Origin of the sequence: Pseudomonas sp. C32 (assembly GCF_030417915.1) — a bacterium.
Lineage (GTDB): Bacteria > Pseudomonadota > Gammaproteobacteria > Pseudomonadales > Pseudomonadaceae > Aquipseudomonas.
The window spans coordinates 56,129-167,500 of record NZ_JAUHUK010000005.1; the positions used below are offsets into that span (position 1 = coordinate 56,129).

Sequence of the window (111,372 nt, forward strand, 5' to 3'; positions counted from 1 at the left end):
TTGGAATTGGCGATCTCGTGCAGTTTCTGGCGTCCGCGATAACCGGGGAAGTCCAGCAGGTCGACCTGATTGACGATGTCATCAACCGGCGCTTCGATCAGGGGGAAGGTCATTTCGGCGGTCAGTGCCGCCAGTTGCGCGACCGCAATTGCCTGACTGTTTTGCAGGCGATCGCCAACCAGCGGTCGAACATCGATCGGCAAGTCCTGCGGGCTGCCGAAGCGTTCGAGGATGTCGACGTTCATGATGCTGTCGCGCTGGCTGTAGGTGTCGTTTTCGAAACTCACCAAGGCCTTCAACGGTGCGAACACGGTCTCGGGCAGACCCAGCTTGTGCAGCGCGCCGGCCAATTGCTGGTACACGCGCGTCAACTCGCTTTGCTCGCCCCAGAGAATCGAAAACAGCTCGGCCCGTTCCTGGAAATTCAGGCGTGGCGCCAGTTGCAACGCTTTGGGCCAGTACAGGTGCTCAAGCTTCTTCACCGAGTTGCGGAAATTGTCACGCAGGTAATCCCACAGCGACACCAGATCGTCGGCATTGACCCCCGTTTGCAGCGGGCCGGTTTCGCGGCCCTCGAACGGTTTGAGCGCGCGCTGGATGCGTTCTTCGTCGATCTCGTAGGAAATCCGTTCAAGGTCGAAATCCTTGAACCAGGCGTTGGCGAGAATCTTTGCCAGCTCGATTTCCTTGAACAGCGTGAGTTCTACCGGGAAGTCCTTGTCCTGGCTTTCCGTCGCCCGACGGCTGAAGCGCGTTACCAGGCCGGTGGCTTCCTTGCCACCACCCACCGGGTTGATGTGCTTGATGAAGTCCAGGCGATGGTCGCCGAACTCGGTCTCCAGCTTGCCGTTCTGACCGGCGGCGAGGGCCGAAATCAGGTAGGACTTGCCGGCCTGGGACAAACCGAAAAAGCCAATGGTCATCGGCGTACAGGCCACGCGACCGAGGCTTTGGGCCAGGTTGCGGGCGCGGTGCAGGCGGATGTTCAGGTTGTCGGCTTCGCTGTCCAGGCGCGGCGCATTGCCGCGCGTCTGGCCTATCCAGTCCAGCGCCTGACCGGCGCCTTCATAAACAGCGGCCCAACTGGCAGAGAGCTGAGTTTGATCGGGGGTCAGGTCATTCATTTGCGTTTCACACTTCCACTGTCGAGCCAGTACTTGGTCTCGCTCAGGCCGGCGTCGAGCATGGTGTTGAGTTCCAGTTCGAGGTCGCTGCGCGGGTTGAAGTTGACGTTGTTGCTGTTGGATTCGATGTCGCGGACCGAGAGGCGGTCGCTGACCAGATCCTGTTTGCGTGTGTATTTGTCTGCTGGTTTGACCTCAAACCGCACCTTGAGCAGCGGGGCGCTGCCGTTTTCACCGATTGCGCGGGAAAACTTCTCCCGACCCGCCTTGGTGAACCGCAAGGTGTACAGCGGCGAGGCGGCCCAACGGTCGGTGGCCAACTGGCGGAAACCGAGGCGCAGGTCACCGCGCATTTCCAACTGTGGTGTGTCGGCGCCGTCGCCCGTGCCGATTTCCGGCAGCTTGATTTTGTAGTCCTCGGACTGGATGTCGCGGTACAGCACGTCGGCATCCTTGATCACGTTGTTCAGGTCGATGACGCCGATGTGCTTGACCGTCGAATACGGCTTGAGCGCCGACGCACGGAAGTAGAAGTTCGGCACGCTGTGGTTGGCGCACAACAGGCAGAGCATGGCGCCGACCGAGGCGGTGCTTTTCGGGTCGTCGATCCGGCCGTTTTTGTGAAACGGATACCAGCCGCCGGTACGGTAGTTTTGCAGCGCCAGAATGCGCCCCGGCGGCAGCGGCAACACCTTGCGAATGAACGCCTGGATGCCGGGCAGGCGCGAAGGGCGGCCTGTCAGCAGCAAGACATCACACGGGTAATGCGCAACCACTTCACACAGCGCACCAAGGATCTTGGTGATGTTGATCTGGTCATTGAGGAACGCGGCGTGGAGCTTTTGCAGGTCGAAGCTGATCGGCGCGGCATACAGGTCGAAACCACTCTGACCGCCGACATCGCGACGCACGGCGGCATTGACGTAGTCGAGCACGGTCTGGCTGATTGCGTTGTCACCGAGCAGCTGGCGGTAGCTTTGCGGGGTGACTGCTTGCGGGACCTGCGGATCGTAATGCTCGTACGCCTTGAGCAGCGCCAGGCCCAGCGGGGCGAACACCTGGAGGTTCAATTGCTGACGCAGGATCATGTCCTGGGCGCTGACCGATTCATCGCCACACAGCCGTGACATCAGCGAATCCGCAGCTTTCACGCCAGCGTTCTGCAAGGCTTTTTCGAAACTCGGCAGGACGAAGTCCTGAATCACGTCCAGCAGGATGTCGTCACCGGCCACTTTGAAACCATCGCGAAAACGCTGTTCGGGCACGATGTGCACGTTGCTGCCGCTGCCGGTATTACCCGCGCGGTCGAGGCGATAGTCGGTGATCACCAGGTCGGTGGTGCCACCGCCGATGTCGATGGTCGCGAGGGTGATGCGTTGGCGGTCGGCCTTGTCCGGCCGGGCGATGGTGTCGAAAAACTCTTCCGGATGACCGGCGAAGTTCTCGTTGACCTCGGTGTACAGGTACACCAACTGGCCGCAGGACGCTTCGTCCCATTCCACGCGGATACTCGGGATCGGCGTGCGTGGGCTGACGGCCTGATCCTGATGTGGATCTTCCTCGCCGGCATGCCAGCCGAGGCTTTTCCACACCAGGCCGATGGCTTGCAGCATGCGTTCGTTGAGGATGCTGCGCTCGGCCTGCGGCATGCCCGGCGGTACGGTCAGCGTGATGCTGTTGAGTTGGCGCGGCACGCGGGTGTGACCCTGGCGCGAACGCTGGGCCGGGCTGTTGATTTGCGACAGCGCCTGGGCCAGCACTTCGGCGAGCATGAAGGTCATTAGCGAGCTGCGTGAATAACGCGGCATGAACACCGGCAGACGATCGTCTTCTTCGAGGCTGTATAGCGCCTCGCCGGTTTCGTTGATCAGGTGCGAGAACGGCGTGGCGGTGGCGTACGGCTCGTTGTCGGTCTTTATGTACGAGCAGTTGAAACGCCAGCCGTGGCCATAGGCGTTTTCGTCCCACAGATAGCGTTTCGGGCTGGACAGGCCGGTGGAGCCTTCGGTGCCGCGACGACGACTGGCCAGACGACTGGCCTCATTGCCGACGCGGGCAATCGTCGCCCATTGGAACGCATCGTGACGACCGCTCTTGACCGAGCAGTGGTCCTTGCCGAAGTACGCCTGGGCGAATTCCACGCGGCTTTCGAACGGCAGGTTGTATGTGTGTTCGGGGGTGATCAGGTCACGCAGTTCCAGCACGTAATTCTGCTTCAGGCCGGAGCCGGCCTGACCGTGGTTTTCGATCAGGATGCCGCAGGTGCGCGAGTTGCCGACGTCCAGCACCAGGTCCACTGGAATCGGTTTGACCAGGCCATTGCTGTCGTTGGCGACCACTTTCAGCTCAGGGATTTCAACTTTCGCCCGGGCTTTCGACGGCTGGGCGGATGACGGTTTGCTCAACAGGCTGAGCAAGTTGAGGTAGTGCGCCAGGTGATAGTTGGCACGGATATCGATGTCCAACTCTGCGCGCGAACGGTGGGCATTGCCCTCATTGAACACTTCCAGCAACCACTCGTTGACCCACGGCTGCGCCAGAAACCAGCGGGTTTCGCTAGCCTTGGTCGCCAGTTTGAAAGATACGCCGGAGCTGATGTCTTCTTCGTTTGGCGCCAGATATGCAGTGCCGTCACGCTTGGGCATCACACGGCTGTCGAACGCCATCGTCAGGCGGTGGGTGTTGCCGTCGATGTCGGGAGTTGCCAGTTTCACCAAGCGCATGCGCGACCAGTTGGTAGGGCCTTCGTCGAAGCGATGCGGCGGCATGAAACGGAAAAACGGGGTCGGCAGCCAGATACCGTCGAGCAAATCGAGGCTGCTTTTCATGTCGACGCTGAACGCAGGTTTGGCCTTTTCGACCTTTTCCGGTTCGGGCTCGTAGAAAAAGAAGTCTTTCTCTTCGTTATACGCCAGGCGGCAGATCAGCCCGCTGATCATCGGTGCGAACTCACCCGCCGGTTCCTTGCGGGGATCCAGGCGCAGGGCGAAATCCATGAACTGGATGCCGGTGTCGCTGACCAGCGTGACGGTGTCTTCGAATTGAGTGACTTCAGGCAACATGTCGGGTTATTCCGTTTTTATTCGGCCACTTGCCGCATGGACATGGGGAATTGATCTTTTCCGTAACCGCCGGTGCAGTCCGCGACCGTGGTCGCCCCTGGGCGGCAGTTGACCTTGGGCATGTCGTAAGTGCTGCCATCGCCGCAAACGGCCTGGCCCTGACTGTCGATGGCCAGGCTGCCACCCTTCATAGTAGCGCTCACCGGCCCACTGCATTTCGAGCCGTCGGCCTGGTGTACGGTGACTTGGCCCTTACCGTCCTTGAGCTGGTATTCCAGACGCAGCGGTTTGCCGGTTCGGCGGTCCTGTATCCCGGCGCCTGCGTTGTACTGGCCGTCGAGGAACTTGGCGGCTCCGTCGGCGGCGTCTGGTGGGATGCTCAGGGGAGGGCCGGCTTTTGCGGCGGCGGATTTTTCTGCCTCGGGCGACGTGACATCCGGCGGCGCGGTTTTGTTTTCGGGGGGGGCGGCTTTGTTTTCGGCTGCCGGGTCTTTGGCCGGGTCTTTGGTCAAGTCGGCGGGTGCTGCGCCAGCCTCGTTACCCTCGACGCCCGGCGTTTCCAAGCCCTGTGTTCCGGGCACGACGGTGCCGGTTCCTGTGGTGGAGCCTATAACGGTGCCTGTCACAGGAACGCCATTGAGCGTCGTGACATTGCCGGGCAGTTGCGGCTCTTCCAGTTGTTTTTCCACCGGAACGATGCCCTCAGGCAGCAGGTCCACAGCCACTAATGGAATCGGGACGCAACCGCGCAGGCCGAGCAACAGCCACAAAAGCAGCAGCAGGAGCGGCAGCAGCAACAGCCACCACCACCAGCGCCGCCACCACGGACGGGCAACTACCGGCGCAACAACAGGCGCTTCGACCACGGGTGGCAGCGTGAATGCGGGCGGAACTTGATAGAGGCAGTACAGGGGATCGCTAATGCCGCTACCAGCATGCTCGAACCCCCAAAAGGTCAGCACCGGTTTGCCTTGCACCAGGTAGACAAAGTTTTCGTCAGGGAAATGAATCACTCGCTTGAGTAGCTTGCCAAAGACGGCTTTGTCGCCTTGCTGCTGCTCACCGGAATCAGTGACCAGGAAACGCTGGCTCAATTCCTCGAGTGCAGTCTTGAGGGCTTCAAGTTGGCGTCGGGCAGGGGCGCGCTCTTCCTCGGTCGCGCTGCTCCACGGGATCACATCGCCGTCGAGGGCGCTGTACCAATCGATCTGGTTGCCGAGCTCATCGCTTTGAGGAATGGCCAGATGATCGACCAAATCGGGGTTCTTGCGGCGAATGGCTTCGCGCAATTGCAGGGCTGCCCGGTAGACCGGTTGACCTGTTTCGCCGAGGGCAGTGAATGACCCGCTCTTACCGCTGCGTAATAGTGCCCCGCGCATTCAAACTCCATACGATCCGTTGCGCAAAAATGACAGACAAATGCGTCTGTACTTGCTCCTGCAATTAGCGGGCGACCTTAGTGTCATCATGACATCGCCGTCAATCTGCCGGAGCTTCAACCGTATGAGACTAACGTAAGCGTGCGGAGGTTGCATAAGGTCAATTTTAATTGGCTTGGGAAGGCTCGGGCGTAAGCTTTATTAAACCTGATGAATCGTTTCATTCGTCATGATTGGAGTTCACCGCTCAAGGACGTGGATCCATTTTTCATCGAACTCAACGGACGTGGCGGTCTGGGCTGGAGCGCCGGCATCAGCGGCCACTCGATTGAGTGCCGAAGATTGGGTGAAAGAGCAGATCAGTTGGTGCTCGGCCGATACTGCAGCGCCTCAGCCAGATGATCGCGGGTGATGCCTTCAACTTGCTCCAGGTCCGCCAGGGTCCGTGAGACTTTAAGCAGTCGATGGGCCGCTCGCAGCGACAAGGTCAATCGCTCACATGCCGTTTCCAGCCAGGTTTCGTCGGCTGTGGATAACTTGCAGTGTTCGCGCAGGCCCGGCAGATCAAGGAAAGCGTTCGCGCAGCCCTGGCGTTTTTGTTGTCGCTCTCGGGCGTTGGCAACCAGCACTGCGGCTGTTGCGGTGTCATCACCGGGTTTCAGCGCAGGGTTCAACGCTGTGGCTTCCCGAGCGACGGTCAAGTGCAGGTCGATTCGGTCCAGCAGCGGTCCCGACAGTTTGTTGCGGTAACGCTGGACCATGTCCGGTGTACAACTGCATTTGCCGCTGGGCTCGCCAAGATATCCACAGGGGCACGGGTTCATCGCGGCAACCAATTGGAAACGGGCCGGGAAGCGGACACGATCCTTGGCGCGGGAGATTACGATCTGACCGGACTCAAGCGGCTCCCTTAACACCTCCAACACCTTGCGATCGAATTCGGGAAGTTCGTCGAGAAATAGAACGCCATGATGGGCGAGGGTTATTTCACCGGGTTGCGGTTTCGAGCCGCCGCCGACCAATGCCGGTCCGGAAGCGGAGTGGTGGGGTTGGCGGAATGGTCTTTGCGGCCATTGGCTCAATGGCACGCAACTGGTAACGGATTGAATGGCTGCGACTTCAAGAGCTTCATTTTCGGCCAGCGGTGGAAGCAAACCCGGTAAACGACTCGCCAACAGCGTTTTCCCCGTCCCCGGCGGCCCGCTGAGCAAGAGGTTGTGAGCCCCCGCCGCTGCAATCAGCAAAGCGCGCTTGGCCGAGAGTTGGCCCTGCACTTCATTCAAGTCAGGATAGGGTTTGCTGGCATAGAGCAAGCCGTTGGAGACATAAGGCTCAATCGGTGTATGCCCATTGAAATGCGCAACGGCCTCAAGCAGATGATCCACCGCAATCACTTTCAGTCCCGAGGCCAGGCACGCTTCCTCGGCGTTAGCTCGCGGCACCATCAACCAGCGCCCGGCCTTGCGTGCCGCCAGCGCCGCCGGCAGAACCCCACGAACCGCCCGCACCGCGCCCGAGAGCGCCAACTCCCCAAGGCATTCCACATCATCGAGCGTCAACGTCGGCACCTGCACACTGGCCGAGAGAATCCCCAGGGCAATCGCCAGATCGAACCGTCCGCCATCCTTGGGCAAATCCGCAGGCGCCAGATTCAAGGTGATCCGTCGTGCCGGAAATTGCAGCCCCGAATTGATGATCGCGCTGCGCACCCGGTCTTTGCTTTCCTTCACGGCGGCCTCGGGCAAGCCGACCATGGTCAGCGACGGCAGGCCGTTGGCCAGGTGAACTTCTACGGTGACGGCAGGCGCTTCCACACCCACCTGGGCGCGGCTGTGGACGATGGAGAGGGACATGGTCGTTCCTTGAAATGACGGGAGCCGCTTCCTGCGGTTTTTTCAAGGGTAGTCATAAGTGCCGGTATCAGAGGCTGCAAACCTTCGCAGAATGTTGCTGAACGTCCAGCGCCTGAAAAGCTGCACGTAGTCCATTTCCTAAAGTCTGGAGGAACAAGGGGGGTGAGGTTGTCTTTATGAGCACCCGATATACACTGAAGCTTAATGCATAACGTTAAGCTTTAAATTATGATCGTTAGCTTTAAGTGTTCTGAGACCGAGTACCTGTTTCGCAACGGTAAGACCCGTATGTGGTCAGCCATTCTGAGTGTCGTGGAACGAAAGATGACGATGCTTGATGCCGCTGCGGTGCTGATAGACCTTCGATCCCCGCCGGGCAATCGCTTAGAGACATTGGAGGGAAATCGAAAAGGTCAGCACAGCATCCGCATCAACGCTCAATGGCGAATTTGCTTCATTTGGGGCCCTAACGGACCAGAGAATGTCGAAATCGTCGATTATCACTGAGGTGAGTAATGACTAAGAATGGTATGCGTCCGGTACACCCTGGCGAGATCCTCAAGGAGGAATACCTGGAGCCCCTGAGCCTTACGGCTGCAGCATTGGCCAGAGCGTTGAGCGTTTCGACGCCCACGGTGAACGATATCGTGCTCCAGCGTCGAGGCGTCAGCGCTGATATGGCTCTACGGCTATCTATCTGCCTGGACACGACCCCGGAGTTTTGGCTGAACCTGCAATCGACCTACGATCTGCGTAAAACCGAGATCGAGCGAGGGGCTGCGATCCGGGATCAGGTTGAGCGGCTTCCACACTGCGCCTGATTGTGCCAAAGATTGATTGAACCCCACGTCAGAACTTGGGGTTTTTTGTCTTCAGCGTGCGTGAAAAGATCGCAGCTTTCGGCAGCTCCAGGTGAAGCGCAAGGTCGTTCCGACCTTCAATCGTGAGTAGGCTCGCTCCCACAGGGATCGTAGTGTTATTCGGTTGGTGGAGTGAGCTTCGCTTCAAGCTCGGCCACTTTCGCTTCGAGGCTTTCCAACCGGGCGCGGGTACGCGCCAGCACCACCATCTGACTATCGAACTCTTCCCGGCTCACCAGATCCAGTTTGCTGAAGCCGCTCTGCAGCAACATTTTGAACTGACTTTCGATTTCGGCTTTCGGCAGCGGGGTGTCGCCGCTGAAGAGGCGGGAGGCGGTGCCGGTGAGGGCGTCGAGGAAGTCTTTGGGCGCGAGCATGGGCGATGTCCTGGTAACGATGGCGGGCAGTGTATCACGCAGTGTCTATAGTGAATTTCGTGGGCAGGGGATGCACGCTTTTCGCGCATGGGGACGGACGGTCGCGCACCGTTGTTGTGCGTATCGCGCCGGGTGTTGCGGCGAAGTCGCAGCCATCTGCGGGCAAAGGCTTGAAAACAATCGTTTTTGTGGAGATGGCAAGGTTTCTGCTTAGACGCTAGTGACCCATGCACTGATGCAGTCGCTGTGACGAATGCAGTGCGCCAAGCGAAGCGGGGGGAGTGTTTCGTGAGGGGCGTCGGACGGGCAGGTCAGGGCCGACGATGCGTTACAAAGCCAGGCACTGCGCTTAGACTTGAGACGGGTTTGTTTTCCTGGGGCAAGTCCACCTATTCGGGAGAGAGTTTTCATGAAGCTAGTCACTGCCATCATCAAGCCGTTCAAGTTGGACGACGTGCGCGAGTCGTTGTCCGAGATCGGCGTGCAGGGCATTACCGTTACTGAAGTCAAAGGCTTCGGCCGGCAGAAGGGTCACACCGAGCTGTATCGCGGCGCGGAATACGTGGTCGATTTCCTGCCAAAGGTGAAGATTGATGTCGCCATCGACGACAAGGATCTGGACCGGGTTATCGAGGCGATAACCAAGGCGGCCAACACCGGCAAGATCGGTGACGGCAAGATCTTCGTGGTCAATCTGGAACAGGCGATTCGCATCCGTACCGGCGAAACCGATACCGACGCGATCTAAGCCGCCACAAACCCAACGCCCCAGGAGAAAACAATATGACTCTGCGTAAATTCGCAGGGCTAGGAGCCCTGTTGTCCATCGTCATGCCCAGCCTTGCTTTGGCGGCAGACGAAGTGGCGGCCCCAGTCCTCAACTCCGGCGACACCGCCTGGATGTTGACCTCGACAGCCTTGGTGCTGTTTATGACCATTCCCGGCCTCGCGCTGTTCTACGGCGGCATGGTTCGGTCGAAAAACATTCTTTCCGTGATGATGCAGTGCTTCGCCATTACCGCTCTGATCAGCGTCCTGTGGGTCATTTATGGCTACAGCATCGCGTTCGACACCACCGGTATGGAGCAGGGCGTCGTCAACTTCAACTCGTTCTTCGGCGGCATGGGCAAGGCGTTCCTTGCGGGTGTCACGCCGGCCAGCCTGACCGGTCCGGCAGCGCTGTTCCCTGAAGCCGTGTTCATCACCTTCCAGATGACCTTCGCGATCATCACCCCGGCGCTGATCGTCGGTGCGTTCGCCGAGCGGATGAAGTTCTCCGCGATGCTGATCTTCATGGCCATCTGGTTCACCCTGGTTTATGCACCTATCGCGCACATGGTCTGGGCCGGTAACGGCGGCCTGATGTGGGACTGGGGCGTGCTGGACTTTGCTGGCGGCACCGTGGTGCACATCAACGCCGGTATCGCCGGTCTGGTGGCCTGCCTGGTACTGGGCAAGCGCAAAGGCTTCCCAAGCACCCCGATGGCACCGCACAACCTTGGTTACACCCTGATGGGCGCGGCCATGCTGTGGATCGGCTGGTTCGGCTTCAACGCCGGTTCCGCTGCGGCGGCCAACGGCACCGCTGGCATGGCGATGCTGGTGACACAAATCGCAACCGCCGCCGCTGCGCTGGGCTGGATGCTCGCCGAGTGGCTCACCCACGGTAAACCGAGTGCACTGGGTATCGCTTCGGGTGTGGTTGCCGGTCTGGTCGCCGTTACTCCGGCTGCCGGCACCGTTGGCCCGATGGGTGCGCTGGTGATCGGTCTGGCTGCGGGCGTGGTCTGCTTCTTCTGCGCCACCACCCTGAAACGCAAGCTCGGTTACGACGATTCCCTGGACGCCTTCGGTGTGCACGGTATCGGCGGTATTCTCGGCGCGATCCTGACCGGTGTGTTCGCTGCACCGTCGATGGGTGGCTTCGGCACCGTGACCGACATCGCCGCACAAGTGTGGATTCAGTGCAAAGGCGTAGGCTTCACGGTGATCTACACCGCGATCGCCACCTTCGTCATTCTCAAGGTGCTGGACGCGGTCATGGGCCTGCGCATCACCGAAGAAGAAGAGGCTGTCGGCATCGATCTGGCGCTTCACAACGAGCGCGGCTACAACGTGTAAGCATGCGTACAAAAAATTTGCCCGGCTTGCCGGGCATTTTTTTGTCTGGAATTTGTCGTTGAAGGCTGAGCTGAAAGGTTTTTTCCTACAGGTTTGATGGTGTTTGCGTCGGGTGATTTTGTACGGCCAAAGGCTTACAGGATTGAAGGAATATTAGGGCCTTTGTTTTTTCCCAGAGCGCGCTAGAATGCGCCCCGAACGTGCGGAGAACTGTATGTGGCAACAGACTCTGATTACCCTGCGGGCGAGGCCCCGGGGCTTTCATCTGGTAACGGACGAGTTACTCGCCGGTTTGCCTGAACTCAAGGCATATCGGGTCGGTCTGTTGCACCTGTGGCTACAGCATACCTCGGCCTCGTTGACCATCAACGAGAACGCCGATCCGGCGGTACGTCGCGACTTCGAACGATTTTTCAATCGTCTGATCCCACAAGGAACAGACGGCTATGAGCACAACGACGAAGGCCTGGACGACCTCCCGGCGCACTTCAAAGCCAGCGTGCTTGGTTGTCAGCTGAGTTTGCCGATTTCGGCAGGTCGACTGGCAATAGGGACCTGGCAAGGCGTTTATCTGGGCGAGCACCGCGACCATGGCGGTGCCCGTAAAGTCCTCGCCACCGTTCACGGTGAAGGGGCGTAACCGCTGGTCACCAGCGGCTGTTGATTTTTTTCCGGCAACCTTCGACAGAAGGCAAAGCTGGGCTATAACTAATCTGCTTTTCGCAAGTCATGAGGTAGAACATGAGCGACGATGATCTGGAAAACGACGACCTCGAAGTAGGCGACGAAGACGAGGCCGAAGAAGGCCTGGAAGCAGCGGCGGAAGACGTTGCTGACGACGATGGCGGTGACGACACCCCGGCCCCGGCTGCCAAAGGCAAAGCCAAGGCTGCGGTATCGGTCGATGAACTGCCGAGCGTCGAAGCCAAGAACAAGGAACGCGATGCTCTCGCGCGGGCCATGGAGGAGTTTTTGGCCAAGGGTGGCAAGGTGCAGGAAGTGGAGGCCAATGTGGTCGCCGATCCGCCCAAGAAGCCTGATAACAAGTACGGCAGCCGGCCTATCTGAGCCTGCTTTCTGCTTGCTGAAAAAGCCCGCCGTCGCTGCGGGCTTTTTCGTGCCTGAAACAAAACCCTCAGGCCTGATGCAATTTCTGTAGGAGCCGGCTTGCTGGCGATGGCAACAAGTCAGTCAATATCGATGTTGAATGATAAAGCGCAATCGCCAGCAAGCCGGCTCCTACAGATTCGATGTTGCGCCGGTATTCCACCGCGTTAACAGTGTAGGCAACTCGGTCAAGCTGCGGATTTCTGCGTCTGGTAACCGGTCCGCTTCCCAGACCTTCCCCGCCGGGTTGAACCAGATCGCCCGCAATCCAGCCTGCTGCGCACCGGCAATGTCATCACCGGGGTGATCGCCGATATGCACCGCCGTTTCGGCCGTCGCACCCCCGCGTTGCAAAGCCTCATGGAACAGGCGTGCATCGGGTTTGGCGATGCCGATGTCTTCGGCGCACAGCGCAAACTTGAAGTAATCCGCCAGTCCCAGGCGACGCACATCGGCGTTGCCGTTGGTGACCACGCCGAGGGCGTAATGGTTGGCCAGCGCTTCCAGGGTCGGTTGCACCTCCGGGAAGATGTCCAGTTGATGCCGGGCGTGCAGGAACACTTCGAAACTCTTGTCAGCCAGATCCGACGCTTCGCCATGCTCGTAGCCAGCCTCTTCCAGCGCGTGGAACAGGACCCGACGACGCAACGCACTGATGCGATGCTTGAGGCTCGGTTCGTTAGCCAGCACCCGTTCGCGGATCGACCACAGATGCTCTACCGGCACCGCCCCCAGATTGGGTGCGTGCTCGGTCAGCCATTCACGCAAAACGGCTTCGGCGCTGACGATGACCGGGGCGGTGTCCCACAGGGTGTCGTCGAGGTCGAAGGTGATCAACTGAATGCTCATGAATCGTCGCCCTTAATGCGTTTGGCCCGTGGATGGGCGCTGTCGTAGACCGTGGCCAGATGCTGGAAGTCCAGGTGGGTGTAAATCTGGGTGGTCTTGATGTCCGAGTGGCCGAGCAGTTCCTGTACCGCACGCAGGTCCTGGGAGGACTCCAGCAAATGGCTGGCGAAGGAGTGCCGCAACATGTGCGGGTGCAGGTTTTGCCCCAGTTCGCGTTCACCGGCAGCCTTGACCCGCACCTGAATCGCCCGCGGGCCGAGACGCCGGCCTTGCTGGCTGATAAACACCGCATCGTCCGCCGGATTGGCCATGGCCCGCAGTGGCAGCCACTGCTCCAGCGCCTCGCGAGCCTTTTTGCCAACAGGCAGCAACCGGGTCTTGCTGCCCTTGCCGAGCACCTGGACCATACCGTCAGCCAGATCGAGTTGATCGAGGTTGAGCCCCGTCAGCTCAGACAGGCGCAGGCCCGAGGAGTAGAACAACTCCAGAATCGCCTGATCCCGGCGAGCCAGAAAGTCATCCTCCACACCCCCTTCCAGCAGTTGCAGTGCGCGGTCGGTGTCGAGGGTTTTCGGCAAGCGTCGTTCGCCTTTCGGCGGCGCGAGGCCGTTGGCCGGGTCGTGGTCGCACAGGCCTTCGCGGTTCAGGTAGTGATAGAGCCCGCGAACGGCCGACAGCAAGCGCGCCAGGCTGCGGGACGATTGACCTTGGGCGTGAAGGCGGGCGATCAGGCTGCGCAGGCGCTGGATGTCGAGCGCTGTCCAGCTGTCGATGTTCTGTTTGACGCACCAGCCCAGCACTTTATCGAGGTCGCGGCGGTAGGCCGACAGCGTGTGCGGCGACACCTGCCGCTCACTGCGCAGGTGTTCGCAGTAAGCGTCCAGTTGCCGTTCCATGCTCAGCGTACCGAGCGCAGGGAGCTGTTGACCCGTGGCAGCACGCGGCCCATGACTTCGGCGATGTAACTCAGGAACAAGGTGCCGACCGAGCTTTTGTAGTGCTGCGGGTCACGACTGGCGATGGCCAGGATGCCGTGGATGCCTTGATGGCTGATGGCGACGACGGCGGTGGAACCGATCTGCTTGCGCTGCTCTTCGCCGAACAGGAAGTCCAGTTCATGCTCGCGCAGGCTGCCGCTGACGCTTTTGTCTTCGGTGAGCAAGCCGCCGATGGCCACTTGTGCTTCGGCGTGGGTGGCCCAGCGACCCACCGGCATGGCGTTGTCGCCGAGCAGGATGAGGCTGACAAAGGGCACCTGGAAATCCTGGCGCAGGCTGTCTTCGACGCAAATCACCACGTCTTCCAGGCTGGCAGCATCCATCAACGCGAGGATCAGGCGACGGGTCTTCTCGAACAGGCGGTCGTTGTCGCGGGCCACATCCATCAAGTGCGAAAGGCGATGACGCAGCTCAATGTTGCGGTCGCGCAGAATGGTCATCTGGCGCTCCACCAGCGATATGGTGTCACCGCGCCGATGGGGGATGCGCATCGCCGGAAGCAGTTCTTCGTGCTCGATGAAGAAATCCGGATGAGCCTCGAGGTACGCGGCAACAGCCGCCGCCTCCAGGTTCTCGGACGCTGATTCGTCGGCTTGTTGTGCGGGTGCCTGAGGCTTATCGGTCATGGATTTCGCTCACTCAAAGACGCACTTGTCCTTCATATACGCGGACTGCCGGGCCGGTCATCATCACCGGTTGGCCAGGGCCTGCCCATTCGATGGACAGACGCCCGCCGGGCAGGTCGATCAATAGCGGCGAATCCATCCACCCCTGGCTGATCGCAGCCACTGCAGCGGCGCAGGCACCGGTTCCGCAGGCCTGGGTTTCCCCGGCCCCGCGCTCCCAGACACGCAGCTGCGCACGGTTGCGGTCGATGACCTGGAGAAAACCGACATTGACCCGCGCCGGGAAGCGCGGGTGATGTTCGATTTTCGGCCCCAGTTCATGCACCGGTGCATTGTTGATGTCGCTGACCCGCACCACGGCATGGGGGTTGCCCATGGACACGGCGGCCAGGTCGACCGTTGTGCCGGCGACATCGAGCTGATAGCTCAGGGCCTGCTCCGGTGCCTGGAACGGAATATCCGCCGGTACCAGGCGCGGGGCGCCCATGTTGACGCTGATCTGGCCGTCGTTGCGCACATCCAGTTCGATGACGCCGCTTTTGGTCTCGACGCGGATCTGCCGTTTTGCGGTCAGGCGCTTGTCGAGTACGAAGCGGGCGAAACAACGCGCACCGTTGCCGCATTGCTCCACTTCGGAACCGTCGGAGTTGAAAATCCGATAGCGGAAATCCACGTCCGGATTGCTCGGGGCTTCGACGATCAGCAACTGGTCGAAACCGATGCCGGTGTGCCGATCGCCCCATTGCTTGGCATGCTTGGGCAAAATATGCGCGTGCTGGCTGACCAGGTCGAGGACCATGAAGTCATTGCCCAGGCCGTGCATTTTGGTAAAACGCAGCAGCATGGCTTACTCCGGCAGCAGGCTTTCGCCAGCAAACAACTCGGCTACCGTTTCACGGCGACGCACTTCGATTGCCTGATCACCGTCCACCAACACTTCAGCGGCACGGCCACGGGTGTTGTAGTTGGAACTCATGACAAACCCATAGGCGCCGGCCGAATGCACGGCCAGCAGATCGCCTTCTTCCAGCGCGAGCTGACGGTCCTTGGCCAGGAAGTCGCCGGTCTCGCAGATCGGGCCGACGATGTCGTAGGCGCGGGCAGCGGTGGTGCGCGGGCGCACGGCAGTGACGTCCATCCAGGCTTGATACAGCGCCGGGCGGATCAGGTCGTTCATGGCCGCATCGACGATGGCGAAATCTTTGTGCTCGGTGTGCTTGAGGTACTCGACCTGGGTCAGCAGCACGCCGGCATTGGCGACGATGAAGCGGCCCGGTTCGAACACCAGCGCCAGGTCGCGACCGTCGAGACGCTCGCGCACAGCTTTGATGTAGTCGGCAGCCAGTGGCGGCTCTTCGTCTTTGTAACGCACACCCAGGCCACCACCGAGATCGATGTGGCGCAGATAGATGCCGCAATCGCCGAGGCGGTCGACCAGGCCCAGCAGGCGGTCGAGGGCATCGATGAACGGCGGCAGGGTGGTCAGTTGCGAACCGATGTGGCAATCGACACCGACCACTTCCAGGTTCGGCAATTGCGCAGCACGCACGTACACGTCTTCGGCGTCAGCGATGGCGATGCCGAACTTGTTCTCTTTGAGACCGGTGGAAATGTACGGGTGGGTGCCGGCATCGACGTCCGGGTTCACGCGCAGCGAGATCGGCGCGCGAACGCCCAGTTCGGCGGCAACCACTTGCAGGCGTTCGAGCTCGTCGGTGGATTCGACGTTGAAGCAGTGCACACCGACTTCCAGGGCGCGACGCATGTCGTCACGGGTCTTGCCGACACCGGAGAACACGATCTTGTCGGCGCTGCCGCCAGCGGCCAGTACGCGTTCCAGCTCACCACGGGAGACAATGTCGAAACCGGCGCCCAAACGCGCCAGGACATTCAGTACGCCCAGGTTGGAGTTGGCCTTGACCGCAAAGCACACCAGGTGCGGCATGCCGGCCAGCGCATCGGCGTAAGCCAGGTATTGGGCTTCGATGTGCGCGCGCGAGTAAACGTAGGTCGGTGTACCAAAGCGCTCGGCGATGGCAGACAGGGCAACACCTTCCGCGAACAATTCACCGTCACGGTAGTTAAAAGCGTCCATGATGTTCCCTTATTGGTAGACGTCGTGCTTGTGTGCCTTGGAAGCAGGCTGCTGTTGCGACGATTTGGCCTGCTCGACAGGGTCCATGTTCTCGTCGGGCAGGTACAGCGGGCCTTTTTGACCACAAGCCGACACGAGACAGGCAACCGCGACGAGCGCAGCAAGGGAAGAGATCAGGCGCTTCATGGCGAAATCCTTGAAAATGCATTAATTGCGCCGGAGTATACCGGCCACCCGACAGCTTGCCTATGCAACGGCCCACCCGTCCGGCGGGGCTTGGCTCGATGTTGGTCGGCAGGATGCAATCCCACAGGTCGTTATTCTTTGCAATCGACAAGACTCGCCCGTATCTTGCGGCGCTTGAGCCTGATCAGACAATTTTTGAGGTTGCCGCAATGAGTTTGACTGAAGCCCGTTTCCACGATCTGGTCGATGAAACCCAGGAAAAGCTGGAAGACATCTTTGACGACAGCGACCTGGATGTCGATCTGGAAAGCTCGGCCGGTGTGCTGACCGTCAAGTTCGAAAACGGCAGCCAGTTGATCTTCAGCCGCCAGGAGCCGCTGCGTCAGCTTTGGCTGGCAGCCGTGTCCGGTGGTTTCCACTTCGACTACGACGCAGAAAGCGAGCGCTGGATGTGTGACAAGAGCGAAGAGCAACTGGGCGAAATGCTCGAGCGCATCGTCAAGCAACAGGCTGACGTCGAGCTCGATTTCGAAGGCCTGTGAGATCGTGACCCAGCCAGCACCCGTCCGCCCGCCCAAGCCGCTCTACAGCAATGTCAGCCCGGCGGTCCCGTCGCCGTGCAGCGGTGTGTGTCGGCTGGATGAGCAGAAAGTCTGCCTGGGCTGCTTTCGTCATGTCGAAGACATTCGCGAATGGCGTTCGGCTGATGATGCGCGTCGTCGGGTGATTTGCGCGCAGGCTTCGCAGCGCAAACAGGGCTCCGGGCCATGACTTGTATATTTTTTGAGCTGTGATAGTGTCCGGATACGCCTCAACCCATCGAGGCTCGTGAAAACCCCGCCTTCTTCTGGCGGGGTTTTGCTTTTTTCGTGCAGAAGAAAGGAGTCTGCCCTGATCATGACCGCACCTTCCATCACCCTTACCCGTCTGGACGTACAACGTCTGGAGCGCCTGATCGACAGCCTGGACGACACGCTGCCGGGCGTTATCGCGTTGCAAACCGAACTGGATCGCGCCGATACGGTGGTCGGACACGATGAAGTGCCCGCCGATGTCGTGACCATGAACTCCCGGGTGCATTGCCGTGAAGAAGGCAGCGGCAAGGACTATCACCTGACGCTGGTCTACCCGAAGGATGCCAACGCCGACGAAGGCAAGATATCCATTCTGGCGCCTGTCGGCAGTGCGCTGCTGGGTCTGAAGGTCGGGCAGCACATCGACTGGCCGGCTCCCGGTGGCAAGACCCTGAAGCTGACCTTGCTGGAAGTCGAATCGCAACCGGCCAATGGTGGCGACTTCCCGGAATGACCCCGTCAGACCTGATCGAGCGCCTCGTTCAGTGCGCGCTCCAGGTCGGCTTTGTATCTCAAGTACAAATGAGTGGAACTTTGCGCATCACCGAGCAGGCCTGACAGGTCGAGATCGGTGATGTAGCAGCGGTAGCGTTCGGTTTCCCGGCGCTGCCCGACGATTTCCCGGGCGACCACGCTGAACAGCTGGCCGCCGTGCTCAAGCTCCGAAAACTCCCGTTGATTGCAATACAGCGTGACCTGCACCTGATCGGGTGCGGCTTTGCCGATGATCGCCTGGACATCGTAGAACGGTTTATTGACCGGGGTTTGCGGTGTAGGTCGGGCTTCAATCCGGCGTGCCCGTCCCGGACCCGACGGCAACAGTTGGCAATACAACGTGTCCAGGTTCAGGGGCTGGGTTGTTTCCATTGGCAACGAGGCTTCGCGCCGATACTGGATCGATTGCAGGAAGCGCTGCAGCGGCACCAGCAGGCTTTGTTCGTCGTGCCAGGGCAAACGTTGCTGCCACAGGGCATTGAATTCATCCAGCACGTACACATCGGCCTGATCTTCATTGACCCGGTAGAACACTTGAATGCATTCCGGCTGACCTGTCGGCAGGAACAGCGCGAGGTCGTGGTCTTCCAGCGCATTCGGATCCAGGTGCAGCGGACTGAACCGCTGCCGTTCTTCGCCCAGATACTCGACCAGCGCCGGTAACGTGGCCAAGGCCATGTGCTTCACCTGGCCGGGCACCAGTTCCAGCACGTGGTAATGCTGTTGGACCTGGATCAGGTAACGGTGATTGAGCTGGCTCAGCAGCAGGTTCTGCGCGTTCTCGAGAATTTCTTCCACGCGTTGCGCGATGAATTGCGCGCGGTTGTGGCAGAAGCAACGCACCCGCAGCTTCGGTCGTTGTGATCCTACTGGCAGGTTGTTGAGGTAGTCGCACAGGCAGTCGAGCAGAGCGTGGGGACCGTCGTAGCGGCTGACCAGCACTTCGTTCCAGCTGTTGAGCGTGACCTGATCCAGGGTCAGCACGAGGTTTTCCCTGACACCGGCATAACTCAGGGAGTCGGTGCGTTCGGTGGTCATCAGGATGTTCAGGTCGCGGTGATGCTTGAGCGGATCGATCCCGATGTTGACCAGAATCAGCACTTCGCTTGGCACGCTGGCCCGCAGCAGTGGTTCCTCCGCGACAGTGGCCAGGGGCAGAGCGATGGTCTGCTGGAGGCTGCCGAGCAAGTTGAACAATTCGAACTCGCTCAAGTCGCTGGTGCCAGGGTGCAGAGCCAGGCGGGTGCTGCTGTCGATCACGCCGTTGCGGTGGCACCAGGTCAGCAGCTCCAGCAAATGGCGGCTGCGTTTGATCGGCGCGAAATGCTCCCATTCCAGTGCTGTCAGGCTGCCGTTATACAAACCCCATTGATCTTGCCCCGGCTCTTTTTTGTTCGGCGCGTGCACCAGCGTCAGGGTATCTTCGGCCAGGTCCGGAGCAATGCCGGGGTTGATGATTTCGACTTTGCCGGCCTTGCGCTCGAACGCGGCATACAGGCGTCGACCCAGGATACTGAGATCGCGTTTGTTGATCCGGCTGACCGTTTGTTCGTTGCGGGCGAACTGAGTCAGGAAGCGGTAGCTGTAATTCAGTTCGCTGACCAAGGCCCGCCGCTCAGCGCCGACCTGGCGGACTTTCCACTGGCTGCGACTGTCGAGCAAGGCCAGTTGCCGTTGGTCCCAATGCCATTCACGCGCCAACCGTTCAAGCAACGCGCGTTGCCAGCCCTGGGTTCGACCGCTGGTGCCGGTCAGTTTGCGATTGACCTTCAGATACAGCGCACGGCGCACCAACTCCAATCGTTCGGGTTCATTGCGGGCACTGAGGTATTCCTCGATGCGCCGGTAAACCACGACGTACGGGTCGAGTTCGTCGAGGTCGAGATGGTTGGCGAACACCGCTTGCTTGAAGCGCAGGCTCAGGCAATGAACCCTCGGGTGTTCGCTGGCGTAAACCTCGGTCAGCAACAGCTTGAGTACCGACTTGTAGGGCGATTCGATGCCCTTGAACAGTTGCCAGAGCCCCGCGCCGATAAATTCGCCGGGTGGTATGAACGCCAGATGCCCCAGGTCCAGGGTTTCGTCGGCGCGGATGAAACGTTTGGAAATCAGGGTGTGGGTGTAACGGTCGTAATTCGACTCTTCGTAGACCGGCACCAGCCACCAGATCGGCGTACGCCCGGCCAGCCAGATGGCGGTGCGATAAAACTCGTCCAGCAACAGATAGTGCTGGGTGGTGCCGCAATCTTCCGAACTCAGCTGGGTGTCGCGCTCACCGCGAATGAAGCGCACCGGATCGATCAGGAAGAAGTGCGCCTCGGCGCCCTGACTCGCCGCCCAGGCTTCCAGCAGCTGACATTTTTTGCGCAGCTCCGCGAGTTCGCTCTCATTCAAATCCGATCCGTGGCAGACCCAGACGTCCATGTCGCTCTGATCGGCTTGCGCCAGGGTGCCAAGGCTGCCCATCAGGAACAGGCCATGAATCGGTCGCGGCGGATTACTGCCATGGCGTGGCTTGTAGGAAAACGAGCGGGTCAGGCGCTGGGCTTCGGCCAGGAGATGGGCGTCCGGCTCGAAATTCGACAGCCCGGCCGGTGTGCTGCCCGAAACGTAACCTGGCAATAACGGGTGATTGACGTGGAAAAACAGCGGCAGCAGGGTCAGGACTGCTTGCTGGCGGGTCGACAACCCTTCCATGGCCCGGCCCAGACGGCCTTCGTTGAGTTTCAGAAAGCGTGCGCGCAGCTGGCTCAGAACCTTGCGGTCGATTCCCTCGTCCAGATCGGGGCGGATTTCATGGTTGCGGGTCATGTCAGCTCAAACCGGCTCGCAGGGCGCGGACGTGGGGCTCTTCGGATGAGGGGCAGTTTAGCGCCTAGAGCCGAGGACTTTTAAGCTGATTTTGTTTTTCTGACGTCAGATTTCTATCGGTTGGCGACAAAAAGTCAGGCGAGTGCCCGCGGAAATCCCTGGGACGGGGTTTCCGCGGGCGATGCGGCGGAATTCAGGCAGTTTCTACGGCGTTGAGAATGGTCAGCACGGTTTGCACATTTTGCGCGGCGTCACGACCCAGGCTGGTCAGGTAACCGCCATCAGGCTGGTCGGTCAGTTCTTTTTCAAAAAGGCGTTTGGCGGCGGCAATGTGTTTCGGGGCAGCGGTCTGATGAATTTTCAAACCTTCCTGGGAACTGTCCAGGTTGAAGAGTGCGAGGACTTCCAGTTCGGCAACCAACTCAGGGGTAAGCGACATAAGGACTCCAGACTTTCTTAGGAATTGGACGACAGCGCCCCTAAGGTGAGCCCACTTTCGCGGCATGTCCAGTGCTCGCGACAGGGTTTTTTCGATGGGGGCAGCGTTCCCCGGCGGGAGGCATATCACTGGGGTTGGATCAGTGTAGTCGCGGGCTGACAGGCAGCAGGACGGATTGGCAACAAATTGTGTGGGATAGGCATTTTGTGGCGAGGGAGCTTGCTCCCGCTGGGTCGCGGAGCGGCCCCAAGAGCTTTACGACTGCTTCGCAGCCGAGCGGGAGCAAGCTCCCTCGCCACAGTAATCGCGTCGATGCTTACTTCTTTTCCGGCGGCAATTCTGGCAATGCGCGCAGCGCTGCTTCGTACCATTCGGTATTGAACGCGCGGTCTTCTTCGAGGATCGCGTCGATTTCTACCGCCAGAACGTGAGCCATCAGATTGAGGATTTCTTCGCGCTCGTAACCCACCAGGGTCAACTTGTTGAACGTTGCCTTGGCCGCTGGCGGATTGTCGCTTTCGATCTGGTTTTCGATGGCCTGGATCAGGGTGCTTTCGGCGAACTCTTCTTCGTCGTTGTCGATATCGGTTGGCTCGCTCATGGCAGGCTCCTTGGGGAAAGGCGGCCAGTTTACCCGCATTCAGCCGCGTGATGCTGCTGGCAAGAATCCCCGCAGCGTTCTATAAACAGGCACCGCCCACCCCGCACGGCCTGGAGGCTTTGTGATGATCAAGCTTTATGGATTCTGCGTCAGCAACTACTACAACATGGTCAAACTGGCCCTGCTGGAAAAAGGCCTGCCCTTCGAAGAAGTGCCGTTTTACGCTGGTAACAGCCCTGAAGCGCTGGCCATCAGCCCGCGCGGAAAGGTCCCTGTTTTGCAGGTAGAGCAGGGCTATATCAACGAAACCAGCGTGATGCTCGAATACATCGAGCAAAGCCAGAAAGGCACGCCGCTGCTGCCGAGCGATCCGTTCGAGCGCGCCCAGGTTCTTGCGCTGGCCAAGGAAATCGAACTGTACATCGAGCTGCCTGGCCGGGCCTGCTACCCGGAAGCATTTTTTGGCATGACCGTGCCGGACGCAATCAAGGAAAAAACCAAGGCTGAATTGCAGCTCGGTATGGCGGCATTGGGCAGGCACGGCAAATTCAGCCCCTACGTGGCCGGTGACAGCCTGAGCGTGGCGGATCTGTATTTCCTGTACAGCGTGCCGTTGGCGTGTGGGGTCGCCAAGAAGCTGTTTGACATAGACCTGCTGGCCGACATGCCGGCAGCCAAGGCGTTGCTGGAGCGTCTGGGGCAAAACCCGAACGTGCAGCGAGTGGCGGCGGACAGGGAGGCGGGCATGCCGGCGTTTATGGCGATGATTGCCGCCAAAAAGTAAACGAGCGGTCGGGGCCAGTGGGGGTGTCTGGAGATTTGTAATCTTTTGACCTACATGGCCCGGGCCCTTGCCTGACAGCGAGTTGAGTCAATGTCGTCGTATCAGGCAACAAACGGGCACTTTCGGGATTTCAGGCAGTGTTTACCTTGAGCATCCAACCTGCGAGGTCAAGGAGACCCCGATGCTCAAGCTCTACGGTTTTGCGGCCAGTAACTACTTCAACATGGTCAAGTTGGCGCTGCTTGAAAAAGACGTGCCATTTGAAACCGTCCCCTTCCATGGGTGCCAGAACCCGCAAATTCTCGCCGTCAGCCCGCGAGGAAAAGTGCCGGTCCTGGAAACGGAACAAGGCTTTTTAAGCGAAACCGACGCCATCCTTGATTTCATCGAAGAGACGCAGCCGGGCATTGCGCTGTTGCCCACAGACCCGTTTGCGCGGGCGGGTGTGCGGGCCTTGGCCAAGGAAATCGAGCTGTACATCGAATTACCGGCGCGAGTTTGTTATGTCGAGGTTTTTTTCGGTGGCAGGCCGACACCCCAGGCCTTGAAGGACAAGGCTGAGAGGGACTTGCTCAAGGGATTCGCTGCGCTGAAGCACCGTGCGCAGTTTGCGCCGTATGCCGCGGGGGAGCAGTTCACGTTGGCCGATCTGTATTTTCTTTACAGTGTTGATCTGGCGGTAGACGTTGGAAAGCGCTTGTTCGGTATCGACTATCTGGCTGACATGCCTGGCGCCAGGGCATTGCTGGAGCGCTTCGCAGACAACCCCAGCGTTCAAAAAATCGCGGCCGACAGGCAGGCCGAAGCGCCTGCCTTTCTGGAACGGGTGCGGGCAGTGGGAAACACGAATCGTTGAAGGCCCCGAGCCCGATGGTTATGGCCATCGGGCTCAGGCTTCATCGTCGTCTTAGCGGCTGGCGAGCAGCGCCTGGCCGCGGGCCACGGCGGCCTTTACTTGCGCCGGTGCAGTGCCGCCGATGTGGTCACGGGCGTTGACCGAACCTTCCAGGGTGAGTACGGCGAACACGTCCTGATCGATCTGGTCGCTGAACTTGCGCAGTTCTTCGAGGCTCATTTCTGCCAGGTCCTTGCCGCTGTCCACACCGTACTTCACGGCGTGGCCGACGATTTCGTGGCAATCACGAAACGGCAGGCCGCGACGTACCAGATAGTCAGCCAGGTCGGTGGCGGTGGAGAAACCACGCAGGGCCGCTTCGCGCATCATGGCGTGCTTGGGCTTGATCGCCGGCACCATGTCGGCAAAGGCGCGCAATGAGTCGCGCAGGGTGTCGGCGGCGTCGAACAGCGGCTCCTTGTCTTCCTGGTTGTCCTTGTTGTAAGCCAGAGGCTGGCCTTTCATCAGGGTCAGCAGGCCCATCAGCGCGCCGAACACACGACCGGTCTTGCCACGTACCAGCTCCGGCACGTCCGGGTTTTTCTTTTGCGGCATGATTGAGCTGCCGGTGCAGAAACGGTCTGGCAGATCAATGAACTGGAACTGCGAGCTGGTCCACAGCACCAGCTCTTCGGAGAAGCGCGACAGGTGCATCATCGCAATGCTGGCGGCCGAGCAGAATTCAATGGCGAAGTCGCGATCGGACACGTTATCCAGCGAGTTGCCGCCGACGGCGTCGAAACCCAGCAGTTGCGCGGTGTATTCACGGTCGATCGGGTAGGTGGTGCCGGCCAGTGCAGCGCTGCCCAGTGGCATGCGGTTGGTGCGCTTGCGGCAGTCGACCAGGCGCTCGTAGTCGCGGCTGAGCATCTCGAACCACGCCAGCATGTGGTGGCCGAAGGTCACCGGTTGTGCGGTTTGCAGGTGAGTGAAGCCCGGCATGATGCTGGCGGCTTCGCGCTCGGCTTGCTCGAGCAGGCCTTTTTGCAGGCGGGTGATTTCGCTCAGGATCAGGTCGATTTCGTCACGCAGCCACAGGCGGATATCGGTAGCGACCTGGTCGTTACGGCTACGGCCGGTGTGCAGCTTTTTACCGGTCACGCCGATGCGGTCGGTCAGACGCGCCTCGATGTTCATGTGAACGTCTTCGAGGTCGATGCGCCAGTCGAACTGGCCGGCCTCGATTTCGCCCTGGATGGTGTTCAGGCCATCGATGATGCTGTCGCGCTCGGCATCGGTCAGCACGCCGACCTTGGCCAGCATGGTGGCGTGGGCGATCGAGCCCATGATGTCGTGGCGATACAGGCGCTGGTCGAAAGTGACGGAGGCGGTGAAGCGGGCGACGAAGGCGTCGACGGGTTCACTGAAGCGGCCGCCCCAGGACTGATTGGTCTTGTCAGTGCTCATGAATTCGCTCGTATCGGCTTGAAGTAGGAAGGCGTGGAACGCTGGCGCGGATAATAACAGGGTTGCCAATCCTGTCGCTGACACTGGTCGACACGTTTTTTCCGGGGGCGCGAGCCCAAGCCAGGGTGAGGCCCGGGCAATTTTGCGGGATGATATTTTTCAATTGATCAATATCGCTCCTGCAACCGTCTACAGTTGGACAGTAGGATCAGCGCACTTCTCGGTGCGGAGGCTGACTACTATTAAGACGAAGGGGTGTTCATATTGCGTATCAGCAAACCCTGTGGCGGTGCATCGCCGATGCGAGCCAGGGCCGCCAATTGCCCGGCAGATGAAAATTTAGCTGTCGGACTCGCGGCACTTTTTGACGCTCGGGCTAGTCTTAGCGTGGATCGCGGTGACGGACGTCACTTCACCTGTCTACGCTATCCTTGTGCGAGACTCACGCAGGAATCCAGCGCAATATGAATGTCCTGATCGTTGATGACGAACCCTTGGCCCGCGAGCGCCTGAGCCGAATGGTTGGCGAGCTGGAGGGATACAATGTCCTGGAGCCAAGCGCCACGAATGGCGAAGAGGCGTTGGCACTGATCGACAGCCACAAACCGGATATCGTTTTGCTCGATATCCGCATGCCAGGCCTCGATGGCCTGCAAGTGGCTGCACGACTGTGCGAACGCGAAACCCCGCCCGCCGTGGTGTTTTGCACGGGCCCCGATGAATTTGCCGTGGAAGCCTTACAGGCCAGCGCCGTAGGCTATCTGGTGAAACCTGTGCGAACTGAACAATTGCATGATGCGTTGAAAGGAGCCGAGCGTCCCAATCGCGCCCAGCTCGCGGCCCTGACCCGCCCTGCTGCCGAAAGTGGCAACGGCCCGCGCAGCCATATCAGCGCCAGAACCCGTAAGGGGATCGAACTGATTCCCCTGGATCAGGTGGTGTATTTCATTGCCGATCATAAGTACGTGACCTTGCGTCACGAGACCGGCGAAGTCCTGCTTGATGAACCGCTCAAGGCCCTCGAAGACGAATTCGGCGACCGTTTCGTGCGAATCCATCGCAACGCATTGGTTGCCCGTGAGCGTATCGAACGATTGCAACGCACACCGCTCGGGCATTTTCAGCTGTTCCTCAAAGGCTTGAACGGCGATGCGTTGATCGTCAGCCGACGCCATGTGGCCGGCGTGCGCAAAATGATGCAACAGCTTTAATTCGCTGCCCGCAGGCGAATTGCACACCCGATTGCCGGACATCCGGGGCCAGGGAGGCCGCGCAGTATCTGATACAAGTCAAAGTGGATTGGGCTGAGCTGTTATTATCCGTCATATCTATTCAGTACGGATTGATCCATGTCCTCTCGCGAAATCCGCATCGCCACCCGCAAAAGTGCGCTTGCCCTGTGGCAGGCCGAATACGTCAAAGCCCGTCTCGAAGAAGCCCATCCGGATCTTCTCGTGACCTTGGTGCCCATGGTCAGCCGTGGTGACAAGTTGCTCGACTCGCCGCTGTCGAAAATCGGCGGCAAGGGCCTGTTCGTCAAGGAACTGGAAACCGCGCTGCTGGAAAACGAAGCCGATATCGCCGTGCACTCCATGAAAGACGTGCCGATGGACTTCCCTGAGGGCCTGGGTCTGTTCTGTATCTGCGAGCGTGAAGACCCGCGCGATGCCTTCGTCTCCAATACCTACGCCAGCCTGGATGATTTGCCTCAAGGCAGCATTGTCGGCACGTCGAGCCTGCGCCGTCAGGCCCAGCTGCTGACCCGTCGCTCGGATCTCGAAATCCGCTTCCTGCGTGGCAACGTCAACACCCGCCTGGCCAAGCTCGATGCCGGTGAGTACGACGCCATCATCCTGGCGGCGGCAGGTCTGATTCGCCTGGGCTTCGAAGATCGCATCACCTCGGCCATCAGTGTCGATGACAGCCTGCCGGCTGGCGGCCAAGGTGCGGTGGGCATTGAATGCCGCAGCGCCGACAGCGAAATTCATGCGCTGCTGGCGCCGCTGCATCACCAGGACACCGCCACTCGCGTCACCGCCGAACGCGCCCTCAATAAACACTTGAATGGCGGCTGTCAGGTACCGATTGCCTGCTACGCCGTGCTTGAGGGTGAACAGGTCTGGTTGCGTGGTCTGGTGGGTGATCCGAACGGGGGCAAGCTACTCAGCGCGCAAGCCCGTGCACCGCGTGAAGCTGCCGAAGCATTGGGCGTGCAAGTGGCCGAAGACCTGTTGAGTCAGGGCGCCGGTGACATTCTCAAAGCAGTCTATGGCGAGGCAGGTCACGAGTGACCGGTTGGCGCTTGCTGCTGACGCGTCCTGCCGATGAGTCGGCGGCGCTCGCCGATTTGCTGGCCGCGCAGGGGATTTACAGCAGCAGCCTGCCGCTTTTGGACATCGTGCCATTGGCGGCCACTGGCACAATACTCCAGGCGGTTCAGACGCTGGATCAATACAGCGCGATCATTGTGGTCAGCAAGCCAGCCGCCCGATTCGGTGTCGAATTGTTGAACCTGCATTGGCCTCAGCCTCCGCGCAACAAATGGTTCAGTGTGGGGGCCGCGACGGCGCAGATTCTTCAGGCTCGGGGGCTGGATGTGAGCTTCCCGGCAGAGGGTGATGACAGCGAAGCTTTACTGAAACTTCCTCAGTTGCTCGAGGCCATTGGCGGCCCTGATCCGCGAGTGTTGATAATGCGCGGCGAAGGCGGGCGCGAATTGCTCGCTGAGCGTTTGCGCACGCTTGGTGCTAGTGTCGAGTATCTGGAATTGTACCGCCGCGACCTGCCGCAATACCCGCCGGCAGCACTGCCCGAAAGAATCGAGGCGGAACGCCTGAACGGGCTGGTGGTCAGCAGTGGACAAGGTTTTGAGCACCTGCATCAGTTGGTCGGCGATGCCTGGCCGCAATTGGCGCAGTTGCCGTTGTTTGTACCAAGCCCCAGGGTCGCCGAGCTGGCACGTGCCGCCGGGGCCAAAACAGTTGTGGATTGTCGCGGCGCGAGTGCCGCGGCTTTGCTGACGGCGTTACGGGAGCATCCCGTGCCCGTTTTCTAATGCAAAGGATGGATACGTGAGCGAAACAGCCTTGCCTAAAGATGACGTGCGGCCGGTGCCTGATGCACCGGTTGATGTACCTGGCGATGACATGCCGCCGCCTGCTGCCGTGCAGCGCCGAGGCAACGGGCTGGCAATCGTCGCACTGTTATTGGGGGCCGCCGGTGTCGCGGTCGGTGGCTGGGGTGTCTGGCAGGTGCGCCACCTGCAGGCCAATAATCAGCAGCAGTTGAGTCAGGTGCAGGCATTGAACGATCAGGCGCAAAGCTTGAAACTCAATGAGGAGCGACTGGCTGCGCGTCTGGCGCAATTGCCTTCGGCCGATGAGCTGGAGTCGCGCAGCCGCCTGGTGATTCAACTTCAGGGCGATCAACAGCGCTTGAATCAACGACTGGAAACGGTCCTCGGCGCAAGCCGCAAGGATTGGCGTCTGGCCGAGGCCGAGCACCTGTTGCGTCTGGCCAGCCTGCGACTGTCCGCCTTGCAGGACATCAGCAGTGCGCAGGCGCTGGTGCAGGGGGCGGATGAAATTCTGCGCGAACAGAATGACCCGGGTTCGTTCGCCGCCCGCGAGCAAGTGGCCAAAACCCTGGTGGCCTTGCGCAGCACCGAGCAACCGGATCGCACCGGGCTGTTCCTGCGTCTCGGTGCGCTACGTGATCAGGTCATCAGTCTCACCGAACTGGCTCCCGAATATAAGGACCGCGGCGATTCGTTGCTCGGCCTGACCGCCGATGGCGATGGTGCCAGTCGCTGGTCGCAATGGTGGGATCAGATCTCGCGCTACATCCGCATCGACTTCAATGCCGACAAAAATGTTCGACCGCTGCTGGCCGGGCAGGGCCTGAGTCAGGTTCGTCTGGCCCTGAGCCTGGCCCTGGAGCAGGCGCAGTGGGCCGCGCTCAACGGTCAGGCCGCCGTGTATACCCAGGCGCTGGATGAAGCGCGGGACGTTCTCAAAGGCAACTTCAACCCGGATAACCCGCAAAGCAAAGTCATGCTGGAGCAGGTGACCGAGTTGAGCACGCAGCCGGTCACGGTGATCACGCCTGACCTGACGGGTACGCTGAGTGCGGTTCAAGGGTATCTGGAGCGGCGCAACGTCAATGCCGAGGACTCCATCAAGCCGCTGCCAAAACCTGCCGCGAATGCTGTGCAGGAGGCCACGCCATGAAGCGCCTCTATGTGATCGTGTTCCTCGTGATCGCTGCCGCCGCGGCATTGGGGCTGGCGATTGCCGAGCACTCCGGTTACGTGCTGGTCGCCTACAAGTCTTTCCGATTCGAGTCCAGCCTGTGGGCGACTCTGGCACTGGTGGCGGTGCTGTGGCTGGTGATCTGGGGCATCAAGGCGCTGGTCGAGCTGGTAATGACCTCCAGTGGCGTGGTCAACCCGTGGTCTCGGCGCAACCGCAGCCGTCGGGTGCAGGTCGCAATCGAACACGGCCAGCTGGATCTGGCTGAAGGTCGCTGGGCGAGTGCGCAACGTCATTTGTTCCGGGCTGCTGAGGCCGAGCGCCAGCCGCTGCTTTACTATCTCGGCGCTGCCCGGGCCGCGAACGAGCAAGGGAATTACGAAGAAAGCGACAACCTGTTGGAGCGCGCACTTGAGCGTCAACCCCAGGCCGAGCTGGCCATCGCATTGAATCACGCACAGTTGCAGACCGACCGTGGCGACACTGAAGGCGCCCTGACCACTCTGCAAGCGATGCGCGAACGTCATCCACATAACGCGCAGACCCTGCGTCAGTTGCAGCGCCTGCACCAGCAGCGGGGCGACTGGTCGGCGGTGATCCGTCTGCTGCCGGAGCTACGCAAGGATAAAGTCCTGCCGGCCGCCGAGCTTGCCGAACTGGAACGCCGGGCCTGGGGCGCGAACCTTTCCCTGGCAGCACAGCGGGACGAGGACGGCGCGGTCGGCCAACAGTCACTCGATCGCGCTTGGCAGCAACTGACGTCGGCACAGCGACAAGAGCCGCAACTGGTGCTGGCCTATGCCGAACAGTTGCGACAACTGGGTGCCCAGACTGAAGCCGAGGAAGTCCTGCGTACGGCGCTAAAACGCAACTACAGCAGTCATCTGGCGCGTCTCTACGGACTGGTTCGCGGCAGCGATCCGGCCCGTCAGCTGCAGGTTGCCGAAGGCTGGCTCAAGGATCATCCGACGGACCCAAGCCTTCTGCTGACCCTTGGCCGGCTGTGTCTGCAAAACAGCTTGTGGGGCAAGGCTCGGGATTATCTGGAAAGCAGCCTGCGCGTGGAGCGCAATCCGGAAGCCTGCGCGGAACTGGCGCGGCTGTTGGCGCAGATGGGTGACACCGAGCGCAGCAATCAGCTGTTTCAGGAAGGTCTGGGGCTGCTGGACGAGCGCTTGCTGGCGGCTCCACTGCCGGTACCGGTTCGCGCCTGAAAAGCGCGCATTTGCAGCCACGGGCGAAGCCTGCGCCAGTGGCTGCAATCGTGTCAAAACCCTACGATTTTCACTTTCCTGGGGTGTCTTCAGCAAAGTCCTACAGAGCCCTACGTTTAATCCCCTCGAATGCGTCGGGATTTCCCTACACCTGTGGTGAAGTGTCTCTGGCAATCAGCCTTGAAAGCCTGCCGCGCTTTCCTCTACCGTAACTGTCTGTCTCAACTGTTACGGAAAAGCCATGATTTTGGCCCGCTCACGCTCCTTGTTTTTCATGGCTTTCATCGCCGGTGCCCTGGCGTTGGGCGGCTCCTATTATCTGGAATATGTGATCGGCCTGCGATCCTGCGGTTTGTGTCTGTTGCAGCGTTTTTGCCTGGCGCTCTTTGCCGGCGTCTGCCTGATGGCTTCAATCCATGGTCCCGGTCGCGTCGGCAATTGCCTCTATTGGTTGCTGGCCCTGGGTTGCAGCCTGGCGGGGACCACCACGGCATGGCGACAAGTGTTGCTGCAAAGCAGTCCATCAGTTCATCCAGGGGTGTGCTCAACCAATCTGGCGGAGCTGTTCGCCAGTACACCTTGGGTGCCTTTAGTGCAGAAGATGTTCAGCGGCACGGTCGATTGTGTGGAAATTTCCTGGACGCTATTCGATTTGAGTATCGCGGAGTGGAGTCTGCTGTTCTTTATCGCCGTGATGATTCTGGCTGTTTCCCAGTTGTGGCGCCTGGTCTGGAGCCGCTGCCTGCGACCGCTCAGCGGCGAGTCGTCGCACCGGGCTCTTATCAGTGATTAAACACTTGTATGAACTTTATCGCCTGAGTACCTTGAAGCCAGTGTCGCGCGGGCATAATCTGGCCCGCACGTGTCATTGGAATTACGTTGCTCGATGACGCTATGCCTGACCGCCCACCGACGTTACAAGAGGCGAGCGGGCGTAGAGCATCTGACCCCCAAGGGAAGAGAGATCACCATGCTCGAAAGTTGTCAGAATGCTCAGGAACGCTGGGGCGGAGTGCACCTGCTGATCGACCGCTGGTTGCAGGAGCGAAAAGAGCTGATCGATGCATACGACAAGCTCGGTGCAAAGCCTGAGGCGCTGAGCGAGAATCGAAAGCCCTTGCAGGAGTTCTGCGGCGTGCTGGTCGATTACGTGTCTGCCGGGCATTTTGAGATCTATGAGCAGCTGACGGGGGAGGCCAAGGCTTTCAACGACAAGCGTGGCCTGGAACTCGCCGAGACGATCTACCCGCGTATCGACGTCATTACCGAGAAGCTTCTCGCGTTCAATGACCTTTGCGATGAAGGCAAATGCGTCGCCGAGAAATTCAAGGAACTGGGCGGGCTGTTACACGAACGCTTTGAGCTGGAAGACTGCCTGATCGAAGTGCTGCATACCGCACACAAGGAAGCCGATTCGGTTCAAGCCTGAATCGCTTCCCGCAAGACCTGAAAACGGTGCGCCAAGGCGCACCGTTTTTTGTGCCCGCGATTTAACGGGTGGCGCCACGTAACTCGACTTCGAACACCAAGGGTGTGAACGGTGCGATCACGTCACCGGCACCCTCGGCGCCATAAGCTTGCGACGAGGGAATCACCAGTCTCCACTTTGCCCCAACAGGCATGTTTTGCAGCGCGCTACGCCACCCGGCTATGACGCTGTCGAGGCTGAACCATTGTGGTTGGCTGTTCTGGTCGAACACCGTGCCGTCGGGTAAGCGACCGATGTACAACACTTGCACCTTGCCGTTCGGTCCTGCCTTGGCGCCATCGCCCGCAGTCAGTTCGGTCAGCAACACGCCATCTGCCAATTCACGCACGCCGGGCCTGGCTTTTTCTTCGGCGAGAAAACGCTGCTCTTTTTCCAGGGCTGCTTCGCTGCGCGGTTCGGCCGATTGCATGGCAACCCGAGCTTCGTGCTCGCTCAGTATCTGTTCGATCTGCTCGTTTTTGAGCGCCAGAGGTTTGCCTTGATAGGCTTGTTGCAGGCCCTCGACCAACGCCTGAAGTTGCAGGTCGGGAACCTCTTGGCGCAAGCGTTCACCCAGGCTCGCACCCAGGCTGTAGGCGAGATCGTGAGCCTCGTTTTCTCGTGTGCTTTCGGCGGCATGGGCCACGGAAAAAAACACGCACAGCGATAAAAAAAAGTAGCGCGACATGGTCACTCTCCGACCGAAATTGCGAACGATTATGCCAGTGAGAATGCGCGCAACGGTGAACTGCTTTTGCATCGGCACAGAAGTTTTTCTGTCCTTTGCAACGCAACGCTTTCGATAGTGTCAACATGCCCTAGCGGCGGTTGCAGCAGAGGTCTAGTATGAGCCGCAACTCACTTCAGCCAGGAGGTAAACCATGTCGGCCACCAAGAAGCCAGTAAACACTCCGTTGCACCTGCTCCAACAACTCTCGAGCAGCCTGCTCGAGCATCTTGAAACCGCTTGTTCCGAAGCCTTGGCTGATGCTGAAAAATTGCTCGCCAAACTGGAAAAGCAGCGCGGCAAAGCGCAAGAGAAACTGCACAAATCCCGCATCAAATTGCAGGACGCCGCAACAGCCGGCAAAGCCAAGGCACAAGCCAAAGCCAAAGGTGCAGTGGGCGATCTCGAGGAGTTGCTTGATGCGCTCAAGGATCGTCAATCGGAAACCCGCGCCTACATTCTGCAACTCAAACGCGATGCTCAGGAAAGCCTGAAACTGGCCCAGGGCGTTGGCCGTGTGCAAGAGGCTGTCGGCAAGGTGTTGACCCTGCGTGCGGCCAAACCAGCTGCTGCGCCTGCAAAGAAAGCAGCCGCCAAACCGGCTGCTGCAAAAGCACCGGCCAAGCCCGCTGCTGCCAAGCCAGTAGCGAAAACTGCCGCGAGAAAACCCGCTGCCAGCACTGCCAAACCAGCGGCTAAAACCACCGCGGCGAAACCTGTTGCTGCACGGTCTGCTGCTGCAAAAGCTGCTGCTGCCAAACCAGTCGCCGCTAAAACTGCCGCCGCAAGACCAGCTGCCAAAACAGCTGCAAAACCGGCCGCTAAACCTGCTGCCCGAACCGCTGCCGCTAAACCTGCAGCCAAACCTGTTGCGGCCAAACCCGCTGCCAAGCCAGCGACCAAACCCGCTGCCAAAGCACCGGCGAAACCAGTCGCTAAAACGGCTGCTGCGAAACCCGCCGCTGCCAAGCCTGCGGCAGCCAAACCCGCAGCGAAGCCTGCGGCAAAACCAGCAGTGAGAAAGCCAGCTGCCGTCAAGCCAGCCACAGCACCTGCGGCCAAACCGGCGACCCCGGCTCCAACCGCAACACCTGCCTCGGCATCCACCCCATCGACAGCTACGTCAGCACCCACGCCGGCGTCTGCTCCGAGTGCAGCAGTGACCTCCCCAACCAGCGCTTCCTAAGTGCCGGTTACCGCGACGCGCAGCTGATGCAGCGCGTCGCGGTCCAGGTGGGCGGCGCCAGCCGTCACGCCTTCAAGCCAGACCGAGAGATCGGTTGCCTTATCCTGCGGCCAATTGTGTGCCGATCGTTCCAGTCGCAATAGCAGATGTCGCTCGGCTTCCAGCTCCAACGCCTTCACCTGTTCACGCAAAGCATTCAAATCGACGTCGTCCGTAGCCGCCGCTTTCCACTGCGTGCGCAAGGCTCGTAACGGTCGAACCACGTCGGCGTCCCAGGACTCGGCCACAGTGCGAAGTTGTTGCAAACGCTGTTCATTGCAGGCGACTCCTCGCTGGCCCAGCCAAGCGGCGCACAGCAGCAGGCAGACGTTAACGCCCGCAGACTGCAATTGCAGGCACGCCTGTTCAACACCCGGTCGGGCGTAAGTACTCAGGGAAAAGCTCCACAGGTCAGAGGACATAGTGCTACTCGCGCCAGTTGCGAGCGAAGCTGGTAGACTCCGCCGCCATTATGATTCGACTTCAGAACCTGACTTTACAGCGTGGCCCGCAACGTCTGCTAGAAGACGCCGAGCTGACGCTGCACGCCGGCCAGAAAGCCGGCCTGATCGGTGCCAACGGCGCCGGCAAATCGAGCCTGTTCGCCTTGCTTCGGGGTGAGCTGCACCCGGACTCGGGTGACTGCTTCCTGCCGGCCGACTGGCGTATCGCCCACATGCGCCAGGAGGTCGACACGCTCGAACGCCTGGCGGTCGACTACGTGCTCGATGGCGACCTGCGCCTGCGTCAGGTGCAACGCGACCTGGCGGCAGCCGAAGCGGCCCACGACGGTGCCGCTCAGGCCCGCCTGCACTCCGAGCTCGATAGCGCCGACGGTTACACCGCCGATGCCCGTGCCCGCAAGTTGCTGGCCGGTTTGGGGTTCACCAACGAGCAGATGGATCGCCAGGTAGGAGATTTCTCCGGTGGCTGGAGGATGCGTCTGAACCTGGCGCAGGCCTTGATGTGTCCTTCGGACCTGCTGCTGCTCGACGAACCAACCAACCACTTGGACCTCGACGCCATCATCTGGCTCGAAGAGTGGCTCAAAAGCTATCCCGGCACCTTGATGCTGATTTCCCACGACAGGGACTTCCTCGATGCCGTGGTCGATCACGTGGCTCACGTCGATCAACGCAAGATCACCTTGTACCGCGGTGGCTATAGCGCCTTCGAGCGTGCCCGTGCCGAGCGTCTGGCCCAGCAACAGCAGGCCTACGAGAAGCAACAGGTGCAACGTGCGCACATGGAAAGCTACATCGCCCGCTTCAAGGCCCAGGCCACCAAGGCCCGTCAGGCCCAGAGCCGGATCAAGGCACTGGAGCGGATGGAGGAGCTGACCGCGGCTCACGTCGACTCGCCGTTCGATTTTGTCTTCCGCGAATCGCAGAAAATCTCCAGCCCGTTGATCGACCTGTCCGATGCCCGATTGGGCTACGGCGACAAAACCGTGCTGGAGAAGGTCAAGCTGCAATTGACCCCGGGCGCGCGGATCGGCTTGCTCGGCCCGAACGGGGCCGGCAAGTCGACCCTGATCAAGAACCTGGCAGGTGAGCTGTCACCGTTGGCCGGTCGCTTGACCCGTGGCGAGAACACCGTGGTCGGTTACTTCGCTCAGCATCAGCTCGACTCGCTGGACTCCAAGGCCAGCCCGTTGCTGCACGTGCAGCGTCTGGCGCCGACCGAGCGCGAACAGACACTGCGCGACTTCCTCGGCGGTTTCGACTTCCGTGGTGCGCGGATCGACGAGCCGGTGCTGAATTTCTCCGGTGGCGAGAAAGCGCGCCTGGCCCTGGCGTTGATTGCCTGGGATCGGCCGAACCTGCTGCTGCTCGACGAACCGACCAACCACCTGGACCTGGAAATGCGTCTGGCGCTGACCATGGCCCTGCAAGAGTTCAGTGGTGCGGTACTGGTGGTTTCCCACGACCGTCATTTGCTCAAGAGCACCACGGACAACTTCTATCTGGTGGCGGACGGCAAGGTCGAGGAGTTCGACGGCGACCTAGAGGACTACACCCGTTGGCTGGTGGAATACCGTCAACGCAATGCCCCGGTCAGCAACACCCCGGTCAACCCGGACAAGACCGACAAGAAAGCCCAGCGTCAGGCCGCTGCTGCGTTGCGTCAGCAACTGGCGCCGCACAAACGCGAGGCTGACAAGCTCGAAGCCGAGCTGGGCAAGCTTCACGAAAAACTGGCGAAGGTCGACGCCAGCCTCGGCGACAGCGATATCTACGAGCCGGCGCGCAAGAACGAATTACGTGATCTGCTGGCCGAACAAGCCAGGTTGAAGGTGCGTGAGTCGGAGCTGGAAGAGTCCTGGATGGAAGCGCTCGAACTGCTGGAAAGCATGCAGGCGGAGCTGGAGGCGCTGTCCTGATGGACGCCTTCAAGCTGCCGCTACCGGCTGTGTGGGTCGAGCCGATCTGGCTCGGCGTGCAAATCCTGCTGATCCTGCTGGCCGGCTACGTTGCCCAGCGTTTCGTCGCCAAATGCCTGACCCGTCTCGGCGAGCGCTATCCGTTTCCGCCGCAGTTGCTGATGCCGCTGCGCGGTGGTCTGCGCTGGCTGATCATGGGCAGTGCATTGATTTTCGTGCTGGAGCGCCTCGGGGTTTCGGCCACGGTGCTCTGGACGGCGTTGTCCGGTTTCGTCGCCGTCGCGGCTGTGGCGTTTTTCGCCATGTGGAGCGTGCTCTCCAATTTGTTGTGCGCGATCCTGATCTTTACCGTCGGCCCATTCCGCATTGGCGACGTGGTCGAACTGGTGGACACCACCGACAAGCCTGGCGTCAAAGGCCGGGTGATTGCGATCAATCTGCTCTACACCACATTGATCGAGGCCGAGGAACTTGGTACCGGCAGCGCCATGGTGCAAGTGCCCAACAGCTTGTTCTTCCAGCGTTCGGTCAGGCGTTGGCGCGGGACGGATGTGTTTCCTTCCAGCGGGTTTGAGAAGTAGCCCTAAAGATCGCAGCCTTCGGCAGCTCCTACATTGGAACGTGTTTTCCCGTAGGAGCTGCTGAAGGCTGCGATCTTTGTGTTCGACCAGATGAAGCCCCTTTTCCTGCAAAAAATCGGTAGTCATTGGCCCAAAGCCGCATTAGCTTAGACGTCTGTCACGAGTCTGAGTCGAGGTGTGCAATGGAGCTTCAAACATGGCTGGCGTTCTTTGCCGCCTGCTGGGTGATCAGTCTTTCTCCCGGTGCCGGCGCCATTGCGTCGATGTCCAGCGGTCTGCAATACGGTTTCTGGCGCGGCTACTGGAATGCGCTGGGTCTGCAATTGGGCCTGGCGGTGCAGATCGCAATTGTCGGCGCCGGTGTTGGCGCAATTCTCACGGCGTCGGCGACGGCCTTCTATGCGATCAAATGGTTCGGCGTGGCGTACCTGGTTTTTCTCGCGATCAAGCAATGGCGTGCGCTGCCCAGCGACATGAGCGATGACGCGGCGGTGCGTCAGATCGGCAAGCCAATGGCGCTGGTGTTCCGTGGTTTTCTGGTGAACATCAGCAACCCCAAGGCACTGGTGTTCATGCTCGCGGTGCTGCCGCAGTTCATTGACCCGCATGCGCCACTGCTGATCCAGTACGTGATCATTGGCGTCACCATGATCTGCGTCGATCTGATCGTCATGGCCGGCTACACCGGGCTGGCCTCCAAAGTGTTGCGACTGTTGCGCACACCAAAACAGCAAAAACGCATGAACCGGACGTTTGCCGGGCTATTCATCGGCGCGGCAGCCTTCATGGCGACACTGCGCAAAGCGGCCGCTTAAAACGGCCCCGTGTAAAAAAGGCGACCCTGGCGGTCGCCTTTTTCGTTTGGGGGGCCGCTCGCGAAACCAATGCGATTACGAAGAACTATCAACAAAGCTTGAGCGAAACCCGTCTGGCGTTAACAATATGTAACTTCGTATTTCCAATTGAGATTTATTCATGATTGCCCCGTCCCGTTTATTGGCCTGGCTGCTGCTGCCGCTGTTCGCGACATGCAGCTTTCAATTGCTGGCCGACCCCGTCGATGGCGCGCCTCAGGCGTTGCACGTGCTTGATTACATCAGCGCGGATTACCCGGAGACGGTGCGGGCGGGAAGCATCATCAATCAGGCCGATTACCGCGCCCAACAACAGTCGATCAAGGCACTGCAAGAGTGGGTCGGGTCCATGCCGGCCAAACCGGAGAAAGCCTCTCTGGAACAGGGCGTGGCTGATTTGCGAAAGGCCGTCAGTGCTCGTCAGGAGGGCGCCGACGTCGCCCGACAGGCTCGGCAATTGGGCGCGAAGTTGGCCGTGGCCTATGAAGTCAGCCAAGCCCCGATCATTACGCCTGACCCTACTCGTGGTGCGCCGTTGTACGCCCAGCATTGCTCAGTCTGCCATGGCGACACCGGGGCCGGCGATGGCCCGGCGGGTGTTGGCCTGATGCCGCCGCCGTCCAATCTTCGCGATGCCTCGCGTGTGGATCGCCTGAGTCTCTATGCGATCTACAGCGCCGTTGGCCTGGGTGTGGAAGGGACGGACATGCCGGCCTTCGCCGATCAACTGGACGACCGTCAACGCTGGGACCTGGCGACCTACATCGCCAGCTTCAGTGCCGACCAGGCTACGTCCGGTAGCGACAAAACCTACAACATCGCCGACCTGGCCCGTCAGACACCGACGGAAGTGCAAGTAGCCGAGGGGCCGCAAGCAGCGGCGACGTTCCGAGCCCAGCGGGCGCAGCCTCCGCAGGTCAAGCGTGGTCCGGCGCAGTTGCTCGATTACACCGCCGCCACCCTGGATAAAAGCATCGCGGCGTATCGCGCCGGTGATCACGATCAGGCCTATGACCTGTCGGTAGCGGCTTACCTGGAAGGCTTCGAGCTGGTTGAAAGCTCGCTCGACAACGTCGATGCCAATGTGCGCAAAGACACCGAAAAGTCCCTCATGGCGTACCGACAGTCGTTGCAGGACAGTTTGTCGGTGGGCGAAGTCGAGCAGCGCCTGGACGCGGCCAAGGCGAAACTGAAAACGTCGGCGGGCCTGCTGGGCAACGACGGCCTGAGCTGGTCCCTGAGCTACATCTCCGGTCTGCTGATCCTGCTGCGCGAAGGGCTGGAAGCGATTCTGGTACTGGCGGCGATCCTGGCTTTCCTGCGTAACACTGGCCAGCAATCGGCGGTTCGCAGCGTCAACGTCGGTTGGGGGCTGGCGCTGGTGGCAGGTTTGGCGACTTGGGCACTGGCGGCCTATGTGATTGATGTCAGCGGTTCGCAGCGTGAGTTGCTGGAAGGCGCGACGGCCTTGTTTGCCGCCGTCATGGTGCTCTGGCTGGGCGTGTGGATGCACGACCGTCGCCACGCTGCGGCCTGGCAGGACTACATCAAGAGCAGCCTGGTGGGCGGCGGTGGTCGGTTCGGTTTTGCGACCCTGGCGTTTTTCTCGGTGTATCGCGAGCTGTTCGAAGTGATTCTGTTCTACGAAACCCTGTGGTTGCAGGCGGGGCCGGCGGGGCATAACGCGGTGTTGGCCGGTGGCGCGACGGCGCTGGTACTGCTGGTCGGTCTGGCGTGGGTGATTTTGCGCGGTTCGGCCAAGCTGCCACTGTCGTTGTTCTTCAGCATCAACGCCGGTCTGTTGTGCGCGTTGTCGGTGGTGTTCGCCGGGCATGGCGTGAAAGCGTTGCAGGAGGCCGGTATTTTCGGCACGCGGCCGGTGCCGTTCATTGAGTTTGACTGGCTGGGGATTCACGCGGACGCGTATTCGCTGGGTGCGCAGGCTGTGGCGATCATCGCGGTTGTTGTGTTGTATGGTCGTAGCTGGGTGGCGGAGAAGCGGCGGGTTCAGGTTTCTTGAACGGCATTCGCTGCGCTCACTTTCGCGGGCGAGCCACGCTCCCACAGGTTTAGCGTTAACCTGTAGGAATGTGGCGTGCTCGCGATGCTTTTCAACAGAGGTAAACAAGATGCGTGTCTGGATCGATGCCGATGCCTGCCCTCGGGCTGCCAAGGACCTGGTGGTGAAATTCGCCCTCAAGCGTCAGTTCGAAGTGGTGCTGGTGGCCGGGCAGCCGCAGATCAAGCCGGGCCTGGCACTGGTCAAATTGATCGTGGTGCCGAGTGGCCCGGATGCCGCCGACGATTATCTGGTGGAACACGCGGTTCCGGGCGAGCTGGTGATTTGCAGCGATGTGCCGCTGGCCGATCGCCTGGTGAAAAAGGGCGTGGCAGCGCTGGATCCGCGGGGCAAGGAGTTCGATGCACAGAACATGGGTGATCGGTTGGCGGTGCGCAACCTGTTCACCGATTTGCGCGAGCAGGGCCAAGTGAGCGGCGGACCGGCCCCGTTCGGCGAGCGTGAGAAGCAGGCGTTTGCCAATGCGCTGGACCGGATTCTGACTCGGCTCACCCGCAAACCCTGAAAAGATCGCAGCCCGCGGCAGCGCCTACGATGGATCGGTGCGTATCCGTAGGAGCTGCCGCAGGCTGCGATTTTTTATGCGTCGTTTTCGTGGGTCAGTTCCAGCACGCGGTCCACGAGTTTGTTGATTCCGGACGCCGCTTCACTGATCGACTGCGCCAGCATGTAAGCCGGTGTACTCACCAGTTTGCGTGCCTTGTCTTCGACGATGTCACTGACTGCGCATTCCTTGTGGGTCGCGCCCATCTTGTTCAGGGCTGTGGCCGTGTCGGTGTCGTTGCCGATGGTGCAGGTCACGCCGGGGCCGTAGATTTTTGCGGCCAGGGCCGGCGAAATGCAGATCAGGCCGACCGGCTTGCCAGCCTCGGCAAAGGCTTCGGTCAGCGTCAGGACATCGGGTTGAACGGTGCAGGCGGTGCCTTCGATGGCAAAGTTGGAGAGGTTCTTGGCCGAACCGAAACCGCCGGGGATGATCAGTGCGTCGAAATCTTCGGCGTTTGCCTCGCGGATGTCCTTGACCTCGCCACGGGCAATTCGCGCCGACTCCACCAGCACATTGCGCGCCTCGGGCATTTCTTCGCCGGTCAGGTGGTTGATCACATGCAGCTGCGCAATGTCGGGTGCGAAACACTGCACCTGCGCGCCACGCTGATCAAGACGCAGCAGGGTAATCACGCTTTCGTAAATCTCGGCGCCGTCGTATACGCCACAACCGGAAAGGATCACTGCAACTTTTTTGCTCATGGGCTTTTCTCCAGATTCATGGCGTTAAATGTCCACTAATTTGTCACTCGTTGCCATAGGGTTAGTTCGCGGTTACACCTAGCATCTGTCCTCAGGATTCCGATCAGGGCGCGTCATGGACTTCATTCTGTATGCGGTGCCGTTTTTCTTTGTGCTCATTGCCGCTGAATTGCTGGCCGATCGTTGGCGCGGGGTCAGTAATTATCGGCTGGCAGACGCGATCAACAGCATCAGCACCGGCGTGTTGTCGACCACCACGGGGCTTTTGACCAAGGGTGTGGGGTTGCTGACCTACGCTTTCGCCCTCAAGCATCTGGCGCTGTTCGAACTGTCGGCCGACAGCGTCTGGGTCTGGGTATTGGCCTTCGTCCTTTATGACTTCTGCTACTACTGGCTGCACCGCATGGGCCATGAGCGCAACATCCTCTGGGCCGCTCACTCGGTGCATCACCAAAGCGAGGAGTACAACCTGTCCACCGCCTTGCGTCAGACCAGCACCGGTTTTGTGCTGAGCTGGATCTTCTACCTGCCGATGGCGGTCGTCGGCGTGCCCTTGCTGGTGTTCGTCAGTGTCGCAGCGCTCAATTTGCTGTACCAGTTCTGGGTGCACACGCGACACATTCCCAAGCTCGGCTGGTTCGAGTGGTTCTTTGTCACGCCGTCCAATCATCGGGCTCACCATGCACAGAACGCTCTCTACATGGATCGCAACTACGGCGGGGTGTTCATTATTTGGGACCGTCTATTCGGCTCGTTCCAGGAAGAGGACGACAACGAACCGGTGATTTTCGGCGTGACCACACCGTTGGAGAGCTGGAACCCGGTGTGGGCGAACCTGCAGTTCTACGCTCAGCTGTGGGCTGATGCCCGACGGACGCAAAGCACCTGGGACAAGCTGCGGATCTGGTTTATGCGCACCGGCTGGCGCCCGGCCGACGTGGCGGCCAAATACCCGATGAACAAACCTGACCTGACCCGGTTCCGCAAATTCGAAGTGCCGCTGGACAGGCGTCAGCAGATTTATGTGCTGTTGCAGTTCTGCGTCTACATCGCGCTGGGCAGTTACCTGATGAATCTGGAACCGAACTTGCCTGCCGCCGCCCTGGTGTTGGGCTGGGGTGCGGTGGCGTTCGGTCTGTTTGTGCTGGGCGTGGCCCTGGAGAATCGCCCGTGGGCGTTGAAGCTGGAGCTGCTGCGGCTGGTGTCGAACGTGCCACTGGTGTGGCTGGCGCCGATGGTTGGGCTGTGGCCGGCCAGTGCGGTGGGCTGGGTCGGCCTGCTCAGCTACAGCCTGTTGAGCGGGCTCGGTCTCTACTGTTGCAGAAACCGCTTCACTCGGCTGGCGTCGTAGGTCCTTCGGTTTTGGCTCGTTCGGCTTTCAGGGCTTGCTCGTCGGCGTAGATTTTTTTGGCCAGGCGCGCGTTCTTGAAACGCCGGCGCAGCCACAGCCCCACGCCCAGGACCAGCAGGGCGCCGAGCACCCACAGCTCGTACTTCTTGACGCTGCCGAGCAGGCCTTCGAGTACCGCGCCGAAGTGATAGGCCGCGGCCGCGAGGGCGGTGGCCCAGATCGCTGCGCCAATCCCGTTCAGCAGCAGATAACGTCCCGGCGGATAGCCCGACAGGCCGATGGCCACCGGCATGACGGTGCGCAAACCGTAGACGAAGCGAAAGCTCAGGACCCAGATGTCCGGGTGTTTGCGGATATGCTCCAGCGCCCGGTCACCCATCATTTGCCAGCGGGGTTTGCGGGCCAGCAATTTGCGGCCGTGCTTGCGTCCCAGGAAGTACCACAGCTGATCGCCGGCATAGCTGCCGAAGAAGGCCACGACCACCACCAGGTTGATGTCCATGTATCCACGGAACGCAAGGAAACCCGCGAGCACCAGAATGGTTTCGCCTTCGAAAAACGTGCCAAGGAACAGGGCAAAGTAGCCGAAGTCATGCAGAAATTGTTGGAGCATTGTCTGGGTGCTGGCGAAATGAACGCGCAGCCTAACCCTTCGGACACATTCAGGAAAGTGTCCAAATGTGTCTCGACGTGAACATTTCCTACAACGACAATGGAATGCGGCTACCTGTCACAGGGTACGCACAACTGTCATGTGTTCGTCATAATGGCCGCTTATAACTGTCACGCTCGCCCGTCTGTGCGGGCTCAGGAGTCTGCCGTGAGTTTTACCCCCGCCAACCGTCTGTTCCCTGCAACCCGCCTGCGCCGTAACCGTCGTGATGATTTTTCGCGTCGTCTGGTCCGTGAAAACGTCTTGACCGTCGATGACCTGATCCTGCCGGTGTTCGTGCTGGACGGTGAAAACCGCCGTGAAGCGGTCGCCTCGATGCCGGGCGTCGAACGCCTGACCATCGACCTGTTGCTCGAAGAAGCGGCCAAGTGGGTTGAGCTGGGTATTCCGGCGCTGGCGCTGTTCCCGGTGACGCCGGCAGGGCTGAAGTCGCTGGACGCCGCCGAAGCCTGGAACCCTGAAGGTATCGCCCAACGCGCCACCCGTGCCTTGCGCGCGCAGTTCCCTGAACTGGGCGTGATCACCGACGTTGCGCTGGATCCGTTCACCACCCACGGCCAGGACGGTATCCTCGACGAGGAAGGCTACGTTCAGAACGACATCACCGTCGACGCACTGGTCAGGCAAGCCCTGTCCCATGCCGAAGCCGGTGCTCAGGTCGTGGCCCCGTCGGACATGATGGACGGTCGCATCCAGGCGATTCGCGAAGCGCTCGAAGTGGCCGGTCACGTAAACGTGCGGATCATGGCCTACTCAGCGAAGTACGCCAGCGCCTATTATGGTCCTTTCCGCGATGCAGTCGGCTCGGCGCTGAACCTGGGCAAGGCCAACAAGGCCTCGTATCAGATGGACCCGGCCAACAGCAACGAAGCCCTGCACGAAGTGGCGGCAGACTTGTCAGAAGGCGCAGACATGGTCATGGTCAAGCCAGGCATGCCGTATCTGGACATCCTTTGCCGGGTCAAAGAAGAATTCAAAGTGCCGACGTTTGTTTATCAAGTCAGCGGCGAATACGCCATGCACATGGCGGCGATCCAGAATGGCTGGTTGAGCGAAGGGGTTATCCTTGAGTCCCTGACCGCTTTCAAACGTGCAGGGGCTGATGGCATCCTGACGTACTTTGCCGTTCGTGCTGCTCAATTGCTACGAGAGCAAAAATAGCCCTCCCAGGAACATTCGATGAATACCGAAGTACTCACTGAAGTTGCCGTAAAAGATGCTCAACCGGTGGTGGAGAAAATCGACGAGACCCCGCCGGAGCTGGAGCCAGCTCCGCCCGCGGTGGTCGTCGAGCCCGCTGCGGCAGCGCCTGCGATTACCATTCCAGGCCTGGATGACAGCAGCCTGTACATCCACCGCGAGCTGTCGCAACTGCAGTTCAACATTCGCGTGCTGGAACAGGCGCTGGATGAGTCCTACCCGTTGCTGGAGCGGCTGAAGTTTCTGCTGATCTTCTCCAGCAACCTGGACGAGTTCTTCGAGATTCGTGTTGCCGGCCTGAAAAAGCAGATCACCTTCGCCCGTGAACAAGCGGGCGCCGATGGTCTGCAACCGCATCAGGCATTGGCGCGCATCAGCGAGTTGGTGCACGGTCACGTTGACCGCCAATACGCGATCCTCAACGATATTCTGTTGCCGGAGCTGGAAAAACATCAGGTCCGCTTCATCCGTCGCCGTAACTGGACGACCAAGATCAAAACCTGGGTCCGTCGTTATTTCCGCGACGAGATCGCGCCGATCATCACGCCGATCGGCCTCGACCCGACGCACCCGTTCCCGTTGCTGGTGAACAAAAGCCTCAACTTCATCGTCGAGCTCGAAGGCATCGACGCCTTCGGCCGCGACTCCGGTCTGGCGATCATTCCGGCGCCGCGTCTGCTGCCGCGGATCATCAAGGTGCCGGAAGAAGTCGGCGGCGCGGGCGACAACTATGTCTTCCTGTCGTCGATGATCCACGCCCACGCCGATGACCTGTTCCAGGGCATGAAGGTGAAGGGCTGCTATCAGTTCCGCCTGACCCGAAACGCCGACCTGGCACTGGACTCCGAAGATGTGGAAGACCTGGCCCGTGCCCTGCGCGGCGAACTGTTCTCCCGTCGCTACGGTGATGCGGTGCGTCTGGAAGTCGCCGACACGTGCCCGAAACACCTGTCCGATTACCTGCTCAAGCAATTCAACTTGAGCGAGTCCGAGCTGTATCAAGTCAATGGTCCGGTGAACCTGACGCGTCTGTTCAGCATCACCGGCCTGGACAGTCAGCGTGAGCTGCAATACCTGCCGTTCACCCCGCAGATCCCGAAACTGCTGCAAAACAGCGAGAACATCTTCAGCGTGATCAGCAAGCAGGACATCCTGCTGCTGCACCCGTTCGAGTCGTTCACGCCGGTGGTCGACCTGTTGCGCCAGGCCGCGAAGGATCCGCATGTATTGGCGGTGCGTCAGACCTTGTATCGGTCGGGTGCGAACTCGGAAATCGTCGATGCGCTGGTGGATGCGGCGCGTAACGGCAAGGAAGTCACCGCGGTGATCGAATTGCGTGCGCGGTTTGACGAAGAGTCCAACCTGCAACTGGCCAGCCGTCTGCAAGCAGCCGGTGCGGTGGTGATCTACGGCGTGGTCGGCTTCAAGACCCACGCCAAGATGATGCTGATCCTGCGTCGCGAGGCCGGCGAGATTGTGCGTTACGCGCACCTCGGCACCGGTAACTACCACGCCGGCAACGCTCGTCTGTACACCGACTACAGCCTGCTGACCTCCGACGACGCCTTGTGCGAAGACGTCGGCAAACTGTTCAGCCAGTTGATCGGCATGGGTAAAACCCTGCGCATGAAGAAGTTGCTGCATGCGCCGTTCACCCTGAAGAAGGGCATGCTCGACATGATTGCCCGGGAAACCCAGTTCGCCGTCGACGGCAAGCCGGCGCACATCATTGCCAAGTTCAACTCGCTGACCGATCCGAAGATCATCCGCGCGCTGTACAAGGCCAGCCAGTCGGGCGTGCGCATCGATCTGGTGGTGCGTGGCATGTGCTGCCTGCGACCGGGCATCGCCGGTGTATCGCACAACATCCACGTGCGTTCGATCATCGGGCGTTTCCTGGAACACACCCGGGTTTTCTACTTCCTCAATGGCGGCGACGAGCAGATGTTCCTCTCCAGCGCCGACTGGATGGAGCGCAACCTCGACAAGCGCGTCGAGACTTGCTTCCCGGTGGAAGGCAAGAAGCTGATCATGCGGGTCAAGAAAGAGCTGGAGTTGTACCTCACCGACAACACCCACAGCTGGAGCCTGCAGTCGGACGGTCGCTACGTCCGCAACACGCCGACCGGCAACCAGAACCCGCGCAGCGCCCAGGCTACTTTGCTGGAGCGATTGGGCAGCCCGATCCTGACGGTTCGTTAACACCGGCTGGGAGTAAAAAAATGGCGATCCCAAGGGATCGCCATTTTTGTTTTCACCGAATTCTGTAGGAGCTGGCTTGCCAGCGATGGCGTACGTTCAGTCACCGCATGGCGTGATAACGCATCGCCGGCAAGCCGGCTCCTACAGGGACGTCAGCGAACGCTGAGGACGATATCGACCCGCGTCAGCCATTGCGCTTCGATTTCGAAATCGGCCTGGGTCAGCTGGTTTTCATCCAGCCAGTTTTCCGGGAACACCACTTCCAGGCTTTTGCCATTGGCGTTCAGCACGACCTGGGGCATCTGCTGGGTGCCGCGAATGTGGTGGAACAGGATCGCAAAGCGCAGCAGCACGCACAGGCGAATCAGCTTGATGCCGTCATCGTCGAAATCGGCAAATTTGTCTTTGGGAATGTTGCGCCGGTGGCCGCGCACCAGCAGTGCGAGCATCAACTGGTCTTCGCGGGAGAACCCGGCGAGGTCCGAGTGTTCGATCAGGTAGGCGCCGTGCTTGTGGTACTGATAGTGAGCGATATCCAGGCCCACTTCATGGACCTTGGCTGCCCAGCCGAGCAGTTCGCGCCAGACACCGTCCTCCAGATCCCAGTCTGCGGCCACCTGGTCGAAGGCATGCAGGGCTTTGCGTTCGACCCGCACCGCCTGTTCCAGATCGACGTGGTAGCGCTCCATCAGCGAGGTGAGGGTGCGTTCGCGTACGTCTTCGTGATGATGGCGACCGAGCAAGTCATACAGCACGCCCTCACGCAGGGCGCCTTCGCAGTGATCCATGCGTTGCAGTTCGAGAGCATCGAAGATCGCTTCGAGAATCGCCAGGCCCGCCGGGAAGATTGCCCGACGGTCCGGCTTGATGCCTTCGAAGTCGATCTTCTCCACATCACCGAGTTTGATCAGCTTGCGCTTGAGCCAGGCCAGCCCCTCGGCATTGACCTCGCCCGTGCCTTGGCCGCCGGCCTTCAGCGCCAGACCGATGGCGCGGATGGTGCCCGAGGAGCCGATGGCTTCATCCCAGGTCAGGCGGTGCAGGGCGTGTTCGATGCTCATGATCTCCAGTCGCGCCGCGGTGTACGCCTGGGCGTAGCGGGCCGGAGTGATCTTGCCGTCCTTGAAATAGCGCTGGGTGTAGCTGACGCAACCCATCTGCAGGCTTTCGCGCAGCAGCGGTTCGAAGCGCTGGCCGATGATGAATTCGGTACTGCCGCCGCCGATATCGGCCACCAGGCGCTTGCCCGGTGTGTCGGCGAGGGTGTGGGACACGCCGAGGTAAATCAGGCGCGCCTCTTCACGGCCGGAGATGACTTCCACCGGGTGGCCGAGGATTTCTTCGGCGCGGTGGATGAACTCGGCGCGGTTGCGGGCTTCGCGCAAGGCGTTGGTGCCGACGATCCGCACGGCGCCTGTCGGCATACCGTTGATCAGTTGGGCAAAGCGCTTGAGGCAGTCCAGCCCGCGTTGCATCGACTCCTCACTGAGGCGACGCTCTTCGTCGATGCCGGCCGCCAGCTGCACCTTCTCCCCGAGACGCTCGAGAATACGGATTTCGCCATTCTGGGCCTTGGCCACGACCATGTGAAAGCTGTTGGAGCCCAGGTCGATTGCGGCGATCAGGGACAGATTCTTGGCTTGGGATTGCGGCATGGTCAGGGGTCTCGGTCGATAACCTCGACATCGTGCCACGATCAAGGGCTGACGCCAACGCGCATGGTTCAATGCCTTGGTCTGAGCTATACCCAAATTCATGAGCCACCATAGCGAGACTCAATCATCTGCACCTTCCTGAACGTGGGAAGGGCAGCTATGATGAGGCCACGTTTTTTTGCTTACAACCTGGAGAATTCCATGAGCAGCGATCTTATCAAACACGTTAGCGACGCGAGCTTCGAGGCTGACGTACTCAAGGCCGAAGGCGCTGTACTGGTCGACTACTGGGCTGAGTGGTGCGGCCCTTGCAAAATGATCGCTCCGGTTCTGGACGAAATTGCCGAGACCTACAAAGGCAAGCTGACCGTTGCCAAACTGAACATCGACGAAAACCAGGAAACCCCGGCCAAGCATGGCGTGCGTGGTATCCCGACCTTGATGCTGTTCAAGAACGGCAACGTTGAAGCGACCAAGGTCGGCGCGCTGTCGAAGTCGCAACTGGCTGCTTTCCTCGACGCCAACATCTAAGCGTCGTTGTAGCGAGTCAGAAAAAGCCCCGCAAATAGCGGGGCTTTTTCGTTATTGAGGGCTAGACGCTCCGAAACTCAGGTGTTACATTCGGCCCCGCGCTGGTTTCTCCAGTGCCCCCTGCTAGCCGTCGCCGACGCTCTCCTTTTCGAATAAGTACGCGATCCTGTCGCCTTCTCCGCGGCGCGGCCTCATTAAGCCAAAAGCTTAATTTCCCCCCTCCATAAATGATTACGTCATTCCTATATGAATCTGACTGAACTCAAGCAAAAGCCGATTACCGAACTGCTCGAATTGGCCGAACAGATGGGCATAGAAAATATGGCCCGTTCGCGCAAGCAGGACGTGATTTTCTCCCTGCTCAAAAAGCACGCGAAAAGCGGCGAGGAAATCTCCGGTGATGGCGTGCTGGAGATTCTCCAGGACGGCTTCGGCTTCCTCCGCTCTGCAGACGCCTCCTATCTTGCCGGCCCAGACGATATCTACGTCTCGCCGAGCCAGATCCGTCGCTTCAACTTGCGCACCGGTGACACCATCGTTGGCAAGATCCGCCCTCCAAAGGAAGGCGAGCGTTATTTCGCGCTGCTCAAGGTCGACACGATCAACTACGACCGTCCGGAAAACGCGAAAAACAAGATTCTCTTCGAGAACCTGACCCCGCTGTTCCCGACCGTGCGCATGAAGATGGAAGCCGGTAACGGTTCCACCGAAGACTTGACCGGTCGTGTCATCGACCTGTGCGCCCCGATCGGTAAAGGCCAGCGCGGTCTGATCGTTGCACCGCCGAAAGCCGGTAAAACGATCATGCTGCAGAACATTGCCGCGAACATCGCGCGTAACAACCCTGAAGTTCACTTGATCGTGCTGCTGATCGACGAACGTCCGGAAGAAGTAACCGAAATGCAGCGCACCGTGCGCGGCGAAGTGGTTGCCTCGACGTTCGACGAGCCGCCAACCCGCCACGTGCAGGTTGCCGAAATGGTGATCGAGAAGGCCAAGCGCCTGGTCGAGCACAAGAAGGACGTGGTGATCCTGCTCGACTCCATCACCCGTCTGGCCCGTGCCTACAACACCGTGATCCCGAGCTCCGGCAAAGTGCTCACCGGTGGTGTCGATGCCCACGCCCTGGAGAAACCGAAACGTTTCTTCGGCGCCGCGCGGAACATCGAAGAAGGCGGCTCGCTGACCATCATCGCCACCGCGCTGGTTGAAACCGGCTCGAAGATGGACGAAGTGATCTACGAGGAATTCAAAGGCACCGGCAACATGGAACTGCCTCTGGATCGCCGTATCGCTGAAAAACGCGTCTTCCCGGCCATCAACATCAACCGTTCCGGCACCCGCCGCGAAGAGTTGCTGACTGCCGACGACGAGTTGCAGCGCATGTGGATTCTGCGCAAGCTGCTGCACCCGATGGATGAAGTCGCTGCCATCGAGTTCCTGGTCGACAAGCTGAAAACGACCAAGACCAACGATGAGTTCTTCCTGTCGATGAAGCGCAAGTAAGTCGAGCAGGCCAAAAAAGCCGGGGAAACCCGGCTTTTTGCTATCTGTTTTTTGATCAACAGGCAGTTCGTGGTTCTGAACCGAAGGGTTCGGCGCTAAACTGCCTGCCCCGAACGCCACGGCCAACACGAGGCTCACGCATGCAGTATCGCGACTTGCGCGACTTTATCAGCGGGCTGGAACAGCGCGGCGAACTCAAGCGCATCCAGATCCCGGTGTCCCCAGTGCTCGAAATGACCGAGGTCTGCGACCGCACATTGCGCGCAAAAGGCCCGGCACTGCTTTTCGAAAAGCCTACCGGTTATGACATTCCCGTACTCGGCAACCTGTTTGGCACCCCCGAGCGCGTGGCGTTGGGCATGGGCGCCGAAGCGGTCAGCGAACTGCGCGAGATCGGCAAGTTGCTGGCGTTCCTCAAGGAACCCGAGCCGCCGAAGGGGCTGAAAGACGCGTGGTCCAAACTGCCGATTTTCCGCAAGATCATTTCGATGGCGCCCAAGGTCGTCAAAGACGCGGTGTGCCAGGAAGTGGTCATTGAAGGCGACGACGTCGATCTTTCGACCCTGCCGGTGCAGACCTGCTGGCCGGGCGACGTCGCCCCGCTGATCACCTGGGGCCTGACCGTCACCAAAGGCCCGAACAAGGATCGTCAGAACCTCGGCATCTACCGGCAGCAAGTGATTGGCCGCAACAAGGTCATCATGCGCTGGCTGAGCCACCGTGGCGGCGCGCTGGATTACCGCGAATGGTGCGAGAAGCATCCGGGCCAGCCGTTCCCCGTGGCCGTGGCGCTGGGTGCCGACCCTGCGACGATTCTTGGCGCAGTGACGCCAGTCCCCGACAGCCTCTCCGAGTACGCCTTCGCTGGCCTCTTGCGCGGTAATCGCACCGAGTTGGTGAAGTGCCGGGGCAACGACCTGCAAGTGCCGGCCACCGCCGAAATCATCCTCGAAGGCGTGATCCATCCGGGCGAGATGGCCGATGAAGGTCCGTACGGCGACCACACCGGCTATTACAACGAAGTCGACAGCTTCCCTGTGTTCACCGTCGAGCGCATTACCCACCGGATCAAACCGATCTACCACAGCACCTACACCGGCCGTCCACCGGATGAGCCGGCGATCCTCGGTGTGGCGTTGAACGAAGTGTTCGTGCCGATCCTGCAGAAGCAGTTCCCGGAGATCACCGATTTCTACCTGCCGCCCGAAGGCTGCTCGTACCGCATGGCCATTGTGACCATGAAGAAGTCGTACCCGGGCCACGCCAAGCGGGTAATGCTCGGTGTGTGGTCGTTTTTGCGACAGTTCATGTACACCAAGTTCGTTATCGTCACCGACGACGATATCAACGCCCGGGACTGGAACGATGTGATCTGGGCCATCACCACGCGCATGGACCCCAAACGCGATACGGTGATGATCGAAAATACGCCGATCGATTACCTGGACTTCGCCTCGCCGGTTTCCGGCCTGGGTTCGAAAATGGGCCTGGATGCCACGCATAAATGGCCGGGCGAAACCACCCGCGAGTGGGGCCGGGTCATCGTCAAGGACGATGCCGTCACCCAACGGATCGATGCCATCTGGAATCAGTTAGGAATAGATTGATGCGTGTAACCTTGCAGCCCTCCGGAGCAGTACTTGAGATATTGCCCGGCGAGCGGATTCTCGATGGCGCACGACGACTGGGCTACGAATGCCCGCAAAGCTGCCGCAATGGCAATTGCCACGTGTGCGCGGCGTTGTTGGTGGAAGGCCGGGTCGAACAGGCAGGCAATGTGCGTGACCACGGCGAGTTCTACACTTGCATAGCGGAGCCGCTGGAAGACTGCATCGTGCTGTGGGATGGCGTGCTCGCGCTGGGAGAATTGCCGGTGCGCAGCGTGTCGTGTCAGGTCATTGAGTGTCGGGACGTGGGCGGTGATACCTGGCGCGTGCGCCTGCGGGCGCCGGCCGGCAAGCCGCCGCGCTACCACGCCGGTCAGTACTTGATGATCGAGCGCGAGAGCGGCGAGAAATCGGCCTTTTCCCTGGCCTCGGCGCCGCACGGGGGGCGTGATCTTGAGATCCACGTGCTGGCGCGCGAAACCAGTGCACTGAACCTTATCGAACAGCTCCAGCGCCGCAGCATGGTGCGGGTCGAGCTGCCCTTCGGCGATACCCATCTCGCGGAACTGCCTGAGGGCCCACTGGTGCTGATCGCGGCGGGTACCGGCATGGGCCAGATCCACAGTCTGATCGAACATTGCCGGGCCTCTGGCTTCAAGTACCCGGTGCATCTGTATTGGGGCGTGCGTCGTCCTGAAGATTTTTATCAGATCGAACATTGGGACGAGTGGCTGAAGTTGCCCAATCTGTTCCTGCACAAAGTCGTCAGCGACCAATGCGGTTGGGGAGGGCGCTGCGGCATGTTGCATGAAGCGGTCTGCGAGGACTTCCCGAATCTGAAGCCTCTGCATGTATACGCCAGCGGCTCTCCGGCCATGGTGTATGGCACGCTGGATGCGCTGGTGGAGGCAGGGATGGACGCTCATCAAATGCGCGCCGACGTGTTTGCCTATGCCCCGCGATCTTGATCCCAGATCCTGATCCTGTAGGAGCGAGCCTGCTCGCTCCTACAGGTTTATAACTCCATATATAGCCAATCGGCATTTATAAATTTATGTAAATGTCGCTAGGTTATATGTCATTCAAGCAATTAATTGAAAACAGCCATGGCATTCAAATTGCCTTAAAACAAATGTGCCTTATTGTTACAACGGTACGTTCTATTAAGTAATCCTTCACTCGCGGGGAGCTGAACGCTATTCGCCATGAGCGCCATTGAATCTGCTTTTTTGAATCTGGCTTACCCTCCGCAGCTCGATCTGGGGCCGCAGCTCACGCACGAACAATTACTCGGCTCAATGCAATCGACCATGGCGCGCCACAAGGGCGGTCCGGTCTGGCTGTTTGCGTATGGTTCGCTGATCTGGCGACCGGAATGCACGGCGGTCGAACGCGTTCGTGGCCGGGTGCATGGCTACCATCGCGGGTTGTACCTGTGGTCCCACGAACATCGCGGTACGCCGGAAATGCCCGGCCTGGTATTTGGCCTGGATCGCGGCGGCTCTTGCAGCGGTTTCGCCTACCGTTTGCCCGAAGAACAACTTGAAGCCTCGCTGTATGCGCTCTGGCAGCGCGAGATGCCGTTCCCTTCCTATCGCCCGCACTGGCTCAACTGCCGTCTCGAAGATGGAAGCCAGGTTCAGGCATTGGGATTTGTTCTGGAGCGGCACCTGCCCAGCTATGCCGGCAACTTGCCGGATCATGTCCTGAGCCACGTGTTTGAAAACGCTTGCGGGCGTTACGGCACCACTCGCGATTATGTCGAGCAGACCGCGCACGCCCTGCGCAGCCACGCCATGCCAGACCGGAATCTGGAGGCGCGGCTCAAGCGTTGTAAGTCAAAAGCCGATCAAGCGAGTGCTTCGCGGCCCTGACTGGCGACTTGTTTGTGACGTAGCGTCGGGGCCAGGAAGGCCATCGCCAGCAAGCAGGCGCCCACCAACAGCACGAAACCGCCATCCCAGCCGAAATGGTCCACGGTGTAGCCCATCGCTGCACTGGCCGCGACCGACCCCCCCAGATACCCGAACAGACCGGTAAAGCCCGCCGCCGTACCGGCCGCTTTCTTCGGCGCCAGTTCCAGCGCCTGCAGGCCGATCAGCATCACCGGGCCGTAGATCAGGAAGCCGATGGACAGCAGCGCGATCATGTCGACCATCGGGTTGCCGGCCGGGTTGAGCCAGTAAACCAGCGTCGCAACCGTCACCAGTGCCATGAACACCATGCCGGTCAGGCCACAGTTGCCACGGAAGATCTTGTCCGACATCCAGCCGCACAGCAGCGTGCCCGGAATGCCTGCCCACTCATAGAAGAAGTACGCCCACGAGGTTTTATCCACGGTGAAGCCCTTGGCTTCCTTGAGGTAGGTCGGCGCCCAGTCCAGCACGCCGTAGCGCAGCAGGTAAACGAAGACGTTGGCCAGGGCGATGTACCAGAGCATTTTGTTGCGCAGCACGTATTTGACGAAGATTTCCTTGGCGCTGAATTCCTCTTCGTGACTGGCGTCGTAGCCTTCCGGGTAGTCGTTCTTGTATTGCTCGATGGGCGGCAGGCCCACGGATTGAGGGGTGTCACGCATGGTCACGAAGGCAAACACCGCCACTGCCAGCGCCACCGCTGCCGGCACATAAAACGCGGCGTGCCAGTCATTGAACAGGCCCATGCCGAGCAGGAACAACGGGCCAATCAAACCGCCACCGACGTTGTGCGCCACGTTCCACACCGACACCACACCGCCGCGTTCTTTCTGCGACCACCAATGCACCATGGTCCGGCCACTCGGTGGCCATCCCATGCCCTGGGCCCAGCCGTTGATGAACAGCAGAATGAACATCATGGTCACGCTGGACGTCGCCCACGGCGCGAAACCGAAAACGAACATCACCCCGGCCGACACCAACAGGCCGAACGGCAGGAAGAACCGCGGGTTGGAACGGTCGGACACCAGGCCCATCAGGAACTTTGAAAGACCGTAGGCGATGGCGATGGCAGACATTGCCAGCCCCAGCTGGCCACGGGAGTAACCCTCGTCGATCAGGTACGGCATGGCCAGGGAAAAGTTCTTGCGCAGCAGGTAGTAACCCGCATAGCCAATGAAGATACCGGCGAAAATCTGCCAGCGCAGGCGCCGGTAGGTGCTGTCGATTTTTTCTTCAGGCAATGGAGCCTGATGTGCGGCAGGACGAAAGAAAGCAAACATTCAAGAGCTCCAAATTTCTTGTTTTGACTGCGGATGCGAATGTTACAGTTTCGTTACCGAAAATAGCACCGGTTCTCATCGGCAAAACAGCGGAAATGTTGGAAAGCGAGCGTTCCTTTATGAACATGTCGCTCAGGTATAAGTGAAGGGCGTTGTAGGAAGCGTTACCTGTTTTCGTTGAGGGGCATTCGAGCTGCCTGAAAGAGGGCAGGCCTTTGGGAAAGGTCCTTCGTTCAAAACGGAAGTCATGGCGTTATGCGCAACGACCTTGATCCGTAACCTTTTGTGCTGTTGCCAGGTCTGGCGTTGCAGGCGAAGGGAGTAGGGATATGCGGTGGTGGTTGGGTGGACTTTTGTTGCTGGTATCAGTGGATATCTGAGCCGGAGAGGTATTCCTGATACCTGAAGATAACCCGAAGCCGATTTATCCGGTGGCGCTGTACCGGGCGGGTATCACCGGCGTGGTGCGTATCAGCATGACGGTGAAGGCCGATGGGTCAGTCAGTGATGCCGTGATTGCGGAAAATGCGCATCCCGAACTCGGAGAGGCGTTATTGGCCGCCGTTAATCAATGGCGATTCAAGCCATGGACGATTACCGAGGATCAGCCTGCGCAAGTCACCGTGGTTGCACCCATTGATTACAGGCTGGACAGAGAGCATCCCTTTCACGTCAACAAGGAATTGGAACGGGTGAAATGCAGTGCCATCGCACGGGCATCGTTGAACATTGCCACGTCCTCGTGGGTAGACCTGCCGGTTTTCAGCTGGACCCGCAGTTACCTGACCCACTCGCTTTCACCGACGCAACTGCCGGAAGAGAAACGCCTGGCTCTGATTGCCAAGCTCAATGCCAGCGTCCGTTCGATTGTGCAGCGCTGTAATGTGCATCCGGCGAGCCGGTATGTGCGGTTTTTACCGGAGGAAATTCGGGTGTTGCTTTGACGGCAGTAAAAGCGCGGCTGCATGGCCGCGCTTTTTTCGCATCGAGATTCAGCGAACCTGAACCACCACTTTCCCGACCGCCTTGCGCTGGCCAAGGTCATTGATCGCCTGCGCCGCATTGCCCAGGGGATAAACCTGCGACACCAGCGGCTTCAGCTTGCCTTCGGCAAACCAGCCAAACAGTTGCTGGAAGTTTGCCGCGTTGTCTTGCGGCTGGCGTTGGGCGAACGAGCCCCAGAACACGCCGAGCACTGCCGCACCCTTGAGCAAGGCCAGGTTGACTGGCAGTTCGGGAATGCGCCCGCTGGCGAAGCCGACCACCAGCAGACGGCCGTTCCAGGCGATGGCGCGGATGGCCTGGTCGAACAGGTCGCCGCCGACCGGGTCGTAGATCACATCGGCGCCCTGGCCGTCGGTCAGGCGTTTGATTTCGTCCTTGAGGTTGGTTTCGCTGTAGTTGATCAGCTCATCGGCGCCGGCAGCCTTGGCCACGGCGAGTTTTTCCTTGCTGCTGGCGGCGGCGATGACACGGGCGCCCATGGCTTTGCCGATTTCCACGGCTGCCAGGCCGACACCACCGGAAGCGCCGAGCACCAGCAGGGTTTCACCCGGTTGCAGGTTGCCGCGCTGCTTGAGGGCGTGCATCGAGGTGCCGTAAGTCATGCTGAACGCGGCGGCGGTGTTGAAATCCATTGATGGCGGGATGGGCAGTACGTTGTAACCCGGCACCGCGACCTGTTCGGCGAAACTGCCCCAGCCGGTCAGGGCCATGACCCGGTCGCCGACTTTCAGGTGGCTGACCTTTTCACCCACTTCGCTGACGATCCCGGCCGCTTCACCGCCCGGGGAAAACGGGAAGGGCGGCTTGAACTGGTACTTGCCCTCAATGATCAGCGTGTCGGGGAAATTCACCCCGGCGGCGTGCACCTCCAGCAGGATTTCGTTCTTCTTCGCGACAGGGCTGGCGACGTCTTCCAGCACCAGCGATTCGGCAGGGCCGAAGGCTTTGCACAGCACGGCTTTCATCAGGGCTATTCCTTTGGGAGTGATGGCCGATAAGTGTAGGTGTGTGAGTCGACGGGTCAACGAGCATGCCCGACCCTGATAGTCAGCCATAAGCTTGTGCTGGCTTGGCGGGTCGTTATGCTAGGCCGCAAACCGGATAAGGAGCGAATTGTGAAAGCGTGGATCATGTTGATGCTGGCCCTGTCTCTGCCTGTGGCAGCGGTGGCCGAAGAAGCCAAAGAGGGTGAAACGGCGCCGAAGGTTAATTACATCACCCTGAGCCCGCCGTTCGTGGGCAACTATGGTTTGGACGGCACGCCCAAGCTCAAGGTCTACAAGGCCGATGTGGCGTTGCGCGTGACCGGTGAAGAGGCGACCAAAGCGGTCAAGGCCAACGAACCGTTGATTCGTAATCAGCTGGTGGCGCTGTTTGCCCAGCAGACCACCGAGACGATGAACAACGTCGAGGCCAAGGAAAAGCTGCGTCAGGAAGCGCTGAAGCAGACCCAGCAGATCATGAACGATGAAACCGGCAAGCCGGTGGTTGAAGATCTGTTGTTCAACAATTTGATCATCCAGTAATGCTGGATCCGTAGGAGCCGGCTTGCTGGCGATAGCGCCCTCAAGACCGCCATCGCCAGCAAGCCGGCTCCTACAAAGGCATCTCAGCGCAGTGCAATCACCGCCGCCCACTGATCTTCAGTCACTGGCATCACCGAAAGCCGCGAACCCTTCTGCACCAATGGCATCTCGGCCAACGCAGCCTGCTGCTTCAGATAGTCCAACTTCAGCACCCGAGCAAACGTCTCGACGTGAGCGACATCAATCGCGCTCCAGGCGTTTTTCTCAGCCGTGGCCTTTGGGTCGTAGTAGTGGCTTTCCGGTTCCAGCGCCGTCGGGTCCGGATACGCGGCTTCGATAATTTTGCCGATCCCGGCAATCCCTGGCTCGGGGCAGCTGGAGTGATAGAAGAAAAACTCATCCCCCACCGCCATCGCCCGCAGGAAGTTGCGCGCCTGATAGTTGCGAACCCCGTCCCAGCGCGCTTTGCCGAGCTTTTCCAGCCCTTTGATCGAGAGTTCGTCGGGCTCGGATTTCATCAGCCAATAGGCCATGGTTCTGGCTCCTTGCGAGGTGGTTGGACAGGTTGTCGGGCGATTTTATGACAAACCGACAGTCGGTTGACGTCAGCGTTTGCGCAGCGGTTCACGTTGCCGCAAAATGCCGGCCTTTAAAGCTTGACGCTGCTGCACGGCCTACAAACGGAAACCGCTGCTGTCATCGTGTTGATGTGCCTTTGGGGGGCAATCGATGAAACGCAAACCGGATTTACTATGGATTCTGGTCATTTTGTTCGGCCTTGGCGTCGTGACCACTGGCTATGCCCAAAGCCTGTGGGCCAGCAAGACTGACGCGCCGGTTGAACTCGCACAGCTGCAGCAACAGTCGACAGCCTTCAAGCGCTGATCCTGTTTTTTCGGCGCCGCTGATTCCAGTGGCGTCTAGCCTGCGTAATACCAGGCCTTGTCCGTTACCGTTCCTTGCAGCGGCACATCCCAGCTCGCCTGAGCCAATCGCTCGACCTTCTGACATTCATGGGCCAGTCCCAACAGCGTCGGCTTGCGCCAGTCCTTGCGACGCGCCAGGTAAGCCAGGCTTCGATCATAGAAGCCACCGCCCATGCCCAGTCGGCCACCGACATCGTCAAAACCCACCAACGGTAACAGCACCAGATCCAGCGCCCAGACCTTGCGTTGACGGGCGATGTTGGCTCGTGGCTCGAGGATGCGAAAGCGGTTGGGCTTGAGCTTTTCCCCCGGTCGGATGCGCTGGAAGACCATTTTGGTTCGCGGCCAGGCGCTCAGGACCGGCAGGTAAGTGGCCTTGCCCCGGCGTTGCGCGGCACGCAACAACAGGCGCGGGTCGATTTCACCGTCGGTGGGCAGGTAGAGCGAAATGTGTCTGGCGCGGCGAAACAATGGCTGCTGAGCCAATTGCTTGTACAGCCCGCGAGCGGCCTGGCGCTGCTGACTGGGTGTCAGTGCGCGGCGGGCCTTGCGCAGCATGCGTCGAAGTTGCGGGCGGGGAAGCAGCGCAGGTTCGGTCATGGAATCGGGCTTCGGCAGGACGGATACGTAAAGCGTACCCGTAAAAAAGCCGATGCCGGTATTTAAACCGGCATCGGACTGGAATCAGGCTCCCCGGATGAACCGCTGCTGACTTAGCCCTTGAACCCGAAAGTTCAAGGTGGAAGATGCAGTAGGCTTTAAGGCTTTCCGTCTAGCGGACATGCACACCAGCCCAACGTGCAACCTCCAGGGTAGTGCGAATCGGCTCAGGGACGTGGTCAACTGGCAAGCACCCCAGGGAGTGATGCGAGTATACCTCAAGCGGTTGCGCTAATCAGCCTTTGGTGACGTCCGGATCGGCGGCGAGCGCCAGGTCGACGCGATCGAGCAAGTCGCGAACCTGCTCGCGGGTCGAACCGCTGACCTGCACATCCGGGCGTTCTTCCTTGTGCAGCAAGTCATGCGTGATGTTCAGCGCGGCCATCACGGCGATGCGATCGGCACCGATGACTTTGCCGCTGCTGCGGATCTCACGCATCTTGCCGTCCAGGTAACGGGCGGCGCTCACCAGGTTGCTGCGCTCTTCCTGGGGACAGATGATCGAATACTCTTTGTCGAGGATCTGCACGGTGACGCTATTGCTTGAACTCATGAGTCTTGCTCCAGGGCCTTGAGGCGCGAAATCATCGATTCGACCTTACGCCGGGCGATTTCGTTTTTTTCAATGAGGTGCGCGCGTTCCTCGCGCCAGGTCTTTTCCTGAGCTAGTAAGAGTCCATTTTGACTCTTTAGTTGCTCGACTCGGTCAATCAGCAGCTCGAGTCTGGCCATCAGCGCTTGCAGGTCGGTGTCTTCCATTGTATTCACTGTCTGATGGGTGTCGGCCTGTAGGAGCGAGCTTGCTCACGATGAGTTTGATAACGCCGCGGAGTATCAGGTACCCAGCGTAATCGTTTGCGACCATCGCGAGCGTGCTCGCTCCTACAGGGGTAGTCGATGTAGGATACAAGGCCTTCATTCTAGACATAGCGCCGTCTGGCGCCTAGCTGCCCATGACCATTCAGAATTCCCCGTACCAAGCCTTTGCCACCCTGCTGACCTCCAGCGGTCATAACGTCTCGCCCGCCGAACTGCATGGCCTGTTGCTCGGCCGCAGCTGCGCCGGCGCCGGTTTCGATGCCGAAGGCTGGCTGATCGATGCCGCCGAATTGCTCGAAAACGAGCCGCAGGACAACGTTCGCAGCGCCTTGATCGGCCTGCAAGAGATGGTCAAGGGCGAGCTCACCGGTGACGACGTGACCGTCGTTCTGCTGCTGCCGACCGACGACGCTCCGCTTGCCGACCGTGCCATCGCACTGGGCCAATGGTGTCAGGGCTTCCTCAGCGGTTTCGGCTTGAACTGTCGTGACAGCAGCGCCCTGAGCACCGAGGCCACCGAGGTTTTGCAGGATCTGGCGGCCATTTCCCAGGTGCAAGACGCCCTGGAAGAGTCCGAAGACGGCGAAACCGACTATATGGAAGTGATGGAATACTTGCGCGTCGCGCCGCTGCTGCTGTTCTCCGAGACCAAAAAAGACGTGCCGGCTGCCGCCAAACCGTCTTTGCATTAATCGTAGAAAAGGGAAAACCATCTGCCCATGATCCATATCCCGAAATCGGAATACAGCCGTCGCCGCAAGGCCTTGATGGCGCAGATGGAACCCAACAGCATCGCTATTTTGCCTGCCGCCGCGGTGGCCATTCGCAACCGCGATGTCGAGCACGTCTACCGTCAGGACAGTGACTTCCAGTACCTCAGCGGTTTTCCCGAGCCTCAGGCTGTACTGGTATTGATGCCGGGGCGCGTGCATGGCGAATACATCCTGTTCTGCCGCGAGCGCAACGCCGAGCGCGAGTTGTGGGATGGTTGGCGTGCCGGGCAAGAGGGCGCGATCCGCGACTTCGGTGCCGACGACGCGTTCCCGATCACCGATATCGACGACATCCTGCCGGGCCTGATTGAAGGGCGCGACCGGGTGTACTCGGCCATGGGCAGCAACCCCGAATTTGACCGCCACCTGATGGACTGGATCAACGTGATCCGCTCCAAGGCCAACCTCGGCGCCCAGCCACCGAACGAATACGTTGCCCTGGATCATCTGCTTCACGACATGCGCCTGTATAAATCGGCGGCAGAAGTGAAGGTGATGCGCGAGGCCGCGCGGATTTCCGCCCAGGCGCACGTTCGAGCCATGCAGGCTTGTCGCGCCGGTTTGCACGAATTCAGTCTGGAAGCGGAGCTCGATTACGAATTCCGCAAGGGCGGGGCGAAAATGCCGGCCTACGGCTCGATCGTCGCGGCGGGGCGCAACAGCTGCATCCTGCATTACCAGCAGAATGACGCGCTGCTCAAGGACGGCGATCTTGTGTTGATCGACGCCGGTTGCGAGATCGACTGCTACGCCAGCGACATCACCCGCACCTTTCCGGTCAGCGGCAAGTATTCGGCGGAACAGAAAGCGATTTACGAGCTGGTGCTGGCTTCCCAGGAAGCGGCCTTCGCTGAAATCGCCCCGAACAAACACTGGAATCAGGCGCACGAAGCGACGGTCCGGGTCATCACGGCCGGTCTGCTCAAGCTGGGCCTGCTTGAGGGCACCGTCGACGAGTTGATCGCCAGCGAAGCCTACAAGGCGTTTTACATGCACCGCGCCGGCCATTGGCTGGGGATGGATGTGCATGATGTCGGCGAATACAAGGTTGGTGGTGAATGGCGCGTGCTGGAAGTCGGCATGGCGCTGACCGTGGAGCCGGGCATCTACATTGCCCCGGACAATCAGAAAGTCGCGAAAAAATGGCGCGGCATTGGCGTGCGCATCGAGGACGACGTAGTGGTCACCAAAACCGGCTGTGAAATCTTGACCCACGGCGTACCGAAAACGGTCGCCGAGATCGAGGCCTTGATGGCTCAAGCGCGGACGCAAGCAGCATGAGTCGAGTCAATCTGGCGATTATCGGTGGCGGTCTGGTCGGTGCGAGCCTGGCGTTGGCGTTACAGGCCGGGGCGAAGGCCCGGGGCTGGAAAATCGTGCTGATCGAACCGTTTGCTCCCGGCGATACGTATCAACCGAGCTACGACGCCCGTTCTTCGGCGTTGTCCTTCGGTTCCCGGCAGATTTACCAGCGGTTGGGCGTCTGGCAGGAGATTTCCCGCCGCGCCGAGCCGATCAAGCAGATTCATGTGTCCGACCGTGGCCGTTTTTCCACTGCGCGCCTGTCGGCCATGGAAGAGGGCGTTCCGGCGCTGGGCTATGTGGTGGAAAACGCCTGGCTCGGCCAATGCCTGTGGCAAGGCCTGGACAAGGACGTGATCAGTTGGCGTTGCCCGGCGGAAGTCACGCGCATGGAGCCGCTGACCGATGGCTATCGCCTGACCCTCAACGATGAAACCACCCTGGAATGCGACCTCGCGGTCCTCGCCGATGGCGGCCGTTCCGGTCTGCGTGAACAACTGGGGATCGGCATCAAGACGCGCCCGTACAACCAGAGCGCGCTGATCGCCAACATCACCCCGAGCGAATCCCACAACGGCATGGCGTTCGAGCGATTCACCGATGACGGCCCGATGGCGTTGCTGCCGCTGCCGGAAAACCGCTGTGCGTTGGTCTGGACCCGTCTGGGCATGGACGCGCAACGACTCGCAGCCCTCGATGAGCGCAGCTTCCTCAGCGAGTTGCAGGGCGTGTTCGGTTATCGCCTCGGCACGTTGAAACAGGTCGGCGCACGGCATCTGTATCCGCTGACGCTGGTGGAAGCCGAGGAACAGGTGCGTCCGCATCTGGCCGTGCTCGGCAACGCCGCTCACAGCCTGCACCCGATTGCCGGCCAGGGTTTCAACCTGTCCCTGCGTGATGCCCAGGCGTTGGCCGATGCCTTGCTCTCCAGTGAAAAATCACTGGGCGATTTCGCCACATTGCAGGCGTACCGCGAACGTCAGCGCCTCGATCAGAACCTTACCGTGGGCTTCTCCGATCAGGTCACGCGCCTGTTCGGAAGCACCCAGCCGTTGGTGTCCCTGGGGCGCAACATCGGCCTGCTCGGCCTCGATCTGCTGCCACCGGCCAAACGCTGGTTCGCCCGCCAGGCCATGGGTTTGGGTACTCGCCCTGATGCTTAAGTGGCTGACTCGCAAGTTCGGCAAAGCCCGATTGATGCGCCGCTTCATGAGCTTCTACCCGCCATACCTCGGCGCGGGCGTGCGGGTGCAGCACATCAGTGACGATTTTCGCGATGTCCGGGTGTCCATGGGCCTGACCTGGTACAACCGCAATTATGTCGGCACCCAATTTGGCGGCAGCCTGTACTCGATGGTCGATCCGTTTTTCATGCTGATGCTGATGGAAAACCTCGGACGCCAATACATTGTCTGGGACAAGGCCGCCGACATCGATTTCATTTCGCCGGGCAAAGGTCCGGTGTTCGCCCGCTTTACCATTGACGACACCTTGCTCGATGAGATCCGCCGGCAGACGGCCGATGGCGAAAAATACCTGCCGCAACTGCAAGTCGATATTCATGACGGCGCCGGTCACCTCGTGGCCCGGGTCGGGAAAACCCTTTACGTGCGGCTCAAGCCGCAAGAGAGACAGGCTTAAAGCATGGAAATGCGCGCAGATCTGCTGATTGTCGGGGCCGGAATGGTAGGCAGCGCCTTGGCGCTGGCATTGCAGGACAGCGGTCTGGAAGTCCTGCTGCTGGACGGCAGCCCGTTGAGCGTCAAGCGTTTCGACGACCAGGCACCGTTTGAACCGCGGGTGAGCGCCTTGTCGGCGGCCAGCCAGCGAATTCTCGAACGCCTGGGCGTGTGGGACGGCATCGTCAAGCGCCGCAGCGCCCCTTACACCGACATGCAGGTCTGGGATGGCAGCGGCACCGGGCAGATCCATTTCTCGGCGGCCAGCGTGCATGCCGACACGCTGGGGCATATCGTCGAGAACCGCGTGGTTCAGGACGCCTTGCTTGACCGTTTGCACGATTGCGACCTGGGGATGCTGGCCAACGCGCGCCTGGAGCAGATGCGCCGCTCCGGCGACGACTGGCTGCTGACCCTGGCCGATGGCCGTACTTTGCGTGCGCCGCTGGTGATTGCGGCGGACGGCGCCAATTCGGCGGTGCGACGCCTGACCGGTGTCGCGACGCGCGAGTGGGATTACCTGCACCACGCGATCGTCACCAGTGTGCGCAGCGCCAAGCCCCATCAATCGACGGCCTGGCAGCGGTTCACCGACACCGGTCCACTGGCGTTTCTGCCGTTGGAGCGGGACGGGCAGCAGGATTGGTGTTCAATTGTCTGGTCGACCACGCCAAGCGAGGCCGAACGCCTGATGGCCATGGACGACGCGGATTTTTGCAAAGCGCTCGAACGCGCCTTCGAAGGCCGGCTCGGCGAAGTCCTCAGTGCCGACCCACGCCTGTGCGTGCCGCTGCGTCAGCGTCATGCCAAGCGTTATGTGGCGCAAGGCCTGGCGCTGATCGGCGACGCGGCCCACACCATTCATCCACTGGCCGGTCAGGGTGTAAACCTTGGGTTTCTCGATGCAGCGGTATTGGCGGAAGTGCTGTTGCAAGCCGCTGCCCGTGGCGAGCGTCTGGCGGACGTGAAGGTCCTCAGCCGCTTTGAGCGTCGGCGCATGCCGCACAACCTGGCGTTGATGGCGGCGATGGAAGGCTTCGAGCGGTTGTTCCAGGCCGATCCGCTGCCGGTGCGCTGGTTGCGCAATACCGGGTTGAAGATGGTTGACCAGATGCCCGAGGCCAAGGCGTTGTTTGTGCGTGAGGCGTTAGGGCTGATCGGCGATTTGCCAGCGCTCGCCAAAGCCTGAGGAGCGTGGTGGATTTACGGTTGTGCAACATCTGGTAACTCCTCCACGAAGTGTTCGATTGAGAAGGCAAATGTGAGTCCTTATCATTTGGCTTCATTTTTCATTCGAGGGACCGCTCCCATGTTGGCACCGAAGCGTCTACTGACCGCAATCGCCCTGACCCTGATCGGCAGCACCGCCGCCCAGGCTGCTGACGAGGTGGTGGTCTACTCCTCGCGTATCGATGAGCTGATCAAGCCGGTCTTCGATGCCTACACCGCGAAAACCGGTGTGAAGGTGAAATTCATCACCGACAAGGAAGCGCCGCTGATGCAGCGGATCAAGGCCGAAGGCGAGAACGCCACGGCCGACCTGCTGCTGACCGTTGATGCCGGTAATCTCTGGCAGGCCGAGCAGATGGGCATCCTCCAGCCGTTCACCTCGAAAACCATCGACACCAACATCCCGCTGCAATACCGCGCCGCTTCCCATGCCTGGACCGGGCTGAGCCTGCGGGCGCGGACCATCGCCTATTCCACTGACCGCGTGAAACCGGGCGAACTGACCACCTACGAAGCGCTGGCCGACAAGAACTGGGAAGGTCGCCTGTGCCTGCGCACGGCGAAGAAGGTCTACAACCAGTCCCTGACCGCCACCATGATCGAAGTGCACGGCGCAGAGAAAACCGAAAAAATCCTCAAGGGCTGGGTCAACAACCTGTCCACCGACGTGTTCTCCGACGACGTAGCGGTGCTGGAGGCGATCAATGCCGGTCAGTGCGACGTCGGCATCGTCAACACCTACTACTACGGCCGCCTGCACAAGCAGAAGCCGGATTTGCCGGTAAAACTGTTCTGGCCGAACCAGGCGGACCGTGGCGTGCACGTCAACCTGTCGGGTATCGGCCTGACCAAGTACGCCCCGCACCCGGAAGCGGCCAAGGCGCTGGTGGAGTGGATGACCACGCCTGAGGCGCAGAAAATCTTTGCCGATGTGAACCAGGAATTCCCGGCCAACCCGGCTGTGCAGCCATCGGCTGAAGTCGCGGCCTGGGGCAAGTTCATTGCTGATACCTTGCCTGTGGAAATCGCCGGCAAGCGCCAGGCCGAAGCGATTCGCCTGATGGATCGCGCTGGCTGGAACTGAGTCGCCCGTTATACTGCGCCCCGCCTATGCGGGGCGTTTTGTTTGTGCGCCCCGCGTTTTGCTCCTGTAGGAGCCGGCTTGCTGGCGAAGGCGTTCTTGCGTGTTGCAGCGATCTTTCGGCCGTCTTCGCTGGCAAGCCAGCTCCTACAAAATCTATCCACTCCCAATTCTGACCATTTCATCGTTTAGAGAGCTTTGTCCTTGGCCCACCCCGCCCAACGCCGCTGGTATCCCCTGGTCTTCGCCATCGCTGCGTTGGTTCTGCTGCCCCTGAGCGTGCTGCTGCTGTCCTGGCAGACCATCGATCAACAGATCTGGTCCCACCTCTGGGACACGCAGATGCCACGGCTGCTGGGCAATACGCTGACCCTGGTGTTGGGCGTCGGTGTGGGTGTGACGCTTCTAGGCGTGAGCCTTGCCTGGCTGACCAGCCTTTGCGAATTCCCCGGTCGACGCTGGCTTGATTGGGCGTTGATGCTGCCGTTCGCCATTCCTGCCTACGTGCTGGCCTTCGTCTTCGTCGGCCTGCTGGATTTCGCCGGGCCGGTGCAGTCCCTGCTACGCGAATGGTTGGGTACGGGGCTGCGTCTGCCGCGTGTGCGCTCCACGGGCGGCGTGATTGTCGTGCTCGTGCTGGTGTTCTATCCCTACGTGTATCTGCTGGCGCGCACCGCGTTCCTCGCCCAGGGCAAAGGCCTGATGGAAGCGGCGCGGGTCCTGGGCCAATCGCCGTGGCAGGCGTTCTGGCGGGTGGCATTGCCGATGGCGCGGCCGGCCATTGGCGCGGGTGTTGCGTTGGCGCTGATGGAAACCCTGGCGGACTTCGGGGCTGTGTCGGTGTTCAACTTCGACACCTTCACCACGGCCATCTACAAGACCTGGTACGGATTCTTCAGCCTGTCTACCGCCGCGCAACTCGCCAGTCTGTTGCTCCTGGTGGTGATGGTCGTGCTGTACGGCGAGCGGCGTGCTCGCGGGGCCAACCGGACGAGCAACGAGCGACCACGGGTCAAGGCGTTGTATCACCTGCGAGGGTTCAAGGCGTTGGCGGCCATGACCTGGTGCGGACTGGTCTTCGCCTGCGCTTTCGTCATTCCGATGCTGCAATTGGTTGTCTGGTTCTGGCAGCGCGGGCGCCTGGATCTTGATGAGCGTTACACCGGGCTGATCGTCCACACCTTGTATCTGGGCGCGATGGCGGCGTTGATTACCGTGTGCGTCGCCCTGGTGCTGGCGTTTGCCCGGCGTCTGGCGCCGACCCAAGGGATTCGGGCCGGGGTCAGCCTGGCCAATCTGGGCTACGCCTTGCCCGGTTCGGTGCTGGCAGTGTCGATCATGCTGGCATTCAGTTACCTGGATCGTGAGCTGGTGATTCCGCTCTCGGGCTGGCTCGGCGGCGCTGGCAAACCGCTGCTGCTCGGCAGCCTGGCGGCGCTCCTGCTGGCGTATCTGGTGCGTTTCATCGCCGTGGCTTACGGGCCGCTGGAAAGCAGTCTGGCGCGTATACGACCGTCTTTGCCCGAAGCGGCACGTAGCCTAGGCGTCAGTGGGCCACGACTTTTTTTCAAAGTGTATCTGCCGTTGTTGCTGCCCGGCACCTTGAGCGCAGCGTTGCTAGTCTTTGTCGATGTGCTCAAGGAAATGCCCGCGACCCTGCTGATGCGCCCGTTTGGCTGGGATACGCTGGCCGTGCGGATCTTTGAAATGACCAGCGAAGGCGAGTGGGCGAGGGCGTCTTTGCCGGCGTTGACCCTCGTGTTGGTCGGGCTGCTACCGGTCATCGGATTGATCCGACGTTCAGCGCATCGAAACACCTAGGTGCCAGTCCTACACCTTGCGGCTACAATGCGCGGCATTCGGTGCGGTCCGTCTGACAGACCAAGTGGCTGAAATCGGCTAAAAGCCTTTAATTCAAAGGGTTCAAGCTGTGCAGCACTTGTCCGCACCTTCGCCACGCCCGGAAGGAGAAACCCATGGGACAGCGTACGCCTCTGTATGACCTTCATCTCGCCCTTGGCGCGAAGATGGTCGATTTTGGCGGTTGGGACATGCCTCTGCATTATGGATCGCAGGTCGAGGAGCACCATCAGGTGCGTCGCGATTGCGGTGTCTTCGATGTATCCCACATGACCGTGATCGATGTCAGCGGCCCCCAGGCCAAAGCCTGGCTCCAGCATTTGCTGGCCAATGATGTCGAGCGCCTGCACAGCCCCGGCCGTGCGTTGTACAGCGCCATGCTCAATGAGCAGGGCGGTATCGTCGACGACATGATCGTCTATCGCCTCGACGAGGGTTATCGCCTGGTGGTCAATGCGTCCACCCGCGATCAGGACATCGCGTGGATGTCAGCCCATCTCGACGGCTTTGACGTGCAGATGAGCGAGCGTTCCGAAATGGCGATGCTGGCCATTCAAGGTCCCCACGCCCGGCAGAAAATTGCCGAACTGGTGAGCCAGTCCCGCAGCAATCTGATCCAGATACTCAAGCCCTTCGAAGGTCAGCCCGACGGTGACTGGTTCATCGCGCGCACCGGTTATACCGGCGAAGACGGGTTGGAGATCGTCCTGCCAGCCGATCAGGCACCCGGATTTTTCAACGATCTGGTCGGTGCCGGGATCTCTCCGATAGGCCTTGGTGCCCGGGATACCTTGCGCGTCGAGGCCGGCATGAACCTTTACGGCCAGGACATTCAGCAAGACATTTCACCCCTGGCCTCGAACATGGCCTGGAGCATCGCCTGGGAACCGGCCAAGCGTCAGTTCATCGGCCGCTCGGCCCTGGAAGCCGAAAAGGCTGCCGGGATCCAGCACAAACTGGTGGGGCTGGTCCTCGAGGAGCGTGGCGTTTTGCGTGCTCATCAGGTGGTTCGTATAGCCGATGTTGGCGAAGGGGAGATCACCAGTGGTAGTTTCTCTCCTACGCTAAGCAAGTCGATTGCACTGGCGCGCGTGCCGATGGCAACTGCCGACCGCGCCGAAGTGGAAATCCGTGGCAAGTGGTACCCGGTCCGGGTGGTCAAACCGACCTTCGTTCGCCACGGCAAAACCTTGATCTAATCTTTTTTGGCGGTTGATGACCGCTGACAATTTCCTGAGGACACAGAACATGAGCAATATCCCTGCCGACCTGCGTTTTGCCGAAAGTCACGAATGGGCACGTCTGGAAGCCGATGGCACCGTCACCGTGGGCATCAGCGATCACGCGCAGGAAGCGCTGGGTGATGTGGTGTTTGTTGAACTGACCGAGGTTGGCAACGTGTTTGCTGCCGGTGATCAGTCGGGTGTCGTTGAGTCGGTTAAAGCCGCATCCGACATCTATTCGCCGATTGCCGGTGAAGTGATCGCGGTCAACGAAGCACTGAGTGGTGAGCCTGAATTGCTCAACTCCGACCCGTACGGAGCGTGGATCTTCAAGATCAAGCCAAGCAATACCGCTGATCTGGACAAGCTGCTCGATGCCGCCGGTTACAAGACCGCCATCGGCGAATAAGCTTCAAGCGTCACCCCAAAGCCCCGACCCGTCGGGGCTTTTTGTTGTCTGGCGATTTTCCCTTGTAGGAGCGAGCTTGCTCGCGATGGATCGTTAACGAAAACGCTACAACCCAGGCCCCCCGCGGCGCGCTCGCTGTCATCGCGAGCAAGCTCGCTCCTACAAGGGTGGCTGCTATGCTGGTTTGACCGTGTTGCATCGACGTTGAGCGCCAGTCAAGAGAGAGCCCGTCATGTCCCAGTTGCCGTCCCTGAGCCAGTTACGCGATCCCAATGCCTTTCTCCGCCGCCACTTGGGCCCCGACGCCGCCGAGCAGCAGGCAATGCTCGACAGTCTGGGTGTTGGCAGCCGGGTTGAATTGATCGAGCAAACCGTGCCGCCCGGCATCCGCCTGAATCGTGCGCTGGATCTGCCCCCGGCACTCGACGAAGAAGCCGCGCTGGCCAAGTTGCGGGGTTACGCCGAACAGAACCAGGTCTGGACCAGCCTGATCGGCATGGGCTACCACGGCACCCTCACGCCGGCCGTCATCCTGCGCAACGTGCTGGAAAACCCAGGCTGGTACACCGCTTACACGCCCTATCAGCCGGAGATTGCCCAAGGTCGCCTCGAAGCGCTGCTGAATTTCCAGCAACTCACCATCGACCTTACCGGTCTGGAGCTGGCCAACGCTTCGTTGCTGGATGAAGCCACCGCAGCGGCGGAAGCCATGGCCCTGGCCAAGCGTGTCGCCAAGTCCAAAAGCAATGTGTTCTTTGTCGATGAAAACTGTCATCCGCAAACCATTTCCGTGGTGCAGACCCGCGCCGAAGGTTTCGGTTTCGAGCTGGTCGTCGACGCTGTGGATAACTTGAAACAGCACCAGGTGTTCGGCGCGTTGTTGCAGTACCCAGATACCCACGGCGAGATCCATGACCTGCGACCGTTGATCGATCACCTGCATGCGCAGCAAGCGATTGCCTGCGTCGCCACGGATTTGTTGAGCCTGCTGTTGCTGACGCCGCCCGGAGAGTTGGGCGCGGACGTGGTGTTCGGTTCATCCCAGCGTTTTGGCGTGCCGATGGGCTATGGCGGACCTCACGCGGCCTTCTTTGCCAGCCGCGACGAATACAAGCGGGCGATTCCGGGGCGGATCATCGGTGTCTCCAAAGATGCGCGCGGCAACATTGCCCTGCGCATGGCCCTGCAAACCCGCGAGCAACATATCCGTCGGGAAAAGGCCAATTCGAACATCTGCACCGCCCAGGTGTTGCTCGCCAATATCGCCAGTTTTTATGCGGTGTATCACGGCCCCGAAGGGCTCAAGCGCATCGCCCAGCGCGTCCATCGCCTGACCTGCATCCTCGCCGAAGGCCTGGCGCGAAACGGCATCAACCGCGTCAATCAACACTTCTTCGACACACTGACGCTCGATGTCGGTGGAGCCCAGACCGCCATCATCGAAAGTGCCCGGGCGGCGCAGATCAACCTGCGTATTCTGGGGCGCGGCCAACTGGGCCTGAGCCTGGATGAGGCCTGCGATGAAACCACCGTCGCCAAACTGTTCGATGTTTTTCTCGGGGCCGATCACGGGCTCAGCATTGAAAATCTGGATGCTGAAGTCTTGCCGGGCGGCATTCCCGAAGAGCTGCTGCGGTCTTCGCCTTATCTGCGTCATCCGGTGTTCAGCGCCCATCACAGCGAAACCGAAATGTTGCGCTACCTCAAACAACTGGAAAACAAGGACCTGGCGCTCAATCAATCGATGATCCCGCTGGGCTCGTGCACCATGAAGCTCAACGCCACCAGCGAGATGATTCCCATCACCTGGCCGCAGTTCGCCAACCTGCACCCGTTTGTGCCGAAAGAGCAGGCCGTGGGTTACACGTTGATGATCGAGGAGCTGGAACGCTGGCTCTGCGCGATCACCGGTTTCGATGCGATCTGCATGCAGCCCAATTCGGGTGCACAAGGCGAGTACGCCGGGCTGCTGGCGATCCGCAAATACCACGAAAGTCGCCAGCAGGGCGGTCGGGATATCTGCCTGATTCCGTCGTCGGCCCACGGCACCAATCCGGCGTCGGCACAAATGGCCGGGATGCGCGTGGTGATCGTCGAATGCGATGAGGCAGGCAACGTCGACCTCGACGATCTGAAGGAAAAAGCTGCCACGGCCTCGGACAAACTGGCTTGCCTGATGGCCACCTATCCTTCGACCCACGGGGTATACGAGGAAGGCATCAGCGAGATTTGCGAAGTGGTCCACCAGCACGGCGGTCAGGTGTACATGGACGGCGCCAACCTAAATGCCCAGGTCGGCCTGGCGCGACCGGCGGACATCGGTGCCGACGTGTCGCACATGAACCTGCACAAAACGTTCTGCATCCCCCACGGCGGTGGCGGCCCAGGCATGGGGCCGATTGGGGTGCGTGCGCATCTGGCGCCGTTCGTGGCCAATCACCCGGTGGTGCCGATCGATGGGCCGCAACCGCAGAACGGTGCGGTCAGCGCTGCGCCTTGGGGCAGTGCGAGCATTTTGCCGATCAGCTGGATGTACATCGCCATGATGGGGCCGCAACTGGCGGACGCCAGTGAAGTGGCGATCCTCGCCGCGAATTACCTGGCGCGGCATTTGGCCGGGGCCTTTCCCGTGCTCTACACCGGGCGCAATGAGCGTGTGGCCCACGAATGCATTCTCGATTTGCGACCGCTCAAGGCGCTGACCGGCATTACCGAAGAGGATGTGGCCAAGCGTTTGATGGACTACGGATTCCATGCGCCGACCATGTCGTTTCCGGTGCCGGGGACGCTGATGGTCGAGCCGACCGAAAGTGAATCGAAGGCCGAACTGGATCGCTTTATCGGCGCCATGCTGAGCATTCGTGCGGAAATCAACGAGGTGCAAAACGGCAACTGGCCGGCCGAAGAAAATCCGTTGAAAGGGGCGCCGCATACCCTCGCCGATATCACCGGTATCTGGGAACGGCCGTACAGCGTCGAACAGGCAATCACCCCGGATGCACACACCAAGGCTCATAAATACTGGCCGGCGGTGAATCGGGTGGACAACGTGTACGGGGACCGGAACCTGTTTTGTGCGTGTGTGCCGGTGGATGATTACCGTTAGGCAGGATCAAAAGATCGCAGCCTTCGGCAGCGCCTACGATTGAGCTGCGATCTGTCAGATATAAAAATGCCGCTCATGTGAGCGGCATTTTTAGTCCGGCAACGAAGCTTACTCCGCAGCAGCCACGGCATTCTTCGCCAGAATCGCGTTCGCCAGCTCCATGTCCGTGGCTTGCAGGCCCGGGTTGTCGGCGCGGACTTCTTGCATGGCGGCTTCCAGGTAAGGCCCGCGGATGCCGCCATCGCTGGCAACGAAGCTGCTGGCGTCATCCTGGGTTGCGACGACCAGCTTTTGATCCTTGGATGTCAGGTAAGACGAACCGGTGGTTGCGCCGGACGTCAGAACGTTCCGCCAAAACGTATCGGCCATTGCCGAACCGACAGGCAGAGACAGCAGAGCGACGGTTGCAACAGCAAGTTTGAAACGCATGAAAAGGTGACTCCAATGGATAAAATCCGCCGTTGGATTGCCTTCCCCCCATCGAGTTCAATCATCGCCTTACCTAAAGTTGTTCGCTCTGGGGCGTCACCCGCAATACCTCTTCAACCGTGGTCAAACCGGCCGCGACCTTTTGCGCCCCCGACAGGCGCAGGCTGCGCATGCCTTCCTTGAACGCTTGCCTTCGCACGGCCAGCAGGTCGGCGTCGGGACGGATCAGCGCTTTCATGCCGTCGCTGAGCTGCATGATTTCGTAGACCCCGGCGCGGCCGTGATAACCGGTATCGCGACACTCCGCACAACCCACAGCGCGTTGGGCATTGATCGGCAATGGCGCTTGCCAGGGGCGGGTCAGGGTTTGCCAGTCGTCGTCCCCCAGTGTTATCGGCGCCTTGCAGTGCGGGCACAGGGTTCGCACCAGACGCTGGGCCATGACGCCGAGCACGGTGGCCTTGATCAGGTAATGCGGCACGCCGAGTTCAAGCAAGCGGCTGATGGCGCTGGGGGCATCGTTGGTGTGCAGCGTCGACAGCACGAGGTGGCCGGTGAGCGCGGCCTGGATTGCCATTTCCGCCGTCTCCAGATCGCGGATTTCGCCAATCATGATGATGTCCGGGTCTTGCCGCATCAGCGCCCGCACACCGGCGGCGAAGGTCAGGTCAATGTTGTGCTGGACCTGCATCTGGTTGAACGACGGCTCGACCATTTCAATCGGGTCTTCGATGGTGCAGAGGTTGACCTCCGGCGTCGCCAGTTTTTTCAGCGTGGTGTAGAGGGTGGTGGTCTTGCCCGAACCGGTCGGGCCGGTGACCAGGATGATGCCGTTGGGCTGGCGAGTCATGTCCTGCCAGCGGCGCAGGTCATCGGCAGAAAAGCCCAACTGATCGAAGTCCTTGAGCAGCACCTCGGGGTCGAAAATCCGCATGACCATTTTTTCGCCAAAGGCCGTCGGGAGCGTGGACAGGCGCAACTCGACCTCGCCGCCGACCGGTGTCTTGGTTTTCACCCGGCCGTCCTGAGGTTTGCGTTTTTCCGCGACGTTCATGCGGCCAAGGCTCTTCAGGCGACTGACAATCGCCATGGTGACCTGTGGTGGGAATTGATAGACGTTGTGCAACACGCCGTCGATGCGAAACCGCACGGTGCCCTGTTCGCGTCGAGGTTCGATATGGATATCGCTGGCGCGTTGCTGGAACGCGTACTGGAACAGCCAGTCGACGATGTTGACGATGTGTGCGTCGTTGGCATCCGGCTCCTGGTCGCTGGCGCCGAGGTTGAGCAACTGCTCGAAGTTGCCCAGCGTGTTGACCTGCTGATCGGCGTTGTTCGCCCCGGTGACCGATTTGGCCAAGCGGAAGAATTCGACGCTGAAACGCTGGATGTCCACCGGGTTGGCCACCACGCGCTTGATCGGCAGCTTGAGCACGTGGGTCAAGTCGGCTTCCCAACCGCTGACGTAAGGCTGGGCGCTGGCCACTGTCACCGCGTCACGGTCGATGGCGACGGCGAGGATCTTGTGGCGTTGGGCGAAGGCGTAGGACATCAGCGGCGTCACGGCCGCGACGTTGATTTTCAGCGGGTCGATGCGCAGGTAAGGCTGGCCGGCCTGCCGGGACAGCCACAGGGTGAGGCTTTCGAGGTCCAGGCGTTTGCCTGGCCTGCTCAGGTCGTCCAGATGCTGATCGGCAATAAACTCCAGCGGATGCACCTGGCCATGGGCGGCGTGACGGCGTCGGGCATTGAGCGCGTGCTCGGCCGAGTCCTGGCTGATCAAGCCTTGGGCGACCAGTTCACGCAGTACCTCATTGAGATCCAGCCAGCGGTCCTGAATGGCGAGTTGAACGGACATGCGGACTCCTTTTGAACAAGTCCGCAAAGGATAGCCGTGGCATTGCAGACCGCTGGGCCACTACCCGACGAAGCCGTGTCAGGGTTTTTCAGCCCGCCGCCTGAGCCGCTTCGCCCCAGGCAGAATCAGCCGCTTGCAGCTCGACCGAGCAAACGCTGATCAGGTTACGAAGTTTTTCAGCAATCACTTGGGCGCGGTGCCAGCTCAATCCGTCCATGACGATGTCGATGACCAGCAGGTCGTCCTGGCGATGCACATTGACCTGATCCGGCGTCAGGAACTGCAAAGCGAACAGGTTGAGCGCTCGACACAAAAGATCCGGTTCGGCTTCGGCGAGCATTTGGTAGTGCACACGGCAGTGGGCATTGCTGACATGCCAGACATCGGCGCGGGTGGGCGGGGTGTTCACGGCTTCTAAATGCGGCATGGTCGGGCTCCAGAGTCATTGGAGAAATTTTTACATCCGTTACCGGGTATTTCTTGTCTAAGATGGGGCGTATAGCGGCTTTGTTGAATCATGCAATGCGCAAATTGCTCACTTAAGGGTTTATTCATGCAGATCGAGCTGGACAGTTATGACCGCAAGATACTCGCGCTGCTGCAAGAGGACGCTTCGCTGTCCAGTGCGCAGATCGCCGAACAGGTCGGCCTGTCGCAATCCCCGTGCTGGCGACGGATTCAGCGGATGAAAGAGGAGGGGATCATTCGGGCCCAAGTGACCTTGCTCGACCGCAAGAAAATCGGTCTGAACACGCAGATCTTCGCCGAAGTAAAACTCAACGCCCACGGCCGCTCGAATTTCACGGAGTTCACCGACGCGATTCGCGGCTTTCCGGAAGTGCTGGAATGTTATGTGCTGATGGGGGCGGTGGATTTCTTGCTGCGGATTGTCACGGCGGACATCGAGGCGTACGAGCGTTTCTTCTTCGAGAAACTGTCGATGGTGCCCGGGATTCAGGAAGTGAACTCGATCGTGGCGTTATCGGAGATCAAGTCGACGACGAGTTTGCCGGTCTGAAATGCTGCGGTAATTGTGCGGCCCCATCGCCAGCAGGCTGGCTCCCACCTTGGTTTTGTGTACGTCACAAATCCCCTGTGGGAGCCAGCCTGCTGGCGATGGCGGTATTACATGCGCAACAGCATTTTCCACGCACGGTTCTGATACACCGCAATCGCCTGCTGTTTACGCGCGTCCAGCACTTCGTCGGTGATCGATTCGTTCGCCAACTGCGCCAGTTTGTTCAGCTCACCGTACAGGCGATCCATTTCCGGGATCTCCAGCACGTTGCGCGCATGGTGCAGCCAGACCTGGATGCGTTCGATGCGCGGCAGTTGCTCGGCCAGGTCTTCCGGCTGTTGCTGATAACGCTGCAATTGCAACGAAGTGGCTTCCTCGCCCAGCAGGCGCGGCAACCAGCTGCCCAATTGCGCAGCGCCCTGGCGATTGCCACGGGTGTTGCGCTCGGCAGCCCAGGTGCGGGCCAGCAACCAGCGCGACGTGGTCAGGGAGAACAGGCCCCAGCGCGGGTCTTCGAGTTCTTCGAGGAACTGCTCCGGCGCGGCTTTGCGCACGTCTTCATCGTCCAGGCCGGCCTGAACCAACGGGCGCCAGTCTTCCAGCAAAGCGTCGAGCGCGACACGCAGGTCGTGGGTCGATTGACGCGGGGCTGCCTGACCGAGACTGCTGATCAGTGCGCGCATTTCAGCAAGGCACTCGACCCAGTCCTGCAACAGGCGCCAGTGACCATTGAAGCGATACTGTTCGGCCAGACGCTGGCTGCTGCTCAGCAAATGCCAGCTCAGCGCGGCGAAAGCATCGTCCAGCGGTGTTTCGGCCGTGATCTGCGGTGCCGGCAGGCTCAACGAGTAGCTGTGGGCGTCATACAAGCGATAACCGCGTTCGGCCTTGCTGATGTCGCACGGCATCAACGCCAGTTTTTCAGCCAGCTCGGCGGCCAGTTCCAGCAGCGCGGCAGGATCGCCTTCGCGCAATTCCAGCTCCAGCTCGCAGATTTCTTCTTTCTGTTTGCCGACGACGACGTGACCCAGGTCCAGCGCGGCTTCGATGACCACTTTGGTTTTGCCACGGCCCCAGGCGATTTCAGCGTATTCGCGGACGAAATCGGTGGTGAAGATCGGCTTCAGGGTTTTCTTGTCCAGTTCGGCCAGTTCCTCGGGCCAGCATTCGCCGTCGAGTTTTTTCACGTCGAGCTTGGCTTTGGGCAGGGGCCAGTTGTATTCATTACGCTCGGACAAACCGGCGACGCTCTGGCCGCGGGTCTTGAGGGTCTGAATCACTTCCTCGCCATCCTTGCGCAGGCGCAGGGCGACTTTGGCCCGGGCCAGATCGCGCTCAGGCGTGTCGAAGTACTGGTTCATCAATTCACGGCGTTCCCAGCCACTTTTGTTGCGTTTTTTCAGTAACGGGTGCTCGCGCAGGGCGGCGAGGGTTTCGCGGCTGACGCGGAGTTTGATTTCGGTTTCTTTCTGCATGGCCGGAAAATCCAGGATCGGGAGCGCAGCCGGGGAATATGTGGCTGCCAAGGTCGTGCAGTGTACAGGACTCAACCTTCCTACGCCGTGCAACGGTTTATTCCTGTCGCCGGATAGCTCTATGATGGACTTCAATCCGCGAGTCGGGAGTCAGCGATGCCATTGCCGTCCATGAAAGATCAGTTCGCTGCACTGATCGCTGCACCGTCCGTCAGCTGTACTCAAGCGAGCCTCGATCAAACCAACCGCCCGGTGATCGACCTGCTGGCCGCATGGCTCGGAGACCTGGGTTTTGCCTGCGACATCCAACAAGTCAGCCCTGGCAAATTCAATCTGCTGGCCAGTTTTGGCTCAGGTCCCGGCGGGCTCGTGCTGGCCGGTCACAGTGACACCGTGCCGTTCGATGGCGCGTTGTGGCAGACCGATCCTCTGAAACTGACCGAAGTCGACGGTCGCTGGGTCGGCCTGGGCAGCTGCGACATGAAGGGCTTTTTCGCCCTGGCCATCGAAGCCGTCAGACCACTGCTCGATCAACCGTTCAAGCAACCGCTGCTGATCCTCGCTACCTGCGATGAAGAAAGTTCGATGTCCGGCGCCCGTGCGTTGGCGGCAGCGGGGCGGCCGCTGGGGCGTGCTGCGGTGATCGGCGAGCCGACCGGGCTCAAGCCGATCCGCATGCACAAAGGCATCATGATGGAGCGCATCGACATCCTCGGGCAGAGCGGCCATTCCTCGGACCCGCGCCTGGGTCACAGCGCCCTGGAAGCCATGCACGATGCCATCGGCGAACTGCGTGGCCTGCGCCTGTTGTGGCAGCGTGAATTTCGCAATCCACAGTTCGGCGTGCCGATGCCCACGATGAATTTCGGCTGCATCCATGGCGGCGACAATCCCAACCGCATCTGCGGCCAGTGTTCGCTCGAGTTTGACCTGCGTCCGTTGCCCGGCATGGACCCCAAGGTCTTGCGTGCCGAGATCCTGCAGAAGCTCAACCCGGTTGCCGAGCGGCATCAGGTGAAGATCACCTACGCGCCGCTGTTCCCCGACGTGCCGTCCTTCGAGCAGGCCGAAGACGCGGAACTGGTACGAATCGCCGAAAAGCTCACCGGCCACAGCGCCGAAGCAGTGGCGTTCGGCACCGAAGCGCCTTATCTTCAGCGTCTTGGCTGCGAAACACTGGTGCTCGGCCCTGGCGATATCGCCTGCGCCCACCAGCCGGGGGAATACCTCGAAATGTCACGTTTGCAGCCTACGGTGCATCTATTACGTCAACTGATCGAACATTACTGCCTGACACCGGCCCAAACGCAACACAACCTGTAGGAGCCGGCTTGCTGGCGATGAACTATTACGCGGTTCATCTGCCGGATCGCAGCGCTTGCATCGCCAGCAAGCCGGCTCCTACAGGTTTCATGTATAAATTGCCGATGTTGAAACCCGTATTCATGAGGAGAGCGCGCGTGTTGCCAAGCCTGTTCCGACGATAACCATCAGCCCGTTGTGCGTTTTTCTGTTTCGCCCTTTTTTCGGCTGCTATTTATTACAGGCCCTGGTTCATGCCCGAATACGTTAATTGGCTTCGTCACGCTTCGCCCTACATCAACGCCCACCGCGATTGCACCTTTGTCGTCATGCTGCCCGGCGACGGCGTTGAACACCCGAATTTCGGCAATATCGTCCACGACCTGGTGCTGTTGCACAGCCTGGGCGTGCGATTGGTGCTGGTCCACGGCTCGCGCCCGCAAATCGAATCCCGCCTCGCCGCTCGCGGTCTGACCCCGCATTACCACCACGGCATGCGCATCACTGATGCGGCAACCCTGGAGTGCGTGATCGATGCCGTCGGCCAATTGCGCATCGCCATTGAGGCGCGCCTGTCGATGGACATGGCCTCGTCGCCGATGCAGGGCTCGCGCTTGCGGGTCGCCAGCGGCAACCTGGTGACGGCACGGCCGATCGGCGTACTCGAAGGCGTCGACTACCACCACACCGGCGAAGTGCGCCGGGTCGATCGCAAGGGCATCAACCGTCTGCTGGACGAGCGCTCCATCGTGCTGCTGTCGCCGTTGGGCTACTCGCCGACCGGTGAGATTTTCAACCTGGCCTGTGAAGACGTCGCCACGCGGGCGGCCATCGAGTTGGGCGCGGACAAGCTGCTGCTGTTTGGCGCCGAACTGGGTTTGATCGACGAAAACGGACGTCTGGTGCGTGAGTTGCGTCCGCAGCAGGTGCCGGCGCATTTGCAGCGCCTGGGCAGTAACTATCAGGCAGAACTGTTGGATGCCGCTGCCGAAGCTTGCCGTGGCGGCGTGGCCCGTAGTCATATCGTCAGCTATGCCGAGAACGGCGCATTGCTGACCGAACTGTTCACCCGTGACGGCGGCGGTACGCTGGTGGCGCAGGAGCAGTTTGAAGTGGTGCGCGAAGCGGCCATCGAAGACGTCGGCGGATTGCTCGACTTGATCAGCCCGCTGGAAGAGCAGGGGATTCTGGTGCGCCGTTCCCGTGAAGTGCTGGAGCGCGAGATCGAGCAGTTCAGCGTGGTCGAGCGTGAAGGCATGATCATCGCGTGTGCGGCGCTGTATCAGATTGCCGATTCGGATGCCGGTGAGCTGGCGTGCCTGGCGGTGAATCCGGAGTATCGCCATGGCGGTCGCGGCGATGAATTGCTGGAGCGCATCGAGACCCGCGCCCGGGCTCAGGGTTTGAAAACCTTGTTCGTGCTCACCACCCGCACCGCTCACTGGTTCCGCGAACGTGGTTTTGTGCCGAGCAGCGTTGATCGCCTGCCATCGGCGCGAGCGTCGCTGTACAACTATCAGCGTAACTCGAAGATCTTCGAAAAAGCCCTTTGACCGAATAGCCCCATCGCTGGCAAGCCAGCTCCTACATGATTTGCGCCGACCTGTAGGAGCTGGCTTGCCAGCGATCGGTTGCGAAGCAACCGCAATAATTACTCGGTTACGAACTTCGCGCTGACATACGGCGAATAGTCCAGCAACACCGTCTCTACCTTTCCTTGCTCCTTCAAGAATTTAGCCGTCTCGCCAATCGCCTTGGCCGTACCGCCGTCCAGCAGCGCGGAGCTTTGCTGAGCCTTGGCATCCGGGAAGGCTGATCCGGCCAACAACTCAGGCACGTCAGCGGCATTGGCACCGGTCAGTTTGGCGATTTTCTGTACCGGCACCGAGTTGGCGGTCCAGTCAGATTTATGGGCGGCATACTCGGCAAAGGAATCCAGTGTGACCTTGGCAAATTTAGCCACGACCTCCGGGTGCTTCTCGGCGTAATCCTTGCGCGCCACCCATACCTCGAACGTCGGTGCGCCCCATTGGCCCACTTGCGCGGCGTCGGTCAAAGTCTTGCCGGTCTTGCGGATCTCCCCAAGCGCCGGCGACCAGACAAACGCGCCATCAATATCGCCGCGCTTCCAGGCTGCCGCAATTTCTGCCGGTTGCAGGTTCACCACTTTGACTTTCGAGCCATCCAGCCCCCAGTGCTTCAACGCGCCGAGCAGGCTGTAGTGGGAGGTCGAAACGAACGGCGTGGCGATAGTCTTTCCGATCAGATCTTCCGGTTTTTCGATGCCGCTACCGTTGCGAACCACCAACGCTTCGGCCGCATTGATCTGGGCTGACACGATGAACGCGACAATCGGCAAGTTACGGGACGCGGCGGCCGCCAGCGGGCTTGAACCCAGATTGCCGATCTGCACGTCCCCCGAAGCGATGGCCGTGACCACTTCCGGACCGCTGTTGAAGCGTCGCCAGTCGATTGGTTGGCCGATGGACTTTTCATAAAGGCCGTCCGCCTGAGGCACCTTGCTGGGGTCTATTCCGGTTTGATAGCCAACGGTGAGGTTGGCCGCATGAGCTGAAAAGGAAACAGCGAGCGATACATAAACTGTAACAAATGAGCCGGATAGTGCGCGCTTGATCGTCATGGGATCGCCTTTCGGTAAAGGAATTATTTCCGAACTGCGTCAACGCTAAACGATCTAAAAAAACTCTAACAAATACCATTTTGGAATTAGCTTATGAGCCCGGTCGCTCTAGGCCGCGACGTTTGGGGCTATGACCTAAATACCTAAACGGTATTAGAAAAGAACTGCCTATTTCTTTTCAGGTTTATGACGAGCTCATGACCCTGCATGGACCAAAAAACGGGGGATTAGACCATGGTCGTAGACACACGTAGTTACGATTGACTTGTGGGTCTCGGTCTGGCGCTAATCGCGCATCTTAGGATTTCGGGCAATCGATCCGGAACCAGGAATACAAGAATTAGAAACGAGAGGAGCTTCAACATGAACAAGTCCACCTTGGCTGTCGCCGTGGCCGTAGGGGTTTTGGCGCAGCAGGCAAGCGCCGCAGGTTTCTTCGAAGACAGCAAGGCTTCCGTCAGTTCTCGCACCATGTATTTCAATAACGATAATCGGGATGGCAACGCGGATCAGCGAGAAACCGCTGAAGGCCTGAAGTTCGATTACCTGTCCGGTTTCACTCAAGGCAGTGTCGGTTTCGGTATTGATGCCCAGGCGTTGGTGGGTATCCATCTGGACGGTGGCAAAGGCCATCACCCTGATCCCAACACCTTCGTCCCAAGCGACACCGATCATTCGGCAGTGGACCAGTGGAGCCGTGCGGCTGCCAACGTGAAAGCACGCTTCTCCAAGACCGAGGCGCACCTCGGTGGGGCTCTACAACCCAACTTGCCGATTCTGATCGCGAGCGATGGCCGTTTGCTGCCACAGACTTTTGAAGGTGGCACCATCACCTCCAAGGAATTCGACGGCTGGACCTTTAACGCGGGTCAGCTGGAACACGCGGCAGGTCGCGCCTCGTCTAACACTGATGGCCTGGCTGTGAATGGCGGGACAGAAGAAAGCAACAAGTTCCTTTACGGCGGTACTGACTGGAAGGTCACCAAAGACCTGACCTTGCAGTACTACTATGCGAACCTGGAAGACTACTACAAGCAAAACTTCTTCGGTTTGGTGCACGTCTACCCGATTGCTCCCAACCAGTCGTTCAAGACCGACGTTCGTTACTTCGACAGCAGCGCCGATGGCAAGAACGGTGAGACCGGCTATCGCTTCAACAACAACGGTGGTTACGCCAAGACCCCGGGCGAGGTCGATAACAAGACCTGGAGCGCCATGTTCACCTACACCCTGGGTGGCAACGCCTTCCTGCTGGGTCACCAGCGCGTCAACGATGACGGTGGCTTCGTTTACCTGAACCAGGGCAGCCTGACAGGTGACAACGGTCATAACCTGGGCGCGGGTGGCTCGAGCTTCTACCTGTTCACCGATTCGATGATCAACGGTTTCGTCCGCGCAGGTGAGAACACCACGTTCGGCCAGTACAGCTATGACTTCGCCGGTCTGGGTGTGCCAGGTCTGAAAACGGCGATTTCCTATCTGCATGGCGACAACATCAAATCCGCTACGGGTGGCAGCGATATGTCCGAGTGGGAGCGCGACATGCGGATCGACTACACCGTCCAGCAGGGCGCTCTCAAAGGCTTCGGCGTGACGTTGCGTAACGGCGTTTATCGTGGCAGCGAAATCAACATCGCCGACCAGGACCAGACCCGCCTGATCTTCAACTACACCTACAGCTTCCTGTAACTAGCCGTTCGAAAAGGCCCTGCCAACTGGCGGGGCTTTTTTTCGTGTGAATTTTTATATTCCACAAAAGCTGCACGTAATCATTTTTTATTCTTTTTGGTTTTTGTGTCCGCCGCCTAAAGTGAGCGGGTCCGGCCGTCGCGGTCCCTCGAAAAATGATCAGCTTAAGGAATCGGCCTTTGCCGCCGATACCTCGGATCTGTCGCGGAAACGTATATTCCACAAAGATATTAAAAAGCACCAAGCGATTCATTTTGGCTTTATGGCGATGTATCCTGCGGCCGCCAAACGACCGGCTTAGACGGTATGCCGCGAAATTAAGCGTTTAGGATCCCGGGCACCAGATCCAGGACCAGAAACAGAAGAATTAGAAACGAGAGGAGCGAAACATGAATAAGTCCACCTTGGCCCTGGCTGTGGCCACAGGGGTTTTGGCGCAGCAGGCAGGCGCCGCCGGTTTTATCGAAGACAGCAAGGCAACATTGGGGCTGCGTAACTTCTACATCAACACCGATAACCGCAGTGGTGCTGCCGATCCAAGCAGGAACGAAGAATGGGGCCAAGGCTTTGATCTGCGTTTCATCTCTGGTTACACCCAAGGCACTGTCGGCTTCGGTATTGATGCGATTGGCCTGCTGGGCGTGCGTCTGGATTCGGGCGGTGGCACCAACGGTGCGACGTCGACGTCTTACGGCGGCACTGTTTTCCCGAGCAAGTCCAACGGCGAAGCGGTTGATGACTTCTCCAGCCTGGGCCTGACGGCCAAGGCCAAGATCTCGCAGACCGAGCTGAAACTGGGCACTCTGCAACCAAAACTGCCGGTGATCGTGACCAACGATGGTCGCCTGCTGCCACAAACCTGGGAAGGTGGCCAGCTCACGTCCGGCGAGATCAAGGACCTGACGCTGATCGGCGGCCAGATCGAGCACGTGAAAGGCCGTAACTCGAGCAACAATGAACAGATGTCTATCAATGGTGCATCCCCGCGCACTATCAATAGCAACAAGTTCATCTACGCCGGTGGTGACTACAAGCTCACCAAAGACCTGACTGCCCAGTACTACTACGGCAACCTGGAAGACTTCTATAAGCAGCACTTCCTGGGTCTGGTACACAACTGGGCCATCGGCCCGGGCGTGTTGAAGTCGGACTTGCGCTACTTCAACAGCTCCGATGACGGTGCCAACGGCTACAACCCGGATTACTACAGCACCGGCAACTACAGCGGTGTGCCAAACGGCAAGGGCAAGGTAGACAACAATCTGTACAGCGGCCTGTTCCTGTACTCCGTTGCCGGTCACACCTTCGGCGGCGGTTATCAGGTCAGCAATGGCAGCAGCGATTTCCCTTGGCTGAACCAGGGTGACGGTTCTTCGAACTACACCATCACCGATTCGCAAATCCAGAAGTTCGGTCGTGCCGGCGAGCGCACCTGGCAAGCACGCTACTCGTATGACTTTGCCAAGGTCGGCGTACCTGGCCTGACGGCGGGTATGGTGTACCTGCATGGCGATAACATCGACACCGTCAACAGGGCCGGCGCTGAAGCAGCCAGCGGCGCTTCCGAGTGGGAACGTGACCTGAGCGTTGCTTACGTATTGCAAGAAGGCCCACTGAAGAATCTCGGCCTGACCTGGAAAAACGCTACATGGCGCACCAATATCGCGGGTGTTCGCGACCAGGACGAAAACCGCCTGATCCTCAGCTACTCGATCCCGCTGCTGTAACAGCGCTCGCGTAACCGAGACGAAAAAAAGCCCCGCCCGGCATCACGCCGGGCGGGGCTTTTGCTTTCTCAAGGCGGGTTCACCCCCGTAAACACGCCATGAAGTTCCCCTCTTTGCAGCAACTCAAGGCCTTCTCGAACCTTGGCGACGATGGTGGGCGTGATGCGTAAGGACGTCCAGTGAACAGATTTTTAATATTCAATTACGATCTAAATAAATCGATATTTATTCTTTTTAATAGTTAAAAAACACAGGCACAGTTGAGCTCATCAAGCACTCACAAGGAGCAGCACCATGAGCCTCAGACTCGGCGACATCGCCCCCGACTTCGAACAGAACTCCAGCGCCGGCACCATCCGTTTCCACCAGTGGCTGGGCGATAGCTGGGGCGTGCTGTTTTCCCATCCGGCGGATTTCACACCGGTGTGCACCACCGAGTTGGGCCTCACCGCCAGGCTCAAGGACGAATTCGCCCAGCGCGGCGTCAAGGCCATCGCCTTGTCCGTGGACTCGGTGGAGTCGCATCACAAGTGGATCGAAGACATCAATGAAACCCAGAGCACGGTGGTCAACTTCCCGATCCTCGACGATGCCGACCGCAAAGTCTCGGACCTCTACGACTTGATCCATCCCAACGCCAACGACACCCTGACGGTGCGCTCGCTGTTCGTCATCGACCCGAACAAGAAGGTTCGGTTGACCATCACTTACCCGGCGAGCACCGGCCGCAACTTCAACGAGATCCTGCGGGTGATCGACTCGCTGCAACTCACCGATAACTACAAGGTGGCCACCCCGGCCAACTGGCAGGACGGTGATGACGTGGTGATCGTGCCGTCGCTCAAGGATGAAGCGGAAATCAAACGGCGCTTTCCCAAGGGCTACCGTGCGGTGAAACCGTACCTGCGCCTGACGCCGCAGCCCAACCGCTAATTGCTTTTGTAGGCGCTGGCTTGCCGGCGAACCAGGCGACGCGGTGCTTCAGGCGCACCGCTATCGCCGGCAAGCCAGCGCCTGCAGGTATGTGTTCGGATGCTCTCTAAGCAGGGGATTTCAGGCCGTTTCGACGGCCTGTTTTTTTGCCTGGAAGAAAACGGTTTGTATATTTCCATAACGCATAACCAAATGAATAAATATGATTTATAGATATATAAATCACCTGTTAAGGTCACTCCATCGAAGCGAGATCGCAAGCCGCGAATCGCCAACACCGCTCAAGGAATCGTCCGAATGTTGGTCGTCTCACTCGGTGGCAGTCCCAGCCAACGCTCCCGTTCCGGGGTGCTGCTGGATCGCTCCCGGCAATGGTTACAAACGCAGGGTGTCGAGGTGGTGAGTTACCAGGTACGGGACTTCCCGGCCGAAGACTTGCTCCACGCACGCTTCGACAGCCCCAAGATCATCGACCTGCTGCAACAGATTGAAAACGCCGATGGTTTGCTGATTGCGACACCGGTTTACAAGGCCTCTTTTTCCGGCGCATTGAAAGTCGTGCTGGACCTGCTGCCCGAGCGCGGCCTGAGCCACAAAGTAGTTCTGCCAATAGCCACTGGCGGCAGTATCGCCCACATGCTGGCGGTGGACTACGCGCTCAAACCGGTGCTGTCGGCCTTGAAGGCACAGGAGTTGCTGCAAGGGATTTTCGCTGTCGACAGCCAGATTGCTTACGGCGAAGGCAGCGCGCTGGCGCAGTTGGCGCCAGAGCTGGAACAACGACTGAATGAATCGCTGGAGCTGTTTTTCAGCGCCATGGCGAGACGGCCCAAGCCGCTCGATCCGAACCTGCTGAATGATCGTTTGTTGAGTGCTCGCTGGAGCATTTAAGTCCCACCGAAAGAATGAAGTACTGGCCTTACTCGCCCGCTAACGGGCAAGCAGGTGCAGCCACAACCCAACTGCAAATAAGGAGAGCGCCATGCGCCCTGTCATTTTGCGTCGTGGTCTGGTCGCTCTGTTTGCTGCGGCTGTCACCTTCGGCGCCATTACTCAAGCTCAGGCCGAGACACTTCGAATCGGCTATCAGAAATACGGCACCCTGGTGCTGCTCAAAGCCAAAGGCACCCTGGAAAAACGCCTCGCTGCCCAAGGCGTGGACGTGCAATGGACTGAATTCCCCGGTGGCCCGCAACTGCTTGAAGGCCTGAACGTCGGCTCCATCGACTTCGGCGTGACGGGCGAAACCCCTCCGGTGTTTGCCCAGGCGGCCGGTGCCGATCTGCTCTACGTCGCCTACGAACCGCCCGCGCCGCACAGCGAAGCGCTGCTGGTGCCGAAGGACTCGCCGATCAAATCGGTGGCGGACCTCAAGGGCAAGAAAGTCGTGCTCAATAAAGGCTCCAACGTGCACTACCTGCTGGTGCGTGCGCTGGAAGACGCCGGCCTCAAATACACCGACATCCAGACTGTATTCCTGCCGCCAGCCGATGCCCGTGCCGCGTTCGAGCGTGGAAGTGTCGACGCTTGGGTGATCTGGGATCCGTACCAGGCTGCCGCCGAACAGCAACTGCAAGCGCGCACCCTGCGCGATGGTCAGGGCCTCGTCGACAACCACCAGTTCTACCTCGCCACCAAACCGTATGCGCAGAAAAATCCCGAAGTGATCAAGACCCTCGTGGAAGAAGTGCGAGCGGTGGGTGAATGGTCCAAAGCCAATCCACAGGACGTGACGGCTCAGGTTTCACCGCTACTTGGCCTGCCGACAGACATCACCCTGACCTCGGTGAAACGCCAGGGTTACGGCGCGCTGTTCCTCACGCCTGAAGTGGTTGCCGCACAGCAGAAAATCGCCGACAGCTTCTATCAGCTCAAGCTGATTCCCAAGCCGCTGAGCATCAAGGACGTGATCTGGACGCCGCCGGCCGCTCTCGCCAAAGCCCAATAATTCGATTCCCCAAGGAGACCACTCCATGAGCCTCAATATCTTCTGGTTCCTGCCTACACACGGCGACGGCCATTACCTTGGCACCGCCGAAGGCGCTCGCGCCGTTGACCACGGTTATCTGCAACAGGTCGCGCAAGCGGCGGATCGTCTGGGATTTGGCGGTGTGCTGATTCCGACCGGTCGCTCCTGCGAAGACTCGTGGCTGGTGGCGGCGTCGCTGATTCCGGTGACCCAGCGTCTGAAGTTTCTTGTCGCCCTGCGCCCCGGGATCATTTCCCCGACTGTAGCCGCGCGGCAGGCGGCGACGCTGGATCGTCTGTCCGGTGGGCGCGCGCTGTTCAACCTGGTCACCGGCGGTGATCCAGAAGAGTTGGCCGGCGACGGTCTGTTCCTCAGCCACGAGGAGCGTTATCAGGCCTCGGTGGAATTCACCCGCATCTGGCGCCGCGTGCTGGAAGGTGAAACGGTCGATTACGACGGCCAGCACATCAGTGTGAAGGGCGCGAAATTGCTCTATCCGCCGATCCAGCAACCACGTCCGCCGTTGTACTTCGGCGGGTCTTCGGAAGCTGCGCAAGACCTGGCCGCCGAGCAAGTGGAAATGGTGTTGACCTGGGGTGAGCCTCCGGCCGCCGTTGCCGAGAAGATCGAACAGGTTCGTGCCAAAGCCGCCAAGCTTGGTCGCACCGTACGCTTCGGCATTCGTCTGCATGTGATCGTGCGTGAAACCAACGCCGAAGCCTGGCAAGCGGCGGACAAATTGATCTCGCATCTGGACAACGAGACCATCGCCCGTGCCCAGGCCTCGCTGGCGCGTTTCGATTCGGTCGGTCAGCAACGCATGGCTGCGCTGCATGGCGGAAGTCGCGACAACCTGGAAGTCAGCCCTAACCTGTGGGCCGGTGTCGGCCTGGTGCGCGGCGGTGCCGGTACGGCGCTGGTGGGCGACGGTCCGACCGTGGCCGCACGGGTGAAGGAATACGCGGACCTCGGCATCGACACCTTCATTTTCTCCGGTTATCCACACCTGGAAGAGTCGTACCGGGTGGCCGAGTTGCTGTTCCCGCACCTCGACGTCGAGCGTCCAGAGTTGCCGAAAAGTGCCGGTTACGTCAGCCCGTTCGGTGAAATGGTCGCCAACGACATTCTTCCCAAAGCCGCGTCCCAGAGCTGAGGCGCGCTATGAACAAATTCATCCACAGCCTCGCGCCCTGGGCGTTGCCGGTGTTGTTGCTGGCGGTGTGGCAGTTGTCGGTGTCGGCAGGCTGGTTGTCGACACGGATTCTGCCGGCGCCCATCGCCGTGATCGAGGCCGGCGTAAGTCTGGTCAGCAGCGGCGAAATCTGGACGCACCTGGCCATCAGCGGCTGGCGTGCGGCCCTGGGATTCACCATCGGTGGCGGTATCGGCCTGGTACTGGGGTTCATCACCGGGTTGTCGAAGTGGGGCGAACGCTTGCTCGACAGTTCGGTGCAAATGATCCGTAACGTGCCGCACCTGGCGCTGATTCCGCTGGTGATCCTGTGGTTCGGCATCGATGAGTCGGCAAAGATTTTCCTGGTGGCGCTGGGCACGTTGTTTCCGATTTACCTCAACACCTATCACGGCATCCGCAACGTCGATCCGGCGCTGGTGGAGATGGCGCGCAGTTATGGCCTGTCCGGTTTCAGTCTGTTCCGGCAAGTGATTCTGCCGGGGGCGTTACCTTCGATTCTGGTGGGCGTGCGTTTCGCCCTGGGCTTCATGTGGTTGACGTTGATCGTCGCGGAAACCATTTCCGCCAGCTCCGGCATCGGCTATCTGGCGATGAATGCCCGGGAGTTCTTGCAGACCGACGTGGTGGTGCTGGCGATTCTGTTGTACGCGGTGCTCGGCAAATTGGCCGACCTCGCGGCCCGTGGACTTGAACGTGTCTGGCTGCGCTGGCACCCGGCGTATCAGGTTGCCAAGGGAGGTGCGGCATGACGGCTCAACAACCTCCGCGACTGCTGCGCGGGATTCCGCTGGCGGTGCGCAAGCTGCAAAAAACCTTTGGTGCGCGGCAGGTGTTGCGCGAGATCGACCTGCACATACCGGCCGGCCAGTTTGTCGCCGTGGTGGGGCGTAGCGGTTGCGGCAAAAGTACCTTGCTGCGCTTGCTCGCCGGGCTCGATCAGCCCACGGGTGGCGAGTTGCTCGCCGGTGCCGCGCCGCTCAGTGAGGCGCAGGAAGACACGCGGCTGATGTTCCAGGAAGCGCGGTTGCTGCCGTGGAAAAAGATCATCGACAACGTTGGCCTCGGCCTCAAGGGCAACTGGAAACCGCAAGCGCTGCAAGCCCTGGAAGCGGTCGGTCTGGCTGATCGCGCCCACGAGTGGCCGGCCGCGTTGTCTGGTGGACAGAAACAACGCGTGGCATTGGCTCGTGCACTGATTCATCAGCCGCGCTTGCTGTTGCTCGACGAACCGTTGGGTGCGCTGGATGCCCTGACTCGAATTGAAATGCAGCAACTGATCGAACGGCTCTGGCAACAGCACGGCTTCACGGTTTTGCTGGTCACCCATGACGTCAGTGAAGCGGTGGCAATTGCCGATCGGGTGATCCTGATCGAAGACGGCGAAGTCGGACTCGACCTGCACGTGGAACTGCCGCGCCCTCGGGTGCGCGGCTCCCATCGGCTGGCGGCGCTGGAAACCGAAGTACTCAATCGCGTGCTGGCGCTGCCCGGCCAGCCGCCGGAACCGGAACCTGTTTCACCCTTGCCCACGCAATTGCGTTGGGCTCAATAACTCAAGTCTTATCCCACGACAGGAATCAACATCATGACTATCAAAGCCATCAACGTCCGTAACCAGTTCAAAGGCTCCATCAAGGAAATCGTCCTCGGCGACGTGCTGTCGGAAATCGACGTGCAGACGGCGTCCGGCATCGTCACTTCGGTGATCACTACGCGTTCGGTCAAGGAGCTGGAGCTGGCCGTCGGCAGTGAAGTGATCGCGTTCGTGAAATCCACCGAGGTGTCGATCGCCAAGTTGTAAGCGGTGTGTTTAAACAACAACCCCGAAGGGTTTGAGCCCTTCGGGGTTTTTTATTGCCTGCGCTGACGGTGGTAGAGTCCGACGTGAATTTTTACGACGAAAAGGAGATCAAGGTGACAGTCAGGATTTCGGATTACATTCATGGCGTGACCCAGTCAGCACTGGCCCGGTGGGCAAATCTCACGCCCTGGGAACTGGTGAGCGATGCCCCCGAGCGCGTGCGCGAACTGCTACGGCAGCTGTCGGACGAGCATTACCAAGTCTCGGGCGACATTGCCGTCCACCGCACTGCGCAGGTCGAAGAGGGGGCGATCCTCAAGGGGCCGTTGATCATTGGCCCTGGCTGTTTTATCGCTGCCGGTGCTTACCTGCGTGGCGGGTGTTGGCTGGACGAACACTGCATCATCGGCCCCGGTGCCGAGCTCAAATCATCTTTCATGTTTGCCGGCAGCAAACTCGCTCACTTCAATTTTGTCGGTGACTCGGTGCTGGGCGCCGGGGTCAATCTGGAGGCGGGCAGCCTCATTGCCAACTATCGCAACGAGCGTGCGGACAAAACCGTGAACGTGCGGATCGGTGATGGACTGGTGTCGACCGGGTGCGAAAAGTTCGGTGCACTGTTGGGCGACGGCGCGCGACTCGGTGCCAACGCGGTGGTCGCGCCGGGCGGGTTGCTGCGACCGGGAACAGTGATCAGACGCCTGGCGCTCTACGATTGCGAAGAGGTTTGAAACATCAGTCGCCGAGGCTGCGCTTGGGCAGGAACGGTGGCAGGTACAACCCGAGATAGGCATCAAACACGCGCATCGCTTCCTCGGCCATACGCGGTGTGATCTGCCCGTGCTGCTGCACCGAGCGTGCGTAGACGCGGTCGCCCAGTTCCATGGCCAGGGCAAATACGTCGACATCCATCGGAAGCTTCGGCAGTTCGAAATGGTGGTCGAAAAGCTTGTGCATCAGGTCGCCCAATTCGATGTCGTGCTGGCGGTCGGCCTGGGTGACTTCGGTCAGGCCGTGCTGGGCCAGAATGAGCTGGCGGGCGGCGGCGTCTTCGCTGTAGATCGCCAGCATGCGCTGTTCCACCAGCCGCGACAGGTCACGCCAACCGCTCAGCGCGTGGTGGTCGATGGGCGCTTGCAGACAAGCGCGGAATGCCGCGTGCACGTCGGCAGTCAACGCTTCGAGCAAGGCCGGGACGCTGGCGAAAAAATGGTAGACGGAGGAGGGCGGAATCTCCGCACGCTCGGCGACGCTGTAGATCGACAGACTGGCCACGCCCTCGGCGGCCAGCAGCGTGCGGGCGGCATCGAGTATCGAATCGATCCGGGCCTGGCTGCGTGCGCGGGGTTTGCGGGGGCTGGCTACGCGTGTCATTGGAGTCTCCTGCGGGGCAGCGGGCATTGTACGCAGAGCGGGCAGATGTTCCATATCCCCTGTGGCGAGGGAGCTTGCTCCCGTTGGGTTGCGAAGCGGCCCCAAAACGGCCGATGCGGTGTGCCTGACAGAACCGACTGCGGATGAAAGCGAGTCCTTCGGCCTCCAGCGGGAGCAAGCTCCCTCGCCACAGGGTTTGATGGCACCCATAAAAAAACGCCGTCGGGTGTGAGGCCGGCGGCGTTTTTTTACTGCAACCGATTAAACGGTATGCAGGTACCAGTTGTACTCAAGGTCGGAGATGGAGTGTTCGAACTCCTCCAGCTCGCTCTCTTTGCACGCGACGAAGATATCGATGTATTTCGGATCGATGTACTTGGCCATGACTTCGCTGTCGTCCAGCTCGCGCAATGCATCGCGCAGGTTGTTCGGCAGGCTCTGCTCGTTCTGCTCGTAGCTGTTGCCTTCGACCGGAGCGCCCGGCTCGATCTTGTTGGTCAGGCCGTGGTGCACGCCCGCCAAAACCGAAGCCATCAGCAGGTACGGGTTGGCGTCGGCGCCGGCCACGCGATGCTCGATGCGCACGGCATCGGCAGAGCCGGTCGGTACGCGAATCGCTACGGTACGGTTGTCCAGGCCCCAGCACGGCGAGTTCGGCACGTAGAACTGTGCGCCGAAACGACGGTACGAGTTGACGTTCGGGCAGAGGAAAGCCATCTGCGCCGGTAGGGTCTCGAGCACACCGCCGATCGCGTGACGCAGTGCGGCGTTCTGCTCGGGATCCTCACTGGCAAAAATGTTTTTGCCATCTTTGTCGAGAATCGAGATATGGACATGCAGACCATTGCCCGCTTGGCCCGGGTAAGGCTTGGCCATGAAGGTGGTGTCCATTTCATGGTCGTAGGCGATGTTCTTGATCAGGCGCTTGAGCAGGACCGCGTAGTCGCAGGCCTTGATCGGATCGGCCACGTGGTGCAGGTTCACTTCGAACTGCGCCGGGGCACTTTCCTTGACGATGGCGTCGGCCGGGATGCCTTGCTCTTTTGCGCCTTCCAGAATGTCCTGGAGGCAGTCGACGTATTCGTCGAGGTCGTCGATCAGGTAAACCTGTGTCGAGTGCGGACGTTTGCCGGAAACCGGCGAGCGAGGCGGTTGCGGACGACCGTTCACGTTCTCCTGGTCGATCAGGTAGAACTCCAGTTCGAACGCGGCGCAGATGGTCAGGCCCATTTCGTCGAACTTGCGCACCACGTTGGCCAGCACTTCACGTGGATCGGCGAAGAAGGGGGTGCCTTCGAGTTCGTGCATGGTCATCAACAGTTGCGCGGTCGGGCGCTTCTGCCATGGCTCGTTGCACAGGGTATCGGGGATTGGATAGCAGATTCGGTCAGCATCGCCGATGTCCAGGCCCAGGCCGGTGCTTTCCACCGTCGAGCCGTTGATATCCAGAGCAAATAAAGAGGCCGGCAGGTTGATGCCTTTCTCGTAAACCTTGTGGAGGCTGGTGCGTTCAATGCGCTTGCCGCGCACCACACCATTCATATCCGCAATCAGAAGGTCAACGTACAGAACCTCAGGATGTTCCTTAAGGAACGCGTTCGCTTCGTTAAGCTGAACGGCACGCGGGGGTACCGACATGATGCAACACCTTTGTTGTTAAAAATATCAATCATTGATCTTTTCTGGTTTCAGTCAACCCGAACGGCATGCCGAAGTCAAGCAAGGCCTTTTTTGCCCTAAAAAAGCGCTCGTATGGCTTTTTTGAGGCACTTTGGGGCGTTTTTATACCTTTTGGTGTGTTGGTCGTCGCGAGCTTGAGCGGGCCGTGTTGTATTTTTTACGGGGGTGTTGTGTAAAAAAATGAACAAGGCTAAGCTCGAATCAAACCCATAACAGCAATAATACCGGGGTGCTTCATGTCTCGCCTGCCGTTAATCGGCGTCACCGACTGCTCAAGACAGGTCGGTCGGCATGTCTGCCATATCAGTGGTGACATATCCGCCCGCGCCATGGGCTCAGCAGCCTGGATGATCCTCTCGTCCTTGACGGTTCGACTGTCCCCGTCCGATATTCTGGACGGTCGCAATGGCACCCCCATTACGGTTACTCCATTCAATATAGAACCGATTCACAATAGCGGCTCAGCCATCGTGCAGGGCACCGCTCGCGATTCTGCACGCCTGATCTCGGTGCATGTGCCCACAAGCACGCCGGCCTGGCGCAGACTTGCATTCCAACGCGACGCCGATGCGTCAACTATCGCCTGACTCATGAAAGAGTCAGGAAACTCAAAGCCTAGAGGCATTTATGAGTAACAACCTCGACCAGCTCACCGATTGGTTGAAAGACCACAAGATCACAGAAGTCGAATGCATGATCGCCGACTTGACCGGGATTACCCGTGGCAAGATTTCGCCGACCAACAAGTTCATCGCCGAAAAAGGCATGCGCCTGCCTGAAAGCGTTCTGTTGCAGACCGTGACCGGCGACTATGTCGAAGACGACATCTATTACGAACTGCTCGACCCGGCCGACATCGACATGATCTGCCGTCCCGACCAGAACGCTGTGTTTCTCGTGCCGTGGGCCATCGAACCCACCGCACAGGTGATCCACGACACCTACGACAAGCAAGGCAACCCGATCGAGCTGTCGCCGCGCAACGTGCTCAAGAAAGTCCTGAAACTCTATACCGACAAGGGCTGGCAGCCGATTGTGGCGCCGGAAATGGAGTTCTACCTGACCAAGCGCAGCGACGACCCGGACTATCCGTTGCAGCCACCGATCGGTCGCTCCGGTCGCCCGGAAATCGGTCGTCAGTCGTTCTCTATCGAAGCGGCGAACGAATTCGACCCGCTGTTCGAAGACGTCTACGACTGGTGCGAACTGCAGGAGCTGGATCTCGACACGCTGATCCACGAGGACGGCACGGCGCAGATGGAAATCAACTTCCGTCACGGCGATGCCCTGTCCCTGGCCGACCAGATCCTGGTGTTCAAGCGCACCATGCGCGAAGCCGCGCTCAAGCACGACGTGGCCGCGACCTTCATGGCCAAACCGATGACCGGCGAGCCGGGCAGTGCGATGCACTTGCACCAGAGCATCATCGACATCGAGACCGGCAAGAACATCTTCTCTAATGAAGACGGGACCATGAGCCAGTTGTTCCTGCACCACATCGGTGGTTTGCAGAAGCTCATCCCCGAGCTGTTGCCGCTGTTCGCACCCAACGTCAACTCGTTCCGCCGCTTCCTGCCGGACACCTCGGCACCGGTGAACGTGGAGTGGGGCGAAGAGAACCGCACCGTGGGCCTGCGGGTTCCGGATGCCGGGCCGCAAAACCGTCGGGTGGAAAACCGCCTGCCGGGCGCCGACGCCAACCCGTACCTGGCGATCGCAGCGAGCCTGCTCTGCGGTTACATCGGCATGGTCGAAGGCCTGAACCCGAGTGCACCGGTGGTGGGTCGTGGCTATGAACGCCGCAACCTGCGCCTGCCGCTGACCATCGAAGACGCACTGGACCGTATGGAAAACAGCGCGACCATCGAGCGGTACCTGGGCAAAAATTTCATCACTGGCTACGTCGCGGTCAAGCGGGCCGAGCATGAAAACTTCAAGCGCGTGATCAGTTCGTGGGAAAGGGAATTCCTGCTCTTTGCCGTCTGATACGCCGGGCGCCGTCGTTTTCCAGGCGGCGCTTTCACCTGATTTTTTTAGGAGATTCGTATGACCAGCAACAATCCGCAAACCCGTGAATGGCAAGCCTTGAGCAACGATCACCACCTGGCTCCGTTCAGCGACTTCAAGCAGCTGAAAGAGAAAGGCCCGCGGATCATCACCCATGCCAAGGGTGTTTACCTGTGGGACAGCGAAGGCAACCAGATCCTCGACGGTATGGCCGGTTTGTGGTGCGTGGCCATTGGTTACGGTCGTGATGAACTGGCCGATGCAGCCAGCAAGCAAATGCGCGAATTGCCTTACTACAATCTGTTCTTCCAGACCGCCCACCCGCCGGTGCTGGAACTGGCCAAGGCCATCTCCGACATCGCACCGGAAGGCATGAACCATGTGTTCTTCACCGGTTCCGGTTCCGAAGGCAACGACACCATGCTGCGTATGGTCCGCCACTATTGGGCGATCAAGGGCCAGCCGAACAAGAAAGTCATCATCAGCCGCAAGAACGGCTATCACGGTTCCACCGTGGCCGGCGCGAGCCTGGGTGGCATGACTTACATGCACGAACAGGGCGACTTGCCGATCCCGGGCATTGTCCACATCGCCCAGCCTTACTGGTTCGCCGAAGGCGGTGACATGACCCCGGAAGAGTTCGGGATCTGGGCTGCCAATCAGCTGGAAGAGAAAATTCTCGAAGTCGGCGTCGACAACGTCGGCGCCTTCATTGCCGAGCCGATCCAGGGCGCCGGCGGCGTGATCATTCCGCCCGACAGCTACTGGCCGCGCATCAAGGAAATCCTCGCCAAGTACGACATTCTGTTCGTGGCCGACGAAGTGATTTGCGGTTTCGGCCGTACCGGTGAGTGGTTCGGTAGCGATTTCTACGACCTCAAGCCCGACATGATGACCATCGCCAAAGGCCTGACGTCGGGCTACATCCCGATGGGTGGCCTGATCGTGCGTGACGCGGTGGTGGACGTGCTCAACGAAGGTGGCGATTTCAACCACGGCTTTACGTACTCCGGGCACCCGGTGGCCGCTGCGGTGGCGCTGGAAAACATCCGCATCATGCGCGACGAGAAAATTATCGAGCGCGTTCATGCAGAAACGGCACCGTATTTGCAGAAACGTCTGCGGGAACTGAACGATCATCCGCTGGTGGGTGAAGTTCGTGGGGTAGGTCTGTTGGGGGCCATCGAACTGGTTCAGGACAAGGCCACACGCAAGCGTTATGAAGGCAAGGGCGTCGGCATGATCTGCCGTCAGTTCTGCTTCGACAATGGCCTGATCATGCGCGCCGTCGGCGACACCATGATCATCGCGCCACCGCTGGTGATTACACCGGCGGAAATCGATGAGCTGGTGACCAAGGCGCGCAAGTGTCTTGATCTGACCCTGAGTGCATTGCAGGGCTAAGTGCTAGGCTCTGAGCGCAAGTCCGAGGTTCTGCATGACGCAGGGACTTTCGCTCAGAGCTGTCAGAAAGCGTGGCCTTTCCTTGATAGACCGATGTGGATCTTGCCAGACTAGCCGCGGTTCCAGTTACCCGGGTTCGGTCGCTGAACAAGTGGTTCAAAAAAGAAAAATTTGGAGCATTACGCATGAAGGCACTAGGTAAAAAGCTCGCTGGCAAGACCCTCCTTGCCATGTCCGTGATGGGGTTGATGGCGGGCGCGGTTCACGCCGATGACAAAGTTCTGCACGTGTACAACTGGTCCGATTACATCGCCCCCGACACCGTCAAGAAGTTCGAAGACGAGTCGGGCATCAAAGTGGTCTACGACGTCTTCGACAGCAACGAAACCCTCGAAGCCAAGTTGCTGGCCGGCAAGTCCGGTTACGACATCGTTGTGCCGTCGAACAACTTCCTGGCCAAGCAGATCAAGGCCGGCGTGTACCAGAAGCTCGACAAATCCAAGCTGCCTAACTGGAAAAACCTGAACCCGGAACTGCTCAAGGCGGTATCGGTCAGCGACCCGGGCAACGAGCACGCGTTCCCGTACATGTGGGGCTCGATCGGTATTGGCTTCAACGCCGAGAAGGTCAAGGCTGCACTGGGTGCCGATGCACCGACCAACTCCTGGGACCTGCTTTTCAAACCTGAAAACGCCGCGAAGTTGAAATCGTGCGGTATCAGTTTCCTCGATTCGCCAACCGAGATGATTCCGGTGGCGTTGCACTACCTGGGCTATCCAACCGACAGCCAGGACAAAAAACAACTGGCCGAAGCCGAAGCGCTGTTCCTGAAAATCCGTCCTTCGGTAGGTTACTTCCACTCGTCCAAGTACATCTCCGACCTGGCCAACGGCAACATCTGCGTGGCCGTGGGTTACTCGGGTGACATTTACCAGGCCAAGTCCCGCGCAGAAGAAGCCGGCGACAAGGTGAAAGTCAGCTACAACATTCCGAAAGAAGGTGCAGGCAGCTTCTACGACATGGTCGCCATCCCTAAAGATGCCGAAAACGTCGAAGGCGCCTACAAGTTCATGACCTTCCTGCAGAAGCCGGAAATCATGGCTGAAATCACCAACGCCGTGCGTTTCCCGAACGGTAACGCCGCTGCCACGCCGCTGGTGGATAAAGACATCACCAGCGATCCGGGCGTTTACCCGCCGGCGGATGTCCTGGCCAAGCTGTACGCGATTGCCGACTTGCCGGCCGCGACCCAGCGGATCATGACCCGCAGCTGGACCAAGATTAAATCCGGTAAATAAGTAATTAACCTGTAGGAGCGAGCCTGCTCGCGATGAACCTGAGAGCGCCGCGGGGTGTCAGGCACCCATCGTTATCGTTGACGACCATCGCGAGCAGGCTCGCTCCCACAGGTGTTTCTGCATAAAAGTTTTGCTGGAACGGTTTTTCGGGGGTAAGTTGCGCGCCGGTTTTGTTGCCGGACAACCACGGTTGTCATGTAACACGGGGCAACTTGGGCCCAACTAATTTTAGAGGACCTCCACTTGCCTATTTTTTCTTTGTTGCGTAATGCCATGCTGGTTGGCGCCGGATTGACACTGGCTGTCAGTGTCCAGGCCGCCGGTACCGTGCATATTTATAACTGGTCGGATTACATCGGCGAGAGCACGTTGGCCGACTTCCAGAAAGAGACCGGCATCAAGCCGGTGTATGACGTTTTCGATTCCAACGAAACCCTGGAAGGCAAGTTGCTGGCCGGGCGTACGGGTTACGACGTGGTCGTGCCGTCGAACCACTTCCTTGGCAAGCAGATCAAGGCCGGGGCGTTCCAGAAACTCGACAAGTCGCAACTGCCGAACTACTCGAATCTCGACCCGGTGCTGCTCAAGCGCCTGGAGCAAAATGATCCGGGCAACCTGTACGCCGTGCCGTACCTGTGGGGCACTAACGGCATCGGTTACAACGTCGACAAGATCAAGGCTGTGCTGGGCGTCGATACGATTGATTCGTGGGGCGTGCTGTTCGAGCCGGAGAACATCAAGAAGCTGCAAAGCTGCGGTGTAGCGTTCCTCGATTCGGCTGATGAAATGATGCCGACCGTGCTCAACTACATGGGCCTGAACGCCAATAGCACCGACCCTGAAGACTACAAAAAGGCCGAAGCCAAGTTGCTGGCGGTACGGCCTTACGTGACGTACTTCCACTCTTCGAAATACATCGCAGACCTGGCCAACGGCGATATCTGCGTGGCGATCGGTTTCTCCGGCGATATCTTCCAGGCAAAAAATCGCGCCGATGAAGCCAAGAAAGGCGTGAACATCGCCTACTCGATTCCCAAAGAAGGCGGTGCGCTCTGGTTCGACATGCTGGCGATTCCGAAGGACTCGACCAACGTCAAACAGGCCAACGCGTTCATCAACTATTTGCTGAAACCTGAGGTGATTGCGCAGGTCAGCGATTACGTCGGCTACGCCAACCCTAACCCGGCGTCGGACAAACTGATGGACCAGTCCATTCGCACCGACGAAGCGGTGTACCCACCGCAAGCGGTGCTCGACAAAACCTACGTGTCCGTCGAGTTACCGCCGAACATTCAACGTTTGATGACCCGCAGTTGGACCAAGGTCAAGTCGGGTAAATAGTTTCAAGGCTCAAACTATCCAGGTTGGCTCACCTTGAGCGAACTGCACTCTTTTTTCTGGGAGTTTCGTAAATGGCAGTTGCCTCCGGCGCCTATAAGAAAGCCCTCGAGGGCGACCAGTCACCTAAACAGGTGCTGGTCAAAATCGACCGGGTCACGAAGAAGTTCGACGAGACGATTGCCGTGGACGACGTGTCCCTGGAAATCAAGAAAGGCGAGATTTTCGCCCTGCTCGGCGGTTCGGGATCGGGCAAGTCCACGTTGCTGCGCATGCTCGCCGGTTTCGAACGGCCCACGGAAGGGCGGATTTTCCTCGATGGCGTAGACATCACCGACATGCCGCCGTACGAGCGGCCGATCAACATGATGTTCCAGTCTTACGCCCTGTTCCCGCACATGACCGTGGCGCAGAACATTGCCTTCGGCCTCAAGCAGGACAAATTGCCGGCCGCTGAAGTCGATGCCCGCGTGGCGGACATGCTCAAGCTGGTACAGATGAGCCAGTACGCCAAGCGCAAGCCGCACCAGTTGTCCGGCGGCCAGCGTCAGCGTGTGGCCCTGGCCCGTTCCCTGGCCAAGCGCCCGAAGCTGTTGCTGCTCGACGAACCGATGGGCGCGCTGGATAAAAAGCTGCGGTCGCAAATGCAGCTGGAACTGGTCGAGATCATCGAGCGCGTCGGCGTGACCTGCGTCATGGTGACCCACGACCAGGAAGAGGCCATGACCATGGCCGAGCGCATCGCGATCATGCACCTGGGCTGGATCGCCCAGATCGGCAGCCCGATCGACATCTACGAAACCCCGACCAGCCGCCTGGTCTGCGAATTCATCGGCAACGTGAACATCTTCGAAGGCGAAGTGATCGACGACGCTGAAGGCCACGCGATCATTACCTGCAAAGATATGGACCACCAGATCTACGTGGGTCACGGCATCAGCACTTCGGTGCAGGACAAGTCGGTCACCTACGCGATCCGTCCGGAGAAACTGCTGGTCACCGCTGACATGCCGACCTGCCAGTACAACTGGTCCAGCGGCAAGGTCCACGACATCGCCTACCTGGGCGGGCACTCGGTGTTCTACGTCGAACTGCCAAGCGGCAAACTGGTGCAGTCGTTCGTGGCCAACGCCGAGCGTCGCGGCGCACGTCCGACCTGGGGCGATCAGGTTTACGTGTACTGGGAAGACGATAGCGGCGTGGTACTTCGCTCATGAACATGCGCAAATTCAAACGCCGACTCAATCGAATAATTCCCGGTGGCCGCCAACTGGTCATCGGGGTTCCCTTCATCTGGCTGTTCCTGTTCTTCATGTTGCCGTTCTTCATCGTTCTGAAGATCAGCTTCGCCGAAGCCGACGTGGCCATTCCGCCGTACACCGAAATCTACAGCTTCGCCGAACAGAAGTTGCAGTTGCTGCTGAACCTGGGCAACTACGCGATGCTCGGCGACGACGAGTTGTACATCGCCGCGTACCTGGGCTCGTTGAAGATGGCGCTGATCAGCACCATCCTCTGCCTCGTGATCGGCTACCCGATGGCCTATGCCATCGCCAGCGCCCGTAAAGAGCTGCAAACGGTGCTGGTACTGCTGATCATGATGCCGACCTGGACCGCGATCCTGATCCGCGTCTACGCGTGGATGGGCATCCTCAGCAACAACGGCCTGCTTAACGGTTTCCTGATGACCATGGGCTGGATCGACGAACCGCTGCAGATCCTCAACACCAACCTTGCGGTGTACATCGGCGTCGTCTATTCGTACCTGCCGTTCATGATCCTGCCGCTGTACGCCAACCTGGTGAAGCACGACAACAGCTTGCTGGAAGCTGCTTCCGACCTGGGTTCGAGCACGTTCAACAGCTTCTGGAAAATCACCATCCCGCTGTCCAAGAACGGCATCATCGCCGGCTGCATGCTGGTGTTCATCCCGGTAGTGGGTGAGTTCGTGATCCCGGAACTGCTCGGCGGTCCGGAAACCCTGATGATCGGTAAAGTGCTGTGGCAAGAATTCTTCAACAACCGTGACTGGCCGGTGGCGTCTGCTCTGGCAGTGGTGATGCTGGCGATCCTGATTGTGCCGATCATTCTGTTCAATCGCAGTCAGGCCAAGGAAATGGAGGGTAAAGAATGAAGCGCTTCCGTTTCTCCAGCCTGATGCTGGTGGTGGGTCTGGTGTTCATCTACCTGCCGATGTTGATCCTGGTGATCTACTCGTTCAACGCCTCGAAACTGGTGACGGTGTGGGGCGGCTGGTCGATCAAGTGGTACGTCGGCCTGCTCGACAACTCGCAACTGATGGGTTCGGTGGTGCGCTCGCTGGAAATCGCCTGCTACACGGCGATTGCAGCAGTCGCACTAGGGACATTAGCCGCGTTCGTCCTGACCCGCATCACCCACTTCAAGGGCCGCACGCTGTTCGGTGGCCTGGTGACTGCGCCGCTGGTGATGCCTGAAGTGATCACCGGTCTGTCGCTGTTGCTGCTGTTCGTGGCGATGGCGCAGATGATCGGCTGGCCACAGGAACGCGGCATCGTCACCATCTGGATCGCCCACACGACGTTCTGTGCGGCGTATGTGGCGGTGGTGGTGTCGGCGCGTTTGCGTGAGCTGGACCTGTCCATCGAAGAGGCGGCCATGGACCTCGGTGCGCGGCCGTGGAAGGTGTTCTTCCTGATCACCATCCCGATGATCGCGCCATCGCTGGCCGCGGGGGGCATGATGTCCTTCGCGCTGTCGCTGGATGACCTGGTATTGGCGAGCTTCGTGTCCGGTCCGGGTTCCACGACCCTGCCGATGGAAGTGTTCTCGGCCGTGCGTCTGGGTGTTAAACCCGAGATCAACGCCGTGGCCAGCCTGATCCTGCTGGCGGTTTCGATCGTGACCTTCCTGGTCTGGTTCTTCAGCCGTCGTGCCGAAGAAAGCCGCAAGCGTGCGATCCAGCAAGCCATCGAGGAAAGCGCTGCCGACTCCTGGAAGCAACCGGACGTGCGCCGCGCGCAGGCACCGGAAGCGGTTTGAGCCTGAACCGGGGTTGACCACAGCGCTGTGGTCAGCCCGATTCAAAATGTAGGAGCGAGCTTGCTCGCGATAGCGGACAGTCATTCAACATTGATGTTGACCGTGGCGCCGCCATCGCGAGCAAGCTCGCTCCTACAGTTGTTTTGGGCGTTCACAAAATCTGAGTTCAACCAAAGATCCCTTGTAGGAGCGAGCTTGCTCGCGATAGCGGACAGTCATCCAACATCAATGTTGACCGTGGCACCGCCATCGCGAGCAAGCTTGCTCCTACAGTTATTTTGGGTGTTCACAAAATCTGAGTTCAACCAAAGATCCCTTGTAGGAGCGAGCTTGCTCGCGATAGCGGACAGTCATCCAACATCAATGTTGACCGTGGCACCGCCATCGCGAGCAAGCTTGCTCCTACAGTTGTTTTGGGCGTTCACAAAGTCTGTGTTCAACCTTTGCTCGCGATGAGGCTGTTCCAGCCAGCAAAGGTTTACTGCGCAACCCGCGCCGGCAACAGCTTCAACGTGCTGCGTGTATTGGCCGTGACCTCTTCGTCGTTGAGATGCGCCTGGAAATAAACGCCCTCGATGTACGCCTCGGATTGATCGTCAACGTGACGGTCGAGCAGCACGCCGCTTTGGCCTACCGGGTTGATGGTCAGGCTGTGGGCCGGGTCGGCGAAGTCGATCAGACGCCGGGTAGATGGACCATAGGTGACTGGCCACGGTGCCGGGCCGATCTTCGCTGAAAGATTGTTAGGCACTTCATGGCTGCCTGGCGCGGCGAACGGGCCGACGTTGAAGATTCGGTCCAACGGCTTCTGTTGACCCAGCGGATGGCCATGGGTCAGCGTGTGCGCGTTGCCCCACTGCCATTGCGTGAAGTCTGCGCCAAAGGTGGTCTTGAGGTGGGCGATGCTGGCTTGCCAGGCTGCCTTCACTGTGTCGGCGCGGGTTTCATGGTCGAGCGTGGTGCGGTTGTCCCACCACGGCGAGTCGGCCGTTGCGGCCAGGCGCGGTAGCGCGGCGTCGATCACCCGGGTCGAGAGCAATGTTTCGAAAAAGTCGGCGCCCAGTTCATCGTGCATCGTCGCGTCGGCGAGGTTGAACAGGAACTGGTTGAACACGGTGGCGCTGGTGGATTCGAGCGGGTAATCACCTTTCCATTGCGCCAGTTGTTCGACCAGTTTGAGTTCGGCGGGATCGCTCACCACTTCACGCAACACCGGCAGCAGTGGCGCCAGCAAACGCGGGCCGTAGGCGGTGGTGGTGCCCAGTTGCAGCGACTGGCTGGTCTCCAGATTCCACTTCACGGTTTTGTCGCTGAGTTGGCGATCGAGCTCCTGGCCGCGGTCCGCAAGGTTGTAGTAACCGGGAATCTCCATGCCCGTTGGCGACACGGGCTGGAAGTTGGCTGAGACGATGTAGCCCCGCGCCGGGTTTTCTTCCTGGGGGTTGGCGCTGAACGGGTAGAAACCGTCCTTGTCCGCCTCGGCCGTGCTGCCATCGAGAATGAACCACGGGCGTACACCCGCCGGACGCTTGGGCAATTGCGCCGCCGCCCACCAGCCGATATCGCCTTTGGCATTGGCCCAGACCACGTTCAGGCCGGGTGCCTGGATTTTTGCCGCGGCACCACGGGCCTTGGCCAGGGTATCGGCGCGATTGAGCTGGTAGAAACCGTCGATGATCGGGTTCTGGCTTTCGAGAAAGGCCCACCACATGGCAATCGGCGTTTTGCCGACGCCACGGCCCAGGGCATCGTTGACGATCGGACCGTGGGGCGACTGACGCAACACCAGCGTCACCGGTGCTTGCCCTTTGACGGCGATCTGTTGCTCGCTGGACGTCATGTCCACCCATTTGCCGCGATACCAGACCTGGTTGGGATTGTCCGGGTTGACCTTCTCGGCGATCAGGTCGAGGTCATCGTTCTGGAACATGGTGATGCTCCAGCCGAAGTCGCGGTTCAAGCCCAATGACGCGAAGGGCATCAAGGCCTGATAGTGACCGTAGAGTTCGAAGCCCGGTGCAGTGAGGTGAGCTTCGTACCACACCGAGGGCGCTGAAAAGCGGATATGCGGATCGCCCGCCAGCAGCGGCTTGCCACTTTGGGTTCGACTGCCGGCGACAACCCACGCGTTGCTGCCTTCGAACTGCGGCAGGCCATTGTCGGCCAGGGCCTGCTCACTCAGGCGGGCGAGGGCGTTGAGGTCTTTCCAGTCGATGCCGCTCAGCGCCGGTGCAGCGCCGTTGAGCACGCCTTTGGGCTGCCAGTCGAGGTCGAAGGCGTTGAGGTATTGAGGCCCCAACTGATCGCGGACGAACGTCAGCACGGGCTCGGTGCGAAACGCAGCGGCAAAGCTGTAGGCCATGTAGCCGGCGATGCTGATGGTGTCCTGGGCCGTGAACGGGCGCTTGGAAATGCCCAGCACATCGAACTCGACCGGTTTTGCGTGGCTGTCCTGATACTGATTGATGCCATCCAGGTACGCTTGCAGGGCGATGAACGATGGCGATTGTTTGTCCAGGTTTGCCAGGTAGGTTTCGGCGCGTTCACGAATGCGCAGGCTGCGCATCAGTTTGTCGGTGTCGAGCAGCTTCGGCCCGAGCACTTCGGCCAATTCGCCGCGGGCGAGACGGCGCAGGACCTCCATCTGGAACAGTCGGTCCTGGGCATGCACATAGCCGAGGGCGCGGTACAGGTCGGTTTCGTTGTCGGCGCGGATGTGCGGGACGCCGCGCTCGTCGTAGCGCACGGTGACCGAGCCTTGCAGGTGTTGCAGTTCGACCATGCCCTGGCGTGACGGCTGCTTGCTGTAGAGGTACCCACTGGCGCCTGCGGCCAGCACAACGATCAGCAGAGCGAGAGCGGTCAGGCTACGTTTCATGGCAACTCCTTGTTGTTATTGTTTTCCGTTGAGTCATTGTTTAACACGTGCCGCCAATTTGGCGCATCGCCCTTAGGAGGGATTCGTATTACCGCGTTTTTCCCTCTTCCGGAGGATCGAGCGGCCACGGGCAGTAACAGCCGACTGCCAGTGTGTGCGTGGCACTCACCGAACGGCCTTCGTCCAGAGCCTGCAGGATCGGTTCGATAAAGCTGTTGCTGGAATTGCAGGTCAGGCCCTCGCTGTATGGGCCGAAGTACGCCAGTTTTCCGGAACGATCCCAGATCGCCACGGCCGGGCTGGCAGGTATCTGCTCGGAACCGGGTAGCACCTCGATGGACTTCAGGTTACTCAAAGTGCTCGGCAACTGGCCGTGGCTACCGGGTTTTTGCACTCCATAGAATTCCACACCGTGTGGCTCGTAACGCTCGACCAATTCCGTCAGATGTTGTTGATTGCCGACGTTGCACGGGCAGGCCGGGTCCCAGAAATGCACCAGTCGGATGGCGCCGGGTCCGGCAATGGCCTCGGGAAGACGCAGCGGGTCGCCGGAAAACATCGCGGTGTGGGAGCTGAACGCACGCAGGTAACGTCCCTGAAACCAGTCGTAACCCGCCCACAACACACCGGCACACACCACGGCGAGCAGACTGGCAAACAGGGGGGCACGAAAAGGCGAGTGCATCGGTTCAATCCTCGAAGGTCGGCTAGCTTGCCATGCTTGCCGCGACAGATGAATATCGCAGACCTATAAAGTCCGTTTCATGCTTTGGAATCGCTCATGCCTGTCACTTTCGATCCTGATCTTCTACGTGCGAGTCTGCGGCCACTGGCGGATGGACTGCCGTTGTCGACGCAGGCGCAGGCCTATCAGCAGTTCTATGGGCTGGATTTCGCGCAGCGTCGGCTGCGCAGCGGTCTTGGGCGCTTCGAGATCGATGGGTATCAGCTGGTGAGTCAGTTCTGGTGGCCCGAAGGGGCGAAGGCGACGCTGTTTGTCTTCCATGGTTTTTACGACCACACCGGACTGTACCGGCACGTGATCGAGTGGGCGCTGGATCAGGGGTTCGCCGTGATTGCCTGCGATTTGCCAGGGCATGGATTGTCCAGTGGCGAGCGTGCGAGCATCAAGGACTTCGCCGAATACCAGGACACCTTGCAGGGGCTGTTTACCGAAGCGCAGTCCCTTGATTTACCGCAACCGTGGCACCTGTGCGGGCAGAGTACCGGCGGCGCCATCGTGATCGATCATGTGCTCAATGCCGGCGCGAACAGCCCGGCCCAGGGGCAGGTGATTCTGTTGTCACCGCTGGTGCGGCCGCGGGCGTGGGGTTGGTCGCAACTGAGCTATTACCTGCTCAAACCGTTCGTCAAAGCCATCGCCCGACGCTTCAGCGAAAACTCCAATGACCCGGATTTTCTGCCATTCCTGCAAGCCGATCCTTTGCAGCCGTTGCGTCTGCCAACTGCGTGGGTCGGGGCGTTGTCACGCTGGATCAAGCGCATCGAGGCCGCGCCGGTCAGCAGCCGACGGCCACTGATTGTGCAAGGGCAGGCGGACATGACGGTCGATTGGGAACACAACCTCGAAGTGTTGCGCGGCAAGTTTGATCGACCGCAAGTGTTGATGCTGCCTGAGGCGCGGCATCATCTGGCGAATGAGACGCTGGTGATGCGAACGGAGTATTTCGGGTTTTTGACCAGGCGGATAAAAGGCCGGAACTCCTAGTGACAGTCAGGGCCCCATCGCGGGCAAGCCCGCTCCCACAGTGATTGGAGCAAGCTCACAATTTTGTGATCAGCACCGACCTTGTGGGAGCGGGCTTGCCCGCGAAGGCGATCGATCTGGCGCTAAAAATTACTGGGTGAGGTTCGAAGGGTTTTGCCCCACCGCCAACCCCGCCCGAATCGCTGCCAGCGCCGCCTGATAATAAGCCTGGCCTTCAGCCGATTCGGCAAAAGTCGCAAATTCTTCCAGTTCGTTGTCCGACAGGTCGCGGTAGACATAGAGCAGCGTGTTGTTCAGGTCGCTGCCGATCTGGTCCATCAAACGCTGGCGCTGCCCGTTCAACATGCCTTGGGCCTGTCCGGCACCGAGCAGGCCGGGGATCATCGAACTCAGGCTGTCAGCGGCGACACCGGCAATCGCCAGGCTGACTTCCGCGCCAGCCTCACGCGCCGGCAGGGCCTGGGCCAGGTGGCCGATGATCAGCATGCGGCTGTCGCTGGCCTGCATCTTCGGCAAACCCTTGGCATTTTTCGCCAGTTGGTCGCGACGGGTCGCCAGCAGTTCGGCGGCGATGATCTTTTTGCCCAGCGGCGACTGGAAAAACGTCAGCGCAGGTTTCGGATCGGTGAGGTTTTTGCGCAATTGCGCTTCGGCACGTTGGTCCACGGCCTTAGGCGCAAACCGCTGATTGCTGTTATTGACCAGCGCCTGAAACACCGCCGGTGGCAGGCTGCCCTGATAACGCTGTTGGGCCGCCGTCAGGGCGTCGTTAAAGTGCGCGCGTTGTTCCGGCCAGCCGGCGACCTTGTACAGCTGGTCGTGGCCGTCTGCCCAGGCGGGCAAAACGCAGAACATCAGCAGTGATAAAAGCAAACGGCGCATAGGGACTCCTGTCAGCAGGCGACTATTCTCCGTGTGGCACCCTGACTTGTCGAGAATTCGTATCAACCCGCTGCGCGGCTCTGTCGGATTTCCAGGCGCAGGCATACTATGCGCGCCATGCAAATATCCTCTGATCACCCGCTGCTGTTACGAATCGTCGATGACCTGGCCGAGCGCGGCTGGTCGCAGCAGAATATTTTCCTGCCTCTGGATCTGACCCGAGCGCTGGCGGCCGAGTGCCGTAAACGTGCTGCCGAGGGTGAGCTGGCTCCGGCCGCCGTCGGCCGTGGACCGACCTCGGAGATACGCGAAGGCATCCGTGGCGATCATATTCAGTGGATCGATCCCGGTCAGGCCGAGGCGTGCGACAGCTACCTGGGCCTGATGGACAGCCTGCGCGAGGCGATCAATCGCGGGCTGTTCCTGGGGTTGGAGGATTTCGAAAGCCATTTCGCGATGTACCCGCCCGGGGCGTTCTACCTCAAGCACCTCGACCGCTTTCGCGATGACGACCGGCGCATGGTCTCGGCGGTGGTCTACCTCAATGACGGCTGGCTGCCTGAACACGGCGGTCAGTTGCGCATGTACCTGGACAATGAGCGCGCCTACGACGTGCAACCTACCGGCGGTTGCCTGGTGGTGTTTCTCTCTGGCGAAGTGCCTCACGAAGTCTTGCCGGCAACCCGCGAACGCCTGTCATTGACCGGCTGGTTCCGGCGTCGCGGCAACGAGCCGTTCTGAAATGCAAAAGATTCTGGTCAGCCGCTGCCTGTTGGGCCACCGCGTGCGTTATGACGGCGGGGCCAGTGGGCCGTTCGATCAGCTTCAGCAGTGGCTCGATGAAGGCCGTGTAGTGCCGCTGTGCCCGGAGGTGGCGGGCGGCTTGCCAACCCCGCGGGCTGCTGCAGAAATTCCCGGCGGGCAGGGCGCTCACGTGCTTGATGGTCAGGCAACAGTGATCACCACCGAGGGCGAAGACGTCAGTGCGCAGTTTCTGTCGGGGGCGTATCAGGCGTTGGAACTGGTGCAAAAGCACGGCATCCGCGTTGCCGTGCTCAAGGCCAACAGCCCATCGTGCGGCAACCTGCTGACCTACGACGGTACCTTCAGCGGTGTGAAGGTCAGTGGCGAGGGGGTGACGGCGGCGTTGCTCAAGCGCCATGGCGTTCAAGTCTTCAGCGAGCTCGAGCTGGCCGAAGCGGCGGCCGCACTATTGATCTAAAGCGGATCACTAAATCCTGTAGGAGCCGGCTTGCTGGCTCCTACAAATGATCGCGCCAGTCTCAGGGTTTGGGCGTCGCCACAAACCACTTCTTCTCCAGCGCCGCCATTCGGCCGTCGTCCTTGATGCGTTGCAACGCATTTTCCAGGCTGGCATGGAACGCCGGGTTACCTTTCTGAAACGGAATCACCAGGCTTACAGCCGGGTTGGCTTTCGGCTTCTCTTCCGTCAGCGACTGCACCAGCAGCATTGAGCGCGGTTCTTCCTTCTGCGCGAGCATCTGCGTGTTGGTTTGAATGTATGGCTCGCTGAAGTCGAAACGATCCTTGAGTTCCGGGGTCATTGCTATGTGATTGATGGCGACGTCGTACTTGCCGCTTTCGACGCCGGTCAACAGATCGCTGCCGTCGGTGATGACAAAGTCGGCGCGCACATCCAGTTCATTGGCCAGCATTTGACCCAACTCGACTTCGAAGCCGCTGAGTTTTTCGTCCTCCTTGAAATTGAAAGGAGGTGTATTAGCCTCAACAGCAATGCGCAGTTCGCCTCGGTCGTTGATGTCGTCAATCAGTTCGGCATGAGCCAATGGACTCAGAAGGGGTATCAGGCAGATCAGGCCAGGCAGAAAGCGCATGGTCACTCCTTGAATTCATTATCGCGACCCTCTGATTCAGGCTCGCTTTGCTATGGTTGTCGAGTGCCTTCGACAACAAATGGCCATGAAGTTGTCATGGTCACGCGGATTTTACGGAAAAACTGGAGAAGAAAATGAAAAGCTTTATGTCACGTGCAGCGTTGGCTGGTCTGCTGATGGGTGTTTCGGCGCTGGCCGCTGCGGCGACACCGGCTCCCAAAGGGGCTGAGGTGTCCATCGTTTCTCCTGCAGACGGTGCGACGGTGCCGAAAACGGTCGTGGTCAAATTTGCTGTCGAGAACATTGCCCTGGCACCAGCAGGCGATGTCACCAAGAACACGGGTCACCACCATTTGTTGATCGATGTCGACGAACTGCCGGCGGCCGGTGCACCGATTCCGAACGATGCCAATCATTTGCACTTTGGCAAGGCGCAGACCCAGGCTGAAATCACGCTGACGCCGGGCAAGCACACCTTGCAGCTGGAGTTGGGCGATAGCGGCCACATGCCGTTCGATCCGCCGATCCTCTCCGAGAAAATCACGGTCAACGTGAAATGAAAAAGGGAGCCCCGAGGGGCTCCCTTTTTTTCAACTGCGGCTGTTCTTAGAACAGTACACGGCAACGAATGGTGCCGTTGATGTGCTGCAGCTTCTCTTGCGCCAGGTCCGAGTACTCGGCGTCGACGTCGATCACTACGTAGCCAACCTTCTCGTTGGTCTGCAGGAACTGACCGGAGATGTTGATGCCGTTTTCGGCGAAGACCTTGTTGATCTCGCTGAGCACGCCCGGGATGTTTTCGTGGATGTGCAGCAAACGGTGCTTGCCAGGGTGAGCCGGCAGGGCCACTTCCGGGAAGTTCACGGACGATACCGACGTACCGTTGTCGCTGTACTTGACCAGTTTTTCCGCCACTTCCAGACCGATGTTGGCCTGGGCTTCAGCGGTGGAACCGCCGATGTGCGGGGTCAGGATCACGTTGTCCAGGCCGCGCAGCGGGCTTTCGAACTCTTCGTCGTTGGAGCGTGGCTCCACCGGGAACACGTCGATGGCCGCGCCGATCAGGTGCTTGTCCTTGATGGCCGCTGCCAGGTGGTCCAGTTCAACCACGGTGCCGCGAGCAGCGTTGATCAGGATGCCGCCTTTCTTGATGGCGCGGATTTCCTTCTCGCCCATCATCCACTGGGTGGCGGCGGTTTCCGGAACGTGCAGCGAAACGATGTCGGACATCGCCAGCAGATCGTGCAGGTTGCCTACCTGAGTCGCGTTACCCAATGGCAGCTTGGTGATGGTGTCGTAGAAGTACACCTGCATGCCCAGGCCTTCAGCCAGGACCGACAGCTGAGTACCGATCGAGCCGTAACCGACGATACCCAGCTTCTTGCCGCGGAT

General features: G+C 59.9%; 108 protein-coding genes and 1 other RNA gene (2 of these 109 only partly in view). 70 read left to right on the forward strand and 39 right to left on the reverse strand.

The genetic code is table 11. The features are described from left to right. The 4 genes from QYH43_RS07300 to QYH43_RS07315 form a co-directional block, all read right to left on the reverse strand. Positions 1–1,124: the 5' end (the start) of a virulence factor SrfC family protein gene (locus QYH43_RS07300; protein ID WP_301156734.1), read on the reverse strand. Its footprint begins 1,588 nt before the window's first position; the window shows 1,124 of its 2,712 coding nt (coding positions 1–1,124); it begins with the start codon at positions 1,122–1,124; its stop codon lies off the left edge, out of view. Next, positions 1,121–4,186: a virulence factor SrfB gene (locus tag QYH43_RS07305; protein ID WP_301156735.1), complete on the reverse strand. Its 3,066-nt coding sequence runs from the start codon at positions 4,184–4,186 to the stop codon at positions 1,121–1,123. Before QYH43_RS07305 ends, QYH43_RS07300 begins: the two co-directional genes overlap by 4 nt. 17 nt (positions 4,187–4,203) lie before the next feature. After that, positions 4,204–5,565, reverse strand: coding sequence for an SrfA family protein (locus tag QYH43_RS07310; RefSeq protein ID WP_301156736.1), 1,362 nt, complete (start codon positions 5,563–5,565; stop codon positions 4,204–4,206). A 359-nt stretch (positions 5,566–5,924) separates the two neighbouring features. Beyond that, positions 5,925–7,418, reverse strand: a complete 1,494-nt coding sequence (locus tag QYH43_RS07315) for a YifB family Mg chelatase-like AAA ATPase (protein ID WP_301156737.1) — start codon at positions 7,416–7,418, stop codon at positions 5,925–5,927. A 228-nt stretch (positions 7,419–7,646) separates the two neighbouring features. Between QYH43_RS07315 and QYH43_RS07320 the strand changes: the two genes are divergently transcribed. Continuing rightward, the gene (locus QYH43_RS07320; protein WP_095057591.1) at positions 7,647–7,925 is read left to right on the forward strand and encodes a type II toxin-antitoxin system RelE/ParE family toxin; all 279 of its coding nucleotides are present in this window, start codon (positions 7,647–7,649) and stop codon (positions 7,923–7,925) included. Between the two features lie 8 nt (positions 7,926–7,933). Beyond that, positions 7,934–8,239 (forward strand): HigA family addiction module antitoxin, encoded by a 306-nt coding sequence (locus QYH43_RS07325; RefSeq protein WP_095057590.1) that lies wholly within the window; start codon positions 7,934–7,936, stop codon positions 8,237–8,239. Between the two features lie 155 nt (positions 8,240–8,394). Here QYH43_RS07325 and QYH43_RS07330 read toward each other — a convergent pair whose 3' ends face one another. Continuing rightward, entirely contained in the window at positions 8,395–8,655 is a 261-nt protein-coding gene (locus QYH43_RS07330; protein ID WP_095057589.1) for an accessory factor UbiK family protein, read from the reverse strand. Positions 8,656–9,064: 409 nt separating this feature from the next. On the opposite strand from QYH43_RS07330, the gene glnK reads away from it, so the two are divergent. The 4 genes from glnK (at position 9,065) to sutA (ending at position 11,844) form a co-directional block, all read left to right on the forward strand. Next, entirely contained in the window at positions 9,065–9,403 is a 339-nt protein-coding gene (gene glnK, locus QYH43_RS07335) for a P-II family nitrogen regulator (RefSeq protein WP_002555808.1), read from the forward strand. Between the two features lie 35 nt (positions 9,404–9,438). Continuing rightward, positions 9,439–10,776, forward strand: coding sequence for an ammonium transporter (locus QYH43_RS07340; RefSeq protein ID WP_095057588.1), 1,338 nt, complete (start codon positions 9,439–9,441; stop codon positions 10,774–10,776). A gap of 214 nt (positions 10,777–10,990) precedes the next feature. Next, positions 10,991–11,416 carry a secondary thiamine-phosphate synthase enzyme YjbQ gene (locus QYH43_RS07345; protein ID WP_095057587.1) on the forward strand — a complete coding sequence of 142 codons (426 nt, stop codon included), beginning with the start codon at positions 10,991–10,993 and terminating at the stop codon, positions 11,414–11,416. A 101-nt stretch (positions 11,417–11,517) separates the two neighbouring features. Next, positions 11,518–11,844, forward strand: a complete 327-nt coding sequence (sutA, locus tag QYH43_RS07350) for a transcriptional regulator SutA (protein WP_095057586.1) — start codon at positions 11,518–11,520, stop codon at positions 11,842–11,844. 171 nt (positions 11,845–12,015) lie between these two features. Here sutA and QYH43_RS07355 read toward each other — a convergent pair whose 3' ends face one another. From QYH43_RS07355 to QYH43_RS07380, 6 genes are read right to left on the reverse strand one after another with little or no spacing between them, the layout of a single operon-like run. Beyond that, positions 12,016–12,732: an HAD family hydrolase gene (locus tag QYH43_RS07355; RefSeq protein WP_301156738.1), complete on the reverse strand. Its 717-nt coding sequence runs from the start codon at positions 12,730–12,732 to the stop codon at positions 12,016–12,018. Next, the gene (xerC, locus tag QYH43_RS07360) at positions 12,729–13,628 is read right to left on the reverse strand and encodes a tyrosine recombinase XerC (RefSeq protein ID WP_095057584.1); all 900 of its coding nucleotides are present in this window, start codon (positions 13,626–13,628) and stop codon (positions 12,729–12,731) included. The genes QYH43_RS07355 and xerC overlap by 4 nt, the downstream gene beginning before the upstream one ends. 2 nt (positions 13,629–13,630) lie before the next feature. Further along, complete coding sequence (locus QYH43_RS07365) at positions 13,631–14,356, reverse strand: DUF484 family protein (protein ID WP_301156739.1); 726 nt, start codon at positions 14,354–14,356, stop codon at positions 13,631–13,633. A gap of 13 nt (positions 14,357–14,369) precedes the next feature. Then, on the reverse strand, positions 14,370–15,200 hold the full coding sequence (dapF, locus tag QYH43_RS07370) for a diaminopimelate epimerase (protein WP_095057582.1): 831 nt from the start codon (positions 15,198–15,200) through the stop codon (positions 14,370–14,372). Between the two features lie 3 nt (positions 15,201–15,203). After that, a complete protein-coding gene (gene lysA / locus QYH43_RS07375; protein WP_095057581.1) occupies positions 15,204–16,451 on the reverse strand; it encodes a diaminopimelate decarboxylase in 1,248 nt (415 codons plus the stop codon). 9 nt (positions 16,452–16,460) lie between these two features. Beyond that, entirely contained in the window at positions 16,461–16,637 is a 177-nt protein-coding gene (locus QYH43_RS07380) for a lipoprotein (protein ID WP_082344570.1), read from the reverse strand. Positions 16,638–16,846: 209 nt separating this feature from the next. On the opposite strand from QYH43_RS07380, the gene cyaY reads away from it, so the two are divergent. From cyaY to rnk, 3 genes are all read left to right on the forward strand, one after another. Beyond that, a complete protein-coding gene (gene cyaY, locus QYH43_RS07385) occupies positions 16,847–17,179 on the forward strand; it encodes an iron donor protein CyaY (RefSeq protein ID WP_095057579.1) in 333 nt (110 codons plus the stop codon). A 4-nt stretch (positions 17,180–17,183) separates the two neighbouring features. Beyond that, a complete protein-coding gene (locus QYH43_RS07390; protein ID WP_301156741.1) occupies positions 17,184–17,408 on the forward strand; it encodes a DUF1289 domain-containing protein in 225 nt (74 codons plus the stop codon). Positions 17,409–17,534: 126 nt separating this feature from the next. Continuing rightward, positions 17,535–17,945, forward strand: coding sequence for a nucleoside diphosphate kinase regulator (rnk, locus tag QYH43_RS07395; protein ID WP_095057576.1), 411 nt, complete (start codon positions 17,535–17,537; stop codon positions 17,943–17,945). A 5-nt stretch (positions 17,946–17,950) separates the two neighbouring features. On the opposite strand, the gene QYH43_RS07400 is transcribed toward rnk, so the two are convergent. The 3 genes from QYH43_RS07400 to QYH43_RS07410 all read right to left on the reverse strand — a co-directional run bounded on the left by QYH43_RS07400 (position 17,951) and on the right by QYH43_RS07410 (position 21,837). Further along, positions 17,951–20,797 carry a class I adenylate cyclase gene (locus QYH43_RS07400; protein ID WP_301156742.1) on the reverse strand — a complete coding sequence of 949 codons (2,847 nt, stop codon included), beginning with the start codon at positions 20,795–20,797 and terminating at the stop codon, positions 17,951–17,953. Positions 20,798–20,990: 193 nt separating this feature from the next. Beyond that, entirely contained in the window at positions 20,991–21,236 is a 246-nt protein-coding gene (locus QYH43_RS07405) for a TIGR02647 family protein (RefSeq protein WP_095057574.1), read from the reverse strand. A gap of 316 nt (positions 21,237–21,552) precedes the next feature. Next, the gene (locus QYH43_RS07410; RefSeq protein ID WP_053163768.1) at positions 21,553–21,837 is read right to left on the reverse strand and encodes a hypothetical protein; all 285 of its coding nucleotides are present in this window, start codon (positions 21,835–21,837) and stop codon (positions 21,553–21,555) included. A 124-nt stretch (positions 21,838–21,961) separates the two neighbouring features. Between QYH43_RS07410 and QYH43_RS07415 the strand changes: the two genes are divergently transcribed. Together QYH43_RS07415 and QYH43_RS07420 are read left to right on the forward strand one after the other, a co-directional pair. Continuing rightward, on the forward strand, positions 21,962–22,621 hold the full coding sequence (locus QYH43_RS07415) for a glutathione S-transferase family protein (protein ID WP_095057573.1): 660 nt from the start codon (positions 21,962–21,964) through the stop codon (positions 22,619–22,621). A gap of 181 nt (positions 22,622–22,802) precedes the next feature. After that, entirely contained in the window at positions 22,803–23,477 is a 675-nt protein-coding gene (locus QYH43_RS07420) for a glutathione S-transferase family protein (protein WP_301156743.1), read from the forward strand. Positions 23,478–23,528: 51 nt separating this feature from the next. Here the strand turns inward: QYH43_RS07420 and argH are convergent, their stop codons facing one another. Further along, on the reverse strand, positions 23,529–24,923 hold the full coding sequence (gene argH / locus QYH43_RS07425; protein ID WP_095057571.1) for an argininosuccinate lyase: 1,395 nt from the start codon (positions 24,921–24,923) through the stop codon (positions 23,529–23,531). A gap of 464 nt (positions 24,924–25,387) precedes the next feature. Here argH and QYH43_RS07430 point away from each other — a divergent pair, with 464 nt between their 5' ends. From QYH43_RS07430 to rsd, 7 genes are all read left to right on the forward strand, one after another. Next, positions 25,388–26,134 carry a LytTR family DNA-binding domain-containing protein gene (locus tag QYH43_RS07430; protein ID WP_095057570.1) on the forward strand — a complete coding sequence of 249 codons (747 nt, stop codon included), beginning with the start codon at positions 25,388–25,390 and terminating at the stop codon, positions 26,132–26,134. A gap of 138 nt (positions 26,135–26,272) precedes the next feature. Next, positions 26,273–27,214 (forward strand): hydroxymethylbilane synthase, encoded by a 942-nt coding sequence (hemC, locus tag QYH43_RS07435; RefSeq protein WP_301156745.1) that lies wholly within the window; start codon positions 26,273–26,275, stop codon positions 27,212–27,214. After that, positions 27,211–27,978, forward strand: coding sequence for a uroporphyrinogen-III synthase (locus tag QYH43_RS07440; protein ID WP_301156746.1), 768 nt, complete (start codon positions 27,211–27,213; stop codon positions 27,976–27,978). The genes hemC and QYH43_RS07440 overlap by 4 nt, the downstream gene beginning before the upstream one ends. A gap of 16 nt (positions 27,979–27,994) precedes the next feature. Then, the gene (locus QYH43_RS07445) at positions 27,995–29,152 is read left to right on the forward strand and encodes a uroporphyrinogen-III C-methyltransferase (protein ID WP_301156747.1); all 1,158 of its coding nucleotides are present in this window, start codon (positions 27,995–27,997) and stop codon (positions 29,150–29,152) included. Then, positions 29,149–30,387 carry a heme biosynthesis protein HemY gene (locus QYH43_RS07450; protein WP_301156748.1) on the forward strand — a complete coding sequence of 413 codons (1,239 nt, stop codon included), beginning with the start codon at positions 29,149–29,151 and terminating at the stop codon, positions 30,385–30,387. Before QYH43_RS07445 ends, QYH43_RS07450 begins: the two co-directional genes overlap by 4 nt. A gap of 241 nt (positions 30,388–30,628) precedes the next feature. Continuing rightward, positions 30,629–31,180, forward strand: a complete 552-nt coding sequence (locus QYH43_RS07455) for a disulfide bond formation protein B (RefSeq protein WP_301156749.1) — start codon at positions 30,629–30,631, stop codon at positions 31,178–31,180. Between the two features lie 177 nt (positions 31,181–31,357). Beyond that, positions 31,358–31,816: a sigma D regulator gene (gene rsd / locus QYH43_RS07460; protein ID WP_095057564.1), complete on the forward strand. Its 459-nt coding sequence runs from the start codon at positions 31,358–31,360 to the stop codon at positions 31,814–31,816. Between the two features lie 61 nt (positions 31,817–31,877). On the opposite strand, the gene QYH43_RS07465 is transcribed toward rsd, so the two are convergent. Further along, positions 31,878–32,543: an FKBP-type peptidyl-prolyl cis-trans isomerase gene (locus tag QYH43_RS07465; protein WP_301156750.1), complete on the reverse strand. Its 666-nt coding sequence runs from the start codon at positions 32,541–32,543 to the stop codon at positions 31,878–31,880. Between the two features lie 193 nt (positions 32,544–32,736). Between QYH43_RS07465 and QYH43_RS07470 the strand changes: the two genes are divergently transcribed. After that, positions 32,737–33,768, forward strand: a complete 1,032-nt coding sequence (locus tag QYH43_RS07470) for an AlgP family protein (RefSeq protein ID WP_301156751.1) — start codon at positions 32,737–32,739, stop codon at positions 33,766–33,768. On the opposite strand, the gene QYH43_RS07475 is transcribed toward QYH43_RS07470, so the two are convergent. Next, positions 33,765–34,229: a TIGR02444 family protein gene (locus tag QYH43_RS07475; RefSeq protein WP_301156752.1), complete on the reverse strand. Its 465-nt coding sequence runs from the start codon at positions 34,227–34,229 to the stop codon at positions 33,765–33,767. The two genes, QYH43_RS07470 and QYH43_RS07475, sit on opposite strands and share 4 nt — an antisense overlap. A gap of 50 nt (positions 34,230–34,279) precedes the next feature. Between QYH43_RS07475 and QYH43_RS07480 the strand changes: the two genes are divergently transcribed. The 5 genes from QYH43_RS07480 (at position 34,280) to QYH43_RS07500 (ending at position 40,210) form a co-directional block, all read left to right on the forward strand. Beyond that, the gene (locus QYH43_RS07480) at positions 34,280–36,190 is read left to right on the forward strand and encodes an ATP-binding cassette domain-containing protein (protein ID WP_301156753.1); all 1,911 of its coding nucleotides are present in this window, start codon (positions 34,280–34,282) and stop codon (positions 36,188–36,190) included. Next, positions 36,190–36,771 carry a mechanosensitive ion channel family protein gene (locus QYH43_RS07485; RefSeq protein WP_301156754.1) on the forward strand — a complete coding sequence of 194 codons (582 nt, stop codon included), beginning with the start codon at positions 36,190–36,192 and terminating at the stop codon, positions 36,769–36,771. Before QYH43_RS07480 ends, QYH43_RS07485 begins: the two co-directional genes overlap by 1 nt. Before the next feature lie 182 nt (positions 36,772–36,953). After that, on the forward strand, positions 36,954–37,586 hold the full coding sequence (rhtB, locus tag QYH43_RS07490; protein WP_095057558.1) for a homoserine/homoserine lactone efflux protein: 633 nt from the start codon (positions 36,954–36,956) through the stop codon (positions 37,584–37,586). A gap of 160 nt (positions 37,587–37,746) precedes the next feature. Then, entirely contained in the window at positions 37,747–39,645 is a 1,899-nt protein-coding gene (locus QYH43_RS07495; protein WP_301156755.1) for a cytochrome c/FTR1 family iron permease, read from the forward strand. A 109-nt stretch (positions 39,646–39,754) separates the two neighbouring features. After that, positions 39,755–40,210, forward strand: a complete 456-nt coding sequence (locus QYH43_RS07500; protein WP_095057556.1) for a YaiI/YqxD family protein — start codon at positions 39,755–39,757, stop codon at positions 40,208–40,210. 74 nt (positions 40,211–40,284) lie between these two features. On the opposite strand, the gene elbB is transcribed toward QYH43_RS07500, so the two are convergent. Continuing rightward, entirely contained in the window at positions 40,285–40,953 is a 669-nt protein-coding gene (gene elbB, locus QYH43_RS07505) for an isoprenoid biosynthesis glyoxalase ElbB (protein WP_301156756.1), read from the reverse strand. Positions 40,954–41,068: 115 nt separating this feature from the next. Between elbB and QYH43_RS07510 the strand changes: the two genes are divergently transcribed. Next, positions 41,069–42,304, forward strand: a complete 1,236-nt coding sequence (locus tag QYH43_RS07510; protein ID WP_301156757.1) for a sterol desaturase family protein — start codon at positions 41,069–41,071, stop codon at positions 42,302–42,304. Here QYH43_RS07510 and QYH43_RS07515 read toward each other — a convergent pair. Further along, positions 42,285–42,917 carry a DedA family protein gene (locus QYH43_RS07515; protein ID WP_095057553.1) on the reverse strand — a complete coding sequence of 211 codons (633 nt, stop codon included), beginning with the start codon at positions 42,915–42,917 and terminating at the stop codon, positions 42,285–42,287. The genes QYH43_RS07510 and QYH43_RS07515 overlap by 20 nt on opposite strands. Positions 42,918–43,124: 207 nt before the next feature. Here QYH43_RS07515 and hemB point away from each other — a divergent pair, with 207 nt between their 5' ends. Next, positions 43,125–44,138: a porphobilinogen synthase gene (gene hemB / locus QYH43_RS07520; RefSeq protein ID WP_095057552.1), complete on the forward strand. Its 1,014-nt coding sequence runs from the start codon at positions 43,125–43,127 to the stop codon at positions 44,136–44,138. Positions 44,139–44,156: 18 nt separating this feature from the next. Then, positions 44,157–46,379 carry a polyphosphate kinase 1 gene (gene ppk1, locus QYH43_RS07525; RefSeq protein WP_095057551.1) on the forward strand — a complete coding sequence of 741 codons (2,223 nt, stop codon included), beginning with the start codon at positions 44,157–44,159 and terminating at the stop codon, positions 46,377–46,379. 152 nt (positions 46,380–46,531) lie between these two features. Here the strand turns inward: ppk1 and ppx are convergent, their stop codons facing one another. Continuing rightward, on the reverse strand, positions 46,532–48,034 hold the full coding sequence (ppx, locus tag QYH43_RS07530) for an exopolyphosphatase (protein ID WP_095057550.1): 1,503 nt from the start codon (positions 48,032–48,034) through the stop codon (positions 46,532–46,534). A gap of 201 nt (positions 48,035–48,235) precedes the next feature. Here ppx and trxA point away from each other — a divergent pair, with 201 nt between their 5' ends. From trxA to QYH43_RS07555, 5 genes are all read left to right on the forward strand, one after another. Beyond that, positions 48,236–48,565 (forward strand): thioredoxin TrxA, encoded by a 330-nt coding sequence (gene trxA, locus QYH43_RS07535; RefSeq protein ID WP_003206727.1) that lies wholly within the window; start codon positions 48,236–48,238, stop codon positions 48,563–48,565. Positions 48,566–48,811: 246 nt separating this feature from the next. Beyond that, positions 48,812–50,071 (forward strand): transcription termination factor Rho, encoded by a 1,260-nt coding sequence (rho, locus tag QYH43_RS07540; protein WP_046039047.1) that lies wholly within the window; start codon positions 48,812–48,814, stop codon positions 50,069–50,071. 140 nt (positions 50,072–50,211) lie between these two features. Next, positions 50,212–51,678, forward strand: coding sequence for a 4-hydroxy-3-polyprenylbenzoate decarboxylase (gene ubiD, locus QYH43_RS07545; protein WP_053163723.1), 1,467 nt, complete (start codon positions 50,212–50,214; stop codon positions 51,676–51,678). Continuing rightward, positions 51,678–52,646, forward strand: a complete 969-nt coding sequence (locus QYH43_RS07550; RefSeq protein WP_095057549.1) for a CDP-6-deoxy-delta-3,4-glucoseen reductase — start codon at positions 51,678–51,680, stop codon at positions 52,644–52,646. Before ubiD ends, QYH43_RS07550 begins: the two co-directional genes overlap by 1 nt. Positions 52,647–52,883: 237 nt before the next feature. Then, entirely contained in the window at positions 52,884–53,552 is a 669-nt protein-coding gene (locus QYH43_RS07555; protein WP_301156762.1) for a gamma-glutamylcyclotransferase, read from the forward strand. Here QYH43_RS07555 and glpT read toward each other — a convergent pair. Continuing rightward, a complete protein-coding gene (glpT, locus tag QYH43_RS07560; RefSeq protein WP_301156763.1) occupies positions 53,528–54,877 on the reverse strand; it encodes a glycerol-3-phosphate transporter in 1,350 nt (449 codons plus the stop codon). The genes QYH43_RS07555 and glpT overlap by 25 nt on opposite strands. A 422-nt stretch (positions 54,878–55,299) precedes the next feature. Here glpT and QYH43_RS07565 point away from each other — a divergent pair, with 422 nt between their 5' ends. After that, a complete protein-coding gene (locus tag QYH43_RS07565; protein WP_367316886.1) occupies positions 55,300–55,821 on the forward strand; it encodes an energy transducer TonB in 522 nt (173 codons plus the stop codon). Between the two features lie 48 nt (positions 55,822–55,869). On the opposite strand, the gene QYH43_RS07570 is transcribed toward QYH43_RS07565, so the two are convergent. After that, positions 55,870–56,847 (reverse strand): NADPH:quinone oxidoreductase family protein, encoded by a 978-nt coding sequence (locus tag QYH43_RS07570; protein ID WP_301156764.1) that lies wholly within the window; start codon positions 56,845–56,847, stop codon positions 55,870–55,872. Between the two features lie 150 nt (positions 56,848–56,997). Between QYH43_RS07570 and QYH43_RS07575 the strand changes: the two genes are divergently transcribed. Then, the gene (locus QYH43_RS07575; protein WP_095057544.1) at positions 56,998–57,408 is read left to right on the forward strand and encodes a flagellar basal body-associated protein FliL; all 411 of its coding nucleotides are present in this window, start codon (positions 56,998–57,000) and stop codon (positions 57,406–57,408) included. Between the two features lie 83 nt (positions 57,409–57,491). On the opposite strand, the gene QYH43_RS07580 is transcribed toward QYH43_RS07575, so the two are convergent. After that, complete coding sequence (locus tag QYH43_RS07580; RefSeq protein ID WP_095057543.1) at positions 57,492–57,941, reverse strand: EVE domain-containing protein; 450 nt, start codon at positions 57,939–57,941, stop codon at positions 57,492–57,494. A 196-nt stretch (positions 57,942–58,137) separates the two neighbouring features. Between QYH43_RS07580 and QYH43_RS07585 the strand changes: the two genes are divergently transcribed. After that, positions 58,138–58,293: a hypothetical protein gene (locus tag QYH43_RS07585; RefSeq protein ID WP_007978897.1), complete on the forward strand. Its 156-nt coding sequence runs from the start codon at positions 58,138–58,140 to the stop codon at positions 58,291–58,293. A gap of 35 nt (positions 58,294–58,328) precedes the next feature. On the opposite strand, the gene QYH43_RS07590 is transcribed toward QYH43_RS07585, so the two are convergent. The 4 genes from QYH43_RS07590 to QYH43_RS07605 all read right to left on the reverse strand — a co-directional run bounded on the left by QYH43_RS07590 (position 58,329) and on the right by QYH43_RS07605 (position 59,753). Beyond that, positions 58,329–58,934, reverse strand: a complete 606-nt coding sequence (locus QYH43_RS07590) for a 5-formyltetrahydrofolate cyclo-ligase (RefSeq protein ID WP_095057542.1) — start codon at positions 58,932–58,934, stop codon at positions 58,329–58,331. 86 nt (positions 58,935–59,020) lie between these two features. Further along, a non-coding RNA gene (ssrS, locus tag QYH43_RS07595) (6S RNA) lies at positions 59,021–59,199 on the reverse strand. Between the two features lie 30 nt (positions 59,200–59,229). Then, on the reverse strand, positions 59,230–59,547 hold the full coding sequence (locus QYH43_RS07600) for a cell division protein ZapA (RefSeq protein WP_301156766.1): 318 nt from the start codon (positions 59,545–59,547) through the stop codon (positions 59,230–59,232). Continuing rightward, entirely contained in the window at positions 59,544–59,753 is a 210-nt protein-coding gene (locus tag QYH43_RS07605) for a TIGR02449 family protein (RefSeq protein ID WP_003177365.1), read from the reverse strand. Before QYH43_RS07605 ends, QYH43_RS07600 begins: the two co-directional genes overlap by 4 nt. Positions 59,754–59,947: 194 nt before the next feature. On the opposite strand from QYH43_RS07605, the gene QYH43_RS07610 reads away from it, so the two are divergent. The 10 genes from QYH43_RS07610 to gcvP all read left to right on the forward strand — a co-directional run bounded on the left by QYH43_RS07610 (position 59,948) and on the right by gcvP (position 72,476). Next, entirely contained in the window at positions 59,948–60,505 is a 558-nt protein-coding gene (locus tag QYH43_RS07610; protein WP_095057540.1) for a YecA family protein, read from the forward strand. A 27-nt stretch (positions 60,506–60,532) separates the two neighbouring features. Next, complete coding sequence (gene pepP / locus QYH43_RS07615) at positions 60,533–61,867, forward strand: Xaa-Pro aminopeptidase (RefSeq protein ID WP_095057539.1); 1,335 nt, start codon at positions 60,533–60,535, stop codon at positions 61,865–61,867. Beyond that, entirely contained in the window at positions 61,864–63,051 is a 1,188-nt protein-coding gene (gene ubiH, locus QYH43_RS07620; protein ID WP_301156768.1) for a 2-octaprenyl-6-methoxyphenyl hydroxylase, read from the forward strand. The genes pepP and ubiH overlap by 4 nt, the downstream gene beginning before the upstream one ends. Beyond that, positions 63,044–63,529, forward strand: a complete 486-nt coding sequence (locus tag QYH43_RS07625) for a DUF4442 domain-containing protein (RefSeq protein WP_095057537.1) — start codon at positions 63,044–63,046, stop codon at positions 63,527–63,529. Before ubiH ends, QYH43_RS07625 begins: the two co-directional genes overlap by 8 nt. A 9-nt stretch (positions 63,530–63,538) precedes the next feature. Beyond that, positions 63,539–64,756 (forward strand): 2-octaprenyl-3-methyl-6-methoxy-1,4-benzoquinol hydroxylase, encoded by a 1,218-nt coding sequence (locus QYH43_RS07630; protein WP_301156885.1) that lies wholly within the window; start codon positions 63,539–63,541, stop codon positions 64,754–64,756. Positions 64,757–64,876: 120 nt separating this feature from the next. After that, entirely contained in the window at positions 64,877–65,881 is a 1,005-nt protein-coding gene (locus QYH43_RS07635; RefSeq protein WP_053163697.1) for an extracellular solute-binding protein, read from the forward strand. Positions 65,882–66,082: 201 nt separating this feature from the next. Then, the gene (locus tag QYH43_RS07640) at positions 66,083–67,699 is read left to right on the forward strand and encodes an iron ABC transporter permease (RefSeq protein ID WP_095057535.1); all 1,617 of its coding nucleotides are present in this window, start codon (positions 66,083–66,085) and stop codon (positions 67,697–67,699) included. Between the two features lie 155 nt (positions 67,700–67,854). After that, positions 67,855–68,937, forward strand: a complete 1,083-nt coding sequence (gene gcvT, locus QYH43_RS07645; protein WP_301156770.1) for a glycine cleavage system aminomethyltransferase GcvT — start codon at positions 67,855–67,857, stop codon at positions 68,935–68,937. Between the two features lie 49 nt (positions 68,938–68,986). Further along, positions 68,987–69,370: a glycine cleavage system protein GcvH gene (gene gcvH, locus QYH43_RS07650; protein ID WP_301156772.1), complete on the forward strand. Its 384-nt coding sequence runs from the start codon at positions 68,987–68,989 to the stop codon at positions 69,368–69,370. 232 nt (positions 69,371–69,602) lie between these two features. Then, positions 69,603–72,476, forward strand: coding sequence for an aminomethyl-transferring glycine dehydrogenase (gene gcvP / locus QYH43_RS07655; protein ID WP_301156773.1), 2,874 nt, complete (start codon positions 69,603–69,605; stop codon positions 72,474–72,476). Between the two features lie 108 nt (positions 72,477–72,584). On the opposite strand, the gene QYH43_RS07660 is transcribed toward gcvP, so the two are convergent. The 3 genes from QYH43_RS07660 to QYH43_RS07670 all read right to left on the reverse strand — a co-directional run bounded on the left by QYH43_RS07660 (position 72,585) and on the right by QYH43_RS07670 (position 75,190). Next, positions 72,585–72,905 carry a DUF2388 domain-containing protein gene (locus tag QYH43_RS07660; RefSeq protein ID WP_095057531.1) on the reverse strand — a complete coding sequence of 107 codons (321 nt, stop codon included), beginning with the start codon at positions 72,903–72,905 and terminating at the stop codon, positions 72,585–72,587. A 73-nt stretch (positions 72,906–72,978) separates the two neighbouring features. Continuing rightward, a complete protein-coding gene (locus tag QYH43_RS07665; protein WP_301156774.1) occupies positions 72,979–74,763 on the reverse strand; it encodes a GspE/PulE family protein in 1,785 nt (594 codons plus the stop codon). An 88-nt stretch (positions 74,764–74,851) separates the two neighbouring features. Beyond that, complete coding sequence (locus QYH43_RS07670) at positions 74,852–75,190, reverse strand: hypothetical protein (protein ID WP_301156775.1); 339 nt, start codon at positions 75,188–75,190, stop codon at positions 74,852–74,854. A 126-nt stretch (positions 75,191–75,316) separates the two neighbouring features. On the opposite strand from QYH43_RS07670, the gene QYH43_RS07675 reads away from it, so the two are divergent. Further along, positions 75,317–75,781, forward strand: a complete 465-nt coding sequence (locus QYH43_RS07675; protein WP_095057528.1) for an Lrp/AsnC family transcriptional regulator — start codon at positions 75,317–75,319, stop codon at positions 75,779–75,781. A gap of 107 nt (positions 75,782–75,888) precedes the next feature. On the opposite strand, the gene QYH43_RS07680 is transcribed toward QYH43_RS07675, so the two are convergent. Beyond that, a complete protein-coding gene (locus QYH43_RS07680) occupies positions 75,889–77,256 on the reverse strand; it encodes a CYTH domain-containing protein (RefSeq protein ID WP_095057527.1) in 1,368 nt (455 codons plus the stop codon). 156 nt (positions 77,257–77,412) lie between these two features. Between QYH43_RS07680 and argE the strand changes: the two genes are divergently transcribed. Beyond that, positions 77,413–78,579, forward strand: coding sequence for an acetylornithine deacetylase (gene argE / locus QYH43_RS07685; RefSeq protein ID WP_301156777.1), 1,167 nt, complete (start codon positions 77,413–77,415; stop codon positions 78,577–78,579). 233 nt (positions 78,580–78,812) lie between these two features. Further along, the gene (gene argA, locus QYH43_RS07690) at positions 78,813–80,111 is read left to right on the forward strand and encodes an amino-acid N-acetyltransferase (protein WP_095057525.1); all 1,299 of its coding nucleotides are present in this window, start codon (positions 78,813–78,815) and stop codon (positions 80,109–80,111) included. Between the two features lie 98 nt (positions 80,112–80,209). On the opposite strand, the gene tauA is transcribed toward argA, so the two are convergent. Beyond that, positions 80,210–81,199, reverse strand: a complete 990-nt coding sequence (gene tauA, locus QYH43_RS07695) for a taurine ABC transporter substrate-binding protein (RefSeq protein ID WP_095057524.1) — start codon at positions 81,197–81,199, stop codon at positions 80,210–80,212. 363 nt (positions 81,200–81,562) lie between these two features. Here tauA and QYH43_RS07700 point away from each other — a divergent pair, with 363 nt between their 5' ends. From QYH43_RS07700 to QYH43_RS07745, 10 genes are all read left to right on the forward strand, one after another. Then, the gene (locus tag QYH43_RS07700) at positions 81,563–82,888 is read left to right on the forward strand and encodes an OprD family outer membrane porin (protein WP_301156778.1); all 1,326 of its coding nucleotides are present in this window, start codon (positions 81,563–81,565) and stop codon (positions 82,886–82,888) included. A gap of 389 nt (positions 82,889–83,277) precedes the next feature. Next, positions 83,278–84,615 carry an OprD family porin gene (locus tag QYH43_RS07705; RefSeq protein ID WP_095057522.1) on the forward strand — a complete coding sequence of 446 codons (1,338 nt, stop codon included), beginning with the start codon at positions 83,278–83,280 and terminating at the stop codon, positions 84,613–84,615. A gap of 294 nt (positions 84,616–84,909) precedes the next feature. Further along, positions 84,910–85,548 (forward strand): peroxiredoxin, encoded by a 639-nt coding sequence (locus QYH43_RS07710; RefSeq protein ID WP_095057521.1) that lies wholly within the window; start codon positions 84,910–84,912, stop codon positions 85,546–85,548. A 297-nt stretch (positions 85,549–85,845) separates the two neighbouring features. Next, the gene (gene ssuE / locus QYH43_RS07715) at positions 85,846–86,439 is read left to right on the forward strand and encodes an NADPH-dependent FMN reductase (RefSeq protein ID WP_301156779.1); all 594 of its coding nucleotides are present in this window, start codon (positions 85,846–85,848) and stop codon (positions 86,437–86,439) included. A gap of 91 nt (positions 86,440–86,530) precedes the next feature. Continuing rightward, on the forward strand, positions 86,531–87,496 hold the full coding sequence (locus QYH43_RS07720) for a sulfonate ABC transporter substrate-binding protein (RefSeq protein ID WP_095057519.1): 966 nt from the start codon (positions 86,531–86,533) through the stop codon (positions 87,494–87,496). Between the two features lie 25 nt (positions 87,497–87,521). Further along, positions 87,522–88,670: an FMNH2-dependent alkanesulfonate monooxygenase gene (gene ssuD, locus QYH43_RS07725; RefSeq protein WP_095057518.1), complete on the forward strand. Its 1,149-nt coding sequence runs from the start codon at positions 87,522–87,524 to the stop codon at positions 88,668–88,670. An 8-nt stretch (positions 88,671–88,678) separates the two neighbouring features. Further along, the gene (gene ssuC / locus QYH43_RS07730) at positions 88,679–89,461 is read left to right on the forward strand and encodes an aliphatic sulfonate ABC transporter permease SsuC (RefSeq protein WP_095057517.1); all 783 of its coding nucleotides are present in this window, start codon (positions 88,679–88,681) and stop codon (positions 89,459–89,461) included. Beyond that, entirely contained in the window at positions 89,458–90,264 is an 807-nt protein-coding gene (gene ssuB, locus QYH43_RS07735; protein WP_095057516.1) for an aliphatic sulfonates ABC transporter ATP-binding protein, read from the forward strand. The genes ssuC and ssuB overlap by 4 nt, the downstream gene beginning before the upstream one ends. 33 nt (positions 90,265–90,297) lie before the next feature. Further along, positions 90,298–90,513: a molybdopterin-binding protein gene (locus QYH43_RS07740; protein ID WP_007967989.1), complete on the forward strand. Its 216-nt coding sequence runs from the start codon at positions 90,298–90,300 to the stop codon at positions 90,511–90,513. 113 nt (positions 90,514–90,626) lie between these two features. Then, positions 90,627–91,244, forward strand: coding sequence for an LpxA family transferase (locus QYH43_RS07745; RefSeq protein WP_301156781.1), 618 nt, complete (start codon positions 90,627–90,629; stop codon positions 91,242–91,244). A gap of 4 nt (positions 91,245–91,248) precedes the next feature. Here QYH43_RS07745 and QYH43_RS07750 read toward each other — a convergent pair whose 3' ends face one another. Further along, the gene (locus tag QYH43_RS07750; protein WP_095057515.1) at positions 91,249–91,887 is read right to left on the reverse strand and encodes a TetR/AcrR family transcriptional regulator; all 639 of its coding nucleotides are present in this window, start codon (positions 91,885–91,887) and stop codon (positions 91,249–91,251) included. A gap of 261 nt (positions 91,888–92,148) precedes the next feature. Beyond that, positions 92,149–93,525, reverse strand: coding sequence for a glutamine synthetase family protein (locus tag QYH43_RS07755; RefSeq protein ID WP_095057514.1), 1,377 nt, complete (start codon positions 93,523–93,525; stop codon positions 92,149–92,151). A gap of 278 nt (positions 93,526–93,803) precedes the next feature. Here QYH43_RS07755 and QYH43_RS07760 point away from each other — a divergent pair, with 278 nt between their 5' ends. The 8 genes from QYH43_RS07760 to QYH43_RS07795 all read left to right on the forward strand — a co-directional run bounded on the left by QYH43_RS07760 (position 93,804) and on the right by QYH43_RS07795 (position 102,635). Further along, positions 93,804–94,154: a glutamine amidotransferase gene (locus QYH43_RS07760; RefSeq protein WP_301156783.1), complete on the forward strand. Its 351-nt coding sequence runs from the start codon at positions 93,804–93,806 to the stop codon at positions 94,152–94,154. A 40-nt stretch (positions 94,155–94,194) separates the two neighbouring features. Further along, complete coding sequence (locus tag QYH43_RS07765) at positions 94,195–95,553, forward strand: glutamine synthetase family protein (RefSeq protein WP_301156786.1); 1,359 nt, start codon at positions 94,195–94,197, stop codon at positions 95,551–95,553. A 60-nt stretch (positions 95,554–95,613) separates the two neighbouring features. Beyond that, positions 95,614–96,978, forward strand: coding sequence for an aspartate aminotransferase family protein (locus QYH43_RS07770; protein ID WP_095057511.1), 1,365 nt, complete (start codon positions 95,614–95,616; stop codon positions 96,976–96,978). Between the two features lie 185 nt (positions 96,979–97,163). Next, positions 97,164–98,276, forward strand: a complete 1,113-nt coding sequence (locus tag QYH43_RS07775) for a polyamine ABC transporter substrate-binding protein (RefSeq protein ID WP_095057510.1) — start codon at positions 97,164–97,166, stop codon at positions 98,274–98,276. Between the two features lie 243 nt (positions 98,277–98,519). Beyond that, a complete protein-coding gene (locus tag QYH43_RS07780; protein ID WP_095057508.1) occupies positions 98,520–99,617 on the forward strand; it encodes a polyamine ABC transporter substrate-binding protein in 1,098 nt (365 codons plus the stop codon). A 71-nt stretch (positions 99,618–99,688) separates the two neighbouring features. Further along, entirely contained in the window at positions 99,689–100,831 is a 1,143-nt protein-coding gene (locus QYH43_RS07785) for a polyamine ABC transporter ATP-binding protein (protein WP_053163613.1), read from the forward strand. A gap of 35 nt (positions 100,832–100,866) precedes the next feature. Then, positions 100,867–101,748 carry an ABC transporter permease subunit gene (locus QYH43_RS07790; RefSeq protein ID WP_301156886.1) on the forward strand — a complete coding sequence of 294 codons (882 nt, stop codon included), beginning with the start codon at positions 100,867–100,869 and terminating at the stop codon, positions 101,746–101,748. Then, positions 101,745–102,635: an ABC transporter permease subunit gene (locus QYH43_RS07795; RefSeq protein ID WP_301156788.1), complete on the forward strand. Its 891-nt coding sequence runs from the start codon at positions 101,745–101,747 to the stop codon at positions 102,633–102,635. Before QYH43_RS07790 ends, QYH43_RS07795 begins: the two co-directional genes overlap by 4 nt. A gap of 478 nt (positions 102,636–103,113) precedes the next feature. Here the strand turns inward: QYH43_RS07795 and QYH43_RS07800 are convergent, their stop codons facing one another. Together QYH43_RS07800 and QYH43_RS07805 are read right to left on the reverse strand one after the other, a co-directional pair. Further along, positions 103,114–105,513: a penicillin acylase family protein gene (locus QYH43_RS07800; RefSeq protein WP_301156789.1), complete on the reverse strand. Its 2,400-nt coding sequence runs from the start codon at positions 105,511–105,513 to the stop codon at positions 103,114–103,116. A gap of 88 nt (positions 105,514–105,601) precedes the next feature. Continuing rightward, on the reverse strand, positions 105,602–106,198 hold the full coding sequence (locus tag QYH43_RS07805; protein ID WP_301156791.1) for a DUF6436 domain-containing protein: 597 nt from the start codon (positions 106,196–106,198) through the stop codon (positions 105,602–105,604). Between the two features lie 96 nt (positions 106,199–106,294). Between QYH43_RS07805 and QYH43_RS07810 the strand changes: the two genes are divergently transcribed. After that, complete coding sequence (locus tag QYH43_RS07810) at positions 106,295–107,242, forward strand: alpha/beta hydrolase (protein WP_095057334.1); 948 nt, start codon at positions 106,295–106,297, stop codon at positions 107,240–107,242. Positions 107,243–107,371: 129 nt separating this feature from the next. On the opposite strand, the gene QYH43_RS07815 is transcribed toward QYH43_RS07810, so the two are convergent. Next, on the reverse strand, positions 107,372–108,124 hold the full coding sequence (locus QYH43_RS07815; protein WP_301156793.1) for a DUF2059 domain-containing protein: 753 nt from the start codon (positions 108,122–108,124) through the stop codon (positions 107,372–107,374). Between the two features lie 108 nt (positions 108,125–108,232). Here QYH43_RS07815 and QYH43_RS07820 point away from each other — a divergent pair, with 108 nt between their 5' ends. Next, positions 108,233–108,865, forward strand: coding sequence for a 2OG-Fe(II) oxygenase (locus QYH43_RS07820; RefSeq protein ID WP_095057336.1), 633 nt, complete (start codon positions 108,233–108,235; stop codon positions 108,863–108,865). Between the two features lies 1 nt (position 108,866). After that, positions 108,867–109,346 carry a DUF523 domain-containing protein gene (locus QYH43_RS07825; RefSeq protein WP_095057337.1) on the forward strand — a complete coding sequence of 160 codons (480 nt, stop codon included), beginning with the start codon at positions 108,867–108,869 and terminating at the stop codon, positions 109,344–109,346. Between the two features lie 61 nt (positions 109,347–109,407). On the opposite strand, the gene QYH43_RS07830 is transcribed toward QYH43_RS07825, so the two are convergent. Then, complete coding sequence (locus QYH43_RS07830) at positions 109,408–109,980, reverse strand: transporter substrate-binding domain-containing protein (RefSeq protein ID WP_095057338.1); 573 nt, start codon at positions 109,978–109,980, stop codon at positions 109,408–109,410. 134 nt (positions 109,981–110,114) lie between these two features. Here QYH43_RS07830 and QYH43_RS07835 point away from each other — a divergent pair, with 134 nt between their 5' ends. Then, complete coding sequence (locus tag QYH43_RS07835) at positions 110,115–110,540, forward strand: DUF4399 domain-containing protein (RefSeq protein ID WP_301156795.1); 426 nt, start codon at positions 110,115–110,117, stop codon at positions 110,538–110,540. Positions 110,541–110,586: 46 nt separating this feature from the next. On the opposite strand, the gene serA is transcribed toward QYH43_RS07835, so the two are convergent. Continuing rightward, positions 110,587–111,372: the 3' portion of a phosphoglycerate dehydrogenase gene (gene serA / locus QYH43_RS07840; RefSeq protein ID WP_095057340.1), read on the reverse strand. It continues 444 nt past the right edge of the window; only the last 786 of its 1,230 coding nucleotides appear in the window; its start codon lies off the right edge, out of view — the gene reads right to left on this strand; the stop codon is at positions 110,587–110,589.

Excerpts from the sequence above, each read along its gene's own strand:
- QYH43_RS07305 (WP_301156735.1), bottom strand. The coding sequence starts at position 4,186 with ATGTTGCCTGAAGTCACTCAATTCGAAGACACCGTCACGCTGGTCAGC.
- QYH43_RS07310 (WP_301156736.1), bottom strand. The coding sequence starts at position 5,565 with ATGCGCGGGGCACTATTACGCAGCGGTAAGAGCGGGTCATTCACTGCC.
- QYH43_RS07315 (WP_301156737.1), bottom strand. The coding sequence starts at position 7,418 with ATGTCCCTCTCCATCGTCCACAGCCGCGCCCAGGTGGGTGTGGAAGCG.
- QYH43_RS07320 (WP_095057591.1), top strand. The coding sequence starts at position 7,647 with ATGATCGTTAGCTTTAAGTGTTCTGAGACCGAGTACCTGTTTCGCAAC.
- QYH43_RS07325 (WP_095057590.1), top strand. The coding sequence starts at position 7,934 with ATGACTAAGAATGGTATGCGTCCGGTACACCCTGGCGAGATCCTCAAG.
- QYH43_RS07330 (WP_095057589.1), bottom strand. The coding sequence starts at position 8,655 with ATGCTCGCGCCCAAAGACTTCCTCGACGCCCTCACCGGCACCGCCTCC.
- glnK (WP_002555808.1), top strand. The coding sequence starts at position 9,065 with ATGAAGCTAGTCACTGCCATCATCAAGCCGTTCAAGTTGGACGACGTG.
- QYH43_RS07340 (WP_095057588.1), top strand. The coding sequence starts at position 9,439 with ATGACTCTGCGTAAATTCGCAGGGCTAGGAGCCCTGTTGTCCATCGTC.
- QYH43_RS07345 (WP_095057587.1), top strand. The coding sequence starts at position 10,991 with ATGTGGCAACAGACTCTGATTACCCTGCGGGCGAGGCCCCGGGGCTTT.
- sutA (WP_095057586.1), top strand. The coding sequence starts at position 11,518 with ATGAGCGACGATGATCTGGAAAACGACGACCTCGAAGTAGGCGACGAA.
- QYH43_RS07355 (WP_301156738.1), bottom strand. The coding sequence starts at position 12,732 with ATGAGCATTCAGTTGATCACCTTCGACCTCGACGACACCCTGTGGGAC.
- xerC (WP_095057584.1), bottom strand. The coding sequence starts at position 13,628 with ATGGAACGGCAACTGGACGCTTACTGCGAACACCTGCGCAGTGAGCGG.
- QYH43_RS07365 (WP_301156739.1), bottom strand. The coding sequence starts at position 14,356 with ATGACCGATAAGCCTCAGGCACCCGCACAACAAGCCGACGAATCAGCG.
- dapF (WP_095057582.1), bottom strand. The coding sequence starts at position 15,200 with ATGCTGCTGCGTTTTACCAAAATGCACGGCCTGGGCAATGACTTCATG.
- lysA (WP_095057581.1), bottom strand. The coding sequence starts at position 16,451 with ATGGACGCTTTTAACTACCGTGACGGTGAATTGTTCGCGGAAGGTGTT.
- QYH43_RS07380 (WP_082344570.1), bottom strand. The coding sequence starts at position 16,637 with ATGAAGCGCCTGATCTCTTCCCTTGCTGCGCTCGTCGCGGTTGCCTGT.
- cyaY (WP_095057579.1), top strand. The coding sequence starts at position 16,847 with ATGAGTTTGACTGAAGCCCGTTTCCACGATCTGGTCGATGAAACCCAG.
- rnk (WP_095057576.1), top strand. The coding sequence starts at position 17,535 with ATGACCGCACCTTCCATCACCCTTACCCGTCTGGACGTACAACGTCTG.
- QYH43_RS07400 (WP_301156742.1), bottom strand. The coding sequence starts at position 20,797 with ATGACCCGCAACCATGAAATCCGCCCCGATCTGGACGAGGGAATCGAC.
- QYH43_RS07405 (WP_095057574.1), bottom strand. The coding sequence starts at position 21,236 with ATGTCGCTTACCCCTGAGTTGGTTGCCGAACTGGAAGTCCTCGCACTC.
- QYH43_RS07410 (WP_053163768.1), bottom strand. The coding sequence starts at position 21,837 with ATGAGCGAGCCAACCGATATCGACAACGACGAAGAAGAGTTCGCCGAA.
- QYH43_RS07415 (WP_095057573.1), top strand. The coding sequence starts at position 21,962 with ATGATCAAGCTTTATGGATTCTGCGTCAGCAACTACTACAACATGGTC.
- QYH43_RS07420 (WP_301156743.1), top strand. The coding sequence starts at position 22,803 with ATGCTCAAGCTCTACGGTTTTGCGGCCAGTAACTACTTCAACATGGTC.
- argH (WP_095057571.1), bottom strand. The coding sequence starts at position 24,923 with ATGAGCACTGACAAGACCAATCAGTCCTGGGGCGGCCGCTTCAGTGAA.
- QYH43_RS07430 (WP_095057570.1), top strand. The coding sequence starts at position 25,388 with ATGAATGTCCTGATCGTTGATGACGAACCCTTGGCCCGCGAGCGCCTG.
- hemC (WP_301156745.1), top strand. The coding sequence starts at position 26,273 with ATGTCCTCTCGCGAAATCCGCATCGCCACCCGCAAAAGTGCGCTTGCC.
- QYH43_RS07450 (WP_301156748.1), top strand. The coding sequence starts at position 29,149 with ATGAAGCGCCTCTATGTGATCGTGTTCCTCGTGATCGCTGCCGCCGCG.
- QYH43_RS07455 (WP_301156749.1), top strand. The coding sequence starts at position 30,629 with ATGATTTTGGCCCGCTCACGCTCCTTGTTTTTCATGGCTTTCATCGCC.
- rsd (WP_095057564.1), top strand. The coding sequence starts at position 31,358 with ATGCTCGAAAGTTGTCAGAATGCTCAGGAACGCTGGGGCGGAGTGCAC.
- QYH43_RS07465 (WP_301156750.1), bottom strand. The coding sequence starts at position 32,543 with ATGTCGCGCTACTTTTTTTTATCGCTGTGCGTGTTTTTTTCCGTGGCC.
- QYH43_RS07470 (WP_301156751.1), top strand. The coding sequence starts at position 32,737 with ATGTCGGCCACCAAGAAGCCAGTAAACACTCCGTTGCACCTGCTCCAA.
- QYH43_RS07475 (WP_301156752.1), bottom strand. The coding sequence starts at position 34,229 with ATGTCCTCTGACCTGTGGAGCTTTTCCCTGAGTACTTACGCCCGACCG.
- QYH43_RS07480 (WP_301156753.1), top strand. The coding sequence starts at position 34,280 with ATGATTCGACTTCAGAACCTGACTTTACAGCGTGGCCCGCAACGTCTG.
- QYH43_RS07485 (WP_301156754.1), top strand. The coding sequence starts at position 36,190 with ATGGACGCCTTCAAGCTGCCGCTACCGGCTGTGTGGGTCGAGCCGATC.
- rhtB (WP_095057558.1), top strand. The coding sequence starts at position 36,954 with ATGGAGCTTCAAACATGGCTGGCGTTCTTTGCCGCCTGCTGGGTGATC.
- QYH43_RS07495 (WP_301156755.1), top strand. The coding sequence starts at position 37,747 with ATGATTGCCCCGTCCCGTTTATTGGCCTGGCTGCTGCTGCCGCTGTTC.
- QYH43_RS07500 (WP_095057556.1), top strand. The coding sequence starts at position 39,755 with ATGCGTGTCTGGATCGATGCCGATGCCTGCCCTCGGGCTGCCAAGGAC.
- elbB (WP_301156756.1), bottom strand. The coding sequence starts at position 40,953 with ATGAGCAAAAAAGTTGCAGTGATCCTTTCCGGTTGTGGCGTATACGAC.
- QYH43_RS07510 (WP_301156757.1), top strand. The coding sequence starts at position 41,069 with ATGGACTTCATTCTGTATGCGGTGCCGTTTTTCTTTGTGCTCATTGCC.
- QYH43_RS07515 (WP_095057553.1), bottom strand. The coding sequence starts at position 42,917 with ATGCTCCAACAATTTCTGCATGACTTCGGCTACTTTGCCCTGTTCCTT.
- ppk1 (WP_095057551.1), top strand. The coding sequence starts at position 44,157 with ATGAATACCGAAGTACTCACTGAAGTTGCCGTAAAAGATGCTCAACCG.
- ppx (WP_095057550.1), bottom strand. The coding sequence starts at position 48,034 with ATGCCGCAATCCCAAGCCAAGAATCTGTCCCTGATCGCCGCAATCGAC.
- trxA (WP_003206727.1), top strand. The coding sequence starts at position 48,236 with ATGAGCAGCGATCTTATCAAACACGTTAGCGACGCGAGCTTCGAGGCT.
- rho (WP_046039047.1), top strand. The coding sequence starts at position 48,812 with ATGAATCTGACTGAACTCAAGCAAAAGCCGATTACCGAACTGCTCGAA.
- ubiD (WP_053163723.1), top strand. The coding sequence starts at position 50,212 with ATGCAGTATCGCGACTTGCGCGACTTTATCAGCGGGCTGGAACAGCGC.
- QYH43_RS07550 (WP_095057549.1), top strand. The coding sequence starts at position 51,678 with ATGCGTGTAACCTTGCAGCCCTCCGGAGCAGTACTTGAGATATTGCCC.
- QYH43_RS07555 (WP_301156762.1), top strand. The coding sequence starts at position 52,884 with ATGAGCGCCATTGAATCTGCTTTTTTGAATCTGGCTTACCCTCCGCAG.
- glpT (WP_301156763.1), bottom strand. The coding sequence starts at position 54,877 with ATGTTTGCTTTCTTTCGTCCTGCCGCACATCAGGCTCCATTGCCTGAA.
- QYH43_RS07570 (WP_301156764.1), bottom strand. The coding sequence starts at position 56,847 with ATGAAAGCCGTGCTGTGCAAAGCCTTCGGCCCTGCCGAATCGCTGGTG.
- QYH43_RS07580 (WP_095057543.1), bottom strand. The coding sequence starts at position 57,941 with ATGGCCTATTGGCTGATGAAATCCGAGCCCGACGAACTCTCGATCAAA.
- QYH43_RS07585 (WP_007978897.1), top strand. The coding sequence starts at position 58,138 with ATGAAACGCAAACCGGATTTACTATGGATTCTGGTCATTTTGTTCGGC.
- QYH43_RS07590 (WP_095057542.1), bottom strand. The coding sequence starts at position 58,934 with ATGACCGAACCTGCGCTGCTTCCCCGCCCGCAACTTCGACGCATGCTG.
- QYH43_RS07600 (WP_301156766.1), bottom strand. The coding sequence starts at position 59,547 with ATGAGTTCAAGCAATAGCGTCACCGTGCAGATCCTCGACAAAGAGTAT.
- QYH43_RS07605 (WP_003177365.1), bottom strand. The coding sequence starts at position 59,753 with ATGGAAGACACCGACCTGCAAGCGCTGATGGCCAGACTCGAGCTGCTG.
- QYH43_RS07610 (WP_095057540.1), top strand. The coding sequence starts at position 59,948 with ATGACCATTCAGAATTCCCCGTACCAAGCCTTTGCCACCCTGCTGACC.
- pepP (WP_095057539.1), top strand. The coding sequence starts at position 60,533 with ATGATCCATATCCCGAAATCGGAATACAGCCGTCGCCGCAAGGCCTTG.
- ubiH (WP_301156768.1), top strand. The coding sequence starts at position 61,864 with ATGAGTCGAGTCAATCTGGCGATTATCGGTGGCGGTCTGGTCGGTGCG.
- QYH43_RS07625 (WP_095057537.1), top strand. The coding sequence starts at position 63,044 with ATGCTTAAGTGGCTGACTCGCAAGTTCGGCAAAGCCCGATTGATGCGC.
- QYH43_RS07630 (WP_301156885.1), top strand. The coding sequence starts at position 63,539 with ATGCGCGCAGATCTGCTGATTGTCGGGGCCGGAATGGTAGGCAGCGCC.
- QYH43_RS07635 (WP_053163697.1), top strand. The coding sequence starts at position 64,877 with ATGTTGGCACCGAAGCGTCTACTGACCGCAATCGCCCTGACCCTGATC.
- gcvT (WP_301156770.1), top strand. The coding sequence starts at position 67,855 with ATGGGACAGCGTACGCCTCTGTATGACCTTCATCTCGCCCTTGGCGCG.
- gcvH (WP_301156772.1), top strand. The coding sequence starts at position 68,987 with ATGAGCAATATCCCTGCCGACCTGCGTTTTGCCGAAAGTCACGAATGG.
- gcvP (WP_301156773.1), top strand. The coding sequence starts at position 69,603 with ATGTCCCAGTTGCCGTCCCTGAGCCAGTTACGCGATCCCAATGCCTTT.
- QYH43_RS07660 (WP_095057531.1), bottom strand. The coding sequence starts at position 72,905 with ATGCGTTTCAAACTTGCTGTTGCAACCGTCGCTCTGCTGTCTCTGCCT.
- QYH43_RS07665 (WP_301156774.1), bottom strand. The coding sequence starts at position 74,763 with ATGTCCGTTCAACTCGCCATTCAGGACCGCTGGCTGGATCTCAATGAG.
- QYH43_RS07670 (WP_301156775.1), bottom strand. The coding sequence starts at position 75,190 with ATGCCGCATTTAGAAGCCGTGAACACCCCGCCCACCCGCGCCGATGTC.
- QYH43_RS07675 (WP_095057528.1), top strand. The coding sequence starts at position 75,317 with ATGCAGATCGAGCTGGACAGTTATGACCGCAAGATACTCGCGCTGCTG.
- QYH43_RS07680 (WP_095057527.1), bottom strand. The coding sequence starts at position 77,256 with ATGCAGAAAGAAACCGAAATCAAACTCCGCGTCAGCCGCGAAACCCTC.
- argE (WP_301156777.1), top strand. The coding sequence starts at position 77,413 with ATGCCATTGCCGTCCATGAAAGATCAGTTCGCTGCACTGATCGCTGCA.
- argA (WP_095057525.1), top strand. The coding sequence starts at position 78,813 with ATGCCCGAATACGTTAATTGGCTTCGTCACGCTTCGCCCTACATCAAC.
- tauA (WP_095057524.1), bottom strand. The coding sequence starts at position 81,199 with ATGACGATCAAGCGCGCACTATCCGGCTCATTTGTTACAGTTTATGTA.
- QYH43_RS07700 (WP_301156778.1), top strand. The coding sequence starts at position 81,563 with ATGAACAAGTCCACCTTGGCTGTCGCCGTGGCCGTAGGGGTTTTGGCG.
- QYH43_RS07705 (WP_095057522.1), top strand. The coding sequence starts at position 83,278 with ATGAATAAGTCCACCTTGGCCCTGGCTGTGGCCACAGGGGTTTTGGCG.
- QYH43_RS07710 (WP_095057521.1), top strand. The coding sequence starts at position 84,910 with ATGAGCCTCAGACTCGGCGACATCGCCCCCGACTTCGAACAGAACTCC.
- ssuE (WP_301156779.1), top strand. The coding sequence starts at position 85,846 with ATGTTGGTCGTCTCACTCGGTGGCAGTCCCAGCCAACGCTCCCGTTCC.
- QYH43_RS07720 (WP_095057519.1), top strand. The coding sequence starts at position 86,531 with ATGCGCCCTGTCATTTTGCGTCGTGGTCTGGTCGCTCTGTTTGCTGCG.
- ssuD (WP_095057518.1), top strand. The coding sequence starts at position 87,522 with ATGAGCCTCAATATCTTCTGGTTCCTGCCTACACACGGCGACGGCCAT.
- ssuC (WP_095057517.1), top strand. The coding sequence starts at position 88,679 with ATGAACAAATTCATCCACAGCCTCGCGCCCTGGGCGTTGCCGGTGTTG.
- ssuB (WP_095057516.1), top strand. The coding sequence starts at position 89,458 with ATGACGGCTCAACAACCTCCGCGACTGCTGCGCGGGATTCCGCTGGCG.
- QYH43_RS07740 (WP_007967989.1), top strand. The coding sequence starts at position 90,298 with ATGACTATCAAAGCCATCAACGTCCGTAACCAGTTCAAAGGCTCCATC.
- QYH43_RS07750 (WP_095057515.1), bottom strand. The coding sequence starts at position 91,887 with ATGACACGCGTAGCCAGCCCCCGCAAACCCCGCGCACGCAGCCAGGCC.
- QYH43_RS07755 (WP_095057514.1), bottom strand. The coding sequence starts at position 93,525 with ATGTCGGTACCCCCGCGTGCCGTTCAGCTTAACGAAGCGAACGCGTTC.
- QYH43_RS07760 (WP_301156783.1), top strand. The coding sequence starts at position 93,804 with ATGTCTCGCCTGCCGTTAATCGGCGTCACCGACTGCTCAAGACAGGTC.
- QYH43_RS07765 (WP_301156786.1), top strand. The coding sequence starts at position 94,195 with ATGAGTAACAACCTCGACCAGCTCACCGATTGGTTGAAAGACCACAAG.
- QYH43_RS07770 (WP_095057511.1), top strand. The coding sequence starts at position 95,614 with ATGACCAGCAACAATCCGCAAACCCGTGAATGGCAAGCCTTGAGCAAC.
- QYH43_RS07775 (WP_095057510.1), top strand. The coding sequence starts at position 97,164 with ATGAAGGCACTAGGTAAAAAGCTCGCTGGCAAGACCCTCCTTGCCATG.
- QYH43_RS07785 (WP_053163613.1), top strand. The coding sequence starts at position 99,689 with ATGGCAGTTGCCTCCGGCGCCTATAAGAAAGCCCTCGAGGGCGACCAG.
- QYH43_RS07795 (WP_301156788.1), top strand. The coding sequence starts at position 101,745 with ATGAAGCGCTTCCGTTTCTCCAGCCTGATGCTGGTGGTGGGTCTGGTG.
- QYH43_RS07800 (WP_301156789.1), bottom strand. The coding sequence starts at position 105,513 with ATGAAACGTAGCCTGACCGCTCTCGCTCTGCTGATCGTTGTGCTGGCC.
- QYH43_RS07805 (WP_301156791.1), bottom strand. The coding sequence starts at position 106,198 with ATGCACTCGCCTTTTCGTGCCCCCCTGTTTGCCAGTCTGCTCGCCGTG.
- QYH43_RS07810 (WP_095057334.1), top strand. The coding sequence starts at position 106,295 with ATGCCTGTCACTTTCGATCCTGATCTTCTACGTGCGAGTCTGCGGCCA.
- QYH43_RS07815 (WP_301156793.1), bottom strand. The coding sequence starts at position 108,124 with ATGCGCCGTTTGCTTTTATCACTGCTGATGTTCTGCGTTTTGCCCGCC.
- QYH43_RS07820 (WP_095057336.1), top strand. The coding sequence starts at position 108,233 with ATGCGCGCCATGCAAATATCCTCTGATCACCCGCTGCTGTTACGAATC.
- QYH43_RS07825 (WP_095057337.1), top strand. The coding sequence starts at position 108,867 with ATGCAAAAGATTCTGGTCAGCCGCTGCCTGTTGGGCCACCGCGTGCGT.
- QYH43_RS07830 (WP_095057338.1), bottom strand. The coding sequence starts at position 109,980 with ATGCGCTTTCTGCCTGGCCTGATCTGCCTGATACCCCTTCTGAGTCCA.
- QYH43_RS07835 (WP_301156795.1), top strand. The coding sequence starts at position 110,115 with ATGAAAAGCTTTATGTCACGTGCAGCGTTGGCTGGTCTGCTGATGGGT.